A 112914-nucleotide genomic window follows, 5' to 3' on the forward strand; every position below is an offset into this window, starting at 1 on the left:
AGCGCGGCCAACTGCTGCCCCGCGAGCGCCTCAACCTGCTGCTGGACCCTGGCGCGCCGTTCCTGGAACTGGCCAGCCTGGCCGGCTACAAGCTGCACGACGACAAGGACGGCAGCGCCGCCGGCGGTGGATTGATCGCCGGCATCGGCTACGTCAGCGGCGTGCGCATGCTGGTGGTGGCCAATAACAGCGCGATCAAGGGCGGGACTATTTCCCCTTCCGGCCTGAAAAAATCCCTGCGCCTGCAACAGATCGCCATGGAGAACAAACTGCCGGTGGTGACCCTCGCCGAAAGCGGCGGTGCCAACCTCAACTACGCCGCCGAGATTTTCGTCGAGGGTGCGCGCAGCTTCGCCAACCAGGCGCGCCTGTCGGCCCTGGGCTTGCCGCAAATCACCGTGGTGCATGGCTCGGCCACGGCGGGCGGCGCCTATCAGCCGGGGCTGTCGGATTACGTGGTGGTGGTGCGCGGCCGCACCAAGCTGTTCCTCGCGGGCCCGCCGCTGCTCAAAGCCGCGACCGGCGAAGTGGCGACCGACGAAGAACTGGGTGGCGCCGAAATGCACGCCCAAACCGCCGGCACCGCCGAATACCTGGCGGAAAATGACGCCGACGGCGTGCGCATCGCCCGTGAGATTGTCAGCCTGTTGCCCTGGAATGATCGCCTGCCGCCGGCGCCCCGACGCGCTTACGCCGAGCCGCTGTACCCCATCGAAGAGCTGCTGGGCCTGATCCCGGATGACCCGAAAAAACCCTACGACGTGCGTGAAATCCTCGCACGCCTGGCCGACGGCTCGCACTTCCTCGAATTCAAGGGCGAGTTCGACGCCCACACCGTGTGCGGCCACCTGCATATCCAGGGGCGTGCCGTCGGGGTGATCGGCAACAACGGCCCCATCACACCCAAGGGTGCGAGCAAGGCCGCGCAGTTTATCCAACTGTGCGACCAGAGCCGCACGCCGCTGCTGTTCCTGCACAACACCACCGGTTTCATGGTGGGCACCGAGTCGGAGCAACAAGGGGTGATCAAGCACGGCGCGAAGATGATCCAGGCGGTGGCCAATGCGCGAGTGCCTAAACTCACGATTGTGGTCGGCGGCTCCTACGGCGCCGGCAATTATGCGATGTGCGGCCGTGGCCTGGACCCACGCTTCATCTTCGCCTGGCCCAACAGCCGCACGGCGGTGATGGGCGGCGCCCAGGCGGGCAAGGTGCTGCGTATCGTCACCGAAGCCAAGCAGTTGAAGGATGGCCTGGTGCCGGATCCCAAGGTGCTGGACATGCTGGAACAGGTCACCGCGCAGAAGCTCGACAGCCAGTCCACTGCACTGTATGGCAGCGCGAATCTGTGGGACGACGGGCTGATTGATCCACGGGATACGCGGACGTTGCTGGGCTTTGTGCTGGATATCTGCCACGAGGCCGAGGTGCGTGAGTTGCAAGCCAATACCTTCGGTGTAGCGCGTCTCTAAATTTCGCCCGAGACGCTGCGCGTCACGATAAGGAGAACAATAAAAAATGATCTTTACCCAAGAACACCAGGAACTACGCCGCACCGTCCGCGCCTTCGTCGATCGCGAGATCAACCCCCACGTCGACGAATGGGAAAAGGCCGGGCGCTTTCCCATCCACGATATTTTCCGCAAGGCCGGCGACCTCGGCCTGCTGGGCATCTCCAAGCCGGAAAAATTCGGCGGCATGGGCCTGGACTACAGCTATTCCATCGTCGCCGCCGAGGAATTCGGCACCGTTCACTGCGGCGGCATTCCCATGTCCATCGGCGTGCAGACCGACATGTGCACCCCCGCCCTCGCCCGCTTCGGCTCCGATGAGTTGCGGGATGAATTCCTGCGCCCGGCCATCAGCGGCGAGCAGGTCGGCTGCATCGGTGTCTCGGAAACCGGTGCCGGTTCCGACGTGGCCGGGCTGAAAACCCATGCGCGCAAGGACGGCGACGACTATGTGATCAACGGCAGCAAAATGTGGATCACCAACTCACCCAGCGCCGACTTCATCTGCCTGCTGGCCAACACCTCCGACGACAAGCCGCACATCAACAAATCGCTGATCATGGTGCCGATGAACACCCCCGGCATCAGCGTCAGCCCGCCCCTGGAAAAACTCGGCATGCACAGCTCCGAGACCGCCCAGGTGTTCTTCGACGGCGTGCGCGTGCCGCAGCGCAACCGCATCGGCCACGAAGGCGCGGGGTTCATGATGCAGATGCTGCAGTTCCAGGAAGAACGCCTGTTCGGCGCGGCCAACATGATCAAGGGCCTGGAGCATTGCATCGACACCACCATCGAATACTGCAAGGAGCGCCAGACCTTCGGCAAGGCGCTGATCGACAACCAGGTCATCCACTTTCGCCTGGCCGAACTCTCCACCGAAATCGAATGCCTGCGCGCGCTGGTCTACCAGGCCACCGAGCAATACATCAAAGGCCAGGACGTGACTCGCCTGGCCTCCATGGCCAAGCTCAAGGCCGGGCGCCTGGGCCGAGAAGTCAGCGACAGCTGCCTGCAATACTGGGGCGGCATGGGCTTCATGTGGGACAACCCCGTCGCCCGCGCCTATCGCGATGTGCGCCTGGTCTCGATCGGCGGCGGCGCCGACGAAATCATGCTGGGCATCCTCTGCAAACTGATGGGCACCTTGCCTGGGAAAAAGCCATGAACACCTTATTGCTCGAACCCCATAACGGCGTGCTGCACATCACCCTCAACCGCCCGGAAAACCGCAATGCGATGAGCCTGGAGATGGTCAACGAACTGCGCACGGTGCTGGCGCAATTGGACAGCCAGGTCCGCGCACTGGTGATCAGCGGGGCCGGCGGGCACTTCTGCGCCGGCGCCGATGTGAAGGACCTGGTCACTGCGGGCAATCAACTCCAAGCGCTGAACCGCGCGTTCGGCACCTTGCTGCAGGAAGTCGAAGCGGTACCGCAAGTCGTGATCGTGGTGCTGCAAGGCGCGGTGCTGGGCGGCGGCTTTGGGCTGGCGTGCGTGAGTGATATCGCCATCGCCGATCACCAGGCGCAATTCGGCCTGCCGGAAACCAGCCTGGGCTTACTGCCGGCGCAAATCGCGCCGTTTGTGGTCAAGCGTATCGGCCTGACCCAAGCCCGCCGCCTGGCGCTGACCGCGGCGCGCTTTGACGGCCTGGAAGCCGAGCGACTGGGCGTCGTGCACTTTACCGAACGCGACCCGCAGGCATTGGCGGAACGGCTGGATGAAGTGTTGGGACAGGTGCTGCGCTGCGCGCCGGGCGCGAATGGACGGACCAAATCCCTGTTGCTGGCCAGTGTGGATGAACCGCTTGAGGCCGTGCTGGACCGTGGGGCGCAGTGGTTTGCCGAAGCGGTGAGGAGTGAGGAAGGGATTGAGGGGACGCAGGCGTTTGTACAGAAAAGAAAGCCTCGGTGGTGCAAATGACGCCATCGGGGGCAAGCCCCCTCCCACATTTGTACTGAGTACGCCACAACCACACCGGTCGGCTCTATCTGGGAGCGCCCCGTCAAACACGCTGGCCGAACGCAGGCTTGAATCCGCGGCCGTTACCGCAGAAATGGATGTGTACTCGAGGACCGCAACAATGCCGCAGCTAACGAAAATCCTGATCGCCAACCGCGGCGAAATCGCCTGCCGCATCCAACACACCGCCCAAGCCCTGGGCTACCGCACCGTCGCCGTCTACAGCGAAGCCGACGCCAAGGCCCTGCACGTCCAGATGGCCGACGAAGCCGTCTACATCGGCCCCGCCCCCGTCCAACAGTCCTACCTCAACATCGAAGCCATCCTCAACGCCGCCACACTCACCGGCGCCGACGCCATCCACCCCGGCTACGGCTTCCTCTCTGAAAACCCCGACTTCGCCCGCGCCTGCCAACACGCCAACCTCACCTTCATCGGTCCCAGCGTCGCCGCCATCGAACTGATGGGCAGCAAACGCCTGTCCAAACTCGCCATGCTCGACGCCGGCGTGCCCTGCATCGCCGGCTACCAAGGCAGCGCCCAGGACGACGTCACCCTGCAACAAGAAGCCGAGCGCATCGGCTACCCACTGATGATCAAAGCCAGCGCCGGCGGTGGCGGTCGCGGCATGCGCCTGGTGCACCACGCAAAAGACCTGTTGAACAACCTGCAGACCGCCCGTTCGGAAGCCAAGAACGCCTTCGGCAGCGACGAACTGATCCTCGAACACGCCCTGATCGACCCCCGTCACGTCGAAATCCAGCTGTTCGGCGACAGCCACGGCCACCTGATCTACCTCGGCGAACGCGACTGTTCGATCCAGCGCCGCCATCAGAAAGTCATCGAAGAAGCCCCCTGCCCCATCATGACACCCGAGCTGCGCCTGGCCATGGGCGAAGCCGCCCTGAAGGCCGGGCGCGCGGTGAACTACGTCGGCGCCGGCACCGTGGAGTTCCTGCTCGACCGCCACGGCCAGTTCTACTTCCTGGAAATGAACACCCGCCTGCAAGTGGAGCACCCGGTGACCGAGCTGATCACCGGCCTCGACCTGGTGGACTGGCAACTGCAGATCGCCGCCGGCCAACCGCTGCCGCTGACGCAGGCGGAGGTCACCCTGAGCGGCCACGCCATGGAAGTGCGCCTGTACGCCGAAGACCCGGCCCAGGGCTTCCTGCCGCAAACCGGCGATGTGCTGCGCTGGGAACCGGCGGCGGGCGTACGCATTGACCACGGTGTCGTAGAAGGCCAACGCATCAGCCCGTTCTATGACCCGATGCTGGGCAAGATCATTGCCCATGGCGCCACCCGCGAAGAGGCGCGGCGCAAGTTGTTGCGGGCGGTGGAAGACACGTTGCTGTTGGGAGTGGCGACCAATCAACGGTTATTGGCCGATCTGCTCAAGCACCCGGGGTTTATCGCGGGTGATTTCAGCACCGGGTTTATCGCGCAACACTTCAGCGAGATCCCGCCCCAGCCCCCATCAAAAGAACACCTTAGCCTGGCCGCCGCGTTGTTTTACGCACACAGCGCGCACCCGCATCCCCCAGCACTGGCAGGCTGGCGCAACACCGCCAGCGCGCTCTGCACCTACCGCCTGGAGGTCAACGGCGAGATCCACAACGTCAGCGCTGAGCCCCTGCCACTCACTACCGAAGGTGGCTACGCCATAGGGGTGTTCAACGGCATTCGCCGTCGCATGGCCTATCACCTCGACGGCAACCGACTGTGGCTACCCGGCCTGACGGTGATCGACCGCACCCAGCAGGTCGCCAGCCGCCAGGCCGACGCCAGCAGCGGGACGGTCAAGGCGCCGATGGATGGTGCAATTGTCGATGTGCGGGTCAGCGCCGGTGACAGCGTCACCAAAGGCCAACTGCTGTTGGTGCTCGAAGCGATGAAAATGGAGCACCCACTGACGGCCGGTATCGACGGCGTGATCAAGGGTGTGCAGGTCATTGCGGGTGATCAAGTGCGCAATCGTCAGGTGTTACTCGAGATCGTCTAGCCCTAGGCGGAACTACAGGGCCGGGCTACGCTCTACCCCCAACAGAAAGGGAAGAGTACGGGAACCTGCGCGATGCCTCATTGGCTGATTATTGACCTTGAAGCCACAACGGATGAAGGCGGCTGGCCCGTGACGGAGATGGAAGTCATCGAGATCGGCGCGAGCCTGGTCAACCGCCAGGGCCGCGAACTGGACCACTTCCAGCGCTTTGTGCGGCCGCTGCGGCGGCCATTGCTGACGCCCTTCTGCCGCCAGCTGACCCACATCACCCAGGCGAACATGGACGGCGCGGCGCCGATCACCGAGGTGTGGCCGCTGTTCGAGCGTTGGCTGGGCCAGCACCACGCACGCCTGGAGGGCTGGGCCAGTTGGGGTGACTACGACCGCGCGCAGCTTGAACTGGAGTGGCAACGCCATGGCCTGGCCAGCGCACTCGCCCACACGCCCCATGTGAACCTCAAGCAGCGTTTCGCCAAGGCCCGGCGCCTGGACAAGCCCCTGGGGCTCAATGGCGCCCTGCAACTGGCGGGGATGCAGTTCCATGGCCAGCAACATCGCGCGCTGGAGGACGCCCGCAACACCGCGCGCCTGTTGCCGCTGATTTTGCCGGTCTAGGCAGTTCCCCTGCCCTTGGGCATACTGGCCGACCTTTCCAGACCCTTTTCCGAGGAATCGCCCATGTTTAAAGTCAACGAGTACTTCGACGGCACCGTCAAGTCGATCGCTTTCGGCACCGCAGAAGGTCCGGCGACCATCGGCGTAATGGCCCCCGGCGAATACGAATTCGGCACCGCCCAGCGTGAAATCATGCACGTGGTGTCTGGCGCCCTGACCGTTAAGCTGCCTGACGCCAGCACGTGGGAAACCTTCGCCGCCGGCAGCCAGTTCAACGTGCCGGCCAACAGCAAGTTCCAACTGAAGGTCGCCGTGGACACCGCCTACCTGTGCGAATACCGCGGCTGAGGGTGACCAGCAGGCAAAAAAATGCCCGTCTCGCAGGAGACGGGCATTTTTTATGACCACGGCACATTACTCGAGAATCGTCACCGGCATCCCGACTTCCAGACGACCTACGCCGTCGTTGACCAGGTTCTGGCCGAAAATCGCGCCATCCTCGGTCTTGCGATAGGTTTCCAGCGTGGCGAAGGGTTCGCGGTCGGCGCTGCGTTCGCCGGTCTGCGGGTCGATGGTGGTGAGGATGCAGCGCGAGCACGGCTTGACCGCACGGAACTCCACATCGCCGATGCGCAGGCGTTTCCAGCCGTCTTCAGCAAAGGCTTCGCTGCCTTCGATCACCAGGTTGGGACGAAAACGCAGCATTTCCATGGGGCGACCGATGCGTTGCGAGAGGTCGTCCAGCGAGGCCTGGCCGATCACCAACAACGGATAACCGTCGGCGAAGGCGACCTGGTCATCGTCCTTGCCATAACCGGCCTGGGTGGTGCGGGCACGTTCGAGAGGGATTTGCACCAGCCGTGTCGGCTTGCCGATGAAGTCGCTGACCCACGCGGCAGCCGCGTCGCCCGCATCCGGCACGCGCAAGGTGTCACGCCAGATGGTCACGCCACGCAGTTCGGCCTCGTTGTCGGGCAGGGTCACGTCCAGCGGCGTGTAGCCAGGCGAACTCAGGGTGAGCCCGCCGCTGCTGTTCCACAGCGCCGACAGCTGGCTCATCTTGGCCACGGCCCGTTGCGTGAGGAAACGCCCGCTGGCTTCGTCCACCAGCATCCAGCGTCGATCGCCGTCCACCCCGAGTTTATCCAGGCCGACCTGTTGCAGTATTTCGGCCTTGCCGGACTTCAAGGGGTAACGGTACAACGCGCTGAGACGAAGCATGGGCCTGCATTCCTGAAGGAGTAAAGCCGACACTATAACCGCTCTTGTAGTGAGCGGGCTTGCCCCGCGCTGGGGGCACAGCCGCCCCAACCCCGTCACCGCGTTATTACAGACAAACCGTGGTGGCCGAATGTGGGGCGGCTGCGCCCCCCAGCGCGGGGCAAGCCCGCTCACTACAGTCAGGCGGGCACTTCGTCGAGCATCAGACGTTGACGCACCACGTCCACCAGCTTGTCGGGCTGGAATTTGGACAGGAAGTTGTCGCAGCCGACCTTCTTCACCATCGAGTCGTTGAAACTGCCCGACAGCGAGGTGTGCAGTACCACGTAAAGTTTGCGCAGGCGCGGGTCGTTGCGGATCTCGGTGGTGAGGCGGTAACCGTCCATCTCGGGCATTTCGGCGTCGGTGAAGATCATCAACAGTTTGTCGGTCATTACATGGCCGGCGTCGGCCCAAGCCTTGAGCATATTCAGCGCCTTGAGACCGTCGCTGGCGATATGCATCTTCACGCCCAGTTGGCCAAGGGTGTCGCGCAGTTGCGAAAGGGCCACGTTGGAGTCATCCACCAGCAGCACTTCACGGCCACGGGCGCGTTCCAGGACCGGGTCCTCGAGTTTTTCACGCGAGACCTTGGCGTTGTAGGGCACGATTTCGGCCAGGACTTTTTCCACGTCGATGATTTCCACCAACTGGTCGTCGACCTTGCTGATGGCGGTGAGGTAATGCTGGCGTCCGGCACTGGTCGGCGGCGGCAGGATGGCTTCCCAGTTCATGTTGACGATGCGGTCCACGCCGCCCACCAGGAACGCCTGCACCGAGCGGTTGTACTCGGTGACGATAATGGTGCTGTTGGGACCCGGCACCAACGGGCGCATGCCGATGGCCTGGGACAGGTCGATCACCGGCAGGGTCTGCCCACGCAAGTTGACCACGCCGCACACGAACGGATGGCGTTGCGGCATCAACGTCAGCTTGGGCAGTTGCAGGACTTCCTGCACCTTGAACACGTTGATCGCGAACAACTGACGCCCGGCCAGGCGGAACATGAGGATCTCCAGGCGATTCTCACCCACCAGTTGCGTGCGTTGATCTACCGTGTCGAGAATGCCGGCCATTAAAAGCTCCTGATGCGCTAAGGGATTGTGCAGTTCACATACAGTGGGTTATCGGCGGCGAACGCCAGACCTTGACCCCGGTAAAATGCCACGTAAATTCATTGATGTCACACTGACATCATGGTTTACTGCACTGGCCTCTCCAGACAGGGGTGTAGCGACGTTGCGCGACATTCATTTCGACGCAAGGTTCCGCCGCGTAAGGGATTCCCCTACGCACAATCAGGCCCAACCTGATATTCGCAATATCTAATAGCCATTAATGTGACGCCATTCTCAATGCATGAATGGAGTCAGGCTTTTGTTTGCCATCCCAAGCCCTCGGCCCACGGGTCTTTCGGACATTCAGATGTCGGCAATTGAAGGCGTGCAATGGACTCCGCTCATGCTCGCCGCGCACAGCCGTCGCCGTCATTCTAATAAACGTCCTACTGAAATCTCAGAAGCGACCTACAGATTTCAGTCATATTTCAGCGCTAGTTTGAAGCCATTCACCCGGAGCGACATCTCATCACCCGACCTTCTGTTGTGGAGACTTGCATGATGAACGACGGTAACGAGTGGCAACTTGCATTGCCCGAATTCCTGCACGAGGCTGAAAAGCTGCTGGCCAAATCGGAAGAGTGCCTGAGCCACCTGCACATGATCCGCAACGACAGCGACGCCATCGACTGCATGAAGGTCAGCCTGATCAAGCTCGCCGAAAAGGCCGACTGCCTGGCCCTTCGGGCGATCAGCGAATTCTCGCGGCATATCCAGTACCTGATCGCCAATGCCGAAAACCCTTTGCATCTGCATGATCAAGCCCTGGACGCGCTGGAACAATGCCTGACATTGCTGGCCTGGCAGTTGGAGTTGATTGATGCAAAGACCGGCAAACTGGGATTGGATGAAGCAGAGCAAACGACGTTGATTGCCACTGTAACGCTGCATATTCCGCAAAAAGATTTCGGTTCTAAACCGCAACAACGGATACATCACGCGTCTTGATCGAATATCAGGTCGTATTTAAGCCTGAAGTTATCTGAAAACGACATACCTATTAATACATAGGGTTGAATCGCGCAGGCAAAGATATCAATTAGCCACTAACGGTCATAACGATACAATCAAACGCAAATAATATAACTCCCCCACGCCATAAACTCTGGGAATACCGCCCGGAGCATTTGTGCGGTTAAAAACCCCGCCAGGCACGGCACCAGGCGACCAACGGTAATAGTGGTGGTACTATGCCCCACTCGAAGTGACTCAACTTCATCATGCATAAATACGATTCGATAACGCATTCTAAACAGAGCCCTGTCAGCCGCCGTGACCGGACTTCCCGCAGCGAACCCTCATTGGCTCCATCCGCTATGTACGCCAGTCTCAAGACACTCTTCGCATGGTCCGCGTCCCGCAGTAATGCACGCCGTTTGATCCTCGCCCTGTGCCTTGGCTCGCTGCTGCTGAGCCTGTGGGCCTATACCCGCTCCACGCCGCTTCCATTGCTGGTGATTGTGCTCAACCTGGCCACCCTGGTGGTGATTGGCCTGCAACAGTGGCGGTCACGCAAGTCGATCAAGTTCCAGCCCCAGGAACTGGCCGACCGCCTGCTGCAAGTGCAGGAGAACGAACGCCACCGCCTCAGCCGCGAATTGCACGACGATATCGGCCAACTGCTCACCGCCGCCAAGCTGCAAAGCGAATGGCTCAAGCGCCGCCTGCCCGACGACCTGCAAAGCCAGTGCACGGTGCTGTGCAACACCCTGAATGAAACCCTGGCCAAGGTGCGCGACGTCTCCGCCATCCTCAATCCTCGCCAGTTAGCCAGCCTGGGCCTGGAAGCCAGCCTGCGTGCGCACCTGCTCAAGACCCTGGAAAACACCCCGATCCACTGGAGCCTGGAATGCCAGCAACGGCTGACCGGCATCCCGGAAGAAACGGCCGTGGCCGCCTTTCGGATCACCCAGGAAGCGGTGACCAACATGCTGCGCCACGCCCAGGCGCGCAATCTGCTGGTTCACCTGCAACGTCTGCCCGAGGGCCTCTCGCTGTTAATCAGTGATGACGGCCAGGGCTTTTCGCCGGCCATCAACCCAGGCCTGGAAGGCCAACGGGGCATGGCCGGCATGTCCGAGCGGATTGATCAGCTTGGCGGTTCATTATCCGTCAGCAGCCAGCCAGGCAAAGGAACACGGATCGAAGCGCTTTTCCCCTGGGCGCCCCGCGCCCTCGAACGGGCCAGTTCCCCTAAGGTTCTCGAGTGACCTGCAAATTACTCCTGGTAGATGACCATGCACTGATCCGGGCCGGCGTCCGCGCGCTGGTCCAAGACATTCCGGGCTACACGGTGATCGGCGAAGCCAACGATGGCGCGCAGTTACTGGAGCAGTTCAGTGCCCTGCTGCCCGATATCGTGCTGCTGGACCTGTCGATGAAGCACACCGGCGGCCTGGATGCCTTGCAGCAACTCAAGCGTGCCTACCCCAAGAGCAAGGTGCTGATCCTGTCGATGCACACCGACCCGGAGCTGATCATGTGCGCGCTGGAGTCCGGGGCCCATGGTTACCTGCTCAAAGACACAACAGCCAACGAGCTGGAACACGCGCTGCTGGCGTTGCGCAACAACGAACGCTACCTGAGCCCGGCGATTGCCCACACGGTGATCAACCAGGCGCTGGTGCGCAGCCAGGGGCCGATCACACCCGCCGGCCACAGCCACAACCTCACGGCGCGGCAGTTGGAGATCCTGCGCTTGATCGTGCGCGGCAAGTCCACCCGGGAGATCGCTCACGGCCTGGGCCTGAGCATCAAGACCGTCGAGGCGCACCGCTCGCAGATCATGAAGCGCCTGCAAATATTCGACGTGGCCGGCCTGGTGCTATTCGCGGTGCGCGAGCAGATCATCAGCCTGGACGACTAACGGCGAACCCACCGGCAAGTGCACCCGCAAGGCCTTGGGCAAAGCCTCGAAGTGCAGGTCATCACCCTCCAGCGGCTCGCCATCCAGGTTGATGTACAGGCCCTGTGCAACCTTGATATTCACCCACGGCAGCCGCGCCCGCACGAACATGGTGTCCAGGCCCCAGCCATTGTTCATCAGCTCACGCAACGTACCGACCACTTCCTGGGGCGCCGGCAGGATGCTGACATCCAGCAGGCCGTCGTCGGCCATCGCGCCTGGGCATAGCTCATGCCCACCGCCTGCCTGGCGACCGTTGCCGATCCCCAGGGCGAGCAGTTCTCCTTTCCAGTGGAAATCGGGACCATCCAGCTCGGCATAGGCAGCCTTCAACTCGCTGAAACGCGTCAAGCCGGTGAACAGGTAGGCCGCACCGCCGAGGACTTTTTTCAGGTCTTCGGAAGTGTTGGCGGTGACCTGGCTGCCGAAACCGCCGGTCGCCATGTTGAGGAAGATTTGCCCACCGACCTGGCCGAGGTCGATGGCTTTGGGCGGCACGTCCAGCAGCGCCAGCGCCTGGGCGGGCTCCAACGGCACGCCGGCGGCCTTGGCGAAATCGTTGGCGGTGCCCAGCGGCATCAGCACCAGGCTGGCGTCGGTCTTGGCCTGGGCCATGGCTTCGGCCACATCGCGCAGGGTACCGTCGCCGCCACCGGCGATGATGTGGGTGTAGCCGTCAGCCAAGGCTTCGTTGACCAGGCGCTGGGCGTCGCCGCCTTCCCAGGTGACCCGCACCGCCAATTCCCCGCCCTGCTCGCGCCGGGCCTGCACGGCGGCGCGCACGTCCTCGTTGAGGGCTTGCTTGCCGTGGAGGATCAACAGTGCTTTGGGGGTGGTCATTGGGGGAATCTCCTGATTCAAAGGTGCTTGGAGAATGGGACCTTTGGGGAGTGGGTTTGGTTTACTGAGTGCCTATCCATTTTTTTGGTAATGGTGGGCCTGTCCCCCGGCACCTCGCCTAGGCTCGGGGGCTACCTGATGTATGGAGATCAAACGGTGGGAGGGGGCTTGCCCCCGATTGCAGTGTGTCAGCCAATACATCTGCAATTGCCCGACGGCTATCGGGAGCAAGCTCCCTCCCACATTTAACCGAGATCGACAGTCAGAACCCGGCCGGCTCCAGGCCGCCGTGCTCTTGCTTTTGATCTAGGGCGCCCAGTCAAACGCGCTGGCCGAACGCAGGCTTTGGAGCGTGGGTAAACCGGCAGGACGCCGGGTTAGCCTTTACCGCAGCAATGGATAGGTACCCAATCAGCTCTTATGAAGCTTACTCATCAACTGCGCCTCAGCCTGGGTCAACCCACACGATTGAGTAAGCTCATCCACCGTAGCCCCCATCCCCACCAACTTCGCCGCCTGTGCAAACGAAAGACTGGAAGGATCCCGCTGCTCAATCTGCGCAAGTTTATCGGGCAACGGCGCAAGAATGGCGCGCAGTTCATGCACCTCATCCCCCACCTTCACCGCACTCTGCTGGTAATGATCAACCCGCTTGACCAACTCCAGAATGCGCCGGTCACGCACCGCATCACGCTCGGCCTGTTGCAGGCCCAACTCACGCTGCTGGCGCACATAACGCAGCAAGAATGCCAACGTCCCGGCCCACAACAGGGCCAGGACAATTACCACGGCCTCAAAGAACAATCAGATGCTCTCCAGTTCCGACCATTCTTCTTCGCTCATCATCTTGTCCAGCTCAACCAGAATCAGCAGTTCGTTGTTCTTGTTGCACACGCCCTGGATGAATTTGGCGGATTCTTCGTTACCGACGTTCGGCGCGGTTTCCACTTCCGATTGGCGCAGGTAAACCACTTCGGCCACGCTGTCGACCATGATACCGACCACTTGCTTGTCGGCTTCAATGATCACGATGCGCGTGTTGTCGCTGACTTCAACGGTATCCAGGCCGAAACGCTGACGCGTGTCGATGACCGTGACCACGTTGCCGCGCAGGTTGATGATGCCCAGCACGTAGCTTGGCGCACCCGGTACCGGAGCGATCTCGGTGTAGCGCAGCACTTCCTGCACGCGCATCACGTTAATGCCGTAGGTTTCGTTGTCCAGTTTGAAGGTAACCCATTGCAGGATCGGATCATCTAAACCTTGTGCGGACGCTGACTTATTCATACCCCTGACCCCTCAAATGCCGATGTATACGGCGTGTGTGCTTCGCTGACCGCACTCGCATGCGGACCTTATTGTTCAATCAACTGCGTTTGTTCTGTGGCATCGCCTTGACCGCGCCACTGGCAATCAACTCGGCCAGTTCGGCGACGTCGAGCAACGCGCACATGTGTTCGATCACGGTACCCGCCAGCCAAGGCCGTTGGCCCCGGTGGCTGCGCCATTTGATTTCGTTCGGGTCCAGGCGCAACGAGCGGCTGACTTGATGCACCGCCAGCCCCCACTCATAGCCTTGCACCGAAATCACATACTGCAAGCCCTGGCGAAAATCATCGCGGTAGCGGTCGGGCATGACCCAACGCGCGGTGTCCAGCACCTTAAGGTTGCCGGCCTGGCTGGGCAGGATGCCGAGGAACCACTCCGGTTGCCCGAACAGCGGCGTCAGCTCCTGGCCTTCCAGGGAATAGATCGAGCCCAGGCAGACCAGTGGCACCGCCAGGGTCAGCCCGGCGACGTCGAACAGCAGGCACTCGAACGGCTCGGCGGCCCACGCCGGGCGGCCATCACCGGTGACCGGTGGCGGTGTGATGCTCGGCGGCAGATGGACTTCGACCACCGGCTCGACCACGACGGGTGCAACCACCACAGGCGCAGCCACGACAGGCGCCACCACCGTGGGCGTGATCGGCACCACAATCTGCGCATCACGCGCTTGTTCTTCCAGCACCGCCAACTGGAATTCATCCAGTGCGGCTTCGGGTTCGACGGCGGGCTCCAGCACCAGGATCGGTTCGGGCAGTTCTTGCGCCGTGGCCTCCTGCAGCAAGGCATCCAGATAGGATTCCAGCGCCAGTTGCGGCCGGGTCTTGGTCTTGAGTTCGACGGGACGGTTCATCACGCCACCTGCGCCACAAGTTGCTGGGACAGCAGGTGCTTGAGCAACGCGCGGTACGCCAGCACGCCACGGCTCTTGCCGTCGAACTGCGACGGCGTCAGGCCGGCGCGGCTGGCGTCACGCAGGCGCGTGTCCACCGGTATGTAGCCATTCCAGATGGTGTCCGGGTAGGCATCGCGCAATACGCGCAACGTGCCGAGGGACGCCTGGGTGCGACGGTCGAACAGGGTCGGCACGATGCTGTAGGGCAACGCCTGCTTACGCGAGCGGTTGATCATCGCGAGGGTGCTGACCATACGCTCCAGGCCTTTGACCGCCAGGTGTTCGGTCTGCACCGGGATCACCAGTTGCTGGCTGGCCGCCAAGGCGTTGACCATCAGCACGCCCAGCAACGGCGGGCTGTCGATAATCGCGTAGTCGAAGTCCTGCCACAATTGCGCCAGGGTCTTGGCGATCACCAGGCCCAGGCCACTTTGCCCCGGCGACTGGCGCTCAAGGGTTGCCAGCGCGGTGCTGGACGGCAGCAAGGAAATGCTTTCATTGCTGGTCGGCAGCAGCAGTTGCCCCGGCAAGTCGGCAGGCACGCTGCCTTTGTGCAGGAACAGGTCGTAGTTGCTGTGCTCCAGCGCATCCGGGTCGTAGCCGAAATAGCTGGTCATCGAGCCATGGGGATCCAGGTCCACCACGACCACACGCTTGCCCGCCTCCGCCAGCAAGCCGGCTAAAGCGATGGAGGTGGTGGTCTTGCCGACTCCACCTTTTTGATTGGCAACTGCCCAGACTCTCATTCGGTTGGTTCCTCCCGGCAGGCATTGGCGCGACCGAGACATTGCATAGGTTATTGAGCCGGCGACGGAGAATTGACGGCACTCTGACGAACCGGCGGCTTTGCAGGGGCCGGTGCAGTTTGTGTGCCAGCCCGCTTCAAGGCCGCATCCGGTGTTGCATTGGCGGTGCCCGTGCCGGTCAGGCTGCGGCGTACATCCAGGTTGCGAGACACCACCAGCACCACGCGACGGTTGCGCGCGCGGCCTTCCACCGTAGCGTTATTGGCCACCGGCTGGAACTCGCCGTACCCTACCGAGGCCAGCCGTCCGGGGTTCACGCCCTGCATCGCGAGCATGCGAACGATGCTGGCGGCACGCGCCGAAGACAGTTCCCAGTTGGTCGGGTACTGCGCCGTGTTGATCGGAAAGTTGTCGGTAAAGCCTTCAACGTGGATCGGGTTTTCAAACGGCCGCAGGATCGACGCCACTTTGTCGATAATGGTAAACGCCTGGTCGCTGGGCATCGCATCGGCGCTGGCGAACAGCAGGCTGGAATTGAGCTCGATCTCCACCCACAACTCATTGCCACGTACGGTCATCTGGTTGGAGCTGATCAGGTCGCCAAACGCGGCACTGATGTCGTCGGCGATGCTTTTCAGCGGATCGCTGGTGCCGCCCACGCCGGCGGCGGTTTCGTCACTGTCGTTGACCAGCGGCTTGGCCGGGGTCACGGTCTTGGGCCGTTCTTCACCGATAGGAATCGGCTTGAGGGCGCGGTCGGCGTCGTTGAACACGCCGATCAGCGCCTGGGAAATGACTTTGTACTTGCCTTCATTGACCGACGAGATGGAGTACATCACCACAAAAAACGCGAACAGCAAGGTGATGAAGTCCGCGTAGGACACCAGCCAGCGTTCGTGGTTAACGTGTTCTTCAGGCTCGCGACGGCGACGGCTCACAGGCAACTACCTCCCTGAACACAAGACTCACTGCCAACCGGTTCATTGTGGCGAGCGAGCTTGCTCGCGTTGGGGCGCGAAGCGGCCCTGATAAATCCACCACCGCTCTCTCGCGGAAACCGGGTTGCACGTCTTGGGGCTGCTTCGCAGCCCAGCGCGAGCAAGCTCGCTCGCCACAGTAAGGTCGTGTCGATGTTCATACCCATCAATCCATGAAGCCCTGGAGCTTCAATTCGATCGAACGCGGGTTCTCGCCCTCGGCGATCGACAGGATGCCTTCGAGCAGCATTTCGCGATAACGCGACTGGCGCATGGCGATTGACTTGAGCTTGCTCGCCACCGGCAACAGCACCAGGTTGGCACTCGCCACGCCGTAGATGGTGGCGACAAACGCCACGGCAATCCCGCTGCCCAGTTGCGAAGGGTCGGCCAGGTTGCCCATCACGTGGATCAGGCCCATGACCGCACCGATGATGCCGATGGTCGGCGCGTAGCCGCCCATGCTTTCAAAGACTTTGGCGGCATTGATGTCGCGGCTTTCCTGGGTGTAGAAATCCACCTCCAGGATGCTGCGGATCGCTTCCGGCTCGGCACCGTCCACCAGCAATTGCAGGCCTTTGCGCGCGTAGCTGTCGGGCTCGGCATCGGCCACGCCTTCCAGGCCCAGCAGGCCTTCCTTGCGGGCGGTGAGGCTCCAGTTGACCACTCGGTCGATGCCGCCCGGCAAGTCGACACGCGGCGGGAAAATAATCCAGATCAGGATCTGCATGGCACGCTTGAACGAACTCATGGGCGACTGCAGCAATGCCGCGCCCACCGTGCCGCCGATCACGATCAACGCTGCCGGACCGTTGGCCAAGGCGCCGAGATGGCCGCCTTCGAGGTAGTTGCCGCCGATGATCGCGACAAACGCCATGATGATGCCGATCAGGCTCAATACATCCATCAGAGGCAAGCCTCCACCAGATGCTTGCCGATATCGTCCAGGCTGTAGACCGCGTCGGCCAGGTCCGCTTTGACGATGGCCATGGGCATGCCATAGATCACGCAGCTGGCTTCGTCCTGCGCCCAGATGGCGCTGCCGCCCTGCTTGAGCAGGCGCGCGCCTTCACGGCCGTCGGCGCCCATGCCGGTGAGCACCACCGCCAGAACTTTGTCGCCGTAGGACTTGGCTGCCGAACCGAAGGTGATATCCACGCACGGCTTGTAGTTCAGGCGCTCATCGCCCGGCAGGATTTTGATCGCGCCACGCCCGTCCACCATCATTTGCTTGCCACCTGGGGCCAGCAACGCCAGGCCAGGGCGCAGGATGTCACCATCCTCCGCTTCCTTGACGGTGATGCGGCACAGCTTGTCCAGGCGTTCGGCGAAGGCTTTGGTGAAGGCGGCGGGCATGTGCTGGATCAGCACAATCGGCGCCGGAAAGTTGGCCGGCAGTTGAGTCAACACGCGCTGCAGGGCGACCGGGCCGCCGGTGGATGTACCGATGGCGACCAGCTTGTAGGCCTTGCGCTTGGGCGCCGGCGAATGAGCGCTGGAGGCCGATGCACGGGCAGGCGCCACGGCAGGCCGAACAACCGGCGCTGGCGCAGGAGCAGGTCGACCAAACGAAGGCGCCGGCGCAGACGGGGCCGCGACCGGTGCAGGCGTCGGCGTCGGCGCGCTGAACAGGCTGCGTCGGTTACTGCGCGAAATACTGTGCACCTTCTCGCACAGCATCTGCTTGACCTTCTCGGGGTTGCGCGAGATGTCTTCGAAATTCTTCGGCAGGAAATCCACCGCGCCAGCGTCCAACGCGTCGAGGGTCACTCGGGCGCCTTCGTGGGTCAGCGAGGAGAACATCAACACCGGGGTCGGGCAGCGTTGCATGATATGGCGAACTGCCGTGATGCCATCCATCATCGGCATCTCGTAGTCCATGGTGATCACGTCCGGCTTCAACGCAATGGCTTGATCAATCGCTTCTTTGCCGTTGGTGGCCGTGCCGACCACCTGGATCGTTGGATCGGCGGAAAGAATTTCCGAGACGCGACGGCGGAAGAAACCCGAATCGTCCACCACCAGGACCTTGACTGCCATAAACACTCCGTTAGGCGGGGCGGGCATTACCGCCCTGCCCCACCAGAATCAAATACGCCGAGCGGCGTAACGCTTGAGCATGCTCGGAACATCGAGAATCAGCGCGATCCGACCGTCACCGGTGATGGTCGCACCCGACATGCCCGGGGTTCCCTGCAGCATTTTGCCCAAAGGCTTGATGACCACTTCTTCCTGGCCCACCAACTGATCGACGACAAAGCCGATCCGCTGGGTGCCCACGGAGAGGATCACCACATGGCCTTCGCGCTGCTCTTCATGGGCAGCCGATGCCACCAGCCAACGCTTGAGGTAAAACAGCGGCAACGCCTTGTCGCGCACGATCACCACTTCCTGGCCGTCCACCACGTTGGTGCGCGACAGGTCGAGGTGGAAGATTTCGTTGACGTTGACCAGCGGGAAGGCGAACGCCTGGTTGCCCAGCATCACCATCAAGGTCGGCATGATCGCCAGGGTCAACGGCACCTTGATGACGATCTTCGAGCCCTGGCCCTTGGTCGAGTAGATATTGATCGAGCCGTTGAGCTGGCTGATCTTGGTCTTCACCACGTCCATGCCGACGCCACGGCCGGACACGTCGGAGATCTCGGTCTTGGTCGAGAAGCCCGGGGCAAAGATCAGGTTGTAGCACTCGGTGTCGGTCAGGCGGTCGGCGGCGTCCTTGTCCATCACGCCACGCTTGACCGCGATGCTGCGCAAGATGTTCGGGTCCATGCCCTTGCCGTCATCGGTGATCGACAGCAGGATGTGGTCGCCTTCTTGCTCCGCCGCCAGGATCACCTTGCCGCCACGGGACTTGCCCGAGGCTTCACGTTCTTCCGGGGTTTCCACGCCGTGGTCGACGGCGTTGCGCACCAAGTGGACCAGCGGGTCGGCCAGGGCCTCGACAAGGTTTTTGTCGAGGTCGGTTTCTTCACCCACCAGTTCCAGGTTGATCTCTTTCTTGAGCTGGCGAGCCAGGTCACGAACCAGCCGTGGGAAGCGGCCGAAGACTTTCTTGATCGGCTGCATCCGCGTTTTCATCACGGCGGTCTGCAGGTCGGCGGTCACCACGTCGAGGTTCGACACGGCCTTCTGCATGGCTTCATCGCCGCTGCTCAGGCCCAGGCGGACCAGGCGGTTACGCACCAGCACCAGTTCGCCGACCATGTTCATGATGTCGTCCAGGCGCGCGGTATCAACCCGCACGGTGGTTTCGGCTTCACTGGCGGGCTTCTCGGCAACCGGTGCCGCTGCAGCACGTGCAGGCGCCGGAGCGGCGGCCGGTGCGGGCGCAGGCTTGGCGGCCGGTGCAGGGGCGGCGGCTTTGGCGGCAACCGGTGCAGCCGTGGCCACCGCAGCGGCCGGAGCAACTTCGCTGAACTTGCCCTTGCCGTGCAACTCGTCCAGCAGGGACTCGAATTCGTGATCGGAAATCAACCCATCGCCTGCCGGTGCAGCAGCGGCAGGCGCTGCAGTGCTGGCAGCCGCTGCAGGCGTGGCGGCGACGGCCGGCAAGGCATCGGCCGCGAAAGTGCCCTTGCCATGCAGTTGGTCGAGCAACGCTTCAAATTCGTCGTCGGTGATGTCAGTGCTGACGGGCGCGGCAGGTGCCGCGGCAGCAGCAGCCGGTGGCACGGCGTCGGCCGCGAACTGGCCTTTGCCGTGCAACTGGTCGAGCAGGGATTCGAACTCAGCGTCGGTAATGTCTTCGCTGGTCGGCGCCGCTGCCGGAGCAACGGCGGCCGGTGCTTCTGCCTCGGCCTTGACGGCACTGAGGGAGTTGAGCAGCTGTTCAAACTCGCTGTCGGTCACATCCGCTTCGGGCTCTGCCACAGGTTCCGGCGCCGCTTCAGCCACCGGCGCAGCCGACAGGTCGGCAGGCTCGGCATAGCGCGCCAGGGCGGCCAGCAGCTCCGGAGTGGCTGCGGTGATCGGGGCACGTTCGCGCACTTCGCTGAACATGCCGTTGACCGCATCGAGTGCTTCGAGAATCACGTCCATCAACTCCGAATCAACGTGACGCTCACCCTTGCGCAGGATGTCGAACACGTTCTCGGCGATGTGGCAGCACTCCACCAGCTCATGGAGCTGGAGGAAGCCGGCGCCCCCTTTTACAGTATGAAAACCGCGAAAAATTGCATTGAGCAGGTTCGCATCATCCGGGCGGCTTTCCAGCTCGACCAGTTGCTCGGACAGTTGCTCTAAAATTTCGCCGGCCTCTACAAGGAAATCCTGAAGGATCTCTTCATCGGCGCCGAAGCTCATGGGTGTGCTCCTTAGAAGCCTAAACTGGATAACAGGTCATCTACGTCATCCTGACCTGACATAACGTCTTCACGTTTATCGGCATGAATCTGCGGACCTTCACCCTTGGCGAGATGTTTTTGTGGATCTTTTTCCGAGAGGATCGCTTCGCGGTCATGTTCAATGCCGGCGAAACGATCAACCTGGCCTGCCATAAGCACCAATTTGAGCAAGTTGCTTTCCACTTCGGTGACCAATTGGGTCACACGCTTGATCACCTGACCGGTGAGGTCCTGGTAATCCTGGGCCAGCAGAATGTCGTTGAGGTTGCTGGAAACCGTGCGGTTTTCCTGCTCGCTGCGTGACAAGAACCCGTCGACCCGACGCGCCAACTCACGAAACTCTTCAGCCCCGACTTCGCGGCGCATGAAACGGCCCCAGTCGTGGCTCAAGGCCTGGGCCTCGGTGGCCATGCCGTTGACCAGGGGCGTGGCGTTTTCCACCAGGTCCATGGTGCGGTTGGCCGCCGCCTCAGTCAGCCTGACCACATAGGACAGGCGTTCGGTGGCATCGGTGATCTGCGAGATCTCTTCGGCCTGGGGCATATGCGGGTCAATCTGGAAATTGACGATCGCACTGTGCAGCTCGCGCGTGAGCTTGCCCACTTCCTGATACAGGCCGCGGTCACGGGTCTGATTGAGCTCATGGATTAACTGCACCGCATCGCCGAACTGGCCTTTTTCAAGGCTGTCGACCAACTGGTGAGCATGCTTTTTCAGGGTCGACTCAAAGTCTCCCTGTGACGTTTCTTTATGCTCCATAGCTCCCCCGCGATGGCATTAGCCGTGGATGCGTTCGAAGATTTTTTCGATCTTCTCTTTCAAGGCCAATGCAGTGAATGGCTTGACCACGTAACCGTTAACCCCGGCTTGGGCGGCTTCGATGATCTGTTCACGCTTGGCTTCGGCGGTCACCATCAGCACGGGAAGGCTGCGTAGTTTTTCGTCAGCGCGCACGTGGCGCAGCAAGTCGATACCGGTCATGCCCGGCATGTTCCAGTCCGTTACCAGAAAGTCGATGCTCCCGCTGTTGAGGATCGGAATCGCCGTAATGCCGTCATCCGCCTCGACCGTGTTAGTGAACCCAAGGTCACGCAACAGGTTTTTTATGATCCGCCGCATCGTTGAAAAGTCATCAACGATGAGGATTTTCATGTTCTTGTCCAATTCGACCTCCAAGCAGTCTTAAACGCGCCCAGCACCTGGACGCGCCATTTCAATCAACAGGCATTACACAAAAAGGACGCCTCGGGCACCACGGGTCGAAACCGCGAAGGCTTGCTGCCCTCGCGGTATCGTCTGCAGTGTCCCCACACTGCCTGTCAGCGCGCTCGCCACTCTCCCAAACGCCCCCGCAAGCGGGCTGCGCACTGGCTGTGCAACTGGCTGACCCGCGATTCGCTGACCCCCAGGACCTCACCGATTTCCTTGAGGTTCAGCTCTTCGTCGTAGTACAGCGCCAACACCAACCGCTCACGCTCCGGCAAATTGGCAATCGCGTCCGCCAGCGCACCCTGGAAGCGTTCATCTTCCAGGTCACGCGACGGCTCCATATGAGCACTCGCGCCATCCTCGTGCAGCCCTTCGTGCTCGCCGTCCTGCAAGAGGTCGTCGAAACTGAACAGGCGGCTGCCCAAGGTATCGTTCAAAATCCCGTAATAATCGTCGAGACTCAATTGGAGTTCGGCCGCAACTTCGTGATCTTTAGCGTCGCGACCGGTTTTTGCTTCAATTGCGCGAATTGCGTCACTGACCATGCGCGTATTGCGATGCACCGAACGTGGTGCCCAGTCACCTTTACGCACCTCGTCGAGCATCGCGCCACGGATACGAATCCCCGCATACGTCTCGAAGCTCGCCCCCTTGCTCGCGTCGTATTTGGTCGACACTTCGAGCAAACCGATCATGCCCGCCTGGATCAGGTCTTCGACCTGGACGCTGGCGGGCAGGCGTGCCAGCAAGTGATAGGCGATGCGCTTGACCAGTGGCGCGTAGCGCTCGATCAACTCACCCTGGCTGTCACGGGCCGACTTTTTGTAAGCGTTATAGCCGTTCGCTGTCATAGCACGGGTCCTGCGCTCGTCTGATGCACCAATCGCTCGACGAAAAACTCCAGATGCCCCCGAGGGTTGGCGGGCAACGGCCAGGTATCGACCTTCTGGGCAATAGCCTTGAACGCCAATGCGCATTTGGAACGAGGGAACGCTTCGTAGACTGCACGCTGCTTTTGCACAGCCTTGCGCACACACTCGTCGTAGGGAACTGCGCCGACGTATTGTAAGGCGACATCGAGGAAGCGATCCGTGACCTTGGTCAACTTGGCGAACAGGTTGCGCCCTTCCTGCGGGCTCTGGGCCATGTTGGCCAGCACGCGGAAGCGGTTCATGCCGTAGTCACGGTTAAGCAGTTTGATCAGGGCGTAGGCGTCGGTGATCGAGGTGGGTTCGTCGCAGACCACCAGCAATACTTCCTGCGCGGCGCGCACGAAGCTGACCACGGACTCGCCGATCCCGGCCGCGGTGTCGATCACCAGCACGTCGAGGTTGTCGCCGATATCACTGAAGGCCTGGATCAGCCCGGCATGCTGTGCCGGGCTCAGGTGCACCATGCTCTGGGTGCCGGAGGCGGCAGGCACGATGCGGATGCCGCCAGGGCCCTGCAGCAGCACATCGCGCAGCTCACAGCGGCCCTCGATCACATCGGCAAGGGTGTGTTTGGGCGTCAGCCCCAGCAGAACGTCGACGTTCGCCAGCCCCAGGTCAGCATCCAGCAGCATGACGCGACGGCCAAGCTCTGCCAGGGCCAGGGACAAATTCACTGACACGTTAGTTTTCCCGACGCCACCTTTGCCGCCGGTCACCGCGATCACCTGTACGGGATGCATGCTGCCCATTTTATTTCTTTACCTTGTCTTGCTTAGACGCAGGCTACATGGCTTGGCCGCGTGAATCGCTTGCAGACCATCGATGTAGGTACATTTCACGGTGTTCATCCTGACTCAACCCACCCGTTTTGCCGGGCTGTGGTAAAGGTCGGCGAACATATCGGCCATCGCTTCCTCGCTAGGCTCTTCTTGCATTTGCACGCTGACTGCGCGGCTGACCAACTGATGACGGCGCGGCAGATGCAGATCATCCGGGATCCGCGGTCCGTCGGTCAGGTAGGCGACCGGCAATTCATGACTGATGGCCAGGCTCAGCACCTCGCCCAGGCTCGCAGTTTCGTCGAGCTTGGTGAGGATGCAACCGGCCAGGCCACAACGCTTGTAACTGTGGTACGCAGCGGTAAGAACTTGTTTCTGGCTGGTGGTTGCAAGCACCAGGTAATTTTTCGACTTGATGCCGCGACCTGCCAGGCTTTCCAGTTGCATGCGCAACGCCGGGTCGCTGGCTTGCAGGCCGGCGGTATCGATCAGCACCACGCGCTTGCGCAGCAGCGGGTCGAGGGCGTTGGCCAGGGACTGGCCCGGGTCGACATGGGTCACCGATACGTTGAGGATCCGGCCCAGGGTCTTGAGCTGTTCCTGGGCGCCAATGCGGTAGCTGTCCATGCTCACCAGCGCGATATTCTGCGCGCCGTACTTGAGCACATAGCGTGCGGCCAGCTTGGCCAGGGTGGTGGTCTTGCCCATGCCGGCTGGGCCGACCATGGCAATCACACCGCCCTCTTCCAGGGGTTCGATTTCCGGGGTGGCAATCATGCGCGCCAAGTGGGCCAGCAACATGCGCCAGGCCTGGCGGGGTTCTTCGATTTCGGTGGTCAGCGCCAGCAGGTCGCGGGACAACGGGCCGGACAAGCCGATGCGTTGCAGGCGGCGCCACAGGTTGGCCTGTTGCGGCTTGCTGCCTTGCAATTGGGTCCAGGCCAGCGAGCCAAGCTGCACTTCGAGCAGTTCGCGCAGGCCGTTGAGTTCAAAGCGCATCGAGTCGAACACGCGCTGGTCGACAGCCGCAGCCGGGGCAGGCGCGGCCGGACGTGGCGGCTCTTTGAAGGTCGGCTCGACCAGCGGCTCGGCAGCGGTCAACGGCAAGCCAGCGAACAACTGGCGATTGGTGGTGGCATCGCTGTCGCCCCGCATGCTCAGCTCAGCCTGGGCCGAGACAATGCGCGAAGCGGTCTTGCGCAGCTCGTCTTCAAGCTCCATGTTCGGCACGCGTGGCGCCAGGGCCTGGGGGGTGTAATCCAGGGCAGCCGTCAGCTCGACACCGCCGGCAATACGACGGTTTCCGATAATCGCGGCGTCGGCGCCCAGCTCATCACGAACCAGTTTCATGGCCTGACGCATATCGGCGGCGAAAAAACGCTTAACTTGCATAACCCACTACCCTCAGCCGTTGGGCCCTACTGTCGCGACGATAGTCACTTGCTTGTTGTCAGGAATTTCCTGATAAGCCAAAACGTGCAAATTCGGTACTGCCAGGCGCCCAAACCGCGACAACATCGCCCGGACGGGGCCTGCCACCAGCAGGATCACCGGTTGGCCCTGCATTTCCTGGCGCTGTGCGGCGTCGATCAACGAACGCTGCAGCTTCTCAGCCATGCTTGGCTCCAGCAGAACGCCCTCTTCCTGGCCTTGTCCTGCCTTCTGAATACTATTGAGCAATATTTGTTCCAACCTTGGTTCCAAGGTGATCACAGGCAGCTCGGAGTCAAGCCCTACAATGCTTTGCACGATTGCACGCGACAATCCGACGCGCACCGCAGCCACCAAGGCGGCAGTATCTTGACTCTTGGCGGCGTTGTTGGCGATGGCCTCGGCGATGCTGCGAATGTCGCGTACCGGCACTTGTTCGGCCAGCAGCGCCTGCAGCACTTTGAGCAATTGCGACAACGACAGCACGCCCGGCACCAGCTCTTCGGCGAGTTTTGGTGAGGCTTTGCCGAGCAAACCCATCAATTGCTGGACTTCCTCGTGGCCGATCAGCTCATGGGAGTGCTTGTACAGAATCTGGTTAAGGTGAGTGGCAACCACGGTGCTGGCGTCCACCACGGTATAGCCGAGCGACTGGGCCTGGCTGCGCTGGCTGATTTCGATCCATACCGCTTCCAGGCCAAAAGCCGGATCTTTGGCGGTGATGCCATTGAGGCTGCCGAACACCTGCCCAGGGTTGATCGCCAGCTCGCGGTCCGGGTAGATCTCGGCTTCGGCCAGGATCACGCCCATCAGCGTCAAGCGGTAGGCACTGGGCGCCAGGTCGAGGTTGTCGCGGATATGCACAGTGGGCATCAAAAAGCCCAGGTCCTGGGACAGCTTCTTGCGCACACCCTTGATCCGCGCGAGCAATTGCCCGCCTTGGTTGCGGTCCACCAGCGGAATCAGGCGATAGCCGACTTCCAGGCCGATCATGTCGATCGGGGTCACGTCATCCCAGCCAAGCTCCTTGGTTTCCTGGGCGCGGGCCGGGGATGGCAGCAGCTCCTGCTGGCGCGCGACTTCCTGCAAGGCTTGAACCTTGACGGCGTTCTGCTTCTTCCAGAACAGGTACGCACCGCCACCGGCCAGCGCAGCCATGCTGAGGAACGACACGTGCGGCATGCCCGGCACGATGCCCATGATCGCCATAATGCCCGCCGCCACGGCCAGCGCCTTGGGCGAGGCGAACATCTGGCGGCTGATCTGCTTGCCCATGTCTTCGGAGCCCGAAGCACGGGTCACCATGATCGCCGCTGCTGTGGATAACAACAGTGATGGCAATTGCGCCACTAAACCGTCACCGATGGTCAGCAAGGCGTACACCTTGCCCGCATCGCCGAAAGTCATGCCGTGTTGGAAGATGCCGACTGCCATGCCGCCGATGAGGTTGATGAACAGGATCAGCAGGCCCGCAATGGCGTCACCGCGCACGAATTTACTGGCACCGTCCATGGAGCCGTAGAACTCGGCTTCCTGGGCGACTTCCAAACGACGGGTTTTAGCTTGGTTCTGGTCGATCAGGCCGGCGTTGAGGTCGGCGTCGATGGCCATCTGTTTCCCGGGCATGGCGTCGAGGGTAAAGCGCGCGCTCACCTCGGAGATCCGCCCGGCGCCCTTGGTCACCACCACGAAGTTGATGATCATCAGGATCGCAAACACCACGATACCGACCACGTAGTTACCGCCGATCACCACCTCACCGAAGGCCTGGATCACCTTACCGGCGGCGGCGTGGCCGTCCTGGCCGTGGAGCATGACCACACGGGTCGACGCCACGTTCAGCGCCAGGCGCAACAGGGTCGCGACCAGCAAAATGGTGGGGAATACCGCGAAATCCAGCGGTCGCAAGGCGTAGACGCACACCAGCAGCACCACCACCGACAGGGCGATGTTGAAGGTGAAGAACACGTCCAACAGGAACGGCGGCATCGGCAACATCATCATTGCCAGCATGACCAGCAACAACAACGGCACACCCAGATTGCCCCGCGAGAGGTCAGTCAGGGTGGTACGGGCCGTGCCGAACATTTGAGAGCGATCCACCACCGGTATTCCTCGTTTCCTTGAAGCAAACTTTTGACGCCGGGAGGCGTCCTGCAGGCGGTATTGCAAGAAGCCTTCCAACTTTTGTCTTGAGGGCGTAGATGGCTGCAGACGTCTGATTTTTAAGGGGTGCGACCCCAATCAAATGTGGGAGGAGGCTTGCTCCCGATTGCAGTGTGTCGGGCCAAGAACAGGCCACTGACACACCGCTATCGGGAGCAAGCCCCCTCCCACATTTGGATTGGTGTGCATCCGTAGCCGCTCTAGCCGTTGCGCAGCTGATGGAGGCAGGGCGATTGTTATCAGATGAACGTTTACAGAACCCGTATGTTTCCGGCCTGCGGGCCCTTCGGTCCGTCCGCAATTTCGTATTCTACTTTTTGGTTCTCTTCCAGGGTTTTGTACCCATCCGATTGGATCGCCGAGTAATGGGCGAAAACATCTGCGCTTCCATCATCCGGAGTAATAAACCCAAACCCCTTCGTCGCGTTAAACCACTTCACAGTACCCGTTGCCATTGCCGTTCTCCTGACTTGCGGGATAAAGCTCACTGCGGATGCATAGACCGCATCGCGCCCATGGATTCTCTGGACCTCCACCCGCAAGCCCACGGAAAGCTGAATGCATCGCGAAACCATGAAGTCCACTCGCACATCGTCTTCACCGTTTTCCAGGGCAATCAAACCCATCCCGGATTTCTCGTCGTAATATTTGACAGTGCCTCTGACCGCCTTCAAAACCACTCTCCCTGCCTCTCATCTACAGCCTTCGCGCAGTGCTTTAGGCAATAGAACCGCGAGAACGCCCCAGTGACTACTGTCAAAGTTGACAGGTAGACGGGCATTCATGAAGAGTGGTCGCCAACAGAAATCAGGAATCGCGGCGCAATTCCGGCGGGATTGGCAGGTCTTTGAGCGGATCCGGGCGTTTGCCCTTGCCCGCGCGGTACTGGCGAATCTGATAGACATAGGCCAATACCTGCGCCACGGCCAGGTACAACCCGGCAGGGATTTCCTGGTCGAGGTCGGTGGAGTAGAAGATCGACCGCGCCAGCTCCGGCGACTCCAGCAGGAGGATGTCGTGGGCCACCGCAATTTCACGGATTTTCAACGCGGTAAAATCGCTGCCCTTGGCCAGCAGCATCGGCGCGCCGCCCTTCTCCGGGTCGTACTTGAGGGCCACGGCGTAGTGGGTCGGGTTGGTGATGATCACGTCGGCGTCGGGCACCGAGGCCATCATCTTGCGCTGGGACATTTCCCGCTGCAGCTGGCGAATGCGCTGCTTGACCTCGGGGCGGCCTTCCTGGTCCTTGTGCTCATCGCGCACTTCCTGCTTGGTCATCAGCAGTTTCTTGTGGCTTTCCCACAGCTGGATCGGCGCATCCACCGCCGCGATGATGATCAGCCCGGCCGCCATCCACAGCGCGCTCCAGCCCACCACCTGCACGCTGTGGATGATCGCCGACTCCAGCGGTTCATGGGCAATGCGCAGCAGGTCGTCGATGTCGGACGACAACACCATCAACGCCACAAACAGGATCAGGATGAACTTGGCCAAGGCCTTGAGCAGCTCCACCAAGGCCTTGGCGGAAAACATGCGCTTGAGCCCGGCACCGGGGTTCATGCGGCTGAATTTGGGCGCCATGCTGCCGGCAGCGAACAGCCAGCCACCCAAGGCGACCGGGCCGATCAGCGCGGCCAGCAGCAAGGTGATCAGGATCGGCTGCACCGCCAGGAGCGCGATCTTGCCGGAGTGCAGCAGGTACTGGCCCATGGCGTCGGGGTTGAGCAGCACTTCGCGGGGCAAGGCGAAGTTGTGCTTCATCAGCTCCATCAAGTCCAGCGCCAGGCCACCGCCGTAGATCAGCAAGGCGCCGGAGCCGGCCATCATGGTGGCGACGGTATTGAGCTCTTTAGAGCGCGCAATCTCGCCCTTTTCCCTGGAGTCCTTTTTGCGTTTCTCCGTGGGGTCTTCTGTTTTGTCCTGACCACTCTCGCTCTCGGCCATGGCTCAGCGCGCCCGTGCCAGATCACGTAAGAACTGCAAGGCGTCGGTCGCCAGCGGTTGATACTGATTGAGAATGTCAGCCAGGCCGACCCAGAAAATCCCCATGCCCAATACCAGGGTCAACGGGAAACCGATCGAAAAGATGTTCAGTTGCGGCGCCGCACGGGTCATTACGCCAAACGCAATATTGACCACCAGCAACGCAGTAATGGCCGGCAGCACCAGCAACAGCGAGGCACCCAACACCCAGCCAAGCCGCCCCACCACTTCCCAGAAATGGTTGACCACCAGCCCCGAGCCCACCGGCAAGGTGGTGAAGCTTTCGGTCAGCACCTCGAACGCCACCAGGTGGCCGTTCATCGCCAGGAACAGCAAGGTCACCAGCATGGTCAGGAACTGCCCGATCACCGCCGCCGACACGCCGTTGGTGGGGTCGACCATGGACGCGAAGCCCATGCCCATCTGGATCGAGATGATTTGCCCGGCGATCACAAACGCCTGGAAAAACAGCTGCAGCGAGAAGCCCAGCAGCGTACCGATCAGGACCTGCTCGGCGATGAGCATCAGGGCACTGAGGTCCAGCGCATTGACCGGCGGCATCGGCGGCAGGCCAGGCACGAGCACCACCGTAATAGCCACGGCGAAATACAAGCGGATCCGCCGTGGCACGAGGGTCGTGCCGAACACCGGCATGGCCATCAACATGGCTGTTATCCGGAACAGCGGCAAAATGAAGGACGCCACCCAAGTGCTGATCTGGGTGTCGGTCAATGCCAGCAAGGATTGCATCGGGTCAGCCGATCAACTGCGGAATACTGCCGTACAGCTGCAGGATGTATTCCATGAAGGTCTGCACCAGCCACGGGCCGGCGACGATCAGGGTGACCAGCATCACCAGCAGGCGCGGCAGGAAGCTCAAGGTCTGTTCGTTGATCTGGGTCGCGGCCTGGAACATCGCCACCAGCAGGCCCACCAACAGGCTCGGCACCACCAGCACGGCGACCATCACGGTGGTCAGCCACAGCGCTTCACGGAACAGGTCGACGGCGACTTCGGGAGTCATTGCGCTATACCCCGCCGAAACTACTGGCCAGGGTGCCGATAATCAGCGCCCAGCCGTCCACCAGCACAAACAGCATGATCTTGAACGGCAACGAGATGATCAGCGGCGACAGCATCATCATACCCATGGCCATCAGCACGCTCGCCACCACCAGGTCGATGATCAGGAACGGGATAAAGATCATGAAGCCGATTTGGAACGCCGTCTTCAATTCAGAGGTGACGAACGCAGGCACCAGGATGGTCAACGGCGCCTGGTCCGGGGTGGCGATGTCGGTCCGCTTGGACAGGCGCATGAACAGCTCAAGGTCGCTGGAGCGGGTCTGCGACAGCATGAAATCCTTGATCGGGCCCTGGGCCTTGTCGATGGCGTCCTGGGCGGTCATTTTTTCCGCCAGGTAGGGTTGCAGGGCTTGCTGGTTCACCTTGTCGAACACCGGCGCCATGATGAACAGCGTCAAGAACAAGGCCATGCCGGTGAGAATCTGGTTCGACGGCGTCTGCTGCAGGCCCAGGGCCTGGCGCAGGATCGAGAACACGATGATGATCCGCGTGAAGCTGGTCATCAGCATGACAAACGCCGGGATAAAGCTCAGCGCGGTCATGATCAGCAGGATCTGCAGGCTGACCGAATACTCCTGCGCACCCGCCGCGTTGGTCCCCAGCGTAATGGCCGGGATCGACAACGGGTCGGCGCCGAACGCCAATGGCGTCGCCAGCAACAGCATGAGCGTCAATAAAACGCGCATTACTTCTTATCCTTCTGATCCTTGCCCAGCAACTCCATCAGGCGCTGGGCGAATTCTGGCGTGGCGGGCTTGGACGAGTCCACGTTCACCGGAGTCTTGAGCACGTGCAAGGGGGTGATGCGGCCGGGGGTGATGCCCAGCAGGATCTGTTCCTCACCCACTTGCACCAGCACCAGCCGATCACGCGGGCCGAGGGCGCGCGAGCCGATCAGCTCGATGACCTGGGCGTTGCCCGGGCCGACGCTCTGCACTCGACGCAGCAACCAGGCCAGCACGAAGATCAAGCCGACCACCAGCAACAGCCCGAGCACCAGCTGGGTCAATTGCCCGCCCAGGCCAGTGCCTACCGGCGCAGCGGCCGCGGCCTGAGCCACCGGTTCGGCCGCCCAGGCGTCCAATGGCAGCGCGACTAACAGTCCCACCATCAGCCGTTTCATATCAGCGCAGCTTCTTGATGCGTTCGCTCGGGCTGATCACGTCCGTCAGGCGGATGCCGAACTTTTCGTTGACCACCACCACCTCGCCATGGGCGATCAGGGTGCCGTTGACCAGCACATCCAGCGGCTCGCCGGCCAGGCGGTCAAGCTCGATCACCGACCCCTGGTTGAGTTGCAGCAGGTTGCGGATGTTGATGTCAGTGCTGCCCACTTCCATGGAGATCGACACCGGGATGTCGAGAATCACATCCAGGTTCGGGCCATCAAGGGTCACTGGGTCATTGTTCTTCGGCACGCTGCCGAATTCTTCCATCGGCAGGCGCTTGCCGGCCGGTGCAGTGGCGGCATCAGCGGCCAGCAGTGCATCGATATCGTCCTGGCCAACATCGCCGGTTTCTTCCAATGCCGCTGCCCATTCGTCAGCCAGGGCCTGGTCTTCGGCGGAAGTGATTTCTTGTTCGGTAGCCATTACATGTCCTCGGCGGAGCAAACATTCATAAATAGGGGTGCATCAACAGCGGTGGCTCAGCGACGGGTGATCGACTCCACCACCTGCAGTGCCAGGTTGCCCTTGTGGGAACCCAGCTTGACCTTGAACGACGGCACGCCATTGGCGCGCATGATCATTTCTTCCGGCAATTCGACCGGGATGATGTCCCCCGGCTGCATGTGCAAAATATCGCGCAAGCGCAACTGGCGACGGGCCACCGTGGCGCTCAGCGGCACGTCGACGTCCAACAGGTCTTCGCGCAGGGCCTTGACCCAGCGTTCGTCCTGGTCGTCGAGGTCGGACTGGAAACCGGCATCGAGCATCTCGCGCACCGGCTCGATCATCGAGTACGGCATGGTCACGTGCAGGTCGCCGCCACCGCCATCGAGTTCGATGTGGAAGGTGGACACCACAATGGCTTCGCTGGGGCCGACGATGTTGGCCATGGCCGGGTTCACTTCCGAGTTGATGTACTCGAAATTGACTTCCATGATTGCCTGCCAGGCTTCCTTCAAATCGATGAAGGCTTGCTCCAGCACCATGCGCACTACCCGCAACTCGGTGGGGGTGAATTCACGGCCTTCGATCTTGGCGTGACGGCCGTCACCGCCGAAGAAGTTGTCCACCAGCTTGAACACCAGCTTGGCGTCGAGGATGAACAGCGCGGTACCGCGCAGCGGCTTGATCTTGACCAGGTTGAGACTGGTAGGCACGTACAGCGAGTGCACGTATTCACCGAATTTCATCACCTGCACGCCACCCACCGCCACGTCCGCAGAACGGCGCAGCATGTTGAACATGCTGATACGGGTGTAGCGGGCAAAACGCTCGTTGATCATTTCCAGGGTCGGCATGCGTCCACGGACGATGCGATCCTGGCTGGTCAGGTCATAACTTTTGACACTGCCGGGTTCGGCAGCCATTTCGGTCTGTACCAGACCATCGTCGACGCCATGCAACAGTGCGTCGATTTCATCCTGGGACAGCAGGTCCTGCACGGCCATGTCGTGATCCTACTGCAATACGAAGTTAGTGAAGAGCGCCTGCTCGATCACGACTTTGCCGAGCTCTTTCTGGGCCACTTCCTGCACGCTGGCAGTGACCTTCTGGCGCAGCATTTCCTGGCCCACCGGGGTGGCGAGTGTGTCGAAGCTTTGGCCGGAGAACAGCATCACCAGGTTGTTGCGGATCACCGGCATATGCACCTTGAGGGCATCCAGGTCCGACTGGTTGCGCGCCAGCAAGGTGATGCTCACCTGCAGGTAGCGTTGACGACCGTTCTGATTGAAGTTGGCGACAAAGGCCGGGAGCATCGGCTCGAAGATTGCCGGTTGCTTGACGTTGCTGGCGGTTTCGGCAGCGGGGGCCGGTTTGCTGGCGCTGCTGTGCATGATGTACCAGGTGCCACCCACCGAAGCGCCGATGGCCAGGAGCAGGCCCAGGACTATCAACAGGATAAGCTTGAGCTTACCTTTGCCTGCGGGTGCTTTTGCTGCGTCGTCGCTCTTCGCCATGCCAATAATCCGTCACTATTCGGGGATTCATAGATCTACGGAAAGGCAAGAGCAAGTGTTATGCCAGAGTTGTCTGAAGTGGGGGACGTAAGGACGCGGCAAGTCAAATTGTGGGAGGGGGCTTGCCCCCGATAGCGGTGTATCAGTCACCCATGTTTCAGCTGACAACCCCTCATCGGGAGCAAGCCCCCTCCCACATTTCATCCGGCGCAAAAATCAGATCAGGCGTAGTAGTCGACGGCGCTGGAGCCGATCACCGTCGACGTTACCGGCGCTACCGCTTCAGCCACATCAACAGGGCTAACGCTGTCGCCGTTATCGCCACCCCGACCGCCGCTGCTGCTCACGCCACGGGTCTGGGCCTGTTGTTGCTGCTGCTCCTGGCCACGGGACTGGTCGGAGACATTGACGTCCACCTGCCCCATGCCCTGCTGGGCAAACATCTCCCGCAGACGGCCGGACTGGCTTTCCAGCGCTTCACGCACCACCGGGTGGGCGCTCATGAAATTGACTTGGGCCTGCTGGTCGGCGGTCATGTTGACTTTGATATCCAGGCGACCAAGCTCAGCGGGTTGCAACTGGATCTCCGCCGACTTGAGGTTGGCGCTGGACAGGTACATCACACGGTTGACGATTTCATCGGTCCAACCGCTCTGGTGCATGGCCAACGGCGCATTGGTCACCGGCGGCAAAGCGTTCGCCGTTTTCGGCGTGGCCGCTTGCGTCAACGCCGCCAGACGGTTGGCGAAGTCATCGACACGGGTGTCGCTGCTGGCGTTCTTCAAATCTTTAAGGCCATCTTCGATCAGCCCGCTGAACGCCTTGTCGCCGCCCTGGTCGGTGCTGTCCTTGGTCGCTTGCTGGTCGACCATATTGGCCAGGCCAGCGGCAAAGTTCTGCGCGGCGGTCGGCTGATCCTGGGTCGGTGCCGGTGCGGCCTTCGCCGAGGCCTGGCTGCTGGCCGACACATGCCCGCCCTGCTCCATCGCCAGGCGCACGGCCGGCATGGCGTCCAAGGGGTCGGCCTCCGGATCGAAGGCCGGCTTGGCCGCCTCGGTCGCGGCGACCGGCGCTGCAACCACCGGCTGAGTGTTGTCATCCTTGGCTGTGGTGACGGGCGCCGGGGTCTCAACCGGCACCGGCACGGCCACCGGGGTGACGGTGGCAATCAATGCCGGGTCGACCACCGGGTCAACCGGAGGCTGCTGCACCAAGGTCGGATCGGCCGGCGCGTCGTCATCTTTGCTGGCGCTGTCGTCGGTCTTGGCCGGCGGGCTGGCAGGCAAGGTATTGCCGCTATCGGCAACCGCTGGTGTGCTGGCGGCAGGCTTGTCATTGCCTGATGCCGGCTTGGCGCTGGCGTCGGAAGGCTTGTCCCGCGTGGGTTTGGGCGAGTTGTCGTCGGCTTTGGCTGCGGGTTTGGCGCCTTGGCTGGCGAACACTTGAGCGAAGCCAGGGCCCTTGTCCCGTGGGTCCGCAGCCACCGCCGGTTGATTGGCGGCGGGCGCTTGAGGCTTGGCCGCGGGGGCAGCCTGCAGGAGGGAATTCGGGGCGACTGGCATAGGTAAAGGTCTCCACTGCATGGGGATCGGGGATGCAGTATCTAGAGGTAGAGCAAGAGTTGGGCCAGGTTTTGATTTTACGGTGTACCTATCCGTTGTGTGGGTAACGGATGAAAGGGGTCCGCCCCAACACTCGGCACCTCGCCTGGGCTCGGTGTGCCCCAGATCACGATCATAAGCAGGCTGATATCTACCTGATGGATGGAGATCAAACGGTGGGAGGGGGCTTATTGCAGTGTGTCAGCTAACACCTCTGCAACTGCCCCACTGCTATCGGGAGCAAGCCCCCTCCCACATTTAACCGAGATCGACAGTAAGAACCCGGCAGGACGACGGGTTAGCCACTGTAAGCGCGGCCCCCCTAAGTGGCCGTTACCGCAGCAACGGATATGTACACAACCTCAACTCAAATCTGAAAGCGCTGCCGCTCCGTCTCATACAACGGCTTCACCAACGCAAACTCCCGATCAATCTGGTCCACCAACTCCCCCAAATCACTAATCCCAGCCCCAGCCCCAACCGACTCAACCTCCAGCCGCTGGCACAACTGCGCCAACCGCACCGCGCCAAGGTTCCCACTGCTCCCCTTGAAACTATGTGCAATCCGCCCCAACGCCTTGGCATCATCCCTGGCCTTACGCAACGCTTCGACGCGTTTCTGGGAGTCATCAAGAAAGGTATCGAGCAACTTGGGATACTCACCCTCCATGACTTCCTGCAAACCCGACAACACATCAGGGTCCAGATGTAGATCAACCACTTGCTCGCTCCTTGATCAAGAATCGACGGATTATGCCAGAGCCTCCCAGGAAAACTCCACGCAGACACTGCGCCCGCCATCGGACCAGCGTACAGCGCTGCTCAACTGACGCACCAGGCTCAAGCCCCGGCCAGACAGACGGTCGATATCCAGCGGCCGCGCCAGCACCTGTTCCACGTCGAAACCAAGCCCGCTGTCTTCGACACGCAGGGTCATCGTGCCGCCCGTCTCGGTCGGCACCACCTGCACATGCACGCGTATATGGCCGCTATCAAGCTGCGCCAGGCGGTCATTGCGCTGGCGGTAATACTCGGCAAACCCGTCGGCATCGCGCTTGAGCCGCGAATCCAGGCCCAGTACGCCATGCTCCAGGGCATTGGAGTACAACTCGGCCATCACGCTGTAGAGCGCCCCGCTCTGCTCGCGCAGGCCGTGGATCTCCAGCAGCAGTTGCAGCAGGTACGGTAATGGGTTGTAACGCTTTAAGGTCTCGGCGCGGAATTCAAAACTCACCGACCAATCCAGCGGGCACGACTGCCCGCTGTCGGCATACAACGGCCCGCTGGCACGCAGTGGCGGCCCGGCTTGCAGGGTGATTTCCACCATGCTCACGTCATCCCGCGCCTCACCTCGAAACGCCGCCAGGGCCTGTTCGATCGCTTCAAATAAACGATCAGGCTCGCGATTGGCGGCGAACACCTGCTGCAAGCGTTCGGCGCCGAACAGTTGGTCATTGGCGTCGGCGGTATCCAGTACCCCATCGGACAACAGGAACACCCGGTCGCCCAGGGCCATGGGCCAGACTTCGGTGCGGTCATCAAAGGTTTCGGCCGACAGCACCCCCAACGGCAGATGCCGCGACGCCAGCGGCGTACGCTTGCCGGTCGCGACTTCATGCACATACCCGTCAGGCATGCCGCCGTTCCACACCTCCACCACCCGCCGCTGCGTGCTCAGGCACAACAGGGTGGCGCAGCAGAACATGTCCACCGGCAGGATGCGCTTGAGCTTGGCGTTCATCTCGCGCAGGGTCTGCGCCAGGCCGTAGCCCTTGGCGGTCATGCCATAGAACACCTCCGCCAGGGGCATGGCGCCCACCGCCGCCGGCAAGCCGTGGCCGGTGAAGTCGCCGAGCAGCACGTGCATATCGCCGGACGGCGTGTAGGCGGCCAGCAGCAGGTCGCCGTTGAACAGCGCGTAGGGCGACTGCAGGTAGCGGATATTCGGCGCGGCATTGATACAGCCGGAATGAGCGACCTTATCGAACACCGCCTTGGCCACCCGCTGCTCATGCAGAAGGTAGTCGTGATGCTTGGCGATCAGGTCGCGCTGCTGCAAGACCGTGGCCTGCAGGCGGCGCAAACGGTCCATGGCGTTGATCTTCGCTGCCAGGATCAGCGGGTTGTAAGGCTTGGGCAGGAAGTCATCACCCCCCGCATCCAGGCACTGCGCCAGCGCCTCGCTCTGGCGCAGTGACGTGAGGAAAATGATCGGCACCAGCGCCTCCCCCGCCAACTGCTTGATCTGCCGCGCAGCTTCAAAGCCGTCCATCACCGGCATCAGCGCATCCATCAACACCAGTTGTGGCCGTTCGCGGATGAACACCTCGACCGCTTGCGCACCGTTGGTGGCGGTGAGCACCTGGTGGCCCTGGCGCCGGATAATGGTCGACAGCAACAGCAAATCGGCGGCGCTGTCTTCAGCGATCAATACACTCAGCGCTTGCGCAACCGGGGCCAGGACGCTCAAGTGAGGTCGAACAATTTGTCGAAGTTGGAAATGGCGAGGATCTTGCGCACGTCGGAGTTGCTGTTGACGACCTGAACCTCGGCCTCATCGCCGCCGGCATGGTCACGTAACAGCAGGAGCATGCCCAGCGCAGAGCTGTCCATATACGTGGTCTCCTTCAAGTCCACCACGTAGATCTCGGGCACCTTGTAAAACCGCTCGTAGGCGTCACGAAAGGCTTGATGGCTACCGAAATCGAACCGCCCTTTGACTGAAATCGTCAACTTCTTCCCATCCAGGGATACATCTGACTCGACTGACATGCGACTGCTTCCTTGTCATTGGCAATGACACAAGGTTTAGCAGGTGAACCGGCTATGGGCAACACAACACATCAAATGTGTATGGGCTATGCACTATTTGTAGTGAGCGGGCTTGCCCCGCGCTGGGGGGCGAAGCCTCCCCCAAAAAGGCCATTGGGTTATTCAGGTAAAACGCGGTGTCAGGTTTTAGGGCCGCTTCGCAGCCCAGCGCGGGGCAAGCCCGCTCACTACACGCGTGTGTCATCGCAGGTAAGCCCGCGCCTTAATACTGTTCTTGCCGTGGAAGGCGCTGAGAGAGTTCGTCGAGCAGCTTTTGCTCGCGTTTGTCTTCAAGTGCCCGCGCTTCATCGATATAGCGCTGCACCAGCTTGCGCAGGCCTTCGACCCGGGCAAACGCCGCTTGCCAGCTCTCGCGCGCTTTATCGAGGTTGTTCTGGTGCCACGCCAGGCTCTGGCGTTGCTGGCCGACGGCCGTTTCCAACTGGTTGAGAAAGCCCTGGTAACCCATCAACCACTGGCCCGATACGCCTTTGGCGCCGCGTTCGATCCATTGTTGCTGGTATTCACCGCGAAAACGCTCCAGATCGCCGAGTTTACTTTCCGCCAGGCGCACCTGGCCCTGGAAATAACCCAGGCGCTGAACGGCGGTTTTCTCGGCCTTTTCGGCCATGTCCACCACCGGAGCCAGGCGTGCGGCGCGGCTGTTGGCCATGGCTTAGCCGCCCGGCGCGGGGGCGAAGATCGACTGCAGGTGCGCTTCGCTTTCGCCCATGCTGATCTTGTCGTTGAGGCCTTGGCGCAAGTAGGTCACCAGCTGCGGTTGCAGGGCGATGGCCAGGTCGGTGTCGCGATCACCGCCGGCCACGTAAGCGCCGACACTGATCAAGTCGCGGCTTTGTTGGTAGCGCGACCACAGTTGCTTGAAGTGTTGCGCGCGGGCCATGTGTTCCGGGGTGACCACCGCCGGCATCACCCGGCTGATGGACGCTTCGATATCGATGGCCGGGTAGTGCCCTTCTTCGGCCAGACGCCGCGACAACACAATGTGGCCGTCGAGCACGCCCCGCGCCGAGTCGGCAATCGGGTCCTGCTGGTCATCGCCTTCGGACAGCACCGTGTAGAACGCGGTGATCGAGCCCCCGCCCGCCTCGGCATTACCGGCGCGTTCCACCAGTTTGGGCAACTTGGCGAACACCGACGGCGGGTAACCCTTGGTCGCAGGCGGTTCGCCAATGGCCAGGGCGATTTCCCGCTGGGCCTGGGCAAAACGCGTGAGCGAGTCCATCAGCAACAGGACGTTCTTGCCCTTGTCGCGAAAATACTCAGCGATGCGCGTGCAGTACATCGCGGCGCGCAAACGCATCAGCGGCGCATCGTCCGCCGGCGAGGCGACCACGACGGAGCGCTTGAGGCCTTCTTCGCCGAGGCTGTGCTCGATGAATTCCTTCACCTCACGGCCCCGCTCACCGATCAGGCCCACCACAATGATGTCGGCCTCGGTAAAGCGCGTCATCATGCCCAGCAACACCGACTTACCCACGCCGGTACCGGCGAACAGGCCCAGACGCTGGCCGCGACCGACCGTCAATAATCCGTTGATGCTGCGAATGCCCACGTCCAGCGGCACGCTGATGGGGTTACGGTTGAGCGGGTTGATGGTGGGGCCGTCCATCGGCACCCAATCTTCGGCCTTCATGCCGCCCTTGCCATCCAGCGCGCGACCGGCGCCGTCCAGTACGCGGCCGAGCATGCTCATGCCCATCGGCAGGCGGCCGGTGTCGGCCAAGGGCACCACGCGGGCGCCGGGGGCAATGCCCGCCAGGCTGCCGACAGGCATCAGGAAAATCTTGTTGCCGGAAAAACCCATCACTTCGGCTTCGACTTGCACCGGGTGGTAGCTGTCGTCGTTGATGACCATGCAGCGGCTGCCCATGGCGGCGCGCAGGCCTTCGGCTTCGAGGGTCAGGCCGACCATGCGCAACAGGCGCCCTTCGAGGATAGGCTGGCCGGGCAACGCTGTGGCTTCGGCGTAACCGCTCAAGCGCTTGGCGAAGCTGGTGCGATCAAGGCGCATCGGGGGCGTCCAGGTCCACGCTCAGGTCAGGCTCGGCGGGGTTCAGAACCTGCTCATGCACCTGGTCCAGCAGCTTGGCCATGATCTGGCTGATGCGGGTTTCCACCGTCGCATCGATGCGACTGTGTTCGGTCTCGACGCGGCAACCGCCGGGCTGCAACGCGGCGTCTTCGACGATGCGCCAGGTTTCTTCGTGGCGCTCGCGCAGGGCTTTGACCTGTTCGAAATCCTGCGGGTTGATGTACAACCGCACATTGCCGACGCCCAGAGGCAGCAGCTTGAGGGCTTCGCGCATCACGCTTTCGATATGGCTGGAGTCCAGCACCAGCTCGCGCTGGATCACTTGGCGAGCGATGTGCTCGACCAGGCCGACCATGGCTTTTTCGATCTGCGAATCCTGCTCGGCAATGGGGTCGAACAGCACCCCCATCAAGCGCTCCAGGCTGGCCAGCTTGACGCTCAGCGCCGCCTCGGCTTCCTGGCGCACTTTGAGGGTGGTGCTGCGAAAACCATCTTTTTCACCGGCGGCGAAGCCTTCGTTGTAGGCCTCCTGGCGGATGCTTTCCAACTCTTCCAGGGTCAGCGGCTGGACTTCATCCAGCGGCACTTCTTCCATTTCCACCGGCAGCTCTTCAACCGGTTCCGGCTCGGGCTCGGGCACATGCGGATCGAAGCTGGGCAACGACCAGATGTCGAACCCGCCGACATCCCGCGCGCGAATCAGATCGCTGGGAGCCTCATCTTTGTTCGACATGGAAAGCGCCTTAAATCATTTCTTCGCCGCCCTTCCCGCCGAGAACGATTTCTCCGGCTTCGGCCATACGGCGGGCAATGGTGAGGATCTCTTTCTGCGCGGTTTCGACGTCGCTGACGCGCACCGGCCCTTTGGCTTCCAGGTCGTCGCGCAACAGTTCCGAGGCACGCTTGGACATGTTCTTGAAGATCTTTTCCTTGACGCCTTCGTCGGAGCCCTTGAGGGCCAGCACCAGCACGTCGGAGGACACTTCGCGCAGCAACGCCTGGATGCCACGGTCGTCGACATCGGAGAGGTTGTTGAACACGAACATGAGGTCTTCGATCTGGCCGGACAGGGTATCGTCGATCTCGCGGATCGAGTCCATCAGCTGGCCTTCGACCGAGCTGTCGAGGAAGTTCATGATATCGGCCGCGCGCTTGATGCCACCCAAGGTGGTACGCGAGGCATTCGAGTTGCCGGAGAACTGCTTCTCCAGAATCGTGTTGAGTTCTTTGAGGGCCGCCGGCTGCACAGTGTTCAGCGACGACACGCGCAGGATAATGTCCAGGCGCACTTTATGGTCGAAGTGGCCCAGCACTTCACCGGCCTGGTCCGGGTCGAGGTAGGCCACCACGATCGCCTGGATCTGCGGGTGCTCGTAGCGGATCACGTCGGCAACGGCGCGCGGCTCCATCCATTTCAGGCTGTCGAGGCCGCTGGTGTTGCCACCGAGCAGGATGCGGTCGATCAGGCCGTTGGCTTTGTCTTCGCCCAGGGCCGAGGTGAGCATCTTGCGGATGTAGCTGTCGGAGCCGACGCCCAGGCTGGTCTGGTCGCCGACGATCTCGACGAACTCGCTCATCACCTGTTCGACTTGCTCACGGTGCACATTGCGCATTTGCGCCATGGCCACGCCCACCCGCTGAACTTCTTTGGGGCCCATGTGGCGCAGCACTTGGGCGGCGTCGGTTTCACCGAGGGACAGCAGCAGGACTGCGGCTTTGTCGACCTTGGTAAGTTTGGCAACAGCGGCTCGATCACTCATCTGCGTTAATCCACTCTTTCACGACCTGGGCCACACGACCCGGGTCTTCTGCCACCAGACTTTTGATTGCGTTCAACTGAGCGTCGTAGCCTTCGCTCGGGCTCGGCAACAGGATGCTTTGCGGACCGCCGAGGCTGACGCGGTCGTTGGCCAGTTCGCCATCCAGGCCGCCCATGCCACCCAACTCGACATCGCTGCCACCGAAGGCCGCCAGTTGTTTCTTGCCGTTGCCGGTGATGTTGTTGAGCACTGGGCGCAGCACGCCGAACACCAGAACCAGGATGAACAACACACCCAACACTTGCTTGACGATGTCCCAGAACCACGGCTGCGAGTAGAACGCCGGCTCAGCGATCACTTCGCCACGCTCGGCGGAGAACGGCATGTTGATCACGCTGACACTGTCGCCACGGCTGGCATCGAAACCGACGGCGTCCTGCACCAATCGAGTGAAGCGCGCCAATTCATCGGCGCTCCACGGGGCACGGGTAACGGCGCCATCTGCCGCATTGACCTTGACTTGGTCATCGACGACCACCGACACCGACAGGCGATTGACGCGGCCTTGTTGCTGCTTGGTGTGGCTGATGGAGCGGTCCAGCTCAAAGTTTTTGGTGGACTGGTTACGTTTGTCCGCCGGGTACGGTGCGAGCATCGGCTGGCCAGTGGCCGGGTCCATGATCTGCTGGCCGTTGGCGTCCAACAGCGGTTGGCCTGGCTGGATCGCGCCAGCGGTAGCGGCAGCGCCACCGGTGGTTTGCGGGGCCGAGGCCGGCGCTGGTGGCTGGTTGCTCAGGGCACCCGGTACGCCTTGCGGCGGGCCGTTGGCGGCGGTGCGTTGTTCGCTGGTGGATTGCTCGCTGCGCAGCGCCGGCTGGTCCGGGTTGAATTGCTCGGAGGTCGACTCGACGGCGCTGAAGTCCACGTCGGCGGACACTTCAGCCTTGTAGCGGTCGTTGCCCAGCACCGGTTGCAGGATGTTATGCACACGCTGGGTGAGCATGCTTTCTACACGGCGGCTGTAGTCGAACTGCTTACCGGCCTGGGTCAGCGCGGAGTTTTCACCCTGGTCGGACAGGAGGTTGCCCTTCTGGTCGACGACGGTGATCTGCGACTTGCTCAACTCAGGAACGCTGGTAGCCACCAGATTGACGATCGCCAGTACCTGGCCCGGCTCCAGGGAGCGGCCGGAGAACAGTTCGACCAATACCGAGGCGCTCGGCTTGCGCTCATCGCGCACAAACACTGAGCTTTTCGGAATGGCCAGGTGCACGCGGGCACCCTTGACGTTGTTCAGGCTGGAGATGGTGCGCGCCAGTTCGCCTTCCAGGCCACGACGGTAGCGAGTGGCTTCCATGAACTGGCTGGTCCCCAGGCCCTGGTCCTTGTCGAGGATTTCAAACCCGATGTTGCTGTCGGACGGGGTCACGCCGGCTGCCGCAAGCTTCATGCGTGCACGGGCTACATCGTCGGCCTTGACCAGCAGGGCCCCGGAGTTGGGCTCCACGGTGTAGGCGATATCGGCGGCGGCCAGGGTTTCCATGATCTGCTTGGAATCCATGCCCGCCAGGCTGCCATACAGCGGCCGGTAATCGGGTTGCTGCGACCACAACACCACGGCAAAACCAATCGCCACGCTGGCAGCCAGGCCGACCATCAGGCCCACCTGACGCAACATGGTCATTTCGGAGAGGTTTTCCAGGAACGACAGGCCAAACAGCGGCGGCTTGCCGTCTGCCTTGGCGGGTGCGTTGTCCACGACTGCTTCTGCCATGACTTAAATCTCGTCCTTAAACCGGCATCTGCATGATGTCTTGATAGGCCTGAACCAGCTTGTTACGCACCTGGGTCAACGCCTGGAACGAAACACTGGCCTTTTGCGAGGCAACCATCACATCGGTAAGGTCCACGCCGCTTTTGCCGATCTCGAAGGCATTGGCCAACTGGCTGGAGGCTTGCTGGGTGTCACTGACTTTGTTGATGGCCTGGCCGAGCATGTCGGCGAAGCTGCTTTGGCCCAATTCCGGCGCTGGCGCGACAGATTTCGGTTGAGCCATGGCATCCATTTGCATGGAGCGCATATCCAACATCAACCGATTGAACTCAATACCCTGGCTCATGAACTTCTCTCTCCGACAACCCGCATGTTTTTTGACGCTACGCCGCAATTACTAGGGAAGTAGCAACAAGGGTGCCAGCTCTGGATCAACTCGTAAGAAAAGGCGACAAAGGTTGTCGACCTTGTTACCAGTTATGTGGCGAAAAGATACGCTTCCACATCCATTCCGGCGTCGCGCATCTGTGCCAGCTTGTAGCGCAAAGTCCGTGGGCTGATGCCCAGGCGCTCGGCGGCCTCTTTGCGGCGACCGCGCTCGGATCGCAGGGTGTCGATGATCATCTGGAATTCGCGCCGACGCAGGTCGTCACCCAGCGCCCCCGCGGTTTCGGTTTCCGCGACGATTGGCGCGGGCGCCAGGGTGGGCAGCGGCGCGGCGCCGCTGCCCATGGCCAGGCAGAAATCCTGGGGCTGGATCAGGCCGCCCTGTTGCAGGATCAGCGCGCGCTGGATGGCGTTGTCCAACTCCCGCACGTTGCCCGGCCACGGATAACTGATCAGGCAAGCCTGGGCCTCAGCCGACAGGCGTGCCTGGGCATGCTTCATTTTTTTGACGTGGTTGTTCAGCAGGCGCTCGGCCAGCGGAATGATATCCGCCGGGCGCTCGCGCAACGGGCGCCAGGCCAGCGGGAACACCGACAGGCGGTAGAACAAATCCTCACGGAAGCGCCCTGCCGCCACTTCACCCGCCAGGTCGCGGTTGGTGGTGGCAACCACGCGGATATCCAACTGGATCGGCTTGCGCGCGCCGACGCGCTCCACTTCACGCTCCTGCAGCACCCGCAGCAACTTGGCTTGCAGGCCCAGGGGCATTTCCGAGATTTCATCGAGCAGAATGGTGCCACCGTCCGCCTGTTCAAACTTGCCCGCCTGGGCCGCGATGGCGCCGGTGAACGAGCCTTTTTCGTGGCCGAACAGGGTGGCTTCGAGCATGTTGTCGGGGATCGCTGCGCAGTTGATGGCGATAAACGGCTGCTTGGCGCGGGTCGACTGCTGATGGATGTAACGCGCCAGCACTTCCTTGCCGGTGCCGGACTCGCCGGAAATCAACACGGTGGAATCACTGCGCGCCACGCGGGCCGCCAGCTCCAGCAATTGTGCACTGGCAGGCTCGAAGGCAATCGGGCCCTCGCCGTCACTGGCCGGGATCACGCCCAAGGCATGCCGTGCGACCAGCTCAATCAACGCTTTAGGTTCGAATGGCTTGACCAGGTAATCCGCCGCGCCCTGACGCATTGCATCCACCGCGCGCTCGACAGCGCCGTGGGCGGTCATCAGCAACACCGGCAGCTGCGGTTGACGCGCGCGCAGCAGGCTGAGCAGTTGATGGCCGTCCATGCCGGGCATGTTTACATCGCTGACCACCAGGCTGAAGGACTCCTGCTCCACCGCCTCCAAGGCGTCCTCGGCAGAACCGACCGCCCGGTAATCGTGGCCCGCCAACAGCAGCGTGTCAGCCAATGCTTCACGCAGGGCGCGATCGTCTTCCACCAATAGAACCTTGATAGCCATAACCTTTTTACTCCGCGCTTGCCGCGCATGAAAACAGCGGCAAGGTCATCAATGCACAAGTGCCACGCCCAACCCGGGAATGCAGCTGCAATTCTCCCTGATGCGCACGTGCCACGGCCTTGACCACGGTCAGGCCGAGGCCGGTACCGTTGGTCTTGGTGGTGAAAAAAGGTTCGCCCAAACGCTGCAGCACGGCGGGCTCGATACCGCTGCCGCTGTCGCTGATGCACAGGCGCAGGTTTTGCTCGCGGTTGTACAGGTGCACCTTGAGCCGCGCGCCGGGGCCGCTGGCCTGGGTGGCGTTCTCGATGAGGTTGAGCAGCGAACCGACCAGCGTGTCGCGGTTGCACAGTAGCTCGCCGAGGTGGCTGTCGCACTGCCAACGCACGTGCACGTCCTGGATGTGGGTAGCGGCCGCCGCTTGCAGGGCCTGCATCAACTCGGCCGGCGTGATGCGGTCGGTCAGCGGCAATTCGCCGCGGGCAAACACCAGCATGTCGCGCACTTGGTGCTCCAACTCATGCAGGCGCTCCTTGAGGCGACCGGCAAAACGTTGGTGGGTGGCGACGGGCAATTGTTCATCAGTCAAATGACTGGCGTAGATCAACGCGGCCGACAGCGGTGTGCGGATCTGATGCGCCAGAGAAGCGACCATGCGTCCCAACGACGACAACCGCTCGTGGCGCGCCAGTTGGTCTTGCAGGTGCCGGGTTTCAGTCAGGTCGTTGAGCAGCACCAATTGGCCCGGCTCCGCGTCCAGGGAACGCGTGGCGATGGACAGGCGGCGCCCGTCCTTGAGGGAGATTTCGTGGCCGTCGTCTTCACGCGGCGCAAAGCAGCGGGTGATGACGTGGCGCCACAGCTCACCTTCGAGCGGCAGCCCGAGCATGTCGCAGGCGGCCGGGTTGGCTTCGCGTACGCGGCCTTCTTCGTCGATGACGATCACGCCACCAGGCAACAGCGACAGCAGGTTTTGCAGACGGTTGGCCAAGCGCTCTTTCTCGGCCAGCTCTTCCATGCGCTGGGCACTGACCACCGCCAACTCGCCCTTGAGCTCGGAAACCCGGGCTTCGAGCAGGCTGTAGGAATCGGTCAGTTGGCTCGACATCTGGTTGAACTGCGAGAACGCCTGTTCAAGACCCTGCCGGGTCGGCGGCTCTACAGGCGGGACCAGCCCCTGGATGGCAGGGGCCGTAGATAGTTGGGCGGCGTGGGGCATCATGCTCTCTCGCTTGGCTGACCGTCAGTTAAACGGAACGTTGCGAGGGCTGTAGCAATACTTGTGCCGAAAAAAAACCAAGGTGCCCGGCCTCGCCAATACAGTTTCGTTTTGACGAGTGGCTGTTGCCGTCAGACAAGGCGCAGCGACGACTCATAGCTGGCTATGGGGAGGAGCTGCAACGCAGTATGACGGCAACAGACGCCGTCAAAAACGGAACAGTATTGGCGAGGCCGGACACCCAAAATCAGCGGCTTGAAAAACAGGCGTCAATCATCCGCCTGTTCATCACCTTCTTTGCGGCTCATACCGTACTTGCGCATCTTCTCCACCAGCGTGGTTCGACGGATACGCAGGCGCTCGGCGGCGCGGGCGACGATGCCGTTGGCGTCGTCCAGGGCCTGTTGGATCAGGCCTTGTTCCAGGTTGCCGAGGTAGTCCTTCAGGTCCAGGCCTTCGGGCGGCAGCATGGCGGTGGAGCCGAAATCCGGGGTATGACCGTTGATCGCCACCCGCTCTTCCATGTCGCTGCGCAGGCTGTCGACCAGTTGCTCGTCTTCGTCGTCGACGTAGCGGAATTTCTTCGGCAACTCGACCACGCCGATCACACCGTAGGGGTGCATGATCGCCATGCGCTCCACCAGGTTCGCCAACTCGCGCACGTTACCTGGCCAGCCGTGACGGCACAGGGACATGATCGCGGCGGAGTTGAAGCGGATCGAGCCGCGCTTTTCGTGTTCCATGCGCGAGATCAGTTCGTTCATCAGCAGCGGGATGTCTTCCACGCGCTCACGCAACGGGGCCATCTCGATAGGGAATACGTTGAGGCGGTAGTACAGGTCTTCGCGGAAGCTGCCGACCTCGATCATGCTTTCGAGGTTCTTGTGGGTCGCCGCGATGATGCGTACATCGACGCTCTGGGTCTTGTTGCTGCCCACGCGTTCGAAGGTGCGCTCCTGCAACACGCGCAGCAGTTTGACTTGCATCGGCAGTGGCATGTCGCCGATTTCGTCAAGGAACAGGGTGCCGCCGTTGGCCAGCTCGAAACGCCCGGCACGGCTGGTGATCGCCCCGGTAAAGGCGCCCTTCTCATGGCCGAACAATTCGCTTTCGAGCAGCTCTGCCGGGATCGCCCCGCAGTTGACCGGCACGAAAGGCCCGTCGCGGCGCTTGGAGTGATAGTGCAGGTTGCGTGCGACCACTTCCTTGCCCGTGCCGGACTCGCCGAGGATCAGCACGCTGGCGTCGGTGTCGGCCACTTGCTGCATCATCTGGCGTACATGCTGGATGGCGCGGCTGGTGCCGACCAGGCTGCGGAACAGGTTGGGTTCGCGATGACGACCGCGCTCGCGAGCCTGGTCGTACATCTCGCGATAGACCTGGGCGCGGTGCAGGGAGTCGAGCAATTTGCTGTAGCTGGGGGGCATTTCCAGGGTGGAAAGCACGCGGCGGCGCTGGTCTTCCGGCAGCTCGACAGAAGAAATATCGCCCATTAGCAACACGGGAAGGAACTCATCCCAGGTAGACAGTGTCTTTAACAAGCCCAAAACAGCGCCAGGAGCGTTTACCGTCCCGATCAGCACGCATATGACTTCACGGCTCGACGACAATGAGCTGACCACCTGCTGCCAATCATGGCTGCCGCAGGGCAAATTTTCTTCACCGAGAAAATTTAAAATCACCGCCAAGTCGCGGCGGCGGACGCTATCGTCATCGATCAGCAGAATTTTGGTTTCACGCCACATGCAATAGCAACTTCCCTAGTAAAACTTCCTGCCCCGAGATTGAGGGCAATCGAGGCGCCTGTAAGACTTCTTACCTTACTAGACGTCTGAAATCTGAAAACAGCACTAGTTAAGTCAAAAAAGCTGGCACGGTCAAATTTATGACGCACCGGTAGGATTAACTGCGACTGTTCAGCCGAACAGATGGTAAACCTTTGACGCGTTTTTCGCTTGGTTGATCTGCGACATCTCTTCGAAAATCGCCTGGCGCTCGCCAGTCGTCACCTCAAGTAGTTGCTGGTATACCGCCAGCAAGCTTTCAAGCTTCTCCCGCAACGCATCCTCATCTACCGGTGCTTCGCTGAGTACTTCGTCGATCACGTGACGGCAGCCCAGGTCCAGTTCGCCGATGGCGTCCCAGTTGCGGTCCGCCAGCGCGCCCATCAGCGCCTCGCGGGTTTCATCAATGCGTTGCAGTGCTTGGCTCATGATGTGTTCCTCAAGGCCGCTTGGCCTTATTGTGCAGCACCTTGTGGCGTGCCGATGGCATCCCAGCCTTCTTTCACGGTAATCAGCAAACGGGCGACTTCGTCGATCATGTCGACATCGTTGTGCAGATTGGCTTCCATCAAACGGTTGGTCATGTAGACGTACAGACCGTCCAGTTGCTGAACGTAATCCTTGTTGTCACTCTTTTCCGCGCTCAGGCCATCACGCAGCCCGATCAGGATATCGGTGGCCTTGCCCAGCATCAGGCCCTTCGCCGCGATATCGCCACGCGCCAGCGCGCCTTTGGCTTGCGCCATACGGTCAAGCCCGCCTTCCATCAGCAGTTGCACCAGGCGGTGCGGGCTGGCTTCGGAGATTTGAGCGTGGGAATTGACCTTCTGGTATTGGCGAAGGGCTCTCATGGGATTCATGTTTCTACCTCGTGACAGGCAACAGCGAGAAGGGTTGCAGTAACCATTATGTCGACCGGTTCGCAAAAAACTTTAACCCGGCGATCTTCTGAAACACAAAGCCCAGGTCAATGGACCTGGGCTTTTTCATGCGCGATCAATCAGCTATCGCTGGTTTGCGATTTACTCAGCGCACTGAGCGTGCCGAGAATACTGCTGCTTTGCTGACGCAATTGCGCGACCAGCGTGTCCATCGCGGTGTATTTGCGGGTAAGGGAATCCTGCATTGTCGTAATACGATCATCCAGGCTGGTCTGATCCTTGATCAAGGTTTTCAGGCTTTCGGACAACGACGCAGTGCGCGTGGCCAGGATCCCGGTGGCAGGCTTGGCATAGGCATCGGTGGCCGCCGTCATACGTGCCAGCAGACCGGTTTTGCCGCTGAAAATACTGGTGATGTCGGCAGCATTGGTCAATACCGCTTTGTCCCACCGCTTCGCATCGATACTCAGTGCGCCGGTGTCCTGGTCAGTCGTCACACCGAATTGCGCCAGCGACTTAAAGGTGCCATTGCCGGACAGCGCGTTGAACTCGTTGCGAATCGCCGACTGCAGCGTGCGCATGGTCGCATCGCCGGTCAGCGTCGCAGCAATGGAGTTACCCGCGGCATCCTTGGTCACCTTGGTCTCGGCATTCATCGCCTTGAGCAACGCGTTGTAGGTGTCGACAAAGCCTTTGACCCCGGACTTCAGGGCGGTAGTGCTGGTGGACACAGAAATGGTCAGGGCCGTGCGATCCGGATTAGTTTTATTCGGATCGTTGGCCAGTACGGTAGGCGAGACAGTGAGCAGCTTGATGCTCACACCACTCACCGCATCAGAGATGCTGTTGGTCTTGGATTCCGCCGCAACGCCATCGATCACGTACTTGGCGTTCTGAGGCACATCGACCACTTTGTAGCCGGTATCGATCCCGGAGTTGCCCGACAGGGTCAAGTCCGAGCCCACCCCCCCATTGGTGGACGTCAGAATCAGACGCGAACCATTGGAGTCGGTGAGGATGTTGGCACTGAGGCCCGAGGTGCCGAACGTCGAGTTGACCGAGTCGCGCACCTGCTGCAAGGTGGCGCCGGCCGGCACGCTCAGGTCGAAGTTCTTGCCCGACTGAGTGATGGTCAGCGTGGTTGCCTTGTCAGTACTGTTGACGACAGTGGACTGGCCACCGGCGTAGCTGGCGGTCGACAACTTTGACGGCTGCGCCAGCTGGTTGACGATCAGCGAAAAGCTGCCGTTGGACGCACCTTGGTTCGCAGTCATGGTGGCCACCTTTTCGTCCGAAGACGTACCGGTCAAGCCACTGAAGCTGCTATCGGTGCCCATGCTGGTCAGCGCACCACGGAAGGCGTCCAGAGCTGCCTGGATCTTGCCGATAGACGACAGCTGGGTCGTTGCCTTCTGCGACTGCAGGTTGATCTGCGCTTGTTTCGGCGCTCGCTCGGCATCCACCAGGGACTTCACAATGGCCTGGGTGTCGAAGCCCGACCCCACGCCTGTAATCGTTGTACCCGCCATCATCTTTCTCCTAGTCGGTGGCTGCCGTTATCTTGGCGAATATCGCTTCAAACGGCGACAGCAACAAGTTTCATGCCAGCTCACGCCTTGTCGTCAAACAACACGTGACTGGCACTGGACAAACTCTGCGCCAGCTTCAGGGCTGTTTCCGAAGGGATCTGGCGAATCACCTCACCGGTGTCGGTGGCAATGACTTTAACCACAACCCTGTGAGTGGAATCATCAATCGAAAAATCCAGATTACGCTGGGCCGCTTGTACGAATTCTTTAATATCGGTGACCGCTTTTTCCAGGCTGCCCTTGTCGGACGTGCCTGCGGTTGGCGCGGTCGCTTCAACCTTACTCTTGTCTTTGTCTGCAACCACAGGTGCCACGGCGCCTTGAGGGGCGAGCGGCGGATAAGACAAGTTCAATTTTACATTCATGTCCATGCCCAATCTCCTCTGATTGGAAAAGACGAAAGGGCACGTAAACGCGCCCTTCCGTCAATTACCACGTGCCGTTATTACTGAAGCAGCTTCAGTACAGCGGATGGCAGTTGGTTAGCCTGCGACAGGATCGCGGTGGAAGCCGACTGCAGGGTTTGCTGCTTGGTCAGTTCAGCGGCTTCGGATGCGAAGTCGACGTCCTGAAGAGTACTACGGGCAGCGGTGCTGTTTTTCTGAATGTTGGACAGGTTGTCTACAGTGCTGGTCAGACGGTTCTGTACAGCACCCAGGCCCGAACGGGAGCTGGAGATGGTAGCGATGGCCTGGTCGATCACGGAAACAGCGTTCTGAGCCTTGGTGGCGTCAGTTACGTCGGTCTGCGATACGGAGGTCTTGGCCGAAGCTGCCGAAGTGGCTGCACCGAAGACGTTGGTTACACCAGCGCCTTCCAGGGAGTAACCCTTGGAGGAGTTCATGTTCACCGCACCAGTGGCGATCAAGCCGTCAGCCAGGGCAACGCCTGTGCCGAAAGCGCCGGCGCCATCTTTGGTGGCGACGGTGATGGTGCCCGCAGCGGTCGAAGAGCTGAATGCCAGGTTTTCACCGGTATCGGATTTAACCGACAGGGTGCCTTTGGATTCGTCGTAGTTAACGCTGATACCCAGTTTGGCAGAGTTCGACTTCAGTTGGTCAGCCAGGCTGGCGGTATCGGTTACGCCAACGAACGTGGTGGCTTGGCCGCCAACGGTCATGGTGAACGAAGCTGGAGCAGCCGCAGCACCCGCGCCGACTACGAACTGAGCTTCGGTGCTTGCGGTAGCGCTCAGGCCACCGACGGCGCCGTTCAGTTGAGCAGCGATGGTTTTAGCCGATGCACCAGCAGCCAAGGTGATGCTGGAAGTCTGGCCGTTACCAGTAACGGCGATTGCGCCGCCAGCTACACCGGTGGTGCTTGGGGCGATACCCAGGCTGTTGATTTGCTGCGAACCAATGTTGTTGGCTGCAACGTTCTCCAGGCTCAGGCCGATGGTTTCGTTAGCGTTGGCGCCAACCTGAATGGACTTGGTACCGTACGAACCGTCCAGCAGCTTCTGGCCACCGAAAGTAGTGGTTTGCGAGATACGGGTCAGTTCCGAAGTCAGAGCCTGGTATTCGTCGTTGTTCGACTTACGGTCGTCGGTGCTCAGGGAGCCAGTAGCCGAAGACAGAGCCAGGGTACGCATTTTTTGCAGAATGTCGGTCGAAGCCTGCATTGCGCCTTCAGCGGTCTGCGCGATGGAGATACCATCGTTGGCGTTCTTGATTGCTTGACCCAGGCCGTTAATCTGGCTGGTCATACGGGTGGCGATACCCAGATCGGCTGCGCCGTCTTTTGCGCTGTTGATACGCAGGCCGGAAGACAGACGCTGCATGGAGGTGGCCAGGGCGCCGCCGGCTTTGTTCAGGTTGCCCTGAGTAGTGATCGAAGCAATGTTGGTGTTTACTGTTAAAGCCATGACGAAATCCTCGTTGGATGGATACTGCGGCTTCCGGCCCTGGCAACCGCCGGGTGTGGCCTGAGAACCTACGTAATAGTTATCGTCGTGGTAGCCGGTTGCTTGAGGATTTTTTTTGATTTTTTTAATGGCGCCGTGCCACCCCTTGCAATTCAAGGGCTTACGTAAGCGAAAAACCTCGATTTCATTGGTTTTTTTGGCGCCAAATAAAAAACGCCGATGATCTTTCGATCATCGGCGTTTTGTTGTGCTACCCACTAAAACGTCATGGGCGATAGAGAATTGCCGAACCCCACGACAGACCCACACCAAAACCGCTGATGGCCACGCGCTTCCAGGTGGCGTCCATCACGTGCTTTTCCAGCAGCAACGGAATGCTCGACGACACGGTGTTGCCGGTCTCGACCATGTCCTTGATGAACTTCTCTACGGGCGCGTCTTCGAAACGGCGGGCCACGGCGTCGACAATCGCCGCACTGCCCTGGTGAATGCAGAACGCATCAATGTCATCAGCCTTGAGGTCCGACTCGTTGAGCAGCTCGTGCAAGTGTGCCGGCACCTTGAGCAAGGCGAAGTTGAAGACCTGGCGACCGTTCATGAAGAACACACCGTCGCTGACCTTCAGGTGCGGTGCGCCGGAACCGTCGGTGCCGAACTTGGACTTGCCGAGCAACCACGGCGCGTCTTCGCCCATCCAGGTGGCGGTGGCGGCATCGCCGAAGAGCATGGTGGTGTTGCGGTCTTCCGGGTCGACGATCTTCGAATACGGGTCGGCGGTGACCAGCAGGCCGTTTTTCAGGCCGGCGGTTTCCATGAAGCCCTTCATCGCATAGATGCCGTAGACATAGCCGGAGCAGCCCAGGGAAATATCAAAGGCCGCGACGTGGGTCGGCAGGCCGAGCTTGTCCTGGACGATGGCGGCCGTGTGCGGCAGGCCTTCTTCATCACCGTTCTGGGTGACGACGATCAGCGCATCAATCGACTCGCGCGAAAGCGTGGGGTTGTTGGCAAACAAAGCGTTGACCGCCTCGACACACAGATCGGAGGTTTCCTGCGCAGCTTCCTTGCGTGGCAGGAACGCCGAACCGATCTTGCCAATGATGAACTCTTCATCCTTGGCGAATTTGGCACCCTGGGCGTAGTTATCGATCCCGTCTGCCGGCACGTAACTGGCGATGCTTTTTATGCCAATCATTGTGGCTTCCCAATACTAAATAGCTGGAGAACACCCCAGGGCCTGGGCCCGGAGTGCTGACAATAAAGGGGATAACCCCATAAAAATCTCGCTGAAAGCCGCCTCGCAAGGACCCTGTGACGACTTATCCTTTTCACACGATACAGTGAAGATGCGCTTTATGACTCACAGGTCACTCAATTTTGTGTGCTTTGTGCAAAACCTTCAAACAATTAAACCCCATAAACGACAACGGCCCGCCCTGTTTCCAGAGCGGGCCGCTTGACGTAATGCCGCTTACATCTTGTTGAACAGGCTCAACTGCGAGATTTTCACGAAGGCCAATTGCGAGGCCTGGAGCATGGTCTGCTGCAGCGACAAGTTGATCGCCGCCTCGCCCATATCGATGTTGGCCAGGTCGCTCATGGTGCTGGTAGTGGCGATGGTAATACTCGAGTTTTCATCGGCCTGGATATCCAACGCATTCTCACGCGCCCCGATGGAGCCACGCACGTTGAGGATCTGGGACGTTGAGTTGGCCAGATTGGCGATGGAAGTATCCAGGACATCCTTGAGCTTGACCGTCGCCGCCGGATTGCCGTCGGCCGGGATTTCCAGGGCCCTACGCAACTGGCCAAGGGTATCCAAGGCATTCTGGGTCTTCTGGGTGTTGGCGCCGACAGAAAATTGATCACCCGCTTGCGGCAGCCCACCACTGATGTCGAACGTCACCCCAGCCGCCGTTACAGTGGCTCCACCGCCGGTATCACCCGTGGCGATCGCCTTGCTGGCACTCGAGTAAGGCTGCGCGTACACCTCATAGGCAGTCGTGCTGGTGAACTTGATGATCGCACCGCTGTTGCTCGGGAAGGTGCTGGTATAGGCCGCCTGGCTGGACACGCGGGCGCCCGTGAGTTGCACGCTCGATGGGTTGCTGGGTGTGCGCGAGACACTGAACGTGTCCGGCTTGGCTGCCAGGCTGAACGAACGATCCTTGACCAGCGCATCGGAGTTGGCGCCCGGCGTCACATCCCCAAGGTTCAGGGAGATATCAAATTTCACGCCGCGCAGTGCAACGCTGGCGCTGCCCTCCTTGGTGGCGTCAAACGTGCCGTTGCCGGGAATCTCGGACGTGACGTCGTTACCATTCTTATCCAACACGGCGTACTGCGTGCTGCTGGTGAAGGTCAGCTTGTAGGGCTCACCGTCGGCGAACTTGTTCGAGTAGTCACTGCTGGAAGTCACCAGGCCAGCCGACAGTGCAACCTTGTTGTCGTTGACCGTAGGCGGCACCGTCTGAGGGTTCGGCGCCAGCCACGTGGCCTGGGTGCGCCCAGCATTGGCCGCGCCTTCCAGAATGGTCTTGCCCGTATCACCCGCGCTGACACTCAGGGTATTGGAAATCTGCAGGCTCAATGGGGTTTCATCCCCCTGATAGCTGTAGGTGCCATCGTTGTTACGGGCATACGGCGGGGTCTGGGTCTTGGACCCGGAGAACAGATAATTGCCGGAAGAATCCTTGCTGTTGAGCAGGCCCAGGACCTGATCTTCAATCGCACCGACCTCGCTGGCAATCGAGCGTCGATCGGCGTCGCTGATCGAACCACCGGCACGCAGGGCCAACTGTGTAGCACGCTGCATGGCGTCGCTGATAGCGTCCAGCACACTTTCTTCGTTGGTCAGGGAATTTTTCAGGCTGGTGATATTGTTACTGGATTGGGCCACCATGTCTTTCTGCTGTTGCAGCATCAACAACCGTGCCGCCGCCACCGGATCATCCGCGGCCGTCTGCACACGCACGCCGGAACTGGCCTGCTCCTGAGCCTTCACCACGCCCGAATAATTGTCCGAATACTTGCTGGAACTGGTTTCGAAATACTGCTGTGTAGAAATGCGCATCGTCCCAGACTCCCTTAAAGACTATTGATCAGCGTGCTGAAGGTTTCTTGCGCAGCCTTGATGATCTGCGACGACGCTGTGTAGTACTGCTGGAACTTGATCATGTCGCCCGCTTCTTCATCCAGGTTGACCTGGGACACCGAGTTACGCGCGTTTTTATTGGCCGTCAGCAGTGCGCCGGTGGCCGTGCTGTCGGTACCGGCCGAAGCGGCCTTGGCACCGACCGTGGACACCAACTTGCTGTTGGCCCCCACCAGGCTGTTGCCGCCGCTGCCATCGGCCGCCGTGCCTACAGTCGCCTTGGTTTGCAGGCCTATCAGTTGCTGGGCGTTGCGATTGTCGGACTTGCCGGAGGCATTGAACGAGAAGGTCGTGCTGTCGCCATCGGTGGGCGAACCGCCCACGGTGGTGTCGAAGCTGAAGCTTTTGGCCGGCACCACCAGGGTGCCGTTAGCATCGCGCATCGGCACATTGACCGTCACCTTATTACCCTGCCCCGGGACGATATTGCCGGTGCCGATAGGGTTGCCTTGGGCATCATTGAGCGTGTACGGCTGGGTGCCATCGGCGGCCGGCTTGCCGAACACCATCTTCACCGGCATCGAGTGTTCAATCCCGACGCGCAGTTGCGCGGTGGTCGCACCGCCCTGGATATCCAGGGGCACAGTGAGGGTGGGCGGCGTGAAGGTGCCGGTACCCTGGTTAGTCTTGCTGGCCTCGCCGAGCAACGGCGCGGCAAACGCAATCTTGGTCGGGTCGCTGAGGACGGTGCCGATTTCCTTGGCGCCGTTAGCGGTCGGGCTGACCTTGAAGCTGTCACCCGCCTGCACCGCACCGCTGTTGACCGCCAGGGTAAACCCATCGATGACCGGAGGCGGCGTGGCGCTGAGGTCATAGGTGCCCATCGCCTTGCCGTCGGAGCGCAGCACCGTAACCTTGTTGAGGTCGGTACCGTCGTTGAAGCTGACCTTGTAATCGAAGTTGGTCAGCTTGCTGCTGTCCTTGATCGTCACGCCCAGGGCGCCGTCACCCAGGTTGCCCTGGGCAGCCACGCTACGCAGGGCGACGGAGGTGGCACTGTTGATGTCGTTGAATATCGAGGCACCGAACTCGCCGTTGAGATCCAGGCCCTGGCCCAGCTGACTATTGACGGTATCGGCGGCGACAATGGCGATGCGGCCCAGGTCGTTGATCGCCGGCATCAAGGCATCGCTGCGGTAGCGCAGCAGGCCGCCGATGCTCCCGCCACTGATCACATTGCCCAGGTCCAGCGTCGTACCGCCGGCCGCGTTGAGCTGGATCGTGTACTGGCTGGTGTCGCTCTTGCTCGGCACGGCGGAAATGCTATTGGACTGATCGCCCAGCACCAGGGACTGACCGGTACCGGTGCTGACACTGAACACACCGTTCTTCTCGGTGGCGGTCACGCCGATCAACTCATTGAGCGAGCGCACGGCTTCGGCGCGGGCGTCCAGCAGGTTGGCCGGGGTGGTGTTCGACGAGCCCTGCACTTGGGTGATCTGTTTGTTGAGGGACGCAATCGACGAGGTCAGCTGGTTGACCTGACCGGTCATCGAGGTCAACTGGCCGTTGATGGTTTCTTTCTGCTCGCTCAACTGGGTCGCGATCGAATTGAAGCGGTTCGTCAAGGTCTGGGCGCTGGTCAACAGCACTTGGCGGGCCGACACATCGCTCGGGTTGGCCGAGGCCGTTTGAACCGCAGCGAAGAACGAACTGAGCACGGCCGACATGCCGGTGGTCTTGTCCGACAGGGTTTTGTCGACGGCACTGACCTGGTCCAGGTAGGCCTTGGCATCGCTGTTCAGCGAGGTGCTGTTCTGGTAGGCCGTGTCCAGGTATTCGTTGTACACCCGGCGCACATCGGCCAGGGTGGTGCCGCTGCCGATGAACACGCCGCCATACTGGTTCGACGCATTCGCGCTCTGGGTGGTCTGCTGACGCGAATAGCCTGCGGTATTGGCGTTGGCGATGTTGTTACTCAAGACCGACAACGATCCTTGAGCGGCGTTAAGCCCCGACATCCCGATATTGAGCAAACTCATGGTTCAGACCTTATAAATGAGTGGTTGCGCCAGCGGCAGCGTAGTTCTGGTAACTGTTCATCGTTTTAGCGATCTGCGAAATCTTGCTGGCGTAGGCCGGGTCGGTTGCGTAGCCGGCTTTTTGCAACTCGCGTACAAACTGTTCCGGGTTGTCGGCCGATTTCAGAACTTCTTTATAGCGATCATTGCTTTGCAGCAGGGTCACCAGGTCGTGGAAGCTGTCCTGGTACGAGTTGTAGGAACGGAACTGCGCCGTCTCCTTGACCATCGCCCCGTCGCGGAACTCGCTGGTGATTGCACGGGCCTGGCCGCCCTGCCAACTCTGGCCGGCCTTGATGCCGAAGAGGTTATGGCTGCTGCTGCCGTCTTCGGCGCGCATCACCGATTTACCCCAACCGGTTTCCAGCGCAGCCTGGGCCACCAAGTACTTCGGATCGATACCAATGCGCGCGGCAGCCGCCTTGGCCATCGGCAACATGGTGGCGACAAATTCATCCTGCGAACTGAAGGCTTTTTTCGCCGGCGCCAGCGGTGGCTGGGCCACGGCGCGACCGTAGACCTGCATGCGCCCGCTCGGCACGGCAAAGGTGCGCGCGGTGCTGTTGACCACGTTGTCGTCGGCAGCACTGTTACGCAGCGGTGCGCTTTTGGCATCGATCGCGACCGGCGCGTTCGGCACGATGCCGGCGAGCAAGCGATCGGTCAGTTTGCTTGGCAAGGCGATACGGCGTTGATTCATCAGCTCCATGTCATTGCTGTGGGACGCTGCGGCGCCAGCCTGGGGCTCAGCCACGCGATACGCCCACAACGGGCGCTGGCCATTGGAGCGACCCAACGGCCCCTCAGCCTGGGTGCCTGCGGCAATTTCCGTCGGCACAGCGACTTTTTTCGCCGACTCGGCCGCCGCCGGTCCTTGCAGCGTGGCGGCCTGGGCCGCCACCGGTTTGTTCTTCTGCATCTGGCGCATCAGCACGTCGGCCAGGCCGATACCACCGCCTTCACGGGACATCGAGACAGCCAACTGCTGGTCGTACATTTCCTGGTACTGCTTGGCCGCCGGCGTGTTCAGCGGGTTGTCTTTACCCAACGCCTCGGTAGCCGAACGCATGGACTTGAGCATCTCGCTCAAAAACAGCGATTCGAACTCCTGCGCCACCTTGCGCATGTTGCCTTCGCTGTTCTTGTCGTCGCCGACCTTGAGCTGGTTAAGCCGGTTCAAGTCGGAGTAAGACCCCGAGTCCGCCGTACTGCTTATACCGCTCTTGCGCATATCCATGGCCATGGCCTCAGATCACGATCAGGTCGGCTTGCAAGGCGCCGGCCTGTTTCAATGCTTCAAGGATCGCCATCAAGTCGCCGGGCGCTGCGCCCACCTGGTTCACCGCACGGACAATCTCATCCAGGGTGGTGCCGGGGCCGAACTTGAACATCGGCTTGGCTTCTTGCTGGGCGTTGACGCGCGAGCGTGGCACCACCGCCGTCTGGCCGTTGGACAAAGGCCCAGGCTGGCTGACGATAGGGTCTTCGGTGATGGTCACGGTCAGGCTGCCGTGGGTCACCGCAGCGGGCGACACCTTGACGTTCTGGCCGATCACGATGGTACCGGTCCGCGAGTTGATGATGACTTTGGCCACCGCCTGCCCTGGGTCCACTTCGAGGTTTTCCAGGATCGACAGGTAATCCACGCGTTGGCTTGGGTCCAGCGGCGCGGTGACGCGGATCGAGCCGCCGTCGATGGCCTGGGCGACGCCAGGGCCGAGCATGTCGTTGATCTTGTCGACCACGCGCTTGGCGGTGGTGAAGTCGGAGCGATTGAGGTTCAGGGTCAGGCTATTGCCCTGGTTGAAACCGCTCGGCACGGTGCGTTCAACCGTGGCGCCGCCCGGAATACGACCGGCCGACGGCACGTTGACGGTGATCTTCGAACCATCACGGCCTTCGGCATCGAACCCGCCCACCACCAGGTTGCCCTGTGCGATGGCGTAGACGTTGCCGTCGATACCTTTCAAAGGCGTCATCAGCAAGGTGCCGCCGCGCAGGCTTTTCGAGTTACCGATAGACGACACCGTAATGTCCACCACCTGGCCCGGCTTGGAGAACGCCGGCAAGTCGGCACTGATGGACACGGCCGCGACGTTTTTCAACTGCACGTTGCCCGAGCCCGCCGGTACCTTGATGCCGAACTGCGAGAGCATGTTGTTGAAGGTCTGCAGGGTGAACGGCGTCTGGGTGGTCTGGTCACCCGTACCGCTGAGCCCCACCACCAGGCCGTAGCCGATCAACTGGTTGGAACGCACGCCGGAAATACTGGCGATGTCTTTCAGGCGCTCGGCCTGGGCGACAGCGCTCAAGGAAAGCAGGAGTGCGGCCGCCAACAGCTGTTTGAAGTTCAAAGTGGCCACCTAGAAAGGGAACAGCGGGCTAAGGAAGAAACGGTCGAACCAGCCCGGCTGACTCGCATCAGCAAACGAACCTGTACCCGAGTAGGTAATGCGCGCATCGGCAATTCGCGTCGACGACACGGTGTTGTCGGTGGAAATGTCATCGGCACGCACCATGCCGGCAATACGCACCAGCTCGTCGCCGGTGTTGAGGGTCATCCACTTCTCACCGCGTACGGCGATGATGCCGTTGGGCAGCACATCGGCCACGGTCACCGTGACCGAACCGCTCAAGCTGTTGCCCTGCGCGGCCGCGCTCTTGCCGTTGGTACCACGGTTGCCGCTGTAGCCGGCGTTCAACGTCAGGTCACCATCGCCCAGCGGGTTGTTGACGTTGGGCACTGCGCCAAACAACGAGGTCAGACCCAGGCTGGCCGCCGTGGTCTTGTCGATCTGGGAGTTGGCATTCTTGCTGGCCTGGGTCCGCTCGTTCAGGGTGATGGTGATGATGTCACCCACGCGGAACGCCTTGCGGTCGCTGTACAGGTTCTGTTCGAAACCGGCCTGGTAGATCGAGCCATTGTTGGCCGCCGCCGGCAACGGCGTGCGTGGCAACACCGGCGCGTAGTACGGGTCATTGGGCTTTGGCGTCGGGGCGACACAGCCCGCGAGCACGGCAATCCCACTCAATGCCAGAACAGAAACATAGCGATTCATGACCCTTACCTCACGGTGTTGCAGGCGCCCTCAAGAGCGCCCCAGACTTGATTACAGATTCTGCGTTACGAACGAAAGCATCTGGTCGGCGGTGGAGATCACCTTGGAGTTCATCTCGTAGGCACGCTGGGTGGTGATCATGTTGACCATCTCCTCAACGGTGCTGACGTTGGAGGTTTCCAGGGTGCTTTGCAGCGTGGTGCCGAAGCCGTTCAGCCCAGGGGTGCCGATTTGCGGCGCGCCGCTGGAGGCGGTTTCCAGGAACAAGTTGTTACCCATGGCTTGCAGGCCGGCTGGGTTGATGAAGTCGGCGGTTTGCAGGTTGCCGATCACTTGCGAGGCCGGGCTGCCGGCGACGGTAATCGACACGGTGCCGTCGTTACCCACGGTAAAGGTCTTGGCATCTGCTGGAACGACCACGGCCGGCTCCAGGGCAAAACCGTTGGCGGTCACGATCTGGCCGTTGGAGTCCAGGTGGAAAGTACCGTCACGGGTGTAGGAAGTAGTGCCATCCGGTTGCAGGATCTGGAAGAAGCCACGGCCGTTGATGGCCATGTCCAGCGGCTGGCCGGTCTGTTGCAGGTTACCGGCGCTGAAGTTCTTCTGGGTGCCGACGATCTGCACACCGGTACCCAGTTGCAGGCCCGACGGCAGCTCGCTGTCCTGGGTCGACTGAGCGCCCGGCTGCTTCTTGATCTGATAGAGCAAGTCCTGGAACTCGGCACGGTCACGTTTGAAACCCGTGGTCGATACGTTGGCCAAGTTGTTGGAAATGGTGGTCAGGTTGGTGTCCTGGGCGGACAGGCCTGTTTTGGCAACCCATAGAGCCGGAAGCATGCTGTTCTCCTCTGTGCGCCTGTTTGTTGGCGCGACATCACAAATTAGTTAATGGGCTGCAATCAGCTCATCTGCATGACGCGCGTCATGGCCTGGTCGTCTTCTTTAGCGCTGTTCATCATCTTGATGTGCAGCTCAAATTGCTTGGAAAGCGCCAGCACTGCGGTCATTTCTTCCACCGCATTGACGTTGCTCGCCTGCAGGAAACCCGAGGTCAGCGTGACCGTCGCGTCAGCCTGGGCCGGCTGGCCATCCTTGGTGTGGATGGTGCCGTCCAAGCCTTTATTCATGTTCTTCAGGTCCGGCTGGACCAGCTTGATGCGGTCCACTTCCGCCATCACGCGCGGGCCTTCACCCATGGCGCGGATGCTGATGGTGCCGTCGGCACCCACTTCGATCTTCTGCTGCGGCGGCACGGCAATCGGCCCACCGTTGCCCATGATCGGCATGCCGTTGCCGGCCCGCAGTACGCCCAATGCGTCGACGTTCATGCTCGCGCTGCGCACGTAGGCTTCGCTGCCGTCCGGGGTCTGCACGGCCATCCAGCCATTGCCGCTGACGGCCACGTCCAGGTCACGGCCGGTCTCGATCATCGCGCCAGGAGAGAAGTCAGTGCCCGGGCGCTCGGTCAAGGCAAACGCCCGCGCCGGAAAGCTGTCACCGAACACCGGCATCGAACGCGCCTGCTCCAGGTCACGTTGGAAACCATTGGTGGAAATGTTCGCCAGGTTGTTGGCATGGGCCTTCTGCGCCAGAGCATTCTGGCTGGCGCCGGTCATTGCCACATAAAGGTACTTGTCCACGCTCTTTCCTCTTTCTGACGGACGCTTGCCGCCCACCGCTGTACTGATGAGGCTTAAGCAATTTGCGAACCAACTTTTGAAAAGAGCAGGAAGTGCAGGCGGGGCGGGGGTTTGCGGCGAGGTATGAAGATTTCAGGATTGAGTGAGAGTCGAAAAAACGGCGGACTACTGCCGCCTGCGGCAAGCCCCGTCCTTGAAAGCGACAAAGATCGAATGTGGGAGGGGTTTACTGTGGTGAGCAGACTTACCCTGTGGTGAGCAGGCTTGCCCTGCGCCGGGCTGCGAAGCAGCCCCCCTTGAGTCGGCGGCGAACCCGTCGGGGCACAAGCCCCACTCACCACAACAAACCCCTTCCCAAAGGATTTATTTATTAGCCTTGAGAATTTCGTAGTCGCGCAGCTTGTTAGCGATGGTGGTGTGGGACACCCCCAGACGCTTGCCCATCTGCCGGCTGCTGGGATGCTCGGCATATAAGGCTTCGAGCACCGCTTTCTCGAACCGCCCGATAATCGCTTCCAGGCCACCCTCCAGCGAAAAATCGCCAAGCGGCTGACGCACCCCATAGTCCGGCAGCCGAATATGTTCGGCCTTGACCGTCCCGCCGTCACACAACGATACCGCCTGGAACAGTACGTTTTCCAACTGCCGCACATTGCCTGGCCAATGGTAATGACTCAGGCGATCCATCGCGGCGGGCGCCAGCCTGGGCAACGGGCAGCCGATCTGACGGCTGGCCTGGTCGAGAAAGTGCTCCACCAACGGCGCCAGGCCGTCGAGGCATTCGCGCAGGGGTGGGATATGCAGGGACAGCACGTTGAGGCGGTGGTAGAGGTCCTGGCGGAATTCGCCACGGGCGCACAGTTCGGACAAATCCACCTGGGTGGCGCAGATCACCCGCACATCCAGGTAAACCTCCTCATCACTGCCTACGCGGCGAAAGCAACCGTCCTGCAGGAAGCGCAGCAATTTCACCTGCAAGCGCGCGCTCATCTCCCCCACACCGTCAAGAAACAACGTACCGCCCGCCGTCAGTTCCAGCAGCCCCAACTTGCCTTCTGCACGTGCACCTTCGAACGCGCCGGGGCCGTAGCCGAACAACTCGGTCTCCGCCATCGACTCGGGCAGGCCGGCGCAGTTGAGCGCCATCAACGGCGATTGCCCACGCGGGCTGGCCAAGTGACAGGCGCGGGCCAGCAACTCCTTGCCGGTGCCGGTTTCGCCTTCTATTAATAGAGGCGCATCCAGCGGCGCCATGCGCCGGGCTTCGCGCACCACCGCAGCCATGACTTTGGAGCTCTGGAAAATACTGTCAAAGCCGCGCAACTCCTGCTTGCGTACGTTGTAGATGCGCTCACCCACGCGGTCCGCGCGGTGCAGGGTCAACACCGCGCCGGCCATGGCTTCGCTGTCGTCATGTTCGGACGATTGCAGCGGCGCGATGTCCGCCAGGAACACGTCACCCTTGACCTTGACCCGCAGACCATTGATCCGCGATTTGCTCGCACGCACCAGCTCCGGCAAATCAAAGTCTTCGGCATACCGCGACAACGGAATCCCCGGCACCTCGTCCACCCGCACCCCGAGCAACTGCGCCGCTGCACGGTTGGCGGCGACGATGGAGCCGCCCATGTCGATCGACAGCACCGGAAACTCCAGGGCGCCGAGCAGCGCATTCAGCTCCATGTGGCGCCGCTCGCTGGGCATCAGCCCTACCCTTTTCACCCCGAACACCCCGGTAATCGCCTCGAACTGCGGGCGCAGCGCCTGGAACTGCATGTTCACCAGGTTCGGGCAGTACAGGTAAATGGCATTGCCATGCTCACCGCCCACTTCGCCCTTGGCGACGTTGACGCCGTACTCCACCAGCAGGTTGAGAATGTCCCGCAGGATGCCGATGCGGTTCTGGCAGTGCACTTTGATACGCATGAAGAGGCCCGAAATGTAGGTAGGCACCGCGTGTTTTTGTCGCAGGACGCAGATAGTCGTCAAGATTATGTGACAGCTAGAAGGGTTTTCCCAGCCCAGCGCAACGGCCGAGCGCACAAGCGTAACGAATACTTTACGGAAATCGGTAAATTTTCCTACACGAGGGCGTTTTAAACAGATGGAATCCGGTCACGCACGGGTTATCAATAGGCTCATCGCAGGACATAACAAGAACGAATGCCTAGCAGGAGAGCCGTATGAAGCAGACGCAGTACGTGGCCCGCGAGCCCGACGCGCAAGGTTTTATCCACTACTCGCCGGAAGAACATGCGGTGTGGAACACCCTGATCACTCGCCAATTGAACGTGATAGAGGGTCGCGCCTGCCAGGAATACCTGGACGGCATCGACAAGCTCGGCCTGCCCCATGACCGGATTCCGCAACTGGGCGAAATCAACCAGGTGTTGGCCGAGACAACCGGCTGGCAAGTCGCCCGCGTACCGGCGCTGATCCCCTTCCAGACCTTCTTCGAATTGCTCGCCAACAAACAGTTTCCGGTGGCGACATTTATACGTACCCGCGAAGAACTGGACTACCTGCAAGAGCCGGATATTTTCCACGAGATCTTTGGCCACTGCCCGCTGCTGACCAACCCCTGGTTCGCCGAATTCACCCACACCTACGGCAAGCTCGGTCTGGCGGCCACTAAGGAGCAACGGGTTTACCTGGCGCGCCTGTACTGGATGACCATCGAGTTCGGCCTGGTGGACACCCCCCAAGGCCGGCGTATCTATGGTGGCGGCATTCTGTCGTCGCCCAAGGAAACGGTGTACAGCCTGTCCTCTGAGCCTGAGCACCAGCTGTTCGACCCGCTGGAAGCGATGCGCACGCCCTATCGCATCGACATCCTGCAACCGCTGTACTTCGTGCTGCCCAACCTCAAGCGCCTGTTCGAAGTGGCGCAGGAGGACATCATGGGCATGGTTGAGCGCGGCATGCAGCTGGGTCTTCATGCTCCAAAGTTTCCGCCCAAACCCAAAGCCGCGTGAACCTTACATCTTGAGGCCAGGTGAGTCTGTTCCCTGGCCGCGCGTTGCTTTAGGGTGACGCTACTGACCTTCAACTTTCGAATTCAGGACACCCCCATGACCACCTTGAACCAAGCCCACTGCGAAGCCTGCCGCGCCGATGCCCCGCAAGTCAGCGATGAAGAGTTGCCGGTGCTGCTCAAGCAGATCCCCGACTGGAACATCGAAGTGCGCGACGGCGTGATGCAGTTGGAAAAGGTTTTCCTGTTCAAGAACTTCAAATTCGCCCTGGCTTTCACCAACGCCATGGGTGAAATCTCCGAAGCCGAAGGCCATCACCCCGGCCTGCTCACCGAGTGGGGCAAGGTCACCGTGACTTGGTGGAGCCACTCCATCAAAGGCCTGCACCGCAACGACTTCATCATGGCCGCGCGCACCGACGAAGTGGCCAAGGACGCCGAGGGCCGCAAGTAATGCATTTCGATGCCATTGGCCGCGTGCCCGGCGACCCGATCCTCGGGCTGATGGACCTGTACGCCCAGGACGCCAACCCGAACAAGTTCGACCTGGGCGTCGGCGTCTATAAGGACGACCAGGGCCTGACGCCGATCCCGCACTCGGTGAAACTGGCCGAGCAGCGCCTGGTGGACACCCAGGCCACCAAGACCTACATCGGCGGCCACGGTAACGCTGCGTTCGGCAAGCTGATCAGCGAGCTGGTACTCGGCGCGGACGCTACGCTGATCCGCGAGCGCCGTGCCGGCGCCACCCAGACCCCAGGCGGCACCGGCGCCCTGCGCCTGAGCGCCGACTTTATCGCTCAAAACCTGCCGGGCCGTGGCGTCTGGCTGAGCAACCCGACCTGGCCGATCCACGAATCCATCTTTGCCAAGGCCGGGATCCCGGTCAGCCATTATCCGTACGTGGGCGCCGACAATCGCCTGGATGTGGCGGCGATGCTCGCCACCCTGTCCAGCGTGCCCCAGGGCGATGTCGTGCTGCTGCACGCCTGCTGCCACAACCCGACCGGTTTCGACCTGTCCCAGGACGACTGGCGCCAGGTGCTGCAGATCGTGCGCGAGCGCCAGTTGCTGCCGCTGATCGACTTCGCCTACCAGGGCTTTGGCGACGGCCTGGAGCAGGACGCCTGGGCGGTGCGGCTGTTTGCAGCCGAGCTGCCGGAAGTGCTGGTCACCAGTTCCTGTTCGAAGAACTTCGGCCTGTACAGCGACCGTGTCGGCGCGCTGATCGTGTGCGCGGCGGATGCGGAGAAGCTGACGGATGTGCGCAGCCAGTTGGCGAACACGGCGCGTAACCTGTGGTCGACGCCACCGGACCATGGTGCAGCGGTGGTGGCGACCATCCTCGGCGATGCCGAGCTGAAAAAACGCTGGAGCGACGAAGTAGAAGCCATGCGTTCGCGCATCGCACACCTGCGCTCCGGACTGGTGGAGGCGCTGGCGCCCCATGGCCTGTCGGAGCGGTATGCGCACATCGGCGCGCAGCGCGGCATGTTTTCCTATACCGGCCTGAGTGCCGAGCAGGTTAAACAACTGCGGGAGAAACACAGCGTGTACATGGTGAGTTCTGGCCGGGCGAATGTGGCAGGGATTGATGCCACGCGGTTGACGCTGCTGGCCAAAGCCATCGCCGACGTGTCCAACTGAAGAAACAGCATTAAAACTGTGGGAGGGGGCTTGCCCCCGATGGCGGTATATCAGTCAAGCTTACAGCGACTGACACTCTGCAATCGGGGGCAAGCCCCCTCCCACATTTGTGACCTGAGTAGCCCTTTAGCCTGTGACCATCTCGGCCTTAAGCTGCGCCTCCTTCGCCTGCGCATCCGCCAACCGATACAACTCGATACTCCCATCCCAGTGCTCGATCAACGCCGTGCACGACTCCACCCAATCCCCGCAGTTGAGGTAATCCACCTCGCCCACCTTGCGAATCTCCGCGTGGTGGATATGCCCGCAGACCACGCCGTGCAACTCGCGCTTGGTGACTTCGTGGGCGATGGCTTCTTCGAAATCGCTGATGAAGTTCACCGCCGTCTTGACCTTGTGCTTGAGGTACGCCGACAGCGACCAATAGCCATAGCCGTAGCGCGCACGCCAATGGTTCAGCCAGCGGTTCAGTGTGAGGGTGAACTCATAGGCCGAGTCGCCGAGAAATGCCAGCCAGCGGTGATAGCGAGTGATCACGTCGAACTGGTCGCCGTGGATCACCAGCAGGTGCCGGCCATCGGCAGTCACGTGCACGGCCTCGTCCACCAGTTGGATATTGCCCAGGATCAGCTTGGAGTAGCGGCGCAGGAATTCGTCGTGGTTGCCGGTAACGTAGATCACCTCGGTGCCGCGCTTGGCCATGGTCAACAGGCGGCGGATCACGTTGGTGTGGGCCTGGGGCCAATACATGCCGCCACGCAGTTTCCAACCGTCGATGATGTCTCCTACCAGGTAGACCTTATCGGCGTGGTAGCCCTTGAGGAACTGCGACAAATGTTCGGCCTGGCAATCCCGTGTGCCCAAGTGCACGTCGGAAATCCACAGGGTACGCACCCGTTGCTTGCGGCTGGGCTTGGTCAACTCGGCACTGGTCATGGGCATCCCTCGACGGTGTTTTCGCGAGCTTGCGCCAGTGCGATTAATAGCCCATGACAACTGTGCGTCAGTCTGATGACAGCGCCCACCGACCGCGAAGCGTTGTAGACTGCCGACTTGCCGCCCAGGAGACCGCGATGAGCCCCACTCTCACGCTACGCCACTACCTCGAAGCGCCCATCGCCCACAGCCATGACCATGCGCAGTTGGTGTTCGGCCTGTCCGGGCACCTGGACCTGGAAGTCGACGGGCGCGGCAGCCAAGTGCGCGAAAGCAGCGTGATGGTGCTGCCCTTCTCCGCCCACCACGCCTGCGGCAGTCGCGACGGCAGCCGCTGCCTGGTGCTGGACGTGCCCACAGAGCACTGGGTGCTGCAATCCTTGGGCACGCATGCCGATGCCAGTCGCCGCCTGCTCGACCAACCGGCACGGCTGGCCCTGGATTCGCGGCAACACCAGTTGGTGCAATGGCTGGCGCAGAGCCCGGTGGATGACCCGTTGATCGCCCAGCAAGGCGCAGTGCTGTTGCTGGCCAGCCTCAACCATCCGTCTGCCCAACCGCTGCCGGGCCGGCGCCTGCCGTATGCGGCGTTCAACGCGCACATCGAGCGCCACGTAGCGCACCCGCTGCAGGTGGCTGACCTGGCACGCATCGCCGACCTCTCGGTAGCGCGCTTGCACGCACGCTTCATGGCGGAATGCGGGCAAACGCCCATGGACTATATCCGCAGTCGCCGCCTGCACATGGCCTTGGACCTGCTGCGCCAAACGCCTTTGCCGGTTGGTGAAATCGCCGATCGCGTCGGCTATACCTCGCAAAGTGCCTTTGCGGCCGCGATGCTGCGCGAGTTTGGCGCCTCGCCGGGCGCATTGCGACGCAACGCCTAGGAAGAGCCTTGCGATAACAATCGCGAGCCGCACGACAGACGCCTGCACGGCCGAGCCACTAAACTGCGCTTCTGTCACCCGCTTGATTCAAGGACTGCAATGACTCCCCGCTCAGCCCTCGGCGCCCTACATATCGGTGCATTGATGTTTGGCCTTACCGGCGTATTCGGCAAACTGGCGGCCGCTTCACCGGCCATCATCGTCTTCGGGCGCGCCGTGTTTGCCGTAGTGGCCCTGGCGGTATTCGCACGGTTCGCCAGCAACACGGCCTGGAAAACACTCGAGCGGCGCGACTGGCGTCGACTGCTGGTAAGCGGCGTGTTGCTGGCGGCGCATTGGGTGACCTTCTTTATTGCGGTAAAGGTCGCCGGCGTTGCGGTGGCGACCCTGGGTTTCACTGCGTTTCCGGCCTTTACCGTGATTCTTGAAGGGCTGATTTTCCGCGAGCGTATCCGCGCCAATGAAATAGTGCTGGTGGTACTGGTCAGCGTCGGCCTGGTGCTGGTCACCCCGGACTTCAACCTCGCCAGCGAAGCCACCGGCGGCTTGCTCTGGGGGATCGCCTCGGGGCTGCTGTTTTCCCTGCTGTCGCTGAACAATCGCGCCAGTTCGGGCCGCATTCCGGCGGTGCAGGCCGCGTTGTGCCAGAACGTGGTGGTCGCGGTGTGCCTGTTGCCGGTGGCGGCACCGGGGCTGACCGAGGTGCGGGCGATTGACTGGCTGTGGATCGGCCTGCTCGGCGTGTTCTGCACCGGCCTGGCCCACAGCCTGTTTGTCGCCAGCCTCGCGGTGATCAAGGCGCGCACGGCCTCGGTGGTGTTTGCCATGGAGCCGGTCTACGGCATCACCGCGGCTTGGCTGCTGTTTGCCGAAACCCCGACGCTGCGGATGCTGCTGGGTGGCGTGCTGATCATCGTCGCTATCGTGCTTTCCGGACTGATGGGCAGTGCCAGCCAGGCCAAACAGCCTGCGGCGACGGCGTGATCTACACTTTAAACATCCGCAACAGTTTGTCGTCGTTCAACGGATAACCGACACCTCGACGACAGCCTGGGTATTTTCTGAAGTTGCTGCACGCGAGTGGTCACAACCTCAACGCGATGCGGGAGCTTTACCATGGAAATGCTCATCAGTTTGTTGGTGCAGATAATCAGCGGGACCATCGGCGGCAACATCGCCGGGATGACCAGGCAGAGTCTTGGGACAGGGCTTAACACCGTGATCGGGGGTGTCGGCGGGGCGCTGCTGGGCCAGATCGTCGCGGTACTGACGGGCGCCTCCGGTGGCGAAGCGCTGGATGTGGCGACCGTTGGCAGCAACATTGTCGGCGGTGGCGTCGGCGGGCTGGTGCTGACCTGGGTGATTGGCTTCATCAAGCAAAAAATGGCCGCCAAATAATCCCCCCTGCACGGTCACCGCCTGCCGACGGCGGTGACTTTTACTGCGTACGGTCGTTGTGCCCCAGGTCACGCTGCGGGTCGATCTGGTCGCGCACGCGCTGCTTGAGCACCTTGGCTTCAGGGAAACCACCGTCGGCCTTACGCTCCCAGATCTGCACGCCATCGCACGTGATGCGAAATGCGCCACCGGTTGCCGGCGCCAGCGACACCTGGCCCAAGTCATCGGCGAACGTGCTCAACAATTCCTGCGCCAGCCACGCCGCGCGCAGCAACCACTGGCACTGGGTGCAATAGGTGATAACGATCTCGGGTTTGATCGAGGACATAATTTGAGAGGCTCCTGGCGTAACGGGCTCGGCGGATCGAGTGGCTATAATAGCGGCCTTTATCGCCCAGCCTCGAGATTCATGATGCGCCGCCTGCTGTCCTGCCTGTTCCTGTGCCTACTCCCTCTTGTTGCCGACGCCCTTGAACCGCCACGCCCAAAAATCGGCCTGGTGCTGTCCGGTGGCGCCGCCCGTGGGCTGGCGCATATCGGCGTGCTCAAGGCGCTGGAAGAGCAAGGCATCCAGATCGATGCGATTGCCGGCACCAGCATGGGTGCGGTGATCGGTGGGCTGTACGCCTCCGGCTACAAAATCGACGAGCTGGAAAAGCTCGCGCTGAGCATCGACTGGCAACAGGCCCTGTCCGACGCACCGCCCCGCGAGGACGTACCGTTCCGGCGCAAGCAGGATGACCGGGATTTCCTGGTCAAACAGAAACTCAGCTTTCGTGACGACGGTAGCCTGGGCCTGCCACTGGGCGTGATCCAGGGCCAGAACCTGGCGCTGCTGCTGGAAAGCATGTTCGCCCACAGCAGCAACACGCGAAATTTCGACAAGCTGCCGATTCCCTTCCGCGCGGTAGCGACCGATATCACCACCGGCGAGAAGGTGGTGTTCCGCAAGGGCCACCTGCCCCAGGTGATCCGTGCCAGCATGTCGATCCCGGCGGTATTCGCCCCGGTGGAGCTGGACGGTCGGCTGCTGGTGGACGGCGGCATGACCGATAACATCCCGCTGGACGTGGCGCGGGAGATGGGCGTGGATATCGCCATCGTCGTCGACATCGGCACCCCACTGCGCTCGCGCAAGCAACTGGCGACGGTGGTGGACGTGCTCAACCAGTCCATCACGCTGATGACAAGGCGCAACTCCGAAGAACAACTCAAGGACTTGCACCCCAAGGATGTGCTGATCCAGCCACCGCTCGCCGCCTATGGCGTGACCGACTTCGGCCGCGCCAAGGACATGATCGACGCCGGCTACCGCGCGACTCGCGCCCTCGACGTGCGCCTGGCCCACCTGCGTCCTGCCGAACCGATCGACCCGCAACTGGTGGCCGCGCGTACCCCCGGCGAGCGCACCCCGGTGATCACCGCGATCACCGTGGAAAACGATTCGAAAGTCAGCGACGACGTGATCCGCTACTACATTCGCCAACCCCTGGGCGAGCCGTTGAACCTGGGCCGCCTGCAGTCGGACATGGGCACCTTGTACGGCCTGGATTACTTCGAGCAGGTGCAATACCGCGTGGTCAAGAAAGGCCAGGACAACACCCTGGTGATCAGCGCGCGCGGCAAACGCAGCGGCACCGATTACCTGCGCCTCGGCCTGAACCTCTCGGATGACATGCGCGGCGACAGCGCCTTCAACCTCGGCGCCAGCTACCGCATGAACGGTATCAACCGCCTCGGCGCCGAGTGGCTGACGCGGGTGCAGATCGGTGATCGGCAAGAGCTGTACAGCGAGTTCTACCAGCCGATGGACACCGGCTCGCGTTACTTTGTCGCGCCTTATCTCAGCGCCCAGGCACAGAACGTCGAGCTGATCCTGGACAACGATCCCATCTCCGAATACCGCCTGGAACGCTATGGCTTCGGCTTGAACGTCGGCAGGCAGATTGGCAACAGCGGCGAGATCCGCTTCGGCGTCGGCGAGGCCTGGGGCAAGGCGGATGTGCGCATCGGCGACCGGGACCTGCCCAGTGTGAGCTTCAGCGAAGGCTTCTATGAACTGAAGTACTCCTTCGACTCCCTGGACAATGTGTACTTCCCCCATACCGGCGAAGACATCGGCCTGGCCTACCGCGAATTCGAACCGGGGCTGGGCTCGGACCAGCGCTACCGCCAATGGGAATTCAAGTTGGACAAGGCCATGAGCCACGGCCCGGACACCCTGGTGCTGGGGGGACGCTACGGGCGCACGCTGGATGATTCGGACGTGGTGATTTCCAGCTTCCTGCTGGGCGGTGCGAGGCAGCTGTCGGGCTTCCGCCAGGACGCCATCTCAGGCCAGAACATCAGCCTGATGCGAGCGGTGTATTACCGTCGACTGACGCCACGTTCGTACCTGCCGCTGGATTTCCCGCTGTACCTCGGTGCGTCATTGGAACGCGGCCGGGCGTGGAACAACGACAATGAATTCGACAGCGGCTACATCAACGCGGCGAGTATCTTCCTGGGGTTTGATACACCGTTGGGGCCGCTGAATTTCAGTTATGGGTTCAACGATGATAATCAGAAGGCGGTGTATCTGAACCTGGGGCAGACGTTCTGACACACGAGGGGATTGTAGTGAGCGGGCTTGCCCCGCGCTGGGCTGCGAAGCGGCCCCGAAACCAGGCGACTGATTTCTGACTGAAGAAGCGCGGTGACTGCAGTGGGGCTGCTTCGCAGCCCAGCGCGGGGCAAGCCCGCTCACCACAACAGCCCGCTCACCACAGCAAGCCCATTCACCACAAAAGCCCATTCACCTCAGCAAGCACATCCACCACAAAAGCCTGCTCACCACAGCAGGCCCGCCCAGTTTGCCTCAGGACTTTTCCAGATTCGCCAGAATGTGCCCATGCACCCGCATACACACTCGCAAATCGGCTTCATCCACCCCCACAAACAACTCATGACGCAAAGCGGTAGCAATCGTCTCGATCTGCTCGATCAACGGCCGGGCGGTATCACACAGCAGAATGCGCTTGGCACGACGGTCTTCCACCACCGCCTGGCGTTGCACCAGGCCTTGGCCTTCCAGGCTGTCCAACAGGCGAGCCAGTGTCGGCCCTTCGACGCCGACGCTTTGCGCCAATTCGCGCTGGGTGGGTGCATCCTCGAAACGGGCCAAGTGCAACAGCACCAGCCAGCGCGCCTGGGACAAGCCCAGCCCCGCCAAGCGGCGGTCGAGCTCGGCGCGCCAACCACGGGACATTTGCGCCAGCTGCATGCCAAATCGGTGTTGATCGGTTAACGGCATAAAAAACTCATGTTTTAGACTGAAAATAAAGTGTGGCTAATTATTAGTCAGCTAAGCATGCGCTCTGCCCGTAGGCAAGAGTTGCTATGTACTGATTCGTTACATTGTCGTAATTGGCGCACTAAATCTCGAATTCAGACTGCAAAGCGGCCCTTACGCAGTACAAGACACCCTCAGGAACACGTCCGGTAAACAGCGGTGCGATCTCCGCAACTGGTGGCAATTCGCCCTCTCCGTCCAGGAACGCGTCCTGGATCTCGCCGAGCAAATCTTCCGGCAAATCAAGCGCCTGCTCCAACGACAGCTGCTGCTTGCCGATGGATTCAGCCAACAAGGTGTAGACGTTTTTTTCCGAGCATTGCAGCTGACCGGCGATCTGGATCGGGGTCATGCCGGCGCGGGCCAGGCTGATCAATTCATGGCGAATATCGGCGATTTCCTTCGGCGCTTCGGCCTGGCCGCCCAGCACTTCGAGGAAGGCCTGGCCGTAGCGCTCGAGCTTGCGCGCACCCACGCCGCTGACCCGCGCCATTTCGGCCATGCTGGTGGGCTGCTCGCGCAGCATCTCCAGCAAGGTGGAGTCGGGGAAGATGACGTACGGCGGCACGCTGTGTTCCTGCGCCAGTTTGCGCCGCAGGGTGCGCAAGGCTTCCCACTGTTCACGCTCTTCGCCACGCACCAGTTGGCTGGCCTGGCTGGTGCTGCTCTTGGCGGTGGTCTGCGGCTTGAGGTCGCGGCGCAGCTCAAGGCTGACTTCGCCCTTGAGCAATGGCCGGCAACTGTCATTCAGGCGCAAACCGCCATACCCTTCGATGTCGATATCCACCAAGCCACGCGCGACCATCTGCCGGAACAGCGAACGCCATTCGCCCTCAGCGCGGGCCTTGCCCACGCCATAGACCGACAGTTTTTCGTGGCCGAAGCTGCGGACCTTCTCGTTATCCTTGCCCAGCAATACATCCACCAGATGACCCACGCCATAACGCTGGCCGGTGCGGTAAATAGCGGACAAACCCTGGCGCGCCGGTTCGGTGGCGTCCCAGGTCTGCACGCCGTCGACGCAGTTGTCGCAATGGCCGCAGGGCTGGGGCATGTCTTCGTCGAAATACGCGAGCAAGGTCTGGCGACGGCAACGGGTCTCTTCACACAGCGAGAGCATCGCGTCGAGCTTGTGCTGCTCCAGGCGCTTGTGACGCTCGTCACCCTCGGAGTTTTGCAACATCTGCTTGAGCATCACCACGTCTTGGAGGCCGTAGACCATCCAGGCATCCGCCGGCAGGCCATCACGGCCGGCACGCCCGGTTTCCTGGTAGTACGCCTCAAGGGATTTGGGCAGGTCCATATGCGCCACGAAGCGCACGTTGGATTTGTCGATGCCCATGCCGAACGCGATGGTGGCCACCATGATCAGGCCTTCCTCGTTGAGGAAGCGCTTCTGGTGGGCGGAGCGCGTTTCGTTAGGCAGGCCCGCGTGGTAAGGCAGCGCCGGGTAACCTTGTTCGCAGAGGAACGCGGCGACTTCATCGACCTTCTTGCGCGACAGGCAATAGACGATGCCGGCATCGCTGCGCCGCTCGGACAGGAAGGCCAGCAACTGCTTGCGCGGCTGCTCCTTGGGCACGATGCGGTAGAAAATATTCGGCCGGTCGAAGCTCGACAGGAAGCGCTCGGCATTCTGCAGGTGCAGGCGCTCGACGATTTCTTCGCGGGTACGCTTGTCGGCGGTGGCGGTCAGGGCAATGCGCGGCACATCGGGAAACAGTTCCGCCAACTGGCCGAGCTGCAGGTATTCGCGACGGAAATCGTGGCCCCATTGCGACACGCAGTGGGCCTCGTCGATCGCGAAGAGGGCGATTTCCAGGCTTTGCAAAAAGGCCAGCATGCGTGGCTGCACCAGGCGCTCGGGAGCGAGGTAGAGCATCTTCACCTCACCGCGCTTGATGCGTGCAGCCAAGTCGCGCTGCTGTTCGGCGCTGAGGGTGGAGTTCAAGGACGCGGCGGCGACACCCAGCTCTTCCAGGGTCGCCACCTGATCGTCCATCAACGCGATCAGCGGCGACACCACCACGGCCAAGCCATTGCGCAACAGCGCCGGCACCTGGAAGCACAATGACTTGCCACCACCGGTAGGCATCAAGACCAGGGCGTCACCGCCACTGGCCACACGCTCAATGATCGCACCCTGGCGGCCACGAAAACTGTCGTAGCCGAAGATGTCCTTGAGGACGCGTTGAGCCTGCTCGAGCATGTATAACTCCAAAATAGTGCCGAAATCCCTCTGTACAGGCTGGCCGAGAAAACACGTTCTAACGGGAAATAATCCGTAAGCGAAGTTTTCTCGGACTGGCGCTTGGCCTGCAAGGGCATCACAAAACGCGGCAGTATACCCGAGCGATACCCGGCAAAGGGCGCCACTGACGAACAGCGAGCGCTATCTAAAACCTGGCAAATATGCAGTGTGGCTGGCCTGGGCGCTCAAGAAGGCCTAGAATTCAGCATCGTTTATTCCCAAGGTAGTCCTTCAATGTCCTTCGCTGAGCAACTAACCCGCCTGCAAGCCTTCCTCGACGCCGATGAGCTGCATGACGAGGCGCTGGACTACGTGGCCGCCCACGGCTACCTGACCGCCCTGTCGATCTGCTCCGAGGTCGTGCCCGACCGCGAATGGATCGACGCACTGTTCGCCGAAGAGCCGCACTACGCCGACGCCGCCCAGCGCGAAGAAATCGAATCCACCCTGCTGGCCCTCAAGGCCCACATCGGTCGCCAACTGGCCTCCGACGAGGAATTCGAATTGCCATGCGAGCTGGACCTGGGCGAAGAGCCAGATGATTCCGACCTGCGCGGCTGGTGCATCGGCTTCATGGAAGGCGTGTTCCTGCGCGAAGCCGCCTGGTTCGAAACCGCCGAGGAAGAAGTCAGCGAAATGCTGCTGCCGATCATGGTCGGTTCGGGCCTGTTCGACGACCAGCCGGAGTTCTCCGACATCGCCGCCGACGCCAACCTGATGGATGACATGATCGTACAGATCCCGGAAGCCCTGACCGCGCTGTACCTGCTGTGCAACGCCCCTGACGAAAAACCGGCGATCCTCAAGCCACGTCACCACTGAGTCGCTTGCCCGTGACACCCATGGGCAATCGTTCTCTGCTCCTGCGCTACGTGCTGCTGGCCATCGGCTGGTTGAGCGTAGCGCTGGGGGTGATCGGCATTTTCCTACCGGTATTGCCGACAACGCCCTTTCTGTTGCTCGCCGCCGCCTGCTTCGCTCGAAGCTCCCCGCGCTTCTACCACTGGCTGGTGCAACACCCGCGCCTGGGCCCGTGGATCCGTGATTACCTGGACGGCAACGGTATCCCCCTCAAAGGCAAGGTCTACGCCATTGGCTTGATGTGGCTGAGCATCGGTGTTTCCTGCTACCTGGTGCCCCTACCCTGGGCGCGTGGCTTCATGCTGACCAGCGCCGTGCTGGTGACACTCTACATCCTGCGCCAGAAAACCCTGCCACCTCGCTGAACGCCCCTGCGACATTCGATCCCACACGACCTTGGTCGACACTGACTAACCCCAGCCATCATGCGAGACTGTCCAACCGGGCCTGGAATGCCTGGGTGTTCCTATGCTCGGAGTTACCATGACGCTGTCCAGCGGGCTGATCGCCGCCGTTGCCCTGGCCTATATGGCCATTATGTTTGCCATCGCCTTCTACGGTGATCGTCGCCGTGCGCCCTTGCCGCCACGTGTACGTGCCTGGGTGTATAGCCTGTCGCTCGCCGTTTACTGCACCAGCTGGACCTTCTTCGGCGCCGTAGGCCAGGCTGCCGAACAACTGTGGGCATTTTTACCGATCTACCTCGGACCGGTTCTATTGCTGGTGTTGGCACCTTGGGTGCTGCAGAAGATGATTCTGATCAGCAAGCAGGAAAACATCACCTCCATCGCCGACTTTATTGCGGCGCGCTACGGCAAATCCCAATCCCTGGCCGTGGTGGTCGCACTGATCTGCCTGGTCGGCGTACTGCCCTATATTGCGCTGCAACTCAAAGGCATCGTGCTGGGGGTCAACCTGCTGATCGGCGCGGGTGCCGACACCACCGGCACCCGCGCGCAGGACACCGCACTGATCGTGTCGCTGGTATTGGCGCTGTTCACTATCGTCTTCGGTACCCGCAACCTCGACGCCACGGAACACCACCGTGGCATGGTGCTGGCGATTGCGTTTGAATCCCTGGTCAAGCTGTTCGCGTTTCTGGCAGTCGGCGCGTTTGTGACCTACGGCCTGTACGACGGTTTCGGCGACCTGTTCAGCCAAGCCATGCTGGCGCCACGGCTGGAGGAATACTGGAAGGAGACCGTCAACTGGCCTTCGATGGTGGTGCAGACCGGCGTGGCCATGATGGCGATCATCTGCTTGCCTCGGCAATTTCATGTCACGGTGGTCGAGAACATCGACCCGCAGGACCTGCGCCTGGCCAAGTGGGTGTTTCCCGCGTATCTGATTCTTGCCGCGCTGTTTGTAGTACCGATCGCCTTGGGCGGCAAGATGATGCTGCCCGGCTCGGTGCTTCCGGACTCCTACGTCATCAGCCTGCCGATGGCCGAAGCCCACCCCGCCCTCGCGGTACTGGCATTTATTGGCGGCGCTTCAGCGGCCACCGGCATGGTGATCGTGGCGAGCATCGCACTGTCGACCATGGTGTCCAACGACATGCTGCTGCCGTGGTTGCTGCGTCGCTCCAGCGCCGAGCGGCCGTTCGAAGTGTTCCGCCACTGGATGCTCTCGGTCCGCCGGGTGAGCATCGTGATCATCCTGTTGCTGGCCTACGTCAGTTACCGCCTGCTGGGTTCGTCCGCCAGCCTGGCGACCATCGGCCAGATCGCCTTTGCCGCCGTGACCCAATTGGCGCCGGCGATGCTCGGCGCGCTGTACTGGAAACAGGCGAACCGACGCGGTGTATTCGCGGGCCTGGCAGCGGGCACCTTCCTGTGGTTCTACACCTTGGTCCTACCGGTGACGGCGAAAAGCCTGGGTTGGTCCCTCAGCCTTTTCCCAGGGCTGACGTGGATGCATTCGCACCCGCTGGGCCTCTCCGTCACTTCGCTGACCCTGGGCACCGTGTTCTCACTGGCGGGTAACTTCACGCTGTTTGTGTGGGTGTCGATGCTCTCGCGCACGCGGGTGTCCGAGCACTGGCAAGCCGGGCGCTTTATCGGCCAGGAAATCAGCCAGCGCGCCAGTGCCCGCTCGATGCTGTCGGTGCAGATCAGCGATCTGCTGAGCCTGGCTGCGCGCTTTGTGGGTGAAGAACGGGCCCAGCAAAGCTTTATCCGTTTCGCCTATCGCCAGGGCAAAGGCTTCAACCCCAACCAGAATGCCGACAACGATTGGATCGCCCACACGGAACGCTTGCTGGCCGGTGTACTCGGTGCATCCTCGACCCGCGCAGTGGTAAAAGCAGCCATCGAAGGGCGGGAAATGCAGTTGGAGGACGTCGTACGCATCGCCGACGAAGCGTCGGAAGTGCTGCAGTTCAACCGCGCGTTGCTGCAAGGCGCCATCGAAAACATCACCCAAGGCATCAGCGTGGTCGACCAGTCCCTCAAGTTGGTGGCCTGGAACCGGCGCTACCTGGAGCTGTTCAATTACCCCGACGGACTGATCAGCGTGGGCCGGCCAATTGCCGACATCATCCGCTACAACGCCGAACGCGGGCTGTGCGGGCCGGGCGAGGCCGAAGTGCACGTGGCGCGACGCCTGCACTGGATGCGCCAGGGCCGCGCGCACACGTCCGAGCGTTTATTCCCCAATGGCCGCGTGATCGAACTGATCGGCAACCCAATGCCCGGCGGCGGTTTCGTCATGAGCTTCACTGACATTACCGCGTTCCGCGAAGCCGAACAGGCACTCACCGAAGCCAACGAAGGCCTGGAGCAACGGGTGACCGAGCGCACCCACGAGCTGTCCCAGCTCAACGTGGCGCTCACTGACGCCAAGGGCGTTGCCGAATCTGCCAGCCAGTCGAAGACGCGCTTCCTGGCGGCCGTCAGCCATGACCTGATGCAGCCGTTGAATGCTGCGCGCCTGTTCTCCGCCGCCCTCTCCCACCAGAACGACGGCCTGTCCAGCGAAGCCCGGCAATTGGTGCAACACCTGGACAGTTCGCTGCGCTCTGCCGAAGACCTGATCAGCGACCTACTGGATATTTCTCGCCTGGAAAACGGCAAGATCAACCCACAGCGCCAGCCCTTTGTGCTCAATGAGCTGTTCGACACCCTCGGCGCGGAATTCAAGGCGCTCGCCCAGGAGCAAGGTCTGCGCTTCCGCCTGCGCGGCAGCCGTTTGCGCGTCGACAGCGACATAAAGTTGTTACGACGGATTCTGCAGAATTTTCTCACCAACGCCTTCCGTTATGCCGACGGCCCGGTGCTGCTGGGCGTACGCCGACGTAAAGGCGAGCTGTGCTTAGAAGTGTGGGACCGTGGCCCGGGTATCCCGCAGGATAAACAGAAGGTGATCTTCGAAGAATTCAAGCGCCTGGACAGCCACCAGACCCGCGCGGAGAAAGGCCTGGGACTTGGCTTGGCGATCGCCGACGGCCTGTGCCGCGTGCTGGACCACCGCTTGAGCGTGCGCTCATGGCCAGGCAAGGGCAGCGTGTTCAGTGTGCGCGTGCCGCTGGCACGCAACCAGGCCACCCCGCTGGTCAAGACGCCGCAGGAAACCGGGCTGCCGTTGAGCGGTGCGCAGGTGCTGTGCGTGGATAACGAAGAGAGCATCCTGATTGGCATGCGCAGCCTGTTGACGCGCTGGGGTTGCGAAGTGTGGACCGCCACCGACCAGGCGCAATGCGCGGCGCTGCTGGCCGAGGGCGTGCGCCCGCAGCTGGCACTGGTGGATTACCACCTGGATCATGGCGAGACCGGTACTGAGTTGATGGGCTGGCTGCGCGCGCAATTGGCAGAGCCGATTCCCGGCGTGGTCATCAGTGCCGACGGCCGCCCGGAAATGGTGGCCGAGGTGCATGCGGCGGGGCTGGATTACCTGGCCAAGCCGGTGAAGCCGGCGGCGTTGCGAGCGTTGCTGAGTCGGCATCTGCCCCTTTAGGTCAGTGCCACATTTTGGTTTGTACCTATTCGGGCAGATGGGCCACGCCGTCGGAATCGGTCATCGCCCGCTCCAGCAGATCGGCCGGCAAGCTTTTACTCGCTCGCGCGCCGAGCAACCTCAATTGCTCGGTCCGGCTGACCAGATTCCCGCGTCCATCTGTCAGCTTGTTACGCGCGGCGCTGTAAGCCTTATCCAACTGTTGTAGACGATTACCCACTTCGTCCAGGTCCTGGATAAACAGCACGAATTTGTCGTAAAGCCAGCCCGCACGCTCGGCGATTTCCCGGGCGTTCTGGCTCTGGCGTTCCTGCTTCCACAGGCTATCGATCACCCGCAGGGTAGCCAGCAACGTGGTGGGGCTGACGATGACGATATGGCGATCGAAGGCTTCCTGGAATAAGTTCGGTTCGGCCTGCAACGCGGCCGAAAAAGCCGCCTCAATCGGTACGAACAGCAACACGAAATCCAGGCTGTGCAGGCCTTCCAGGCGTTTGTAATCCTTGCCAGCCAAGCCTTTGACGTGATTGCGCAGCGACAGCACGTGCTGCTTCAACGCTGCTTGGCCGATCACATCATCCTCCGCTGCCACGTACTGTTGATAAGCGGTGAGGCTGACCTTGGAATCCACCACCACCTGCTTGTCGCCGGGCAACATGATCAGCACGTCCGGCTGGAAACGCTCGCCGTCCGGGCCCTTGAGGCTGACCTGAGTCTGATACTCGCGGCCCTTCTCCAGGCCCGCATGCTCCAACACCCGCTCAAGGATCAGCTCGCCCCAGTTGCCTTGGGTTTTCTGGCCCTTGAGGGCGCGGGTCAGGTTGGTGGCCTCGTCTGACAGACGCAGGTTCAGTTGCTGTAGGCGTTCAAGCTCCTTAGCCAGGGAAAAACGCTCGCGTGCTTCGTTCTGGTAGCTTTCTTCTACGCGTTTTTCGAAGGACTGGATGCGTTCCTTCAACGGATCAAGCAACTGGCCCAGGCGTTCCTGGCTGGTTTCGGCGAAGCGCTGTTCACGCTCGTCGAAGATCTTGCCCGCCAGCTCGGCGAACTGTGCGCGCAACTCATCCCGCGAGCCTTGCAGGTCGTTAAGGCGTTGTTGATGGCTGTCCTGCTGCTCACGCAGTTCGGCGCGCAGGGCGGACGACAATGCATCCAGGCGACGTAGCTCGGCCTCCTTGGCGCTGCGGTCCAAGTTCCACGCATGCGCGGCGTCGCGGGCATTGTCGCGGTCGATCTGCAGCAGTTCGACCTCGCGGCGCACAGCCGCCAAGTCAGCCTGTTTGGCAGCATTGGCCTGGCTCAGGTCGCTGATTTCATCGCGACTGGCATCCAACTGCGCGGCGAGGCCTTCCTGGGCCAGTTGCGCAGTGGCCAGACGCTCTTCGAGCAGTTCCCAGCCGGTCATGCGCGCGGTCAGCCGTCGCTGAAGCTGCCAGCACAGGGCCAATAACGGCACAGCAGCGCCAGCAAGGCCAAGGGCAATACTGGTCCAGTCAAACGCCATAGACATGTCTGCCATCACCGAAAAAAAGCAAGGTTAGCGGAGCACAGGGCCTGAGGACAGCTCAGTCTTCGACCTGGCCCAGTTCACGTTGGGCGCGGCGGTCACCGGCACGGGCCGCGAGGCGCAGCAGGTCGTGGCCGATGCGGCGGTCACGGGCATTCCCGCACTCACGGCACATCAGTTGGCCCAGGCGACTTTGGGCAGCGACCACGCCTTCACGGGCCGGCTGCTTGAGCAAGCGCCCGGCGAAGTGTTTGACGTTGACGTTGTGACCCAGGCGCGGGCTGTCGAGCAACCACAAAGCCACTTTCAAGGAAAAGCGCTTGGGGGCGGTAACAGTGTGAGGGGCGTCGGTAACAGAAGGTGATACTGAGCGAAACTTCATAAAGCACTGTGGGACAGAACGGAAGGCGCGCCACTCTACTCTTTTTTTCGTACAGGTAAAGCTGAAAAAACTCTGCACGCCCGTTCTAGAGCAAGCGCTCGGGACAATCCACAGAAGCTGTGGATAACTCAGTGGACAACCCCCCTTTAACCCGCGCAAACCCCCATGGAATGGGGGCCGCAGTCAAACTGACGATTTTTTCACCAATAAAAAAAAGCCAGATTTTTCATTGACTTAAATTTCCATTGCAGGCAAATGGCGGCGCTGCAGTGCAGTTGACAGCGCGGTTACACCCCGCGCAACCAATGTGCACAAGTACCCATCCGATGGTTATATCGCCGGCTTTTTTTGAAGCAACTTGCTGCAAAAATGTTACCGCCGGGGCAAACCAGGGACTTTTCAAATCTTTCCCGGCTCGCCACACTCCCCGACCTACAGCGCAACGTTGGAAGGGTCGATGAAAGGAATTCTGTTATTCGCTGTGTTGCTACTGGCCATCTGCGCCATTTCCTTGGGGATCAATGCGGCGCTGCCATCCCCGGACGGCGCACTGTTTGCCATCGCTATCTTGCTGTCGGCGGCGTTTACCGCCGTAAGCCTGTGCATTGAACTGGGCGAAGGCCGGATCAACGACATGGCCGATGTGATGAAAGTGGTGGAGACCGGCCAGTCCCTGCGCTTGACCCTCGCCGCTTACGGGCTGGGCTGCTCGTTGGCAGCGGCAACCACGGTGCTGGTCTATCGGGGCCTGCTGGGCGGCTGATTGAAGTTTTTTGGTCAGAGCCCTTCCATTACCAGATTCATTCCGTTACTATCCGCGGCGTTAGTACCAAGCTGAAAGTCAATTCTGGTCGAACAACTCCCCTGAACAACACGGGATCGACCACCTCGATGGTTTCCAGGTATCACTTGCGACGACACGGCCTTTGAACAAACAAAGGGTGTCGCGAAGTTTCAATACTCTGACCGAACCAGCCTGCAAATTGATCAGGATCTCCACCCTGGGCCCAGAACCTTTGCCCCTGTTGTGTTGCCTGCCCTCCTAAGTACCTACCTGCCAGCCCAAGCGCGCCTAACTTATTAGCGCTTCAAACTGGCTGCTTTGTTCCAGTCGGGTTCTTCGTTCGATCAATGGTGATCAACGTCACTGGAACGTTTTAACGTTGCACGGTTCTTAACCGTGTCATTTGTAGGAACACCAATAATATGTCCACTATCCATACTCAGGATGCCATTCGCACCCTCACCAATGCTTTTGCCCCAATGAACTGCCTGATCATGGCCGCTCGTAAAGGCTGCTTCAGCTTCACCCTGGTCAATGAACACGGCATCGCTCGTCACAGCGAACGCCTGTACCCCGATCAATACTCCAGCGCAGAACCGCTGCAGGCTGTGATCGAACGTACTCGTCAGGCACTGGTTGCCTGATCGACCTGAGTCGCTGAAACATAAAAAAACCCTGTTTAAAAAACAGGGTTTTTTATTGCCTGGCTTTTATGCACAGGTGATGACATTAAGTTCAAATAGATATAAACGTTATAACTAAATGAATAAGATGTTTTAAAAACAGTCCTTTACATCACAAATATGACACTACACTTCAACTCAGGCGGCATGATCCGCCTCCGGCGAGCCTGAGATCCGATCCACTGCTGCCAAGCCCCCTCCTCAGGCCTCGCCGACCACTTTCACGGATTGAGGCTCGTATGGGTATCGCCGCCAGCGAATTGTGTCGTTATGTGATCCGGCCGACATTACTGTACCTCGGCCGCCATAACCCGACGGCTGAGTCCCTGCTGCTGGGCATTGCCGCCAGCCAGTCGGAACTCGGTTCCGCTTTGCACGACCGACGCGGGCATGGCCTGTACAGCATCACCGAGCCCCGCCATCGCGATTTATGGGACAAGTACCTGGCGCTGGACCCTGAACGGGCCAGCCTGGTGCGTGGACTGGCCAGCCAACATGCCTTCCTCAGCGCGCCGCAACTGGAGTTGACGGTAAACCTGCGCTACGCCACGGCAATCGCCTGGCTTTTGGTTGAACAACACACCTGCACCCTGCCACCGCCCGGTGATGTCTTGGCAATGGCGCGTATCTGGAAAGAAATATTTCACCCACAAGGAAGGCTGCGCGATTTCACTCAAGCCTGGCAAACCTGTGTTTCACCTATGAATCACGTGGCTTGCTGACCGGGCAATTTGCAAGATTCGCCAAAAACCCCGAATTCTGGTCGGATTGTCCTACAAAACCGCTCTATCTCCAGTATTACAGCCTATAGCGCGATCTTAAATTTATTGTTACTTTCCGCAGCGGTGATCACCACGGAGTTCTAATAATGAAAAAAGTAATGCTCAAGACCACACTTAGCCTCGCCGTTGCCATGGCATCCTCCCAACTGTTTGCAAGCGGTTTCGCACTGAACGAACAGAGCGTCAGCGGGATGGGTACGGGTTTCGCAGGTCGCTCTTCTTCTGCCGATGATGCAAGTACTGTTTACGGTAACCCTGCCGGTATGGCTCGGCTGGAAGGCCAGCAAATCACGGGCGGTGTTGCAGCGATTGATGCTTCAACCGATATCAGCCACGTCAGTGGCAACACCAACACCACCGGTAGCAACAAAGGTGACATGGTGCCCTTCACCGCCGTTCCATTCGGCTTCTACACAAACAAGCTCAATGAACAGTGGGCCATCGGTTTCGGCGTCTATGCTCCGTTCGGTTTGGTGACCGACTACGAAAATGGCTTCCAGGGCCGTGGCTTTGGCAGCAAGAGCGAAGTGAAGGTCATGACCTTCCAGCCGACTGTCAGCTATGTCTTTAACGACAGGGTTTCCATCGGCTTTGGCCCAACCATCAACCGGATCTCCGGCGTGCTGGAGTCGGATGTTTCGTTGCCTCAGGTTCCAGGCAGCGGCCCGAATAACATCAAGATCAAGGGCGACGATACTGCCCTGGGCTTTAACTTTGGCGTTCTGGTTCAAGCCACCGATACCACGCGCGTGGGCCTGACTTATCACTCGAAAGTGAAGTACAAGCTCGAAGGCCATACTGAAGTGACCCCGGGCACGGGCGTTCCAGGCATTGCCCTGCGCGGAAATCGTTACGATGCCTCGCTGAAAATCGACACCCCTGAATCCTGGGATCTGTCGGTCACTCAGGACATGAACGATGCGTGGAAACTCTATGCAGGTGCGACCTGGACCCGTTGGAGCCGCCTGAAAGACATCACCGTCAACAACGAAGGCGTCACCGCTGCCAACGGCGGCGGCGTTGCTCCGGCGCTGGTCGGTACTATCAAAGAAGATCAGAACTGGCATGACACTTGGGCATACGCGGTGGGTACTTCGTACCAACTGACCAAACAAGTTGTACTGCGTACCGGCCTGACCTTCGACCAGTCGCCTACCAACAATACCGATCGTTCACCGCGCATCCCTACTGGCGACCGTACAATCTTCAGTGTGGGCCTGGGCTACGCGGTCATGGATAACATGACCGTCGACCTGGCTTACTCGTACCTCAAGGAAGAAGACGTCAAAGTGCAGCGCACCAATGCCCTGCGTCAGACGTACAACGCCAAGTACGAAAACAGCGCTAACGGTTTCGGCCTGGGCTTGACCTACAAGTTCTAACCCTACGCCGTATAAAAAAGCCCCGCTCTCCTGCAAAGGAGGCGGGGCTTTTTAATGCACGCCGATCACGGTTTGGAGGCGATCGCCTCCTCCACCGCCTTGATCAGCTCCGGACTGTCCGGCTTGGTCAGGCTGGAGAAATTGGCAATCACCTTGCCCTGCCGATCCACCACATACTTGTAGAAATTCCACTTCGGTGGCGCGTCGGTCTGCTGCGCCAATACCTTGAACAAATGCACCGCGTCCGGCCCCTTGACCCTTTGTGGCTCGGTCATGGTAAAGGTCACGCCATAATTCACGTAACACACCTTGGCGGTCTCTTCACCGGTCTTGGCTTCCTGCTTGAAGTCATCGGACGGCACGCCGATCACTTCCAGCCCTTCGCCCTTGTAGCGTTGATACAACGCTTCGAGCCCTTTGAACTGTGGGGCGAACCCGCAGAAGCTCGCGGTATTGACGATGACCAAGGGTTTGCCGGCAAAACGTTGGCACAGGTCGATGGATTCCTTGGCGCGCAGCTTGGGCAATTGGCCTTCCAGCAGCGGCGGGCAACTGGCAGCAGAGGCGACACTGCCGATTGCCATCAGGACGGGTACAGCGAGCCAGCGCATCTGCATGTCGGGTGTCCTTCAAAATATTCAGGCTACGAACTTAACAGATCGACATACCCAGTTGCATCAACGCCAGCCCGCCGTGTTGCCAGCCCCACCAGGCCAGCAGCACCAGGACCAACCCTGCGATAAGTATCACACCGCGTACCGCTAAGCTCATGCTGCCTCCATCTGCGCCTGCAATCGTGCCACCGGCCGCTCGCGCACCGGCCAGTTAAGCGCCGCGGCGAGCAGGCTCAACAGAATTGCCACCTGCCAGATCAAATCGTAGTTGCCGGTACGATCATAGACCACCCCGCCCAACCAGCCGCCCAGGAATGAACCAAGCTGGTGGAACAGGAACACGATCCCACCGAGCATGGAGAGGTTTCGCACACCAAACAGTGTCGCGACGGTGCCGTTGGTCAGCGGTACGGTGGACAGCCACAAGAAGCCCATGGCCATGCCAAACAGGTAGGCCGTGACTTCGGTGACCGGCGCCCACAGAAACAGCACAATCACCACCGCACGCAACAGGTACAAACCGGTCAGCAAGCGCGGCTTGGACATGCGCCCACCGAGCCAGCCGGCGGTGTAGGTGCCGAAGATATTGAACAGGCCAATCAGCGCCAACACCGTGGTGCCGACGGTGGCCGGCAGGTGCTGGTCCACCAGGTAGGCCGGCAAATGCACACCGATAAACACCACCTGGAAACCGCAGACAAAAAAGCCGAAGGCCAACAACCAGAAGCCGGAATGGGAACAGGCTTCCTTCAACGCTTCACGCAAGGTTTGCTGACCGGCCATCACCGGCAACGGCCGGTCCTTGAGCATCGCGACCAGCGGCAGAATCAGCGCCACCATGAGGCCCAGCGCCAGCAGTGCTGCAGACCACCCCAACCAACTGATCAAGCCCAAGGTGCCCGGCACCATCGCAAACTGGCCGAACGAACCGGCAGCGCTCGCGATGCCCATGGCCATGCTGCGTTTTTCCGGGGCCACGGCGCGGCCGACCACGCCGAGAATCACCGAGAACGAGGTGCCGGACAGGCCGATACCAATCAGCAGGCCGGCACTCAGGGACAGCGACCACGCCGAATCGGACATGCCCATCAGCACCAGGCCCACCGCGTAAAGAACGCCGCCGACAAACACCGCTCTGGTGGCACCAAACCGATCGGCCAGGGCGCCGGTAAACGGCTGTGCCAGGCCCCAGATAAGGTTCTGCAAGGCGATGGCGAAGGCAAAGGTTTCACGGCCCCAGCCGAACTCGCTGCTCATCGGCGCCAGGAACAGGCCGAACCCGTGTCGCACACCCAACGACAACGCCAGGATCAGCGCACTCCCCACAAGAATCCAGCCACTGGTGCGCCACATCGAGGTCATTTCTTATTCTCCGTTCGCGGGTATATACCCGCTTATAGTCGAACAAACCCGCGATCAGGCGAGTTCGTCCAGCAAGGCCAACAAGGTTTCGCGTTTTTCCGCGCCGAGTTGATCGATCAATTTCTGCTGCGCCGCCTCCCAGGCGGGTAATGCGGCGGCGAGTCGCGCTTCACCGTCGTCGGTCAACTTCACCAGGCGGTTACGCAAGTCATCCCCCTCAACCAACTGCACCAGGCCCTCGCCTTCCAACACCCGCAGGTTGCGCCCCAAGGTGCTGCGATCCAGGCCCATGGCGTCGGCCAGGTTGGAAATGCTCGGCTGATCGAGTCGCTGCAGGTTGCACAGCAAGGAATACTGGGCGACGTTGATCCCGAAGCCATCAAGGGCGCCGTCGTAATGCCTGCTGACGCCACGGGCGGCACGTCGCAGGTTGGTACATAAACATTGGGAGGCAAGCATGGAACGTGTATATACCCGCGATTAAGGAAATGCAAGAAAGTGTTACAGCGCCAAGCCGACCAATACCGCGACTTCCAGCAGCTCCAGCAAGGCGCCCGCGGTGTCGCCCGTGGTGCCGCCCAGGCGATTGACCATCAGTTGGCGCAGCCCGATAAAACAGATCGCCGCGAGCAATACCGCAACACCACCGCTGAAGCCGCCGATCAGGATGCACGCCAGCCCACTGAGGATCAGCACCTGTTGGCCGACGATCCTCGGTAAATGATCCGACAATGCCTGGCCTAATCCGCCAGCACGCACATAGCGCGTGGTGAGAAACAGCGCCAGCATCGATGCGCGGCCGATCAACGGGGCCAGGATCAGTGCGGCGCCGTTCTGCTGTTCGATCAAGGCGACCAAGGCGGTGAATTTGAGCAGCAGCACCAGCCCGAGCGTGACCACGGCAATCGGTCCGCTGCGCGGGTCCTTCATGATCGCGAGCGTTCGCTCGCGATCGCCGAAGCCGCCCAGCCAGGCATCGGCGCTGTCCGCCAGACCGTCCAGGTGCAGGCCGCCACTGAGCAGCACCCAGGCCGTCAGCAACAGTGCGGCATGCAGCAACAGCGGCGCGCCCATCAATGCCGTACTCAAGGCCCACAACAGCACACCGAACAACACACCGACGACGGGATAAAACAGCAACGAGCGGCCCAGCTCCTGAGGCTGCGGCATGCCCGGCAGGCGAATCGGCAGGCTGCTGAGAAATTGCAGGGCGATCCAGAATGGCAGCATGGTTACCCCACTTCCTTCAGCGCGCCGTCGTTGGCGACCTGCAGGCTGAATAGCCCACCGTGGCCAACTTCCACGTTTAGCAATTGCTCCCGAGGCAAGCCTCGCGCTTGCGCCAATAGCAGGCGCATCACGCCGCCATGGCTGATCAACAACACACGCTCACCGGCGTAAGCCTGATGTAAACGTGCGACAGCGCCCAGAACCCGACCGGAAAAGTCGCTGACAGGCTCCCCCTCCGGCGGCGTAAAACTGTAGGGATCAGCCCAGAACAAGCCCAGCCCCTCGGCGTCGGTCTCCATCAAGGCGGCGGCACTTTGCCCCTCCCAGGCACCGAAGTGCAGCTCTTGCAGATCCTTTTCCAGCGTGACCGGCAGGTTGAGTTGAGCGCCCAATGCCTCGGCGAACCGCGCACAACGTTGCAGTGGCGAACTGACCAAGCGGTCCCACGGCCCTTGCGCCACAACAGCAGCACGCATCTGCGCCCAGCCCTTGGTGGTGAGTGCGTCATCCAGGCTGCCGCGCAGGCCGCCGCCCATCTCGGTTTCGCCGTGGCGCAGCAGGTCCAGGCGCAAGGTCATGCCGGACGGTCTGCCACGGCGGCTTCGGCGAAGGTCGCCATCTGCCCGTGCAGCGCGCAGGCCAGGCGCAACAACGGCACCGCCAGCGCAGCACCGCTGCCCTCACCCAGGCGCAGACCCAGTTCCAGCAATGGCTGCGCGTCCAGACGCTGCAGCACATGACGATGGCCAGGCTCGGCACCGCGATGGCCAAACACCAGCCATTCACGGCACGCCGGGCTCACGCGTGTCGCCACCAGCGCCGCGACCGTGCAAATGAACCCATCCACCAGCACCACGATGCCTTCCTGGGCGCAGCCCAGATACGCGCCCACCAGTGCGGCAATTTCAAAGCCGCCAAGATTGAACAGGGTCTGCAACGCATTACCGCGCTGGCCGGCATGCAACGCCAGCGCGCGTTCGATCACGGCCACTTTGTGGCTGACACCCTGGGCATTCAACCCGGTGCCCGGCCCGGTGAGGTCGCTGACCGGGCAATCGAGCAAGGCACACGCCAGCGCACTGGCGGCGGTGGTGTTGCCGATGCCCATCTCGCCGCCGATAAACAGTTGCGCCCCGTTTGCCAACGCACGCCATGCACTGTCGCGACCGGCTTGCAGAGCGAGCTGCCCCTGAGCCTCGGTCATCGCCGGGCCGTTGACGAAGTTGGCCGTGCCCGCGCCGATATTCAAGTGCCGTACACCCGGCAGATCCAGCGACGGCGTCACCGTCCCCAGGTCGACCACTTCCAACTGCGCACCCAACTGCCGCGCCAATACGCTGATGGCCGCGCCACCGGTGACAAAGTTATGCAGCATCTGCCCGGTGACTTCCTGGGGGAACGCCGACACGCCTTCCGCAACCACGCCATGGTCACCGGCGAAAATGGCGATCCACAGAGAATCCACCGACGGCTTGACCTGGCCCTGCAGGCCGGCCAATTGCACTGCCAGCGCCTCCAACTGACCGAGGGAACCAGCCGGCTTGGTCAATTGTTGCTGGCGCGCCAGGGCTTGTTCGTACGCTTGAGCGTCGATCGCCTTACAAGGGTTGAGCCACCAGGTGTCAGTCATAACGCAGTACCTTTCAAAGTCAGGGGCAGGCCGGCAACGGTCAGGACAACACGCTGACACCGCTCGGCCAAGGCTTGATGCAGCCAACCGGCTTCATCCACATAGCGGCGAGTCAATTCGCCCAGCGGCACGACACCCAAACCGGTCTCGTTGCTGACAAAAATGATTTCACCCGGCAGCGAGGCCAGGGTTTCCAGCAGTTGTTCGCGTTCGAGCGCCAAGCGTTCGACGTCCTCGAGCATCAGCAGATTGGTCAGCCACAGCGTCAGGCAGTCCACCAGCAGACACTGCCCCACGGCAGCGTTCTCCCGAAGCACCCGCGCCAGCTCAACAGGCTCCTCGATCAAGCCCCAATCGTCCGGGCGACGTTGGCGATGCAGCGCGACGCGCGCGTTCATCTCGCCATCCAGCGGTTGGCTGGTGGCAATGTAAATGACGGGCAAGGCACTGTCGCTGGCGAGCCTTTCGGCGAGACGGCTTTTGCCGGAGCGAGCGCCACCGAGGATCAGTTGAAGCATGGGATGGCACCTTGGGTTGGCTGAAGTGGGTCGGCTGTCAGGCCGCCATCGCGGGCAAGCCCGCTCCCACATTTGGGGCGTGGGGCATTAGGTAAAGGGTGGTCGGCCGTCGGGCCGCCATCGTGGGCAAGCCCACTCCCACATTTGGAGTGTGGGGCATCAGGTAAATAGGGGTCGGCTGTCAGGCCGCCATCGCGGGCAAGCCCACTCCCACATTTGGAGTGTGGGGCATCAGGTAAATAGGGGTCGGCTGTCAGGCCGCCTTCGCGGGCAAGCCCACTCCCACATTTGGAGTGGGGGGCATCAGGTAAATAGGGGTCGGCCGTCGGGCCGCCATCGCGGGCAAGCCCGCTCCCACATTTGGAGTGTGGGGCATCAGGTAAATAGGGGTCGGCTGTCAGGCCGCCATCGTGGGCAAGCCCACTCCCACATTTGGAGTGTGGGGCATCAAGTAAATAGGGGTCGGCTGTCAGGCCGCCTTCGCGGGCAAGCCCGCTCCCACAGAAAAGCAGATTCGCGTTTGATCTGGCTTTTGATTTTGATCTCAGGCGCCCCGTAAAACCACGCTGGCCGAACGCAGGCTTTGGAGCGTGGGTAACCCGGCAGGACGCCGGGTTAGCCGCGCTGGGCCAAGGATGGCCCATCGCGGCGGCCCACGCTCCAAAGCCGGAGTGAGGGCACACCGAGCCCAGGCGAGGTGCCGAGTGGTGGGGCGAGGACCTTTTGGTTACTTTTGGGTCCTTCCAAAAGTGACCCGCTGTAAGAGCGGAACCATAGGTGGCCATTACCGCAGCAACGGATATGTACTCAATCACCGCTGCGCCCCCCCAGAAACCGGCACCGCCCTGATCACCGCCCGCGGCGCACCCGGAATCGCCTTCTCCACCGAAGGCAACTGCGGCGCCTGCACATCCGGCATCACCCAACTATGTTCCGGCTGCAGCCCCCCCTGCGCCCTGCGCATAAATTCATACCGGTTCAAGGTAATACTGCGCCCCGCCCCACTGTCCCGAATAATATACGGCCGCAAAAACACCATCAGGTTGGTCTTGTTCACACTGCGCTTCTCATTACGAAACAACGCCCCCAACCCCGGAATATCCGACAACCACGGCACCGCATCATTACTCTGGCTATACCCATCCTGCAGCAACCCGCCGAGCACCATGATCTGCCCGTCATCCAACAAAATACTGGTATCGATCGCCCGCTTGTTGGTCACCGTGCCCGCGTCCACCGACGCCCGTGTATCCACGGTGCTGACCTCCTGGTAGATATCCAGCTTCACCGTGCCCCCTTCGGAAATCTGCGGCCGCACATTCAGCTTGAGCCCCACTTCTTCACGCTGCACCGTCTGGAACGGGTTGTTGCTGGTCCCCCCGCCACCGGTCACATAGCTGCCGGTGACAAACGGAATGGTCTGGCCGACGAAAATGCTCGCCGCTTCGTTGTCCAGGGTCAGCAGGTTCGGCGTCGACAGCACGTTGGTGCCGCCCTTGCTCTTCAGCGCCCGGGCCAAGACTTTGAGGTCGAGTACCTTGCCGATACCGGGAATATCCACCGTGCCGTTGACCAGCCCCACGTTCAGGCCCTTGGGCAACACGTCGATGCTGGTCTTGCTGGTCGGCGTGCTGTTCACGCCGCTACCGCCCAGGTTGACCCCGCCAAAACCGCCCTTGCCGGCGAGGTTGCCGGCCTGCCATTGCACGCCGAATTCGGTGGCATCGTCTTCGCCGACTTCCACGATCAGGCTTTCGATCACCACCTGGGCGCGGCGTTGGTCGAGCATGTCGATCACTTCGCGCAGGTTGCGGTACAGCGGGTCCGGCGCGGAAATCAGCAGGGTGTTGGTGGTGGCGTCCGCCTGGATGGTCACGCCGCCGGCGCTGAACGCGGTGTCCTGGTTCTCAGTGGAGGTGCCGCTGGAGCTGGGAGTCGAGCCGGTGGTTTGCCCATACCCCGACTGCACACCACTGCCAGTCGGCGTGCCGCTGCTGTTTTGCGCATTGCTGGTGCCTTGGGTGTTCTTGCCATTACCGCCCATGGCGCTGAGCTTGCCACGCGCGTCGTCGCTGACGCCGGAATCGCTTTCCCCAGTGAGCAATCCGCGCAGCGACTGGGCCAACTTGCTCGCCTGGGCGTTGCGCAGGTACACCACGTGCATATTGCTGGGGTTGCTCTGCGCGTTGTCGAGCTTGTAGATCAGGTTGCGCGCCAGTTCCGTGCGTTCCGGGCTGCCGGAACGGATGATGATCGAGTTGGAGCGTGGGTCGCCGATCACGTTGATCTTTTGGGTCTGGTCGGCACCCTGGGTTTCCAGCAGCTCGGAGACCATGGCGGCGATGTCCACGGCGATGCCGTTCTGGACCATCACCACGTCGGTGTCGATGGCGCTGGGGGTGTCGATGCCGCTGATGATCTGCGCCACCCGCGCAAGGTTTTCCGCGTAGTCGGTGATGACGATGCTGTTGTTGCCGGGGTAGGCATTGATCGGGTTGTTCGGCGACACGATGGGGCGCAGCACCGGGATCAGGTTCACCGCGTTTTCATATTGCAGGCGAAAGGTGCGGGTCTGCATGCCGCTGCTACCGGCGCTGTAGATCGGCCCGCCGAGCAACTTGGCATCGGCTTCGGGCACGACCTGGGCGACACCGCCCACATCGACCACGCTGAAGCCCTGCATGCGCAGCGCCGCCAACAGCATGTCGTAGGCCTGGTGCGCCGGCACCTGGCCTTCGCTGACCAGGGTGAGGTTGCCCTTTACACGCGGGTCCACCAGGAACTGCTGGCCGGTGGCGCGGGACAGTGCGCGGACCACCGCCTGGATGTCCGCATCGACAAAATTGAGCTGCACCGGCTGGTCACCCAGCGGGTTGCGCGCCTTCACGGCCGCCGGGGCGTGGCCACGGGCGCTGTTGGTCACGCGGTGCTGTACGGGCGGCTTGGATGCGAGGTCGCGCTGGCGGTCCAACACGTTCTCGCCGCTGCGCTGGGTGTTCGCCAACGGTTGACCGAGTTCGCTGTCCACCAGCAACGGCGTGGTTGACGGGTTGCTGCACGCACTCAACGCCAGCACCAGCAAAGGCGCGACCCTACGAAAAGAGGGGACTGACCACTTCATGAAGCTTCCTTAGCGCCAAGCGCCTGATCCATGCGAACGGTCCCGGACACAGTGCCGGCCGAGTTATCGACGGTATCGAGGGCGCGCTGCAAACGCGCCTCAGACACCTCCAGGGAAAACGAACGGGCATTGCCCAACAGCCAGCCCACCACCGCATCCGCCGGGGCGTTGTCGAAGGTCAGGCGCCAACCGCCGGATTCCAGTGCCTGCAATTGGTAATGGCCTTGCAGACCGGCGCCATCCAGGGCTTGGCGCAGTGCGGTGTCGTCGCCCGGCCTGGGCGCGGCGACATCCTGCAACAGCACTTGCAAGGCTTCGGCCTGGGCGCGCAGCTTGGGGGTTTCGGCCTGCCAGTAATCGATCTTCTTCAGCGCGGGCTGCACCAGTACGAGCCAGGTCAGCAGGCTCGCCAGGACCAGGCCGGCCCCACCGAGCAGGCGCTTTTCGCGCAGGGCCAGGCCGTTCCAGAACACCTGGGCCTGGCTGCGCAGTCGCTGGACTTTATTCATCACCGGCCCCTGCGGGTTGTTCTGCGGCCTGCGCCGGGGCAAGGGTCCAGCCATGCTCATCGCGGCTGGCGGTAAAACCGGCCTGGGCCAACGCTGCCTGCCATTCACCTTCGGCCTTTGGGTTGCGACTGTCGGCGAGTAATTCAACGTGCAGGCGCCCCTGCTCAAAGCTCAGGTTGTCGACGCTGCCCACCATGAAGGGCAGGTTATTACCCGCCAGTTGCACCAGGCTGGCGAAGCGTTGCCCTGGGTCGGCCGCCGCGCCGGTCTGGCGGGCGGCCAATTGTTGACGCGCCTGTTGCAACGGGTTGAGCACCACCGGCAATTCGGGAAAGGCCTGGCGCACCTGCTGGCTCATCGATGCCTTGAGTCGCTGGCCTTCCTCCACCTGGCGGGCCGCGTAGAGGTTGAGGCCGACGGTCCAGATGGCCGTGGCCAGCGCCACACAGGCCAGCGCCCTGCCCCATCCGCCGGTCGAGGGTTGGTTGAGGCGACCGTGCAATCCCCAAGCCGGCACCGGCCCGCTCCAACGCTGCGTGGCCTCCACCAGCGGCACATCCAGCGCCTGCAACCCCAACGGGTGCACCGCGCCTTGTTGCAGGCTGTCACGCGTCAACAGATAGCCTTCGTCCAACGCCGCCGCGCCCACCGGCAAGGCATAGGGCGCCGGGTACAGGCCGCGCAGCTTGAGTGGCAGTTGCGCCAGCCGCGCCAACCCGGCCTTGGGCACCCAGGCCACCTGCACGCCCCCATCGCTGTCACGCGGGCCGTGGGCCACCTGCATCTGGTCCACCGGGCCGAGTATCAGCGCCTGCGCGGCACAGGCCACGGCGGCAGCGGTTTTCGCCGCCGGTAATGGCGGCAGATCCAGGCGGGTCAGCAGACTGTCCTGGGGGTGCAGGAAGCAGTCCACTGCCTGGCGGGACTTACCCAGCTGCGCGAGGTGTTCATAGCCCTCTTCAACGACCACGCCACGCTCCAGCCAGGCAAACCTGACCTGGCTTTCAGCGGTCAATTGATCCAGCGGCGGCAAGCCGATGCGCAAGCGTTTCATACGCCCACCCGCGACCAGATCACTCGTGGCTGACGGTCTTCGGGCCGATGCAGCAACGCGTCGATCGTGACCCGGCGCTGCTCACGCCGGGCCTGGCCCTGCAGGCGAAACCACTCACTGGTAATACCGACCTGCACCGAATCCATCACCACCTGGGGTAAATGCAGGCGGTTGACGAAGTCTCCACGGTTGATAAACCACTGCCCGCTGTCACGCTCGGCCACCAGCCCATGGGCCTGGGACAGGCTGAGCTGCGGCACCACCGCGCTGAGCACTTCGGCGCTGGCGGTGTTGCCGTTGACCCAAGTAGGCCCAGGCAACACGCTGATGTACGCCTGCATGCGCTGCAACACGAGGGGGTCTAGGCCTTCGAGGCCACTCAAGTCATCCAGGCTGCGCAGCATCGGGTATTTGACCGGGGGGAGATAAGAGGCGATCACTCGCTGGCTGACGCGGCGACTCACCGCCGGGTCGACGCCGATCAACTGGCACAGCCGCTCGAAACTCTGCAACTGCTCGCTGTCCACCTGCTGGCGATTGACCAAATTGCGCAGGTTGAACTTGCCTTGCTCGTCCTCAATCCGCCCCTCGAACGCGCCGCCTTGGGCACGGGCCCAGGATTGATCAAGGCGCGTCAGCACCTCCTTTTGGCGCGCGTCCCAGAGCATCTGCCGGCTGCGTTCCAGGCCGCCTTGCAACAGCCACTGGCCCTGGATGCGCAGTTGCTCGGCCTCCAGGCTGCGGGTGAACACGGTCTGGCGTGTGAGCATGGCGCCGGCCAGAACCGCCACCACCGCCGCGATCAGCAAGGCGCTGATAATCGCCATGCCGCGCTGCTTCGCCGCTGGGGGCGAATACCCTTTCATGACGGGCCTTACAACTGCCAGGAGCCGATATCGGCATTGACGCCATCGCCATCCGGTTGGCCGTCGGCACCGAGGGAGAACACATCGACCTCACCGTTGGCGCCCGGGTTGAGGTAGTGATAAGGGTGGCCCCAGGGGTCGTTGGGCAAGCGTTCCAGGTAGGCGCGCCAATTGCTGTTCTTCGCATCCGCCGGGCGCTCCACCAGCACTTTCAAGCCCTGGTTCATGCTCGGATAGGTGCCGTGGTCCAGGCGGTAGAGTTTCAACGCCTGCATCAGCCCGCCGATGTCCTGCTTGGCCGCCGTGGCCCGCGCCTGGTCCGGACGGTCGAGGACCTTGGGCACCACCATGGCCGCCAGGATCCCGAGGATGACCACCACCACCATGATCTCGATCAGCGTGAAGCCACGCTGGCCGCGAGGGCCCGGCAATGGGGATGTTGGGCGCGCGATATCCATCTCGACATTCCTTGGCTTGAGTGCAATTCGTGGCGCAGTGTTGCAAGAACACATGTCAGTCGTATTGAAAATCCTCGGGAGTTTCGGTCGCCAATCGGTCAACTGCCGGCGCTAGTCTGCGGGCCTGTTTCCCGGCTTTGAGAGCGCCATGTACGGCCGTCGCAACGCGCAAGGTTTTACCCTGATCGAAGTGCTGGTGGCGCTGGCGATTATCGCCGTGGCCATGGCCGCCGCTGTGCGCGTGGCCGGGCTGATGACCCAGAGCAACGGCTTGCTGCGGGACAAGTCAATCGCGTTGCTGGCGGCACAGAGTCGCCTGGCGGAACTGCGCCTGGAAGGACACTTGCGCAGCGGCAAGCGCACCTTCGTGTGTGACCAAGGCCGCTTGAAGCTGCGTTGCGAGCAGACCATCAACGCCGATGGCCGCCTGTTTCAGGTCAACCTGCAGGTGCTCGACGCCAGCCGCGAAGCGCCGCCCCTGGCGCGCCTGGACACCCAGGTCATGGCCGAGTGAGCAGCGGCAGCGCGGGGCCCTGCGGCAGCTTGTCGAGGTTGACGCGCAGCTTCTCGCCACCGCGTTCGATCTCCACACCGTCGCCTTCGATGGCCGTCAGCCGCACGCCGGGGCTGAGCCGCTCACCCAACAGAAAGCTGCGCGGCGGGCCGTCATTCAGACTGAGGATCGCCACTGCGCCTCGGGCCCCCGCCAGCACGCCCGTGACCTTGACCTGCAACGCCGTCGGCACATTGGAAAACCATTGCAACGCCGGGTTATCGCTGCGCGCCGCCAACGCCTGGGGCGTGGCTTGCGGGGTGTGGGATTCGGCGCGGGTGAGCAGCAGCGGCGTCCATACCGCCACGCCCGCCAAGGCGGCCAATACGCCCAGCGCCTGCACGCCATGGGCCAAGGTGATACGAGGGGCAAATGTCATGGGGAGGACCTCCTGTTTGTCCGTCGCACCAGCCTACAGGTCAATTCGCACGCTTTTATTTCACACACTCCCCAGTGTTCCAGGAAGCACGCGATGAAACAGCAAGGCTTCACCCTGATCGAGCTGATGGTGGTGCTGGTGATCATCGGCATCGCCAGCGCCGCCATCAGCCTCACGATCAAACCCGACCCGCTGCACCTGCTGCGCAAGGACGCCGAACGCCTGAGCCAACTGCTGCAAGTCGCCCAGGCCGAAGCCCACGCCGACGGCCGCCCCATCACCTGGCGCGCCGACGCCAAGGGCTTTCGCTTCAACCGCCGCAGCGATGATGGCGCGAGCGTGGAATCCTTCCAGGGCGACAGCCAACTGCGCCCGCGCCTATGGGAAAGCACGCCGATGCAAATCAACATCGAACCCCGGCAAACCCTGGTGCTTAATGCCGAATGGATCAACCCACCGCTGCGCGTGGTGCTGTCCGACGGGCAGCACAGCCTCAGCCTGCAACGCGACGCCGCCGGCTTGATGCGCGTGGTGAGCCAGCCATGAACCGATCCCAGCACGGCTTCACCCTGATCGAAGTGATGGTGGCGATCATGCTCATGGCGGTGGTCAGCCTGATCGCCTGGCGCGGGCTGGACAGCGTCACCCGTGCGGATCAGCACTTGCAGGCGAGTACCGAGCAGACCGAGGTGTTGCTGAGAGCGTTGAACCAGATGCAGCGGGATATCAGCCTGCGGGCCAGTGTTGAACTGACAGCCCCAGACGCGCCGCAAGACACAGGCTTGGCCGCAATCACGGTGCGCAGTTCCGACAGCAAAGGCTTCCGTCTTGACGTGATCCGCAGCGCCCCGGTGGCAGGCGATGGCCTGCAACGGGTGCGCTGGTGGCTCAAGGGCGACGCCCTGTATCGCGCCGCCGCGCCGACACGGGACCGCTACCCGTTGCCGGCGGCGAAGGATGGGCTGGTGGTGTTGACCGGCGTGAGTGACCTGCAGGTGCGAGTGTGGGAGCCGGATAAGGGCTGGCGGCAGTTAAGCGGGAATCGGCGCGAGGATCCGTTGGGATTGGAAATCAGCCTGGTGCGGCAGACGCCGCAGGGGGTGGAAACGTATAGGCAGGTGGTGGGGCCGTTGAAGTGAGTCAGCTCAACAACACCACCCCACCCGGCAACTCCGTGCACTTGGCCCCATAGGCATCCCGGATCAACAACGCCACGCCCGCCAGCTGCTGCAAACTGAACCGCGCCTGCACCCGGCGCTGGCCCAGTTGTTTATTCAGCAACACCAGCATCCCCGGCCGATACCGGTTGATCTCATCCACCACCGTCGCCAGCGTGGCGTTGTTGAACACCAGCACCTGTTCGCGCCAGGCCAGCACCGCCTGGGTGTCCACGCTTGTCACGTCGCTGATTCCGGCGGCGCCGTAGGTCAATTGTCGGCCTTGGTCCAGGCGCACGCTGCGCCCGGCGATATCCACCGAGAGCGAACCCTGGATACAGGTGATACACACGTTATGGTCGGTGTTGCGCACATTGAACCGCGCCTGCGCCGCACTCACCCAGCCCTCGCCGGCCTGGACCTTGAGCGGCTGGGCAACGTGGGCGAACACCTCGACTTCACCTTCGAGCAATTCAATGCCCTGCCCGACCCGGCTGATGCGGGTCTGGGTATTGAGTTCCAGGCTGACCCCGTCGCTCAACACCACTTGGCGCTGCTCGCCGACGGCGGTGCGATAGTCAGCCGTGAGCCCGGCAAAACCGCCCGGTACGCCAACGCGCACCATCACCACGGCCGCCGAAGCGGCGAGCGCACCGCCAAGGAAGGCACGCCGGCCAAAGCTGCGCGGTTGCGACACGTGATCGAGCGCCGGTGCCACTTGCTGCCACAGCGTCTTGGCCTGCTCGAATGCTTGGGCATGCGCGGGGCTCTGCGCGCACCACGCCTTGAGGGCCTTGGCATCGGCCACGGTGGCGCGGCCCGAGGTCAGCAGGACCAGCCAGTCGCGGGCTTCATCGTGCAGGGGGCTGGCGGCGGACTGCCGGGCGGTGGAGAAGCTAAAAATATTCAAGCGCGCACGTACTCACGGATTTATCAGGGACTCGACACTAAGACGGTTTTCCGGCACCGGGACCGAACCGCTGAATCACTTTTCTTTCCAGCCGCTTGGCACAATGGCCCAGGGCGGCCTTGATTTCTTTCTCGACCATGCGCGTAGAGATGCCGAAACGCTGGGAAATTTCCAGGTGCGGCGCCTCTTCCAGGCGGGCGGCGATCAGGATTTTGCGGCGGCGTGCCGGCAACTCGTAAAGGGCTTTGACCAGGGATTGGATTTCTTTCTGGCCGCCTACCACCCGCGAGGGGTCCTGGGCTTCGTCGGCGCTTTGCAACAATTCTTCGACCTCGCTGCCGGTGAGCAAGCGCGCGTCGGCCTGGCGGCGGTCGGCGGCGATGTTCAGGGCCATGCGGTAGAGGTAGGCATTGGGCTGTTGCAGGTTCGGCGGCACCTCCATGCGGTCGACCCGCAGGTAGGTTTCGTGCAGCACGTCGTTGGCCAGGTCCTCCGAGCCCAGGCGCTTGCGCAAACGCACCTTGAAGTCTTCGTAGGAGGCCAGGAACAAGCTGACCATGGTGCTGTGCCCGGAGTTTTTCATCCGCCCGAGGCTCCTTTCGCTACTGTGCATTCCATGCGCGTTCCTGTGGTGTCAGGCATCAAAAGTAAAGTCACGGGTTGGCGCAGTGAGCTGGGTGCGGGGCGTTCGACCCGTGTTGTTGCCAGGCTGCGTACCAGTGCTTCATCGCGTTGTTCGTCGCCGGTGGAGCTGACCAACCGGCTGTGTGCAATCACCCCGTCCGGGTTGACCCATACTTGCACCAGCGCACGAAAACCGCCGGGCCGGGTCAGCGGCGAACGGCACAGGCTGGTCTCGATGGCGTGCTGCAATGCCGTCGCATAGCTGGTGTTGATCCGCGCTGTATGCCGTGCCGCCGTCCCCTGGGTCGGGGGTGGCGGGCTGACATCGGGCAGTTGCAAGGTAAATGCATCGCTGCGTGCATAACGTGCCATCAGGCCACTCCCTGTCAGCAACATTGCCAGTGCTTCTTGCGCCGTAAAGCGCCCGCGCACCGCGATGGAGCGCCGGCCCCGCGTCAACTCGCGGTCCACCAGCACGGCCATCCCGGTGGCGCGGCTATACGCTTGCAGTGCGTGTTCCAGGTCTTGCGCCGCAAGGTTCAACGACAGCAGCGGAGCCTCGGCCTGCGCGGCGCGACCACCGAGCAGCAGCAACAGCAAGACCAGGGCGCACACGGCGCGCCGCCAGCCCCCCTGTCCACCCCCTGCTCTGCATCGCTGCACGGCCGACGCGCCCTAGAAAACCGTCATCCTGAGGCCAGTTTATGAACCTGATGTTACGGTGATAGCAAAAAAAACATCACGGTGACGAGCAGCCAGCTGCACTAGACTCTCAAGCCTTACTGGCCCACTCCTGCGGGCCCGCCAGGAGGCTCCGATGAAAGTGTTAGCGTCCCTTGCCAGCCTGTTGCTGTGCACTGCCCTGCCCTTGATCGCCCATGCCGACACTTGCGCAGAGGTCACGGTGGATGGCTACAAGGCGCCTGACTATGGCTGCCTCAGCCAACAGATGGGCAGTGAAACGAATGCGACAACAGCGACGCAAAAAAACCGCGAGGCGCAGCACATTGCCGTCGAAAAGCGCCTGCCCAATAAAGTCGGTCTAGCCACGCCGGCGGCGACCAGCGTGCGGATGGGCAACACCTTCGGTACGTCGGTAAAACCGCAGCGGCCTTAAGCCGTCAGGCAGATAGCCTCTCTCGATCTGCAGTGCGCCCATAAAATTGTGGGAGGGGGCTTGCTCCCGATGGCGGTGGGTCAGTCACAGACGTTCTGACCGGAACACCGCTATCGGGAGCAAGCCCCCTCCCACGGGGTTCTACAGGGGTTTATAGCGTGCGTTTCAAGCCGCGTGGCTTTCCTTTTTCAAGCTGTCCATGTCGATCACGAACCGATACTTCACATCGCCCTTGAGCATGCGCTCATAGGCCTCGTTGATGCCCTGGATATCGATCATCTCGATGTCGGAGACAATCCCGTGCTTGGCGCAGAAGTCCAGCATGTCCTGGGTCTCCTGGATGCCACCGATCAGCGAACCGGCCAGGCTGCGGCGCTTGAAGATCAAGTTAAACACGGTCGGCGACGGGTGCGGGCTGTCGGGGGCGCCGACCAGAGTCATGGTGCCGTCGCGCTTGAGCAGGTTGAGGAAGGCGTCGAGGTCGTGCGGCGCGGCGACGGTGTTGAGGATGAAGTCCAGGCTGTTGGCGACCTTGGCCATTTCGTCCGGGTTCTTCGACACCACCACTTGGTCGGCGCCCAGGCGCAGGCCGTCTTCGCGCTTGCTCGGCGAGGTGGTGAACAACGTGACGTGCGCGCCCATGGCGTGGGCGATCTTCACCGCCATATGCCCCAGCCCACCGAGGCCCACCACACCGACCTTCTTGCCGGGGCCGACCTTCCAGTGATGCAGCGGCGAGTAGGTGGTGATGCCCGCGCACAGCAACGGCGCGACAGCGGCCAGGTTGGAATCGTCGTGGGAGATGCGCAGCACGAACTTCTCCTTGACCACGATGCTGTCCGAGTAGCCGCCAAAGGTGTTTTCACCCCCGAACACCGGACCGTTGTAGGTGCCGGTAAAGCCGCTCTCGCAGTATTGCTCCTCGCCTTCGGCGCACGACGCGCAGTGCTGGCAGCTGTCGACCATGCAGCCGACACCGGCCAGGTCGCCGACCTTGAAGGTCGTCACATTGCCCCCGACCGCCGTCACGCGGCCGACAATTTCATGGCCCGGCACGGAGGGGTAAAGGGTGTTCTTCCACTCGTTGCGCGCGGTGTGCAGGTCGGAGTGGCACACGCCGCAATAGAGAATGTCGATCTGTACGTCATCCGCCCCCGGCGCGCGGCGCTCGAAGGTGAAGGGTTTGAGGGCATCCTTGGCGTTCTGGGCGGCGTAGCTGTAAGTCTTGGCCATTTCGTTCACCTGTGTGATCTGACGGTAGAAGTCAGTGGACCAGCATAGACGCTGAACCGTTCAACCGAGCACGTCTGTACAATTTCCTTCGCCTCTGTGCCCCTAACCTCACGGCTTCAATCGCGTAGAAGTGCTGGAGAGTGGGCATGCGTAGCAAAGCAATCAAGGTATCTGTGGCATTGACGCTGCTGGCGAGCGCAATGATGGGCAATGCCTTCGCGGCAACCCCGAGCGTGGCCGTGGCCCCGCAATACGACACCAGCCACGTCTATGTGGCGCCGGCCGATGTCGACCGTTTCGCCCAGAGTTTCCTGGCCACTTTCGGCGGTAAAAGCACCGCCCAGGTGGTGGTGAATGTGCTGCCGGTGCCCAGCAGCACCACCTCGCAATTGCTGCAGACGCCGGCGGGCACGGTGTCGCTGTTTGGTTTCACCACGCCGATCCCGCACCCGTTCGGCCAGGAGCGCAACGGTTACCTGGTCAAGGACATGGACGTCGCCCTCAAGGCCGCGCGGGAAAACGGCGCGGAGGTGATCGTCAGCGACTTCCCCGACCCGATCGGCCGTGACGCGGTGGTGCAGTGGCCAGGCGGTGTGAACATGCAACTCTATTGGCACACCAAGACCCCGGATTACGCAGCGTTCCAGACCGTGCCGGAAAACCGCGTGTACCTCAGTGCCGACCGTGCCGACCGTTTTATCAAGGCGTTCCTCGGCTTCTCCCACGGCAAAGTCCTGGCCGATGACAAACACGCGCCGGGCGTGGACATCGGTCAAGCCAACGGCAGCTATCGGCGTGTCGACATCGAGTCGCCGTTCGGGCGCATGGCGGTACTGGTCACCAACGGCCAACTGCCCTACCCGTTCGGCCACGAGACCACCGGCTATCAAGTGGCTGACCTGACGGCAACCCTGGGCAAAGCCACCGGCTCCGGCGCCACCGTGGTGGTGCCGGCCTTTGAGAGTAAAGGCCGTCGCAGTGCACTGGTGGAATTCCCCGGCGGCTATGTCGCGGAGATTCATCAACTCAACGCAGCAAAATGACGCGCCGCACAGGCTGGGGCCTGGCCGTGCTGTGGCCGCTGCTCGCCGGCAGCGCCCACGCCGATGAGCAAGCGACACGCCCGGCCATCAAGGCCAACCGCTGGCAGGAAGACTGGTCGGTGCTGCAGAACCCGGCGCTGCGCACGCAGCCGCTGGACACCTTGAAGTACATCCCGTTGTCGAGTGCCGACCCGTTGACCTACCTGTCGCTCGGTGCGACGTTGCGCGAGCGCTTCGAGATGAACGACGCCAGTGGTTTCGGCGTGCGCGACGTGAAGCGTGACCGCTACCTGATCCAGCGTTTCCAGGTGCATGCCGACCTGCACCTGAACGAAAACTGGCGGGTATTCACCCAACTCGAAGACGTGCGCGCCTACGACAAAACCACGATTGGCGGCGCCGACCAGAACCGTGTCGACCTGCGCCTGGCCTTTGCCGAATACGTGAATACCTTCAGCAGCGGCACGCTGAAGGCCCGCGTCGGGCGCCAGGATTTCGCCTTCGATTTGCAGCGTTTCATCTCGTCGCGGGACGGTCCGAATGTGCGGCAGTCCTTCGATGCGCTGTGGGCCGACTGGGAGACGTCCAACTGGCGTTTTATCGGGATTGCCAGCCAGCCGGTGCAGTACCAGGACGGGCGGCACTTCGACGACAAATCCAACAGCGATGCGCGCTTCCACATGCTGCGCGTGGAGCGGCTGGTGGGCGGCAAGAACGAACTGTCGGCCTACTACGGCGTGTATGAACGCAGCGCGGCGCATTACCTCGACGCGGACGGCGACGAGACACGCCACCTGTTCGACGCCCGCCTGGGCGGCGCGGCCATGGGGTTTGACTGGGACGTCGAAGCGATGCTGCAAAGCGGCTCGGTGGGCAGCAAGGATATCCGCGCCTGGGCCGGTGGCAGCCGCACCGGCTACACCTTCGACAGCCTGGCCTGGAAACCGCGCTTGGGCCTGCAACTGGACATCGCCTCGGGCGACCGTAAAACCGGGGACGGCACCCTCGGCACGTTCAACCCGCTGTTCCCCAACGGCTATTACTTTTCCCTCGCGGGCTACACCGGCTACAGCAACTTGATTCACGTCAAGCCGTCGATCACCGTCAAGCCGATCGACAAGCTCAGCGTGCAAACCGCCATCGGCCTACTGTGGCGACAAACCACCCATGATGCGGTTTATACCCAACCAAACCTGCCCGTCGCCGGAACCGCCGGCCAAGGTGAACGTTGGACGGGTGCCTACGGTCAGCTGCGTACCGACTATGTGTTTACGCCGAACCTCACCGGCGCCGTCGAAGCCGTGCATTACGCGGTCGGCCGAACCCTGCGCGATGCCGGCGGTGATGACAGCAATTACCTGGGCGTCGAGCTGAAATTCAGCTGGTAGCCCCAACCAAGCACACCCATACAAGCCCGGCGCACGCTTTATACCCATAGTGATGCTGAGCCATTTTCCCGCTACCAAGGAGTTTTCCATGAGCACATTTGTTGCCAAAGACGGTACCCAGATCTACTTCAAGGACTGGGGCAGCGGTAAGCCCGTGCTGTTCAGCCACGGCTGGCCGCTGGATGCAGACATGTGGGAATACCAGATGGAATACCTGAGCAGCCGTGGCTTTCGCACCCTCGCGTTCGACCGCCGTGGCTTTGGCCGCTCGGACCAACCCTGGACCGGTAACGACTACGACACCTTCGCCGACGACATCGCGCAGTTGATCGAGCACCTGGACCTCAAGGACGTGACCCTGGTGGGCTTCTCCATGGGCGGCGGCGACGTCGCGCGCTACATCGCCCGCCACGGCAGCGCACGGGTTGCCGGCCTGGTGCTGCTGGGTGCGGTGACGCCGCTCTTCGGCCAGAAACCGGATTACCCGCAGGGCGTGCCGACTGAAGTGTTCGATGGCATCAAGGCTGGCCTGCTGAAGGATCGCGCGCAGTTCATCGCCGACTTCAATACGCCGTTCTTCGGCATCAACAAGGGCCAGACCGTCTCCGCAGGCGTGTTGACCCAGACCCTGCAGATCGCCTTGCAGGCGTCCCTGAAGTCGACCGTGGATTGCGTCACTGCATTCTCCGAAACCGACTTCCGCCCGGACATGGCCAAGATCGACGTGCCGACCCTGGTCATCCACGGCGATGGCGACCAGATCGTTCCGTTCGAAACCACCGGTAAAGTCGCCGCGGCCTCGATCAAGGGCGCCGAACTGAAAGTCTACAAGGATGCGCCACACGGGTTCGCCGTGACCCACGCGCAGCAGTTGAATGAAGACCTGCTGGCGTTCCTGAACCGCTGAAACGCCTGAACCACCCTCTCCTTATTTTGGCCGGGCTTGCCCGTCATGCCAGTCAGTTAAGTGTGAGCACCGTACCTGTGGCGAGAGAGCTTGCTCCCGCTGGGTCGCGAAGCGGCCCCAGCTCTTTGTTTCAAAAGACTGGGACTGCTGCGCAGTCCAGCGGGAGCAAGCTCCCTCGCCACAGGTTACTTTTCGCTCTTGCTGCTTCTTAACTGACTGACATTAGGGCTTGCCCGGCCTTTTTTTTGCTCAGGAGAAACGCTGGCTCAAGACCAGGCGCCCTGGTCCGGCGATCAATACGCTGGTGAAAATGATCAACAGCAGCCAGCCGAACTGCCCTTCGAACAACGTCCACTCCGGGTGCACCACCACCATGGCGATCAACAGCACCGCCAGGATCGGCAGGCACGCCAGGCGCACCAACACCCCGGCAATGATCAGCACCGGGCACAGCACTTCGGCGAATATTGCCAGCAGCAGCGTGACGTGGGCGCCCAAGTGAAACGGGTCCTCGATCAGTTTCAGTTGTTCGCTGTAATTCAATAACTTGGGCAAACCGTGTACCCACAGCAGGAACAGCGCCCCGCTGACCCGCAGAAACAACAGCCCCAAGTCCTGACTTTTCGATTCGTTCATACGTGCTCTCGGTGGGTGGCTACAAACGTCGATTGTGTCGACCAAGCCCTCCGCCTGCTTGCAAGCCTGTGCTGACCTCAGCACCCGGTGCCGGCAAAGGCGGCGACGATTTCGTCGATCACCACGCGCACCCGCGCCGTGTGGCGCAGGTCGGCGTGGGTCACCAGCCACACGTCATACGGCAAGGGCCGCGTGCGCTCGGGCCACAGGCGCACCAGCCCGTCGCGCTCGCCGGTGTACACCGGGATCTCGCCGATGCCGATGCCGGCAGCGATGGAGCGGCGCACCAGCAGGCTGGAACTCAAGGCCGCGACGATGCGCCCGCGCCCCAGGGGTTCAGAGACCAAGGCCATGTCCTTCTGGCTTTGCAGGTAGGGCTGGTAGACGACCAGGTCATGCCCGTCGAACAGGCTGCCGGGCTCGGGCACGCCGTGGCGGTCGATGTAGCCCTGGGAGGCAAACAGCCCGACCGACCAACGGGCGATGCGCCGTGCGATCAGGTCGGGGTTATCCGGGCGGGTGTTGCGCACGGCGATATCGGCTTCACGCTTGGCCAGGCTGAGGATCTGCGTAGAGGCGTCCAACTGCACACGCACGTCGGGGTGTTTGTCGTGCAGGCAGGCGATCGCGGGGATCAGGAAATCGATGGCCAGGGAGTCGGTGGTGCTGACCCGCACGGTGCCGGTCAAGCGCTCGTCCAGGCCTTGGATCTGGCGCTCGAGGTCGAGGGCCGAGCGCTCCATTTTCTCCACCGAGAGCAAGGCTGCCTCGCCTACCGCCGTGAGCGCATACCCCTCGGACGTGCGCAGGAACAAGGTGGCGCTCAGGGACTTTTCCAGGGCGTTGACCCGCCGGCCCACCGTGGCCTGATCCACGCCCAGCACCCTTGCGGCACCGCGCAGCGTGGATTCGCGGCAGACCGCCAGGAACACTCGCGCATCATCCCAATTCATACCTGATCCTTGTGATGCATATATGCATCGCTATGCCGTGTAATCGCAGCATTATTGCATCAACAAACCTGGATATGCTGGGCGCCAGAGAAAAATACCCAGGACCGCCATCATGCTCGACACCCCCACTCCACCTCGCCGCTCAGTCTGGCTGCCGATCTTCGCTGGCCTCTGCGCCAGCCTGGTCAGCATCGGCCTGGCGCGGTTCGCCTACACGCCGTTGATCCCGACCTTGATCCAGGCGCAGTGGTTTTCCGCCAGCGACGTGGTCTACCTCGGTGCCGCCAACCTGGTGGGTTACCTGATCGGCGCGCTGATCGGTCGGCCCATCGCCCAGCGCACCTCCAACAAGACCGCCCTGCGCACCATGATGGTGGCGGTGACCTTGGCGTTCTTCGCCTGTGGCTTCCCGCTGTCGGTGCTGTGGTTCTTTGCCTGGCGCCTGCTCTCGGGCATTGCCGGGGGCGCGATCATGGTGCTGGTAGCAGCGACCGTGCTGCCCCATGTACCGGCGGCGCGTCGGGGCCTGGCCAGCGGTGCGATCTTCCTTGGCATCGGCCTGGGCATTGCCGGCTCCGGCACCCTCGTGCCGCCGCTGCTGAGCCTGGGGTTGCAGCAGACCTGGTTTGGCCTGGGCCTGTTGGCGCTGGTGTTGACGGCCGCCAGTTGGTTCGCCTGGCCCACCGGTACGCTGCAGGAAGCCGCGGCCCCGGCGGACACCTCAGCGCGGACGCCGTCCGGCGTGTACCTGTTGTTTGCCCAGTACGCCTTCATGGCGGCGGGCCTGGTGCCGGCGATGGTGTTCCTGGTGGATTACGTGGCCCGTGGCCTGGGTGACGGCGCACACGTCGGCGCGATGATCTGGGTGATGTACGGCCTGGGCGCGATTGTGGGGCCGGTGACCTACGGTTTCCTCGCCGATAAACTCGGTGCACGCTTGAGTATCCGCGTGGTGCTGGTGGTGCAGGCGATTGCCGTCGGGTTGTTGCCATTCGCCGGCTCGTTCAGCGCCCTCGCGGTGCTGGCGGTGATCCTCGGCTCTTTCCCGCCGGGCATCGTGCCGCTGGCACTGGCGCGGGTGCATGAACTGCTGCCCAATCATCACCAGCAGCAAGTGGCCTGGAGCCGCGCTACTGTGTCCTTCGCGACGTTCCAGGCGCTGTCCGGGTTTGCCTACTCGGCGCTGTTCAACAGCAGCGGCGGCCAGCATGCGCTGTTGTTCATGATCGCCGCCGGGGCCATCGTGGTCGCGCTGGCCCTGGAACTGGGCATGATTATGCTGAACCGTCGACCGCTTGGTACGGTCCCAACCCATACGCTCATCGCTGCAGGTACTCTGAAATGACGCTTCCTCAAGAAATGACCCTGATCGAAATCACCACCCCCGGCGGGCCTGAAGTGCTGCAACCGCGCCGCGCCGAGGTGCCTGTCGCAGGCCCCGGCGAGATTCTGATCCGCGTGCATGCCGCCGGGGTCAACCGCCCTGACGCCCTGCAACGCGCCGGCAAGTACCCGATGAAACCCGGCTTCAGCCCGATCCCAGGGTTGGAGGTGGCCGGTGAAGTGGTGGCGTTGGGCGATGGCGTGAGCGAATACCAGTTGGGCGACAAGGTGTGCGCCCTGACCAATGGCGGCGGCTACGCGCAGTTCTGCAGCGTACCGGCCAGCCAGGCCCTGCCGATCCCCGAGGGCATGGACTGGATCCAAGCCGCCGCTGTGCCGGAAACCTTCTTCACCGTCTGGGCCAACCTGTTTGGCCTTGGCGATGCGCACACCGGTCAGCGCGTGCTGATCCATGGCGGCACCAGCGGTATCGGCACCACCGCGCTGATGCTGTGCCGCGAGTTCGGCATCCAGGCCTTCGCCACCGCCGGCAGCGCCGACAAATGCGCAGCCATTGCCACGCTGGGCGCTGAGCCGATCAATTACCGCGAGCAGGATTTTGCCGAGGTCATCGCCCAGAAGACCGATGACCAGGGCGTGAATGTGATCCTTGACATCATGGGCGCCTCCTACCTCAACAACAACCTCAAGGCCCTGGCCATGGACGGTCACCTGGTGATGCTGGGCTTTCTCGGCGGTGGCAAGGCCAATGATGTCGACCTGCTGAGCATTCTCGCCAAACGCGCGGTGATTACCGGGTCACTTCTGCGAGCACGCAGCAAAGACGAAAAAGCCGCCATCGCTGAACAGTTGCGCGAGTACATTTGGCCGGTGCTGGCCGCCGGGCGTTGCTTGCCGATCATTGACAAGGTGTACGCCTACACCGACGCGGCCCAGGCTCATGCGCGGATGGAGGGTGGGGATCATATTGGCAAGATTGTGTTGCGGGTGGAGTAATACAGGGAGCGGGCTTGCCTGCGATACCCATAGGTATCTACACAATTCTGGGTATGGCGTCGGACCTGTGGCGAGGGAGCTTGCTCCCGTGGCGGCCTGACCGACGACCGCCATCTAACGGTTAGACCGCGATCCAACTGTGGGAGGGGGCTTGCTCCCGATAGCGGTGCATCGGTATCTACACCATTTTGGGTATGGCGGCGAACCTGTGGCGAGGGAGCTTGCTCCCGTGGCGGCCTGACCGACGACCGCCATCTAACGGTTAGACCGCGATCCAAATGTGGGAGGGGGCTTGCCCCCGATAGCGGTGCATCGGTATCTACACAATTTCGGGTATGGCGGCGAACCTGTGGCGAGGGAGCTTGCTCCCGCTGGCGGCCTGACCGACGACCGCCATCTAACGGTTAGACCGCGATCCAAATGTGGGAGGGGGCTTGCCCCCGATAGCGGTGCATCGGTATCTACACAATTTCGGGTATGGCGGCGAACCTGTGGCGAGGGAGCTTGCTCCCGCTGGCGGCCTGACAGCTGACTTGGATGTTGGATCAGACCGGGTACATATCCGTTATTTAGGTAACGGCCGCTATGGGTTCCGCTTTTACAGCGGCTCACTTTTGAAGAGCGCAAAAGTAAGCAAAACGCTCTTGCCCCAACACTCGGCACCTCGCTCACGCTCGGTGTGCCCGTAATCCGACAGGTATTTGGGGGGCCGCCGCCACGCGCCATCCATGGCGCGGGGCGGCTAAACCGGCATCCCTGCCGGTTTACCCCCCAAATCCCTGCCGAATTCCGGCCAGCGTGTTTGACGGGGCGCTTGAGATCAAGATCAAAAGCAAAAGCACAGCGGCCTGACAGCCGGCTTGAGTGGTGTGGAGCAGTCTTGCCGGCGATGCAGGCAACGTGGTGAGTCAGGCGTACCCAGGTGATACTTTCGCAGGCAAGCCAGCGCCCACAGGGTTCAGCGTTACAGCGCTACTGGGCTACTGGGCTACTGGGCTACTGGGCGGTAGACCGGGTAATCGATGTAACCCGCTTCCGTCCCGCCATACAGCCCTTCCGCCTTCAGCGGGTTCAACGGCCAGCCATTGAAAATCCGTTGTGGCAGATCCGGGTTGGCAATGAACGGCCGCCCGAACGCAATCAGGTCCGCCAGACCCGCTTCGACCAGATCAGCACCGCGCTCAGCGGTGTAACGACCGGCGTAGATGATCCGCCCGCTGAAGGTCTCACGCACCGCTCGGCGGAACGACTCGGGCAACACCGGGGCGTTGTCCCAGTCGGCTTCGGCGATGGAAACGTAGGCGATGCCCGACTCTTCCAGCACTTTGATCGCTTCGATGTAGGTGTGGTGCGGGTCGTCTTCCACCAGGCCGATGTAGACACGGTCCTGATCGGTGCCGCTGAATAACGGCGAGAACCGTACGCCCAGACGCTGCGGCCCGACCACGGCGCTCACAGCTTCGACGATCTCGCGCAGAAAGCGCAGGCGGTTGTGCAGCGAGCCACCGTATTCATCCTCGCGCTGGTTGGAATGGGCGGAGATGAATTGGTTGACCAGGTAACCATTGGCCGAATGGATTTCCACCCCGTCAAACCCGGCATCCAGCGCATTGCGGGCGGCCTGGGCGTAGTGCCCGACCAATTCTTCGATCTCAAGCACGGACAATGCACGTGGCACCGGCGGCTGCTTCAGTTCGCCCATGCCAGGCCCGGTTTCGATAAAGGCCTTGGCCTGCAACGCCTGGATCGCCGACGGCGCGACAGGGGCGGCGCCGTCTGGCTGCAACGCGTTGTGGGACACGCGACCGACATGCCACAACTGGGCAAAGATCACCCCGCCTTCGGCATGCACAGCCTCGGTGACGGTGCGCCAGCCGTCGATCTGCGCCGGGGTGTAGATACCCGGCGTCCACGCGTAACCCTGGCCACGCGGTTCAATCTGCGTGCCTTCGCTGACCATAAAACCGGCCGTGGCGCGCTGGCGGTAATACTCGGCCATCAAGTCGGTGGCGATATCGCCGGGCTGGGCACTGCGCTGGCGCGTCAACGGCGGCAGCACAATACGGTTGTTCAGCGTGTGGTGCCCCAGTTTTACCGGGGTACTTAAAATAGGGTCATTCATTGAATACTGTCCAAATAGCGGGCGCGCTAAAGCATTAGCGACTTATAAAAGTCGCCAATGCATCAAGCGGTTAGTTAATTAAGCGGTGAGTGTCAGCAGGGCTTTAGCCACATCACTGGAACTGCCAGGGTTTTGCCCGGTGACC

General features: G+C 61.7%; 112 protein-coding genes (2 of these 112 running past the window's edge). 32 read left to right on the plus strand and 80 right to left on the minus strand.

The genetic code is table 11. The features are described from left to right. The 6 genes from atuC to ppnP all read left to right on the plus strand — a co-directional run. Positions 1–1472: the 3' portion of a geranyl-CoA carboxylase subunit beta gene (gene atuC / locus AC3ZU9_RS03375; protein ID WP_490090312.1), read on the plus strand. 145 nt of this gene lie to the left of the window's left edge; the window shows 1472 of its 1617 coding nt (coding positions 146–1617); its start codon lies beyond the left edge, outside the window; its stop codon occupies positions 1470–1472. Between the two features lie 46 nt (positions 1473–1518). Continuing rightward, positions 1519–2676 carry a citronellyl-CoA dehydrogenase gene (atuD, locus tag AC3ZU9_RS03380; protein ID WP_015885155.1) on the plus strand — a complete coding sequence of 386 codons (1158 nt, stop codon included), beginning with the start codon at positions 1519–1521 and terminating at the stop codon, positions 2674–2676. Then, on the plus strand, positions 2673–3434 hold the full coding sequence (locus AC3ZU9_RS03385; RefSeq protein WP_231808128.1) for an enoyl-CoA hydratase/isomerase family protein: 762 nt from the start codon (positions 2673–2675) through the stop codon (positions 3432–3434). The genes atuD and AC3ZU9_RS03385 overlap by 4 nt, the downstream gene beginning before the upstream one ends. Before the next feature lie 160 nt (positions 3435–3594). After that, positions 3595–5478, plus strand: coding sequence for an acetyl/propionyl/methylcrotonyl-CoA carboxylase subunit alpha (locus tag AC3ZU9_RS03390; RefSeq protein ID WP_490090313.1), 1884 nt, complete (start codon positions 3595–3597; stop codon positions 5476–5478). Between the two features lie 72 nt (positions 5479–5550). Beyond that, positions 5551–6093, plus strand: a complete 543-nt coding sequence (locus AC3ZU9_RS03395; protein ID WP_015885158.1) for a 3'-5' exonuclease — start codon at positions 5551–5553, stop codon at positions 6091–6093. 63 nt (positions 6094–6156) lie between these two features. Continuing rightward, entirely contained in the window at positions 6157–6441 is a 285-nt protein-coding gene (ppnP, locus tag AC3ZU9_RS03400; RefSeq protein WP_015885159.1) for a pyrimidine/purine nucleoside phosphorylase, read from the plus strand. Between the two features lie 66 nt (positions 6442–6507). On the opposite strand, the gene AC3ZU9_RS03405 is transcribed toward ppnP, so the two are convergent. Then, positions 6508–7314, minus strand: a complete 807-nt coding sequence (locus AC3ZU9_RS03405) for an MOSC domain-containing protein (RefSeq protein ID WP_064052739.1) — start codon at positions 7312–7314, stop codon at positions 6508–6510. Between the two features lie 179 nt (positions 7315–7493). Next, positions 7494–8429, minus strand: coding sequence for a chemotaxis protein CheV (locus tag AC3ZU9_RS03410; protein ID WP_015885161.1), 936 nt, complete (start codon positions 8427–8429; stop codon positions 7494–7496). Between the two features lie 543 nt (positions 8430–8972). On the opposite strand from AC3ZU9_RS03410, the gene AC3ZU9_RS03415 reads away from it, so the two are divergent. From AC3ZU9_RS03415 to AC3ZU9_RS03425, 3 genes are all read left to right on the plus strand, one after another. After that, complete coding sequence (locus tag AC3ZU9_RS03415) at positions 8973–9419, plus strand: hypothetical protein (RefSeq protein WP_043206314.1); 447 nt, start codon at positions 8973–8975, stop codon at positions 9417–9419. 368 nt (positions 9420–9787) lie between these two features. Next, the gene (locus AC3ZU9_RS03420; protein ID WP_490090337.1) at positions 9788–10681 is read left to right on the plus strand and encodes a sensor histidine kinase; all 894 of its coding nucleotides are present in this window, start codon (positions 9788–9790) and stop codon (positions 10679–10681) included. After that, positions 10678–11337 (plus strand): response regulator transcription factor, encoded by a 660-nt coding sequence (locus AC3ZU9_RS03425; protein ID WP_015885164.1) that lies wholly within the window; start codon positions 10678–10680, stop codon positions 11335–11337. The genes AC3ZU9_RS03420 and AC3ZU9_RS03425 overlap by 4 nt, the downstream gene beginning before the upstream one ends. On the opposite strand, the gene yegS is transcribed toward AC3ZU9_RS03425, so the two are convergent. The 51 genes from yegS to AC3ZU9_RS03680 all read right to left on the minus strand — a co-directional run bounded on the left by yegS (position 11296) and on the right by AC3ZU9_RS03680 (position 64212). Next, a complete protein-coding gene (gene yegS, locus AC3ZU9_RS03430) occupies positions 11296–12216 on the minus strand; it encodes a lipid kinase YegS (RefSeq protein WP_015885165.1) in 921 nt (306 codons plus the stop codon). The genes AC3ZU9_RS03425 and yegS overlap by 42 nt on opposite strands. Positions 12217–12627: 411 nt before the next feature. Next, on the minus strand, positions 12628–13020 hold the full coding sequence (locus tag AC3ZU9_RS03435; protein WP_015885166.1) for a DUF2802 domain-containing protein: 393 nt from the start codon (positions 13018–13020) through the stop codon (positions 12628–12630). Continuing rightward, positions 13021–13503: a chemotaxis protein CheW gene (locus AC3ZU9_RS03440; protein ID WP_005790025.1), complete on the minus strand. Its 483-nt coding sequence runs from the start codon at positions 13501–13503 to the stop codon at positions 13021–13023. A gap of 79 nt (positions 13504–13582) precedes the next feature. Then, complete coding sequence (locus AC3ZU9_RS03445) at positions 13583–14395, minus strand: CheW domain-containing protein (RefSeq protein ID WP_015885167.1); 813 nt, start codon at positions 14393–14395, stop codon at positions 13583–13585. Then, entirely contained in the window at positions 14395–15183 is a 789-nt protein-coding gene (locus tag AC3ZU9_RS03450) for a ParA family protein (protein WP_015885168.1), read from the minus strand. Before AC3ZU9_RS03450 ends, AC3ZU9_RS03445 begins: the two co-directional genes overlap by 1 nt. Positions 15184–15233: 50 nt before the next feature. Further along, positions 15234–16121 carry a flagellar motor protein MotD gene (gene motD / locus AC3ZU9_RS03455; RefSeq protein ID WP_043205705.1) on the minus strand — a complete coding sequence of 296 codons (888 nt, stop codon included), beginning with the start codon at positions 16119–16121 and terminating at the stop codon, positions 15234–15236. A gap of 205 nt (positions 16122–16326) precedes the next feature. After that, positions 16327–17067 carry a flagellar motor protein gene (locus AC3ZU9_RS03460; RefSeq protein WP_010166125.1) on the minus strand — a complete coding sequence of 247 codons (741 nt, stop codon included), beginning with the start codon at positions 17065–17067 and terminating at the stop codon, positions 16327–16329. Continuing rightward, positions 17067–18200: a protein-glutamate methylesterase/protein-glutamine glutaminase gene (locus AC3ZU9_RS03465; RefSeq protein ID WP_490090314.1), complete on the minus strand. Its 1134-nt coding sequence runs from the start codon at positions 18198–18200 to the stop codon at positions 17067–17069. The genes AC3ZU9_RS03460 and AC3ZU9_RS03465 overlap by 1 nt, the downstream gene beginning before the upstream one ends. Before the next feature lie 48 nt (positions 18201–18248). Then, on the minus strand, positions 18249–20465 hold the full coding sequence (locus tag AC3ZU9_RS03470) for a chemotaxis protein CheA (protein ID WP_015885171.1): 2217 nt from the start codon (positions 20463–20465) through the stop codon (positions 18249–18251). A gap of 11 nt (positions 20466–20476) precedes the next feature. Then, entirely contained in the window at positions 20477–21265 is a 789-nt protein-coding gene (locus tag AC3ZU9_RS03475; RefSeq protein ID WP_015885172.1) for a protein phosphatase CheZ, read from the minus strand. 18 nt (positions 21266–21283) lie between these two features. Beyond that, complete coding sequence (locus tag AC3ZU9_RS03480) at positions 21284–21658, minus strand: chemotaxis response regulator CheY (protein WP_015885173.1); 375 nt, start codon at positions 21656–21658, stop codon at positions 21284–21286. A 167-nt stretch (positions 21659–21825) separates the two neighbouring features. Then, positions 21826–22566: an RNA polymerase sigma factor FliA gene (gene fliA, locus AC3ZU9_RS03485; protein ID WP_015885174.1), complete on the minus strand. Its 741-nt coding sequence runs from the start codon at positions 22564–22566 to the stop codon at positions 21826–21828. Continuing rightward, positions 22563–23396, minus strand: coding sequence for a flagellar synthesis regulator FleN (gene fleN, locus AC3ZU9_RS03490; RefSeq protein WP_003192912.1), 834 nt, complete (start codon positions 23394–23396; stop codon positions 22563–22565). Before fleN ends, fliA begins: the two co-directional genes overlap by 4 nt. 105 nt (positions 23397–23501) lie before the next feature. Further along, positions 23502–24818 (minus strand): flagellar biosynthesis GTPase FlhF, encoded by a 1317-nt coding sequence (gene flhF / locus AC3ZU9_RS03495; protein WP_015885175.1) that lies wholly within the window; start codon positions 24816–24818, stop codon positions 23502–23504. Positions 24819–24830: 12 nt separating this feature from the next. Then, positions 24831–26945: a flagellar biosynthesis protein FlhA gene (gene flhA / locus AC3ZU9_RS03500; RefSeq protein WP_255610971.1), complete on the minus strand. Its 2115-nt coding sequence runs from the start codon at positions 26943–26945 to the stop codon at positions 24831–24833. 329 nt (positions 26946–27274) lie between these two features. Then, positions 27275–27478 carry a transcription antiterminator/RNA stability regulator CspE gene (gene cspE / locus AC3ZU9_RS03505; protein ID WP_102062042.1) on the minus strand — a complete coding sequence of 68 codons (204 nt, stop codon included), beginning with the start codon at positions 27476–27478 and terminating at the stop codon, positions 27275–27277. 352 nt (positions 27479–27830) lie between these two features. After that, positions 27831–28967: a flagellar biosynthesis protein FlhB gene (gene flhB, locus AC3ZU9_RS03510; protein WP_093543720.1), complete on the minus strand. Its 1137-nt coding sequence runs from the start codon at positions 28965–28967 to the stop codon at positions 27831–27833. A gap of 3 nt (positions 28968–28970) precedes the next feature. After that, on the minus strand, positions 28971–29756 hold the full coding sequence (fliR, locus tag AC3ZU9_RS03515; protein ID WP_043205710.1) for a flagellar biosynthetic protein FliR: 786 nt from the start codon (positions 29754–29756) through the stop codon (positions 28971–28973). A gap of 4 nt (positions 29757–29760) precedes the next feature. Then, the gene (fliQ, locus tag AC3ZU9_RS03520; RefSeq protein WP_010208761.1) at positions 29761–30030 is read right to left on the minus strand and encodes a flagellar biosynthesis protein FliQ; all 270 of its coding nucleotides are present in this window, start codon (positions 30028–30030) and stop codon (positions 29761–29763) included. 4 nt (positions 30031–30034) lie between these two features. Then, positions 30035–30778: a flagellar type III secretion system pore protein FliP gene (fliP, locus tag AC3ZU9_RS03525; protein WP_015885180.1), complete on the minus strand. Its 744-nt coding sequence runs from the start codon at positions 30776–30778 to the stop codon at positions 30035–30037. Further along, positions 30778–31215 carry a flagellar biosynthetic protein FliO gene (gene fliO / locus AC3ZU9_RS03530; RefSeq protein WP_046036033.1) on the minus strand — a complete coding sequence of 146 codons (438 nt, stop codon included), beginning with the start codon at positions 31213–31215 and terminating at the stop codon, positions 30778–30780. The genes fliP and fliO overlap by 1 nt, the downstream gene beginning before the upstream one ends. Before the next feature lies 1 nt (position 31216). Next, on the minus strand, positions 31217–31684 hold the full coding sequence (gene fliN, locus AC3ZU9_RS03535) for a flagellar motor switch protein FliN (protein WP_015885182.1): 468 nt from the start codon (positions 31682–31684) through the stop codon (positions 31217–31219). A 56-nt stretch (positions 31685–31740) separates the two neighbouring features. Beyond that, positions 31741–32709, minus strand: coding sequence for a flagellar motor switch protein FliM (gene fliM / locus AC3ZU9_RS03540; protein WP_015885183.1), 969 nt, complete (start codon positions 32707–32709; stop codon positions 31741–31743). A gap of 9 nt (positions 32710–32718) precedes the next feature. Further along, positions 32719–33219 carry a flagellar basal body-associated protein FliL gene (gene fliL, locus AC3ZU9_RS03545; protein WP_015885184.1) on the minus strand — a complete coding sequence of 167 codons (501 nt, stop codon included), beginning with the start codon at positions 33217–33219 and terminating at the stop codon, positions 32719–32721. A 221-nt stretch (positions 33220–33440) separates the two neighbouring features. After that, complete coding sequence (locus AC3ZU9_RS03550) at positions 33441–34781, minus strand: flagellar hook-length control protein FliK (protein WP_490090315.1); 1341 nt, start codon at positions 34779–34781, stop codon at positions 33441–33443. 406 nt (positions 34782–35187) lie between these two features. Further along, positions 35188–35541 carry an Hpt domain-containing protein gene (locus AC3ZU9_RS03555; RefSeq protein WP_015885186.1) on the minus strand — a complete coding sequence of 118 codons (354 nt, stop codon included), beginning with the start codon at positions 35539–35541 and terminating at the stop codon, positions 35188–35190. 30 nt (positions 35542–35571) lie between these two features. Further along, positions 35572–37290 (minus strand): ATP-binding SpoIIE family protein phosphatase, encoded by a 1719-nt coding sequence (locus AC3ZU9_RS03560; RefSeq protein ID WP_231808129.1) that lies wholly within the window; start codon positions 37288–37290, stop codon positions 35572–35574. Beyond that, positions 37287–37592 (minus strand): STAS domain-containing protein, encoded by a 306-nt coding sequence (locus AC3ZU9_RS03565; RefSeq protein WP_015885188.1) that lies wholly within the window; start codon positions 37590–37592, stop codon positions 37287–37289. The genes AC3ZU9_RS03560 and AC3ZU9_RS03565 overlap by 4 nt, the downstream gene beginning before the upstream one ends. Positions 37593–37854: 262 nt before the next feature. Next, positions 37855–38304, minus strand: coding sequence for a flagellar export protein FliJ (fliJ, locus tag AC3ZU9_RS03570; protein ID WP_015885189.1), 450 nt, complete (start codon positions 38302–38304; stop codon positions 37855–37857). 3 nt (positions 38305–38307) lie between these two features. After that, complete coding sequence (gene fliI / locus AC3ZU9_RS03575; RefSeq protein WP_046036030.1) at positions 38308–39666, minus strand: flagellar protein export ATPase FliI; 1359 nt, start codon at positions 39664–39666, stop codon at positions 38308–38310. Continuing rightward, positions 39656–40420 (minus strand): flagellar assembly protein FliH, encoded by a 765-nt coding sequence (fliH, locus tag AC3ZU9_RS03580; protein WP_490090316.1) that lies wholly within the window; start codon positions 40418–40420, stop codon positions 39656–39658. Before fliH ends, fliI begins: the two co-directional genes overlap by 11 nt. A 10-nt stretch (positions 40421–40430) precedes the next feature. Then, on the minus strand, positions 40431–41447 hold the full coding sequence (fliG, locus tag AC3ZU9_RS03585) for a flagellar motor switch protein FliG (protein ID WP_015885192.1): 1017 nt from the start codon (positions 41445–41447) through the stop codon (positions 40431–40433). Next, on the minus strand, positions 41440–43221 hold the full coding sequence (gene fliF / locus AC3ZU9_RS03590; protein WP_015885193.1) for a flagellar basal-body MS-ring/collar protein FliF: 1782 nt from the start codon (positions 43219–43221) through the stop codon (positions 41440–41442). Before fliF ends, fliG begins: the two co-directional genes overlap by 8 nt. 16 nt (positions 43222–43237) lie before the next feature. Further along, positions 43238–43567 carry a flagellar hook-basal body complex protein FliE gene (gene fliE, locus AC3ZU9_RS03595; protein WP_015885194.1) on the minus strand — a complete coding sequence of 110 codons (330 nt, stop codon included), beginning with the start codon at positions 43565–43567 and terminating at the stop codon, positions 43238–43240. A gap of 131 nt (positions 43568–43698) precedes the next feature. Next, positions 43699–45075, minus strand: a complete 1377-nt coding sequence (locus tag AC3ZU9_RS03600; RefSeq protein ID WP_015885195.1) for a sigma-54-dependent transcriptional regulator — start codon at positions 45073–45075, stop codon at positions 43699–43701. Positions 45076–45082: 7 nt separating this feature from the next. Next, complete coding sequence (locus AC3ZU9_RS03605) at positions 45083–46294, minus strand: sensor histidine kinase (RefSeq protein ID WP_046036084.1); 1212 nt, start codon at positions 46292–46294, stop codon at positions 45083–45085. A gap of 269 nt (positions 46295–46563) precedes the next feature. Further along, positions 46564–48039, minus strand: coding sequence for a sigma-54 dependent transcriptional regulator (locus AC3ZU9_RS03610; protein WP_015885197.1), 1476 nt, complete (start codon positions 48037–48039; stop codon positions 46564–46566). A gap of 171 nt (positions 48040–48210) precedes the next feature. Next, a complete protein-coding gene (gene fliT / locus AC3ZU9_RS03615) occupies positions 48211–48507 on the minus strand; it encodes a flagellar protein FliT (protein WP_015885198.1) in 297 nt (98 codons plus the stop codon). 26 nt (positions 48508–48533) lie between these two features. After that, positions 48534–48938: a flagellar export chaperone FliS gene (fliS, locus tag AC3ZU9_RS03620; RefSeq protein ID WP_102061988.1), complete on the minus strand. Its 405-nt coding sequence runs from the start codon at positions 48936–48938 to the stop codon at positions 48534–48536. A 140-nt stretch (positions 48939–49078) separates the two neighbouring features. Then, positions 49079–50488, minus strand: a complete 1410-nt coding sequence (fliD, locus tag AC3ZU9_RS03625; protein ID WP_490090317.1) for a flagellar filament capping protein FliD — start codon at positions 50486–50488, stop codon at positions 49079–49081. Positions 50489–50568: 80 nt separating this feature from the next. Next, positions 50569–50919 (minus strand): flagellar protein FlaG, encoded by a 351-nt coding sequence (locus AC3ZU9_RS03630; protein WP_102061990.1) that lies wholly within the window; start codon positions 50917–50919, stop codon positions 50569–50571. Between the two features lie 74 nt (positions 50920–50993). After that, positions 50994–52412, minus strand: a complete 1419-nt coding sequence (locus AC3ZU9_RS03635; protein WP_122810108.1) for a flagellin N-terminal helical domain-containing protein — start codon at positions 52410–52412, stop codon at positions 50994–50996. 265 nt (positions 52413–52677) lie between these two features. Next, positions 52678–53607: a ketoacyl-ACP synthase III gene (locus tag AC3ZU9_RS03640; protein WP_490090318.1), complete on the minus strand. Its 930-nt coding sequence runs from the start codon at positions 53605–53607 to the stop codon at positions 52678–52680. Between the two features lie 276 nt (positions 53608–53883). Then, the gene (locus AC3ZU9_RS03645; protein WP_490090319.1) at positions 53884–55485 is read right to left on the minus strand and encodes a flagellar hook-associated protein 3; all 1602 of its coding nucleotides are present in this window, start codon (positions 55483–55485) and stop codon (positions 53884–53886) included. 14 nt (positions 55486–55499) lie between these two features. Further along, a complete protein-coding gene (flgK, locus tag AC3ZU9_RS03650; protein ID WP_490090320.1) occupies positions 55500–57548 on the minus strand; it encodes a flagellar hook-associated protein FlgK in 2049 nt (682 codons plus the stop codon). 10 nt (positions 57549–57558) lie between these two features. Next, entirely contained in the window at positions 57559–58830 is a 1272-nt protein-coding gene (gene flgJ / locus AC3ZU9_RS03655) for a flagellar assembly peptidoglycan hydrolase FlgJ (protein ID WP_490090321.1), read from the minus strand. Between the two features lie 4 nt (positions 58831–58834). Next, on the minus strand, positions 58835–59941 hold the full coding sequence (locus AC3ZU9_RS03660; RefSeq protein WP_015885207.1) for a flagellar basal body P-ring protein FlgI: 1107 nt from the start codon (positions 59939–59941) through the stop codon (positions 58835–58837). 9 nt (positions 59942–59950) lie between these two features. After that, a complete protein-coding gene (gene flgH / locus AC3ZU9_RS03665) occupies positions 59951–60646 on the minus strand; it encodes a flagellar basal body L-ring protein FlgH (RefSeq protein WP_102061996.1) in 696 nt (231 codons plus the stop codon). A 51-nt stretch (positions 60647–60697) separates the two neighbouring features. Beyond that, entirely contained in the window at positions 60698–61483 is a 786-nt protein-coding gene (gene flgG, locus AC3ZU9_RS03670) for a flagellar basal-body rod protein FlgG (RefSeq protein WP_094951600.1), read from the minus strand. Positions 61484–61545: 62 nt separating this feature from the next. Beyond that, positions 61546–62286, minus strand: a complete 741-nt coding sequence (locus AC3ZU9_RS03675) for a flagellar basal body rod protein FlgF (RefSeq protein ID WP_015885209.1) — start codon at positions 62284–62286, stop codon at positions 61546–61548. A gap of 363 nt (positions 62287–62649) precedes the next feature. Next, positions 62650–64212, minus strand: a complete 1563-nt coding sequence (locus tag AC3ZU9_RS03680) for a sigma-54-dependent transcriptional regulator (protein ID WP_093543705.1) — start codon at positions 64210–64212, stop codon at positions 62650–62652. Between the two features lie 257 nt (positions 64213–64469). Here AC3ZU9_RS03680 and phhA point away from each other — a divergent pair, with 257 nt between their 5' ends. The 3 genes from phhA to AC3ZU9_RS03695 all read left to right on the plus strand — a co-directional run bounded on the left by phhA (position 64470) and on the right by AC3ZU9_RS03695 (position 66907). Continuing rightward, on the plus strand, positions 64470–65261 hold the full coding sequence (gene phhA / locus AC3ZU9_RS03685) for a phenylalanine 4-monooxygenase (protein ID WP_490090322.1): 792 nt from the start codon (positions 64470–64472) through the stop codon (positions 65259–65261). Between the two features lie 96 nt (positions 65262–65357). Then, positions 65358–65714 (plus strand): 4a-hydroxytetrahydrobiopterin dehydratase, encoded by a 357-nt coding sequence (locus AC3ZU9_RS03690; RefSeq protein WP_010208721.1) that lies wholly within the window; start codon positions 65358–65360, stop codon positions 65712–65714. Further along, positions 65714–66907: an amino acid aminotransferase gene (locus AC3ZU9_RS03695; RefSeq protein WP_490090323.1), complete on the plus strand. Its 1194-nt coding sequence runs from the start codon at positions 65714–65716 to the stop codon at positions 66905–66907. The genes AC3ZU9_RS03690 and AC3ZU9_RS03695 overlap by 1 nt, the downstream gene beginning before the upstream one ends. Before the next feature lie 126 nt (positions 66908–67033). Here the strand turns inward: AC3ZU9_RS03695 and AC3ZU9_RS03700 are convergent, their stop codons facing one another. Continuing rightward, positions 67034–67843, minus strand: a complete 810-nt coding sequence (locus AC3ZU9_RS03700) for a UDP-2,3-diacylglucosamine diphosphatase (protein WP_015885213.1) — start codon at positions 67841–67843, stop codon at positions 67034–67036. A gap of 137 nt (positions 67844–67980) precedes the next feature. Here AC3ZU9_RS03700 and AC3ZU9_RS03705 point away from each other — a divergent pair, with 137 nt between their 5' ends. The 3 genes from AC3ZU9_RS03705 to AC3ZU9_RS03715 all read left to right on the plus strand — a co-directional run bounded on the left by AC3ZU9_RS03705 (position 67981) and on the right by AC3ZU9_RS03715 (position 70128). Next, positions 67981–68730, plus strand: coding sequence for an AraC family transcriptional regulator (locus AC3ZU9_RS03705; RefSeq protein WP_046036026.1), 750 nt, complete (start codon positions 67981–67983; stop codon positions 68728–68730). Between the two features lie 99 nt (positions 68731–68829). Continuing rightward, positions 68830–69714 carry a DMT family transporter gene (locus AC3ZU9_RS03710; protein ID WP_015885215.1) on the plus strand — a complete coding sequence of 295 codons (885 nt, stop codon included), beginning with the start codon at positions 68830–68832 and terminating at the stop codon, positions 69712–69714. A gap of 132 nt (positions 69715–69846) precedes the next feature. Beyond that, positions 69847–70128, plus strand: a complete 282-nt coding sequence (locus tag AC3ZU9_RS03715; protein ID WP_015885216.1) for a hypothetical protein — start codon at positions 69847–69849, stop codon at positions 70126–70128. A 40-nt stretch (positions 70129–70168) separates the two neighbouring features. Here AC3ZU9_RS03715 and AC3ZU9_RS03720 read toward each other — a convergent pair whose 3' ends face one another. Continuing rightward, on the minus strand, positions 70169–70456 hold the full coding sequence (locus AC3ZU9_RS03720; RefSeq protein ID WP_015885217.1) for an Rdx family protein: 288 nt from the start codon (positions 70454–70456) through the stop codon (positions 70169–70171). An 84-nt stretch (positions 70457–70540) separates the two neighbouring features. Here AC3ZU9_RS03720 and AC3ZU9_RS03725 point away from each other — a divergent pair, with 84 nt between their 5' ends. Further along, on the plus strand, positions 70541–72730 hold the full coding sequence (locus AC3ZU9_RS03725) for a patatin-like phospholipase family protein (protein ID WP_046036025.1): 2190 nt from the start codon (positions 70541–70543) through the stop codon (positions 72728–72730). A 255-nt stretch (positions 72731–72985) separates the two neighbouring features. On the opposite strand, the gene AC3ZU9_RS03730 is transcribed toward AC3ZU9_RS03725, so the two are convergent. Together AC3ZU9_RS03730 and recQ are read right to left on the minus strand one after the other, a co-directional pair. After that, on the minus strand, positions 72986–73420 hold the full coding sequence (locus AC3ZU9_RS03730) for a MarR family transcriptional regulator (RefSeq protein ID WP_015885219.1): 435 nt from the start codon (positions 73418–73420) through the stop codon (positions 72986–72988). Between the two features lie 121 nt (positions 73421–73541). Next, positions 73542–75668, minus strand: coding sequence for a DNA helicase RecQ (gene recQ / locus AC3ZU9_RS03735; protein WP_015885220.1), 2127 nt, complete (start codon positions 75666–75668; stop codon positions 73542–73544). A gap of 276 nt (positions 75669–75944) precedes the next feature. Here recQ and AC3ZU9_RS03740 point away from each other — a divergent pair, with 276 nt between their 5' ends. From AC3ZU9_RS03740 to AC3ZU9_RS03750, 3 genes are all read left to right on the plus strand, one after another. Continuing rightward, positions 75945–76532, plus strand: coding sequence for a UPF0149 family protein (locus tag AC3ZU9_RS03740; protein WP_015885221.1), 588 nt, complete (start codon positions 75945–75947; stop codon positions 76530–76532). Positions 76533–76552: 20 nt separating this feature from the next. Continuing rightward, positions 76553–76936, plus strand: coding sequence for a YbaN family protein (locus tag AC3ZU9_RS03745; RefSeq protein ID WP_043205714.1), 384 nt, complete (start codon positions 76553–76555; stop codon positions 76934–76936). A 118-nt stretch (positions 76937–77054) separates the two neighbouring features. Beyond that, positions 77055–80525, plus strand: a complete 3471-nt coding sequence (locus AC3ZU9_RS03750; protein ID WP_064052715.1) for a hybrid sensor histidine kinase/response regulator — start codon at positions 77055–77057, stop codon at positions 80523–80525. A 25-nt stretch (positions 80526–80550) separates the two neighbouring features. Here AC3ZU9_RS03750 and AC3ZU9_RS03755 read toward each other — a convergent pair whose 3' ends face one another. Both AC3ZU9_RS03755 and AC3ZU9_RS03760 read right to left on the minus strand, forming a co-directional pair. After that, positions 80551–81915 carry a DNA recombination protein RmuC gene (locus AC3ZU9_RS03755; protein WP_175538080.1) on the minus strand — a complete coding sequence of 455 codons (1365 nt, stop codon included), beginning with the start codon at positions 81913–81915 and terminating at the stop codon, positions 80551–80553. A 175-nt stretch (positions 81916–82090) separates the two neighbouring features. Next, positions 82091–82414: an SEL1-like repeat protein gene (locus AC3ZU9_RS03760; protein ID WP_015885225.1), complete on the minus strand. Its 324-nt coding sequence runs from the start codon at positions 82412–82414 to the stop codon at positions 82091–82093. 457 nt (positions 82415–82871) lie between these two features. Here AC3ZU9_RS03760 and AC3ZU9_RS03765 point away from each other — a divergent pair, with 457 nt between their 5' ends. The 4 genes from AC3ZU9_RS03765 (at position 82872) to AC3ZU9_RS03780 (ending at position 86045) form a co-directional block, all read left to right on the plus strand. Beyond that, complete coding sequence (locus AC3ZU9_RS03765; protein WP_015885226.1) at positions 82872–83177, plus strand: hypothetical protein; 306 nt, start codon at positions 82872–82874, stop codon at positions 83175–83177. A gap of 443 nt (positions 83178–83620) precedes the next feature. Further along, a complete protein-coding gene (locus tag AC3ZU9_RS03770; RefSeq protein ID WP_024076751.1) occupies positions 83621–83842 on the plus strand; it encodes a hypothetical protein in 222 nt (73 codons plus the stop codon). Positions 83843–84120: 278 nt separating this feature from the next. Further along, the gene (locus tag AC3ZU9_RS03775) at positions 84121–84603 is read left to right on the plus strand and encodes a hypothetical protein (protein WP_015885227.1); all 483 of its coding nucleotides are present in this window, start codon (positions 84121–84123) and stop codon (positions 84601–84603) included. A 146-nt stretch (positions 84604–84749) separates the two neighbouring features. After that, the gene (locus AC3ZU9_RS03780) at positions 84750–86045 is read left to right on the plus strand and encodes an OmpP1/FadL family transporter (protein WP_490090324.1); all 1296 of its coding nucleotides are present in this window, start codon (positions 84750–84752) and stop codon (positions 86043–86045) included. 65 nt (positions 86046–86110) lie between these two features. On the opposite strand, the gene AC3ZU9_RS03785 is transcribed toward AC3ZU9_RS03780, so the two are convergent. The 12 genes from AC3ZU9_RS03785 to gspG form a co-directional block, all read right to left on the minus strand. After that, positions 86111–86662, minus strand: coding sequence for a glutathione peroxidase (locus tag AC3ZU9_RS03785; RefSeq protein WP_015885229.1), 552 nt, complete (start codon positions 86660–86662; stop codon positions 86111–86113). A 150-nt stretch (positions 86663–86812) separates the two neighbouring features. Beyond that, positions 86813–88012, minus strand: coding sequence for an MFS transporter (locus AC3ZU9_RS03790; RefSeq protein WP_162471080.1), 1200 nt, complete (start codon positions 88010–88012; stop codon positions 86813–86815). 63 nt (positions 88013–88075) lie between these two features. Continuing rightward, positions 88076–88480, minus strand: a complete 405-nt coding sequence (locus AC3ZU9_RS03795) for a MarR family winged helix-turn-helix transcriptional regulator (RefSeq protein WP_015885231.1) — start codon at positions 88478–88480, stop codon at positions 88076–88078. Positions 88481–88522: 42 nt separating this feature from the next. Beyond that, positions 88523–89251: an adenosylcobinamide-GDP ribazoletransferase gene (locus AC3ZU9_RS03800; RefSeq protein WP_015885232.1), complete on the minus strand. Its 729-nt coding sequence runs from the start codon at positions 89249–89251 to the stop codon at positions 88523–88525. 2 nt (positions 89252–89253) lie between these two features. Then, a complete protein-coding gene (gene cobC, locus AC3ZU9_RS03805) occupies positions 89254–89829 on the minus strand; it encodes an alpha-ribazole phosphatase family protein (RefSeq protein ID WP_015885233.1) in 576 nt (191 codons plus the stop codon). Continuing rightward, the gene (gene cobT, locus AC3ZU9_RS03810; RefSeq protein WP_122810116.1) at positions 89826–90881 is read right to left on the minus strand and encodes a nicotinate-nucleotide--dimethylbenzimidazole phosphoribosyltransferase; all 1056 of its coding nucleotides are present in this window, start codon (positions 90879–90881) and stop codon (positions 89826–89828) included. Before cobT ends, cobC begins: the two co-directional genes overlap by 4 nt. Then, positions 90878–91399 (minus strand): bifunctional adenosylcobinamide kinase/adenosylcobinamide-phosphate guanylyltransferase, encoded by a 522-nt coding sequence (gene cobU / locus AC3ZU9_RS03815; protein WP_046036018.1) that lies wholly within the window; start codon positions 91397–91399, stop codon positions 90878–90880. The genes cobT and cobU overlap by 4 nt, the downstream gene beginning before the upstream one ends. 811 nt (positions 91400–92210) lie before the next feature. Continuing rightward, positions 92211–94520, minus strand: a complete 2310-nt coding sequence (gspD, locus tag AC3ZU9_RS03820; protein WP_490090325.1) for a type II secretion system secretin GspD — start codon at positions 94518–94520, stop codon at positions 92211–92213. Further along, positions 94517–95029 (minus strand): type II secretion system protein M, encoded by a 513-nt coding sequence (locus AC3ZU9_RS03825; RefSeq protein ID WP_012723644.1) that lies wholly within the window; start codon positions 95027–95029, stop codon positions 94517–94519. The genes gspD and AC3ZU9_RS03825 overlap by 4 nt, the downstream gene beginning before the upstream one ends. After that, positions 95022–96083 carry a type II secretion system protein GspL gene (gene gspL, locus AC3ZU9_RS03830; RefSeq protein ID WP_093546581.1) on the minus strand — a complete coding sequence of 354 codons (1062 nt, stop codon included), beginning with the start codon at positions 96081–96083 and terminating at the stop codon, positions 95022–95024. Before gspL ends, AC3ZU9_RS03825 begins: the two co-directional genes overlap by 8 nt. Continuing rightward, on the minus strand, positions 96080–96949 hold the full coding sequence (gene gspK, locus AC3ZU9_RS03835) for a type II secretion system minor pseudopilin GspK (RefSeq protein ID WP_012723642.1): 870 nt from the start codon (positions 96947–96949) through the stop codon (positions 96080–96082). The genes gspL and gspK overlap by 4 nt, the downstream gene beginning before the upstream one ends. A gap of 8 nt (positions 96950–96957) precedes the next feature. Further along, complete coding sequence (gene gspG, locus AC3ZU9_RS03840; protein ID WP_012723641.1) at positions 96958–97407, minus strand: type II secretion system major pseudopilin GspG; 450 nt, start codon at positions 97405–97407, stop codon at positions 96958–96960. Between the two features lie 148 nt (positions 97408–97555). On the opposite strand from gspG, the gene gspI reads away from it, so the two are divergent. Next, the gene (gspI, locus tag AC3ZU9_RS03845) at positions 97556–97921 is read left to right on the plus strand and encodes a type II secretion system minor pseudopilin GspI (protein WP_012723640.1); all 366 of its coding nucleotides are present in this window, start codon (positions 97556–97558) and stop codon (positions 97919–97921) included. Here gspI and AC3ZU9_RS03850 read toward each other — a convergent pair. Beyond that, positions 97908–98339: a type II secretion system protein N gene (locus AC3ZU9_RS03850; RefSeq protein WP_490090326.1), complete on the minus strand. Its 432-nt coding sequence runs from the start codon at positions 98337–98339 to the stop codon at positions 97908–97910. The two genes, gspI and AC3ZU9_RS03850, sit on opposite strands and share 14 nt — an antisense overlap. Positions 98340–98432: 93 nt before the next feature. Between AC3ZU9_RS03850 and gspH the strand changes: the two genes are divergently transcribed. Together gspH and AC3ZU9_RS03860 are read left to right on the plus strand one after the other, a co-directional pair. Continuing rightward, positions 98433–98885, plus strand: coding sequence for a type II secretion system minor pseudopilin GspH (gspH, locus tag AC3ZU9_RS03855; protein ID WP_012723638.1), 453 nt, complete (start codon positions 98433–98435; stop codon positions 98883–98885). Beyond that, positions 98882–99478: a type II secretion system protein GspJ gene (locus AC3ZU9_RS03860; protein ID WP_046036214.1), complete on the plus strand. Its 597-nt coding sequence runs from the start codon at positions 98882–98884 to the stop codon at positions 99476–99478. Before gspH ends, AC3ZU9_RS03860 begins: the two co-directional genes overlap by 4 nt. 1 nt (position 99479) lies before the next feature. Here AC3ZU9_RS03860 and AC3ZU9_RS03865 read toward each other — a convergent pair whose 3' ends face one another. Genes AC3ZU9_RS03865 through AC3ZU9_RS03875 form a run of 3 tightly spaced genes read right to left on the minus strand, consistent with a single transcriptional unit; the run spans position 99480 to position 101645 of the window. Continuing rightward, positions 99480–100406, minus strand: coding sequence for a FecR family protein (locus AC3ZU9_RS03865; RefSeq protein WP_102060605.1), 927 nt, complete (start codon positions 100404–100406; stop codon positions 99480–99482). 37 nt (positions 100407–100443) lie between these two features. Then, positions 100444–100989, minus strand: coding sequence for an RNA polymerase sigma factor (locus AC3ZU9_RS03870; protein WP_046036215.1), 546 nt, complete (start codon positions 100987–100989; stop codon positions 100444–100446). Further along, positions 100986–101645, minus strand: a complete 660-nt coding sequence (locus AC3ZU9_RS03875; protein WP_370636195.1) for a secretin and TonB N-terminal domain-containing protein — start codon at positions 101643–101645, stop codon at positions 100986–100988. The genes AC3ZU9_RS03870 and AC3ZU9_RS03875 overlap by 4 nt, the downstream gene beginning before the upstream one ends. Before the next feature lie 202 nt (positions 101646–101847). Between AC3ZU9_RS03875 and AC3ZU9_RS03880 the strand changes: the two genes are divergently transcribed. After that, positions 101848–102147 carry a hypothetical protein gene (locus AC3ZU9_RS03880; protein ID WP_012723633.1) on the plus strand — a complete coding sequence of 100 codons (300 nt, stop codon included), beginning with the start codon at positions 101848–101850 and terminating at the stop codon, positions 102145–102147. A gap of 165 nt (positions 102148–102312) precedes the next feature. Here the strand turns inward: AC3ZU9_RS03880 and AC3ZU9_RS03885 are convergent, their stop codons facing one another. Further along, the gene (locus AC3ZU9_RS03885; protein WP_490090327.1) at positions 102313–103380 is read right to left on the minus strand and encodes an NAD(P)-dependent alcohol dehydrogenase; all 1068 of its coding nucleotides are present in this window, start codon (positions 103378–103380) and stop codon (positions 102313–102315) included. 146 nt (positions 103381–103526) lie between these two features. On the opposite strand from AC3ZU9_RS03885, the gene AC3ZU9_RS03890 reads away from it, so the two are divergent. From AC3ZU9_RS03890 to AC3ZU9_RS03900, 3 genes are all read left to right on the plus strand, one after another. Further along, a complete protein-coding gene (locus AC3ZU9_RS03890) occupies positions 103527–104423 on the plus strand; it encodes a VOC family protein (protein ID WP_490090328.1) in 897 nt (298 codons plus the stop codon). Continuing rightward, positions 104420–105811 carry an alginate export family protein gene (locus AC3ZU9_RS03895; protein WP_490090329.1) on the plus strand — a complete coding sequence of 464 codons (1392 nt, stop codon included), beginning with the start codon at positions 104420–104422 and terminating at the stop codon, positions 105809–105811. Before AC3ZU9_RS03890 ends, AC3ZU9_RS03895 begins: the two co-directional genes overlap by 4 nt. A gap of 88 nt (positions 105812–105899) precedes the next feature. Continuing rightward, on the plus strand, positions 105900–106718 hold the full coding sequence (locus AC3ZU9_RS03900; protein ID WP_046036221.1) for an alpha/beta fold hydrolase: 819 nt from the start codon (positions 105900–105902) through the stop codon (positions 106716–106718). 249 nt (positions 106719–106967) lie between these two features. Here AC3ZU9_RS03900 and AC3ZU9_RS03905 read toward each other — a convergent pair whose 3' ends face one another. After that, positions 106968–107354: a DoxX family protein gene (locus AC3ZU9_RS03905; RefSeq protein ID WP_046036222.1), complete on the minus strand. Its 387-nt coding sequence runs from the start codon at positions 107352–107354 to the stop codon at positions 106968–106970. Positions 107355–107431: 77 nt separating this feature from the next. After that, positions 107432–108307 carry a LysR family transcriptional regulator gene (locus tag AC3ZU9_RS03910; RefSeq protein WP_490090330.1) on the minus strand — a complete coding sequence of 292 codons (876 nt, stop codon included), beginning with the start codon at positions 108305–108307 and terminating at the stop codon, positions 107432–107434. 112 nt (positions 108308–108419) lie between these two features. Here AC3ZU9_RS03910 and AC3ZU9_RS03915 point away from each other — a divergent pair, with 112 nt between their 5' ends. Next, positions 108420–109652, plus strand: a complete 1233-nt coding sequence (locus AC3ZU9_RS03915; RefSeq protein ID WP_490090331.1) for a YbfB/YjiJ family MFS transporter — start codon at positions 108420–108422, stop codon at positions 109650–109652. Next, complete coding sequence (locus AC3ZU9_RS03920) at positions 109649–110647, plus strand: NAD(P)H-quinone oxidoreductase (RefSeq protein WP_012723625.1); 999 nt, start codon at positions 109649–109651, stop codon at positions 110645–110647. The genes AC3ZU9_RS03915 and AC3ZU9_RS03920 overlap by 4 nt, the downstream gene beginning before the upstream one ends. Positions 110648–111635: 988 nt before the next feature. Here AC3ZU9_RS03920 and AC3ZU9_RS03925 read toward each other — a convergent pair. Further along, a complete protein-coding gene (locus tag AC3ZU9_RS03925) occupies positions 111636–112769 on the minus strand; it encodes an alkene reductase (RefSeq protein WP_490090332.1) in 1134 nt (377 codons plus the stop codon). Positions 112770–112847: 78 nt separating this feature from the next. Beyond that, on the minus strand, positions 112848–112914 hold the 3' end of the coding sequence (locus AC3ZU9_RS03930) for a type 1 glutamine amidotransferase domain-containing protein (RefSeq protein ID WP_012723621.1). It continues 611 nt past the right edge of the window; the window shows 67 of its 678 coding nt (coding positions 612–678); its start codon lies off the right edge, out of view; the stop codon is at positions 112848–112850.

This window comes from Pseudomonas sp. A39 (assembly GCF_058145955.1).

Excerpts from the sequence above, each read along its gene's own strand:
- atuD (WP_015885155.1), top strand. The coding sequence starts at position 1,519 with ATGATCTTTACCCAAGAACACCAGGAACTACGCCGCACCGTCCGCGCC.
- AC3ZU9_RS03385 (WP_231808128.1), top strand. The coding sequence starts at position 2,673 with ATGAACACCTTATTGCTCGAACCCCATAACGGCGTGCTGCACATCACC.
- AC3ZU9_RS03390 (WP_490090313.1), top strand. The coding sequence starts at position 3,595 with ATGCCGCAGCTAACGAAAATCCTGATCGCCAACCGCGGCGAAATCGCC.
- AC3ZU9_RS03395 (WP_015885158.1), top strand. The coding sequence starts at position 5,551 with ATGCCTCATTGGCTGATTATTGACCTTGAAGCCACAACGGATGAAGGC.
- ppnP (WP_015885159.1), top strand. The coding sequence starts at position 6,157 with ATGTTTAAAGTCAACGAGTACTTCGACGGCACCGTCAAGTCGATCGCT.
- AC3ZU9_RS03405 (WP_064052739.1), bottom strand. The coding sequence starts at position 7,314 with ATGCTTCGTCTCAGCGCGTTGTACCGTTACCCCTTGAAGTCCGGCAAG.
- AC3ZU9_RS03410 (WP_015885161.1), bottom strand. The coding sequence starts at position 8,429 with ATGGCCGGCATTCTCGACACGGTAGATCAACGCACGCAACTGGTGGGT.
- AC3ZU9_RS03415 (WP_043206314.1), top strand. The coding sequence starts at position 8,973 with ATGAACGACGGTAACGAGTGGCAACTTGCATTGCCCGAATTCCTGCAC.
- AC3ZU9_RS03420 (WP_490090337.1), top strand. The coding sequence starts at position 9,788 with ATGTACGCCAGTCTCAAGACACTCTTCGCATGGTCCGCGTCCCGCAGT.
- yegS (WP_015885165.1), bottom strand. The coding sequence starts at position 12,216 with ATGACCACCCCCAAAGCACTGTTGATCCTCCACGGCAAGCAAGCCCTC.
- AC3ZU9_RS03440 (WP_005790025.1), bottom strand. The coding sequence starts at position 13,503 with ATGAATAAGTCAGCGTCCGCACAAGGTTTAGATGATCCGATCCTGCAA.
- AC3ZU9_RS03445 (WP_015885167.1), bottom strand. The coding sequence starts at position 14,395 with ATGAACCGTCCCGTCGAACTCAAGACCAAGACCCGGCCGCAACTGGCG.
- AC3ZU9_RS03450 (WP_015885168.1), bottom strand. The coding sequence starts at position 15,183 with ATGAGAGTCTGGGCAGTTGCCAATCAAAAAGGTGGAGTCGGCAAGACC.
- AC3ZU9_RS03460 (WP_010166125.1), bottom strand. The coding sequence starts at position 17,067 with ATGGATGTATTGAGCCTGATCGGCATCATCATGGCGTTTGTCGCGATC.
- AC3ZU9_RS03465 (WP_490090314.1), bottom strand. The coding sequence starts at position 18,200 with ATGGCAGTCAAGGTCCTGGTGGTGGACGATTCGGGTTTCTTCCGCCGT.
- AC3ZU9_RS03470 (WP_015885171.1), bottom strand. The coding sequence starts at position 20,465 with ATGAGCTTCGGCGCCGATGAAGAGATCCTTCAGGATTTCCTTGTAGAG.
- AC3ZU9_RS03475 (WP_015885172.1), bottom strand. The coding sequence starts at position 21,265 with ATGGAGCATAAAGAAACGTCACAGGGAGACTTTGAGTCGACCCTGAAA.
- AC3ZU9_RS03480 (WP_015885173.1), bottom strand. The coding sequence starts at position 21,658 with ATGAAAATCCTCATCGTTGATGACTTTTCAACGATGCGGCGGATCATA.
- fliA (WP_015885174.1), bottom strand. The coding sequence starts at position 22,566 with ATGACAGCGAACGGCTATAACGCTTACAAAAAGTCGGCCCGTGACAGC.
- fleN (WP_003192912.1), bottom strand. The coding sequence starts at position 23,396 with ATGGGCAGCATGCATCCCGTACAGGTGATCGCGGTGACCGGCGGCAAA.
- flhF (WP_015885175.1), bottom strand. The coding sequence starts at position 24,818 with ATGCAAGTTAAGCGTTTTTTCGCCGCCGATATGCGTCAGGCCATGAAA.
- flhA (WP_255610971.1), bottom strand. The coding sequence starts at position 26,945 with ATGTTCGGCACGGCCCGTACCACCCTGACTGACCTCTCGCGGGGCAAT.
- cspE (WP_102062042.1), bottom strand. The coding sequence starts at position 27,478 with ATGGCAACGGGTACTGTGAAGTGGTTTAACGCGACGAAGGGGTTTGGG.
- flhB (WP_093543720.1), bottom strand. The coding sequence starts at position 28,967 with ATGGCCGAGAGCGAGAGTGGTCAGGACAAAACAGAAGACCCCACGGAG.
- fliR (WP_043205710.1), bottom strand. The coding sequence starts at position 29,756 with ATGCAATCCTTGCTGGCATTGACCGACACCCAGATCAGCACTTGGGTG.
- fliQ (WP_010208761.1), bottom strand. The coding sequence starts at position 30,030 with ATGACTCCCGAAGTCGCCGTCGACCTGTTCCGTGAAGCGCTGTGGCTG.
- fliP (WP_015885180.1), bottom strand. The coding sequence starts at position 30,778 with ATGCGCGTTTTATTGACGCTCATGCTGTTGCTGGCGACGCCATTGGCG.
- fliO (WP_046036033.1), bottom strand. The coding sequence starts at position 31,215 with ATGAAACGGCTGATGGTGGGACTGTTAGTCGCGCTGCCATTGGACGCC.
- fliN (WP_015885182.1), bottom strand. The coding sequence starts at position 31,684 with ATGGCTACCGAACAAGAAATCACTTCCGCCGAAGACCAGGCCCTGGCT.
- fliM (WP_015885183.1), bottom strand. The coding sequence starts at position 32,709 with ATGGCCGTGCAGGACCTGCTGTCCCAGGATGAAATCGACGCACTGTTG.
- fliL (WP_015885184.1), bottom strand. The coding sequence starts at position 33,219 with ATGGCGAAGAGCGACGACGCAGCAAAAGCACCCGCAGGCAAAGGTAAG.
- AC3ZU9_RS03550 (WP_490090315.1), bottom strand. The coding sequence starts at position 34,781 with ATGCCAGTCGCCCCGAATTCCCTCCTGCAGGCTGCCCCCGCGGCCAAG.
- AC3ZU9_RS03565 (WP_015885188.1), bottom strand. The coding sequence starts at position 37,592 with ATGTCAGTCGAGTCAGATGTATCCCTGGATGGGAAGAAGTTGACGATT.
- fliJ (WP_015885189.1), bottom strand. The coding sequence starts at position 38,304 with ATGGCCAACAGCCGCGCCGCACGCCTGGCTCCGGTGGTGGACATGGCC.
- fliI (WP_046036030.1), bottom strand. The coding sequence starts at position 39,666 with ATGCGCCTTGATCGCACCAGCTTCGCCAAGCGCTTGAGCGGTTACGCC.
- fliH (WP_490090316.1), bottom strand. The coding sequence starts at position 40,420 with ATGTCGAACAAAGATGAGGCTCCCAGCGATCTGATTCGCGCGCGGGAT.
- fliG (WP_015885192.1), bottom strand. The coding sequence starts at position 41,447 with ATGAGTGATCGAGCCGCTGTTGCCAAACTTACCAAGGTCGACAAAGCC.
- fliF (WP_015885193.1), bottom strand. The coding sequence starts at position 43,221 with ATGGCAGAAGCAGTCGTGGACAACGCACCCGCCAAGGCAGACGGCAAG.
- fliE (WP_015885194.1), bottom strand. The coding sequence starts at position 43,567 with ATGAGCCAGGGTATTGAGTTCAATCGGTTGATGTTGGATATGCGCTCC.
- AC3ZU9_RS03600 (WP_015885195.1), bottom strand. The coding sequence starts at position 45,075 with ATGGCTATCAAGGTTCTATTGGTGGAAGACGATCGCGCCCTGCGTGAA.
- AC3ZU9_RS03605 (WP_046036084.1), bottom strand. The coding sequence starts at position 46,294 with ATGCCCCACGCCGCCCAACTATCTACGGCCCCTGCCATCCAGGGGCTG.
- AC3ZU9_RS03610 (WP_015885197.1), bottom strand. The coding sequence starts at position 48,039 with ATGTGGCGTGAAACCAAAATTCTGCTGATCGATGACGATAGCGTCCGC.
- fliT (WP_015885198.1), bottom strand. The coding sequence starts at position 48,507 with ATGAGCCAAGCACTGCAACGCATTGATGAAACCCGCGAGGCGCTGATG.
- fliS (WP_102061988.1), bottom strand. The coding sequence starts at position 48,938 with ATGAATCCCATGAGAGCCCTTCGCCAATACCAGAAGGTCAATTCCCAC.
- fliD (WP_490090317.1), bottom strand. The coding sequence starts at position 50,488 with ATGGCGGGTACAACGATTACAGGCGTGGGGTCGGGCTTCGACACCCAG.
- AC3ZU9_RS03630 (WP_102061990.1), bottom strand. The coding sequence starts at position 50,919 with ATGGACATGAATGTAAAATTGAACTTGTCTTATCCGCCGCTCGCCCCT.
- AC3ZU9_RS03635 (WP_122810108.1), bottom strand. The coding sequence starts at position 52,412 with ATGGCTTTAACAGTAAACACCAACATTGCTTCGATCACTACTCAGGGC.
- AC3ZU9_RS03640 (WP_490090318.1), bottom strand. The coding sequence starts at position 53,607 with ATGATTGGCATAAAAAGCATCGCCAGTTACGTGCCGGCAGACGGGATC.
- AC3ZU9_RS03645 (WP_490090319.1), bottom strand. The coding sequence starts at position 55,485 with ATGCGCATTTCTACACAGCAGTATTTCGAAACCAGTTCCAGCAAGTAT.
- flgK (WP_490090320.1), bottom strand. The coding sequence starts at position 57,548 with ATGAGTTTGCTCAATATCGGGATGTCGGGGCTTAACGCCGCTCAAGGA.
- flgJ (WP_490090321.1), bottom strand. The coding sequence starts at position 58,830 with ATGGCCATGGATATGCGCAAGAGCGGTATAAGCAGTACGGCGGACTCG.
- flgH (WP_102061996.1), bottom strand. The coding sequence starts at position 60,646 with ATGAATCGCTATGTTTCTGTTCTGGCATTGAGTGGGATTGCCGTGCTC.
- flgG (WP_094951600.1), bottom strand. The coding sequence starts at position 61,483 with ATGCTTCCGGCTCTATGGGTTGCCAAAACAGGCCTGTCCGCCCAGGAC.
- AC3ZU9_RS03680 (WP_093543705.1), bottom strand. The coding sequence starts at position 64,212 with ATGCGTATCAAAGTGCACTGCCAGAACCGCATCGGCATCCTGCGGGAC.
- phhA (WP_490090322.1), top strand. The coding sequence starts at position 64,470 with ATGAAGCAGACGCAGTACGTGGCCCGCGAGCCCGACGCGCAAGGTTTT.
- AC3ZU9_RS03690 (WP_010208721.1), top strand. The coding sequence starts at position 65,358 with ATGACCACCTTGAACCAAGCCCACTGCGAAGCCTGCCGCGCCGATGCC.
- AC3ZU9_RS03695 (WP_490090323.1), top strand. The coding sequence starts at position 65,714 with ATGCATTTCGATGCCATTGGCCGCGTGCCCGGCGACCCGATCCTCGGG.
- AC3ZU9_RS03700 (WP_015885213.1), bottom strand. The coding sequence starts at position 67,843 with ATGACCAGTGCCGAGTTGACCAAGCCCAGCCGCAAGCAACGGGTGCGT.
- AC3ZU9_RS03705 (WP_046036026.1), top strand. The coding sequence starts at position 67,981 with ATGAGCCCCACTCTCACGCTACGCCACTACCTCGAAGCGCCCATCGCC.
- AC3ZU9_RS03710 (WP_015885215.1), top strand. The coding sequence starts at position 68,830 with ATGACTCCCCGCTCAGCCCTCGGCGCCCTACATATCGGTGCATTGATG.
- AC3ZU9_RS03715 (WP_015885216.1), top strand. The coding sequence starts at position 69,847 with ATGGAAATGCTCATCAGTTTGTTGGTGCAGATAATCAGCGGGACCATC.
- AC3ZU9_RS03720 (WP_015885217.1), bottom strand. The coding sequence starts at position 70,456 with ATGTCCTCGATCAAACCCGAGATCGTTATCACCTATTGCACCCAGTGC.
- AC3ZU9_RS03725 (WP_046036025.1), top strand. The coding sequence starts at position 70,541 with ATGCGCCGCCTGCTGTCCTGCCTGTTCCTGTGCCTACTCCCTCTTGTT.
- AC3ZU9_RS03730 (WP_015885219.1), bottom strand. The coding sequence starts at position 73,420 with ATGCCGTTAACCGATCAACACCGATTTGGCATGCAGCTGGCGCAAATG.
- recQ (WP_015885220.1), bottom strand. The coding sequence starts at position 75,668 with ATGCTCGAGCAGGCTCAACGCGTCCTCAAGGACATCTTCGGCTACGAC.
- AC3ZU9_RS03740 (WP_015885221.1), top strand. The coding sequence starts at position 75,945 with ATGTCCTTCGCTGAGCAACTAACCCGCCTGCAAGCCTTCCTCGACGCC.
- AC3ZU9_RS03745 (WP_043205714.1), top strand. The coding sequence starts at position 76,553 with ATGGGCAATCGTTCTCTGCTCCTGCGCTACGTGCTGCTGGCCATCGGC.
- AC3ZU9_RS03750 (WP_064052715.1), top strand. The coding sequence starts at position 77,055 with ATGACGCTGTCCAGCGGGCTGATCGCCGCCGTTGCCCTGGCCTATATG.
- AC3ZU9_RS03760 (WP_015885225.1), bottom strand. The coding sequence starts at position 82,414 with ATGAAGTTTCGCTCAGTATCACCTTCTGTTACCGACGCCCCTCACACT.
- AC3ZU9_RS03765 (WP_015885226.1), top strand. The coding sequence starts at position 82,872 with ATGAAAGGAATTCTGTTATTCGCTGTGTTGCTACTGGCCATCTGCGCC.
- AC3ZU9_RS03770 (WP_024076751.1), top strand. The coding sequence starts at position 83,621 with ATGTCCACTATCCATACTCAGGATGCCATTCGCACCCTCACCAATGCT.
- AC3ZU9_RS03775 (WP_015885227.1), top strand. The coding sequence starts at position 84,121 with ATGGGTATCGCCGCCAGCGAATTGTGTCGTTATGTGATCCGGCCGACA.
- AC3ZU9_RS03780 (WP_490090324.1), top strand. The coding sequence starts at position 84,750 with ATGAAAAAAGTAATGCTCAAGACCACACTTAGCCTCGCCGTTGCCATG.
- AC3ZU9_RS03785 (WP_015885229.1), bottom strand. The coding sequence starts at position 86,662 with ATGCAGATGCGCTGGCTCGCTGTACCCGTCCTGATGGCAATCGGCAGT.
- AC3ZU9_RS03790 (WP_162471080.1), bottom strand. The coding sequence starts at position 88,012 with ATGTGGCGCACCAGTGGCTGGATTCTTGTGGGGAGTGCGCTGATCCTG.
- AC3ZU9_RS03795 (WP_015885231.1), bottom strand. The coding sequence starts at position 88,480 with ATGCTTGCCTCCCAATGTTTATGTACCAACCTGCGACGTGCCGCCCGT.
- AC3ZU9_RS03800 (WP_015885232.1), bottom strand. The coding sequence starts at position 89,251 with ATGCTGCCATTCTGGATCGCCCTGCAATTTCTCAGCAGCCTGCCGATT.
- cobC (WP_015885233.1), bottom strand. The coding sequence starts at position 89,829 with ATGACCTTGCGCCTGGACCTGCTGCGCCACGGCGAAACCGAGATGGGC.
- cobT (WP_122810116.1), bottom strand. The coding sequence starts at position 90,881 with ATGACTGACACCTGGTGGCTCAACCCTTGTAAGGCGATCGACGCTCAA.
- cobU (WP_046036018.1), bottom strand. The coding sequence starts at position 91,399 with ATGCTTCAACTGATCCTCGGTGGCGCTCGCTCCGGCAAAAGCCGTCTC.
- gspD (WP_490090325.1), bottom strand. The coding sequence starts at position 94,520 with ATGAAGTGGTCAGTCCCCTCTTTTCGTAGGGTCGCGCCTTTGCTGGTG.
- AC3ZU9_RS03825 (WP_012723644.1), bottom strand. The coding sequence starts at position 95,029 with ATGAATAAAGTCCAGCGACTGCGCAGCCAGGCCCAGGTGTTCTGGAAC.
- gspL (WP_093546581.1), bottom strand. The coding sequence starts at position 96,083 with ATGAAACGCTTGCGCATCGGCTTGCCGCCGCTGGATCAATTGACCGCT.
- gspK (WP_012723642.1), bottom strand. The coding sequence starts at position 96,949 with ATGAAAGGGTATTCGCCCCCAGCGGCGAAGCAGCGCGGCATGGCGATT.
- gspG (WP_012723641.1), bottom strand. The coding sequence starts at position 97,407 with ATGGATATCGCGCGCCCAACATCCCCATTGCCGGGCCCTCGCGGCCAG.
- gspI (WP_012723640.1), top strand. The coding sequence starts at position 97,556 with ATGTACGGCCGTCGCAACGCGCAAGGTTTTACCCTGATCGAAGTGCTG.
- AC3ZU9_RS03850 (WP_490090326.1), bottom strand. The coding sequence starts at position 98,339 with ATGACATTTGCCCCTCGTATCACCTTGGCCCATGGCGTGCAGGCGCTG.
- gspH (WP_012723638.1), top strand. The coding sequence starts at position 98,433 with ATGAAACAGCAAGGCTTCACCCTGATCGAGCTGATGGTGGTGCTGGTG.
- AC3ZU9_RS03860 (WP_046036214.1), top strand. The coding sequence starts at position 98,882 with ATGAACCGATCCCAGCACGGCTTCACCCTGATCGAAGTGATGGTGGCG.
- AC3ZU9_RS03870 (WP_046036215.1), bottom strand. The coding sequence starts at position 100,989 with ATGAAAAACTCCGGGCACAGCACCATGGTCAGCTTGTTCCTGGCCTCC.
- AC3ZU9_RS03880 (WP_012723633.1), top strand. The coding sequence starts at position 101,848 with ATGAAAGTGTTAGCGTCCCTTGCCAGCCTGTTGCTGTGCACTGCCCTG.
- AC3ZU9_RS03885 (WP_490090327.1), bottom strand. The coding sequence starts at position 103,380 with ATGGCCAAGACTTACAGCTACGCCGCCCAGAACGCCAAGGATGCCCTC.
- AC3ZU9_RS03890 (WP_490090328.1), top strand. The coding sequence starts at position 103,527 with ATGCGTAGCAAAGCAATCAAGGTATCTGTGGCATTGACGCTGCTGGCG.
- AC3ZU9_RS03895 (WP_490090329.1), top strand. The coding sequence starts at position 104,420 with ATGACGCGCCGCACAGGCTGGGGCCTGGCCGTGCTGTGGCCGCTGCTC.
- AC3ZU9_RS03900 (WP_046036221.1), top strand. The coding sequence starts at position 105,900 with ATGAGCACATTTGTTGCCAAAGACGGTACCCAGATCTACTTCAAGGAC.
- AC3ZU9_RS03905 (WP_046036222.1), bottom strand. The coding sequence starts at position 107,354 with ATGAACGAATCGAAAAGTCAGGACTTGGGGCTGTTGTTTCTGCGGGTC.
- AC3ZU9_RS03910 (WP_490090330.1), bottom strand. The coding sequence starts at position 108,307 with ATGAATTGGGATGATGCGCGAGTGTTCCTGGCGGTCTGCCGCGAATCC.
- AC3ZU9_RS03915 (WP_490090331.1), top strand. The coding sequence starts at position 108,420 with ATGCTCGACACCCCCACTCCACCTCGCCGCTCAGTCTGGCTGCCGATC.
- AC3ZU9_RS03920 (WP_012723625.1), top strand. The coding sequence starts at position 109,649 with ATGACGCTTCCTCAAGAAATGACCCTGATCGAAATCACCACCCCCGGC.
- AC3ZU9_RS03925 (WP_490090332.1), bottom strand. The coding sequence starts at position 112,769 with ATGAATGACCCTATTTTAAGTACCCCGGTAAAACTGGGGCACCACACG.